At 58.2% G+C, this 108,219-nt stretch carries 102 protein-coding genes, 4 pseudogenes and 1 riboswitch (1 of these 107 running past the window's edge); of the genes and pseudogenes, 56 read left to right on the forward strand and 50 right to left on the reverse strand.

Annotated elements, in window-relative coordinates:
- A protein-coding gene (locus CW267_RS02585; protein WP_012967679.1) for a 2-hydroxycarboxylate transporter family protein crosses the window boundary here: on the forward strand, positions 1–1,239 show its 3' portion. 96 nt of this gene lie to the left of the window's left edge; 1,239 of the gene's 1,335 nt are visible here — the last part of the coding sequence; its start codon lies off the left edge, out of view; its stop codon occupies positions 1,237–1,239.
- A 63-nt stretch (positions 1,240–1,302) separates the two neighbouring features.
- Here CW267_RS02585 and pyk read toward each other — a convergent pair whose 3' ends face one another.
- Together pyk and CW267_RS02595 are read right to left on the reverse strand one after the other, a co-directional pair.
- The gene (gene pyk / locus CW267_RS02590) at positions 1,303–2,745 is read right to left on the reverse strand and encodes a pyruvate kinase (protein ID WP_002911440.1); all 1,443 of its coding nucleotides are present in this window, start codon (positions 2,743–2,745) and stop codon (positions 1,303–1,305) included.
- A gap of 125 nt (positions 2,746–2,870) precedes the next feature.
- Positions 2,871–3,776, reverse strand: a complete 906-nt coding sequence (locus CW267_RS02595; protein ID WP_162493240.1) for a MurR/RpiR family transcriptional regulator — start codon at positions 3,774–3,776, stop codon at positions 2,871–2,873.
- A gap of 159 nt (positions 3,777–3,935) precedes the next feature.
- Here CW267_RS02595 and CW267_RS02605 point away from each other — a divergent pair, with 159 nt between their 5' ends.
- The 4 genes from CW267_RS02605 (at position 3,936) to CW267_RS02620 (ending at position 8,285) form a co-directional block, all read left to right on the forward strand.
- Entirely contained in the window at positions 3,936–4,085 is a 150-nt protein-coding gene (locus CW267_RS02605) for a hypothetical protein (protein ID WP_004145554.1), read from the forward strand.
- A gap of 10 nt (positions 4,086–4,095) precedes the next feature.
- Entirely contained in the window at positions 4,096–5,571 is a 1,476-nt protein-coding gene (zwf, locus tag CW267_RS02610; protein WP_008804260.1) for a glucose-6-phosphate dehydrogenase, read from the forward strand.
- A 222-nt stretch (positions 5,572–5,793) separates the two neighbouring features.
- Positions 5,794–7,605, forward strand: coding sequence for a phosphogluconate dehydratase (gene edd, locus CW267_RS02615; protein ID WP_023297878.1), 1,812 nt, complete (start codon positions 5,794–5,796; stop codon positions 7,603–7,605).
- Between the two features lie 38 nt (positions 7,606–7,643).
- Entirely contained in the window at positions 7,644–8,285 is a 642-nt protein-coding gene (locus CW267_RS02620; protein WP_002911423.1) for a bifunctional 4-hydroxy-2-oxoglutarate aldolase/2-dehydro-3-deoxy-phosphogluconate aldolase, read from the forward strand.
- A gap of 57 nt (positions 8,286–8,342) precedes the next feature.
- Here the strand turns inward: CW267_RS02620 and purT are convergent, their stop codons facing one another.
- Positions 8,343–9,521, reverse strand: coding sequence for a formate-dependent phosphoribosylglycinamide formyltransferase (gene purT, locus CW267_RS02625; protein ID WP_012541255.1), 1,179 nt, complete (start codon positions 9,519–9,521; stop codon positions 8,343–8,345).
- A gap of 135 nt (positions 9,522–9,656) precedes the next feature.
- Here purT and CW267_RS02630 point away from each other — a divergent pair, with 135 nt between their 5' ends.
- The 3 genes from CW267_RS02630 to ptrB all read left to right on the forward strand — a co-directional run bounded on the left by CW267_RS02630 (position 9,657) and on the right by ptrB (position 12,989).
- On the forward strand, positions 9,657–10,004 hold the full coding sequence (locus tag CW267_RS02630) for a YebG family protein (protein WP_012967680.1): 348 nt from the start codon (positions 9,657–9,659) through the stop codon (positions 10,002–10,004).
- Between the two features lie 141 nt (positions 10,005–10,145).
- Positions 10,146–10,808 (forward strand): tellurite resistance TerB family protein, encoded by a 663-nt coding sequence (locus CW267_RS02635; RefSeq protein ID WP_080895567.1) that lies wholly within the window; start codon positions 10,146–10,148, stop codon positions 10,806–10,808.
- A 120-nt stretch (positions 10,809–10,928) separates the two neighbouring features.
- Entirely contained in the window at positions 10,929–12,989 is a 2,061-nt protein-coding gene (ptrB, locus tag CW267_RS02640; RefSeq protein ID WP_012541258.1) for an oligopeptidase B, read from the forward strand.
- A gap of 3 nt (positions 12,990–12,992) precedes the next feature.
- Here ptrB and exoX read toward each other — a convergent pair whose 3' ends face one another.
- Both exoX and CW267_RS02650 read right to left on the reverse strand, forming a co-directional pair.
- Positions 12,993–13,652 carry an exodeoxyribonuclease X gene (gene exoX, locus CW267_RS02645; protein WP_008804267.1) on the reverse strand — a complete coding sequence of 220 codons (660 nt, stop codon included), beginning with the start codon at positions 13,650–13,652 and terminating at the stop codon, positions 12,993–12,995.
- Positions 13,653–13,730: 78 nt separating this feature from the next.
- Positions 13,731–13,961 (reverse strand): DNA polymerase III subunit theta, encoded by a 231-nt coding sequence (locus CW267_RS02650; RefSeq protein ID WP_100780971.1) that lies wholly within the window; start codon positions 13,959–13,961, stop codon positions 13,731–13,733.
- 113 nt (positions 13,962–14,074) lie between these two features.
- On the opposite strand from CW267_RS02650, the gene yobA reads away from it, so the two are divergent.
- Genes yobA through CW267_RS02665 form a run of 3 tightly spaced genes read left to right on the forward strand, consistent with a single transcriptional unit; the run spans position 14,075 to position 15,677 of the window.
- Positions 14,075–14,449 carry a CopC domain-containing protein YobA gene (yobA, locus tag CW267_RS02655; RefSeq protein ID WP_038421459.1) on the forward strand — a complete coding sequence of 125 codons (375 nt, stop codon included), beginning with the start codon at positions 14,075–14,077 and terminating at the stop codon, positions 14,447–14,449.
- 3 nt (positions 14,450–14,452) lie between these two features.
- Complete coding sequence (gene copD / locus CW267_RS02660; protein WP_100780970.1) at positions 14,453–15,322, forward strand: copper homeostasis membrane protein CopD; 870 nt, start codon at positions 14,453–14,455, stop codon at positions 15,320–15,322.
- A gap of 16 nt (positions 15,323–15,338) precedes the next feature.
- Positions 15,339–15,677: a YebY family protein gene (locus CW267_RS02665; RefSeq protein WP_008804271.1), complete on the forward strand. Its 339-nt coding sequence runs from the start codon at positions 15,339–15,341 to the stop codon at positions 15,675–15,677.
- A 644-nt stretch (positions 15,678–16,321) separates the two neighbouring features.
- Here the strand turns inward: CW267_RS02665 and CW267_RS30270 are convergent.
- Together CW267_RS30270 and CW267_RS02675 are read right to left on the reverse strand one after the other, a co-directional pair.
- On the reverse strand, positions 16,322–16,465 hold the full coding sequence (locus CW267_RS30270; RefSeq protein ID WP_046621074.1) for an Ecr family regulatory small membrane protein: 144 nt from the start codon (positions 16,463–16,465) through the stop codon (positions 16,322–16,324).
- A gap of 103 nt (positions 16,466–16,568) precedes the next feature.
- Positions 16,569–17,537 (reverse strand): VirK/YbjX family protein, encoded by a 969-nt coding sequence (locus tag CW267_RS02675; protein ID WP_162493241.1) that lies wholly within the window; start codon positions 17,535–17,537, stop codon positions 16,569–16,571.
- A 155-nt stretch (positions 17,538–17,692) separates the two neighbouring features.
- Here CW267_RS02675 and pphA point away from each other — a divergent pair, with 155 nt between their 5' ends.
- Positions 17,693–18,346, forward strand: coding sequence for a protein-serine/threonine phosphatase (pphA, locus tag CW267_RS02680; RefSeq protein ID WP_008804273.1), 654 nt, complete (start codon positions 17,693–17,695; stop codon positions 18,344–18,346).
- Here pphA and CW267_RS02685 read toward each other — a convergent pair.
- From CW267_RS02685 to yebS, 5 genes are all read right to left on the reverse strand, one after another.
- On the reverse strand, positions 18,343–18,534 hold the full coding sequence (locus CW267_RS02685) for a YebW family protein (protein WP_002911395.1): 192 nt from the start codon (positions 18,532–18,534) through the stop codon (positions 18,343–18,345). The two genes, pphA and CW267_RS02685, sit on opposite strands and share 4 nt — an antisense overlap.
- A gap of 97 nt (positions 18,535–18,631) precedes the next feature.
- Entirely contained in the window at positions 18,632–18,871 is a 240-nt protein-coding gene (locus CW267_RS02690) for a YebV family protein (protein WP_002911393.1), read from the reverse strand.
- Between the two features lie 115 nt (positions 18,872–18,986).
- Positions 18,987–20,420 carry a 16S rRNA (cytosine(1407)-C(5))-methyltransferase RsmF gene (rsmF, locus tag CW267_RS02695; RefSeq protein WP_008804274.1) on the reverse strand — a complete coding sequence of 478 codons (1,434 nt, stop codon included), beginning with the start codon at positions 20,418–20,420 and terminating at the stop codon, positions 18,987–18,989.
- A 127-nt stretch (positions 20,421–20,547) separates the two neighbouring features.
- Positions 20,548–23,181 (reverse strand): PqiB family protein, encoded by a 2,634-nt coding sequence (locus tag CW267_RS02700; RefSeq protein ID WP_100780969.1) that lies wholly within the window; start codon positions 23,179–23,181, stop codon positions 20,548–20,550.
- Entirely contained in the window at positions 23,150–24,433 is a 1,284-nt protein-coding gene (gene yebS, locus CW267_RS02705; RefSeq protein ID WP_008804276.1) for a membrane integrity lipid transport subunit YebS, read from the reverse strand. Before yebS ends, CW267_RS02700 begins: the two co-directional genes overlap by 32 nt.
- 132 nt (positions 24,434–24,565) lie before the next feature.
- On the opposite strand from yebS, the pseudogene CW267_RS02710 reads away from it, so the two are divergent.
- The 4 genes and pseudogenes from CW267_RS02710 (at position 24,566) to htpX (ending at position 29,023) form a co-directional block, all read left to right on the forward strand.
- Positions 24,566–25,079, forward strand: a pseudogene (locus CW267_RS02710) (GAF domain-containing protein).
- Between the two features lie 81 nt (positions 25,080–25,160).
- Positions 25,161–25,835 carry an RNA chaperone ProQ gene (gene proQ / locus CW267_RS02715; protein ID WP_032741230.1) on the forward strand — a complete coding sequence of 225 codons (675 nt, stop codon included), beginning with the start codon at positions 25,161–25,163 and terminating at the stop codon, positions 25,833–25,835.
- A 19-nt stretch (positions 25,836–25,854) separates the two neighbouring features.
- A complete protein-coding gene (gene prc / locus CW267_RS02720; protein WP_008804279.1) occupies positions 25,855–27,903 on the forward strand; it encodes a carboxy terminal-processing peptidase in 2,049 nt (682 codons plus the stop codon).
- 235 nt (positions 27,904–28,138) lie between these two features.
- A complete protein-coding gene (htpX, locus tag CW267_RS02725) occupies positions 28,139–29,023 on the forward strand; it encodes a protease HtpX (RefSeq protein ID WP_008804280.1) in 885 nt (294 codons plus the stop codon).
- 69 nt (positions 29,024–29,092) lie between these two features.
- Here the strand turns inward: htpX and CW267_RS02730 are convergent, their stop codons facing one another.
- Positions 29,093–30,463: an MFS transporter gene (locus tag CW267_RS02730; protein WP_012541268.1), complete on the reverse strand. Its 1,371-nt coding sequence runs from the start codon at positions 30,461–30,463 to the stop codon at positions 29,093–29,095.
- A 177-nt stretch (positions 30,464–30,640) separates the two neighbouring features.
- On the opposite strand from CW267_RS02730, the gene kdgR reads away from it, so the two are divergent.
- On the forward strand, positions 30,641–31,432 hold the full coding sequence (gene kdgR, locus CW267_RS02740) for a DNA-binding transcriptional regulator KdgR (protein ID WP_008804282.1): 792 nt from the start codon (positions 30,641–30,643) through the stop codon (positions 31,430–31,432).
- A 58-nt stretch (positions 31,433–31,490) separates the two neighbouring features.
- On the opposite strand, the gene CW267_RS02745 is transcribed toward kdgR, so the two are convergent.
- A complete protein-coding gene (locus CW267_RS02745; RefSeq protein WP_008804283.1) occupies positions 31,491–31,730 on the reverse strand; it encodes a YobH family protein in 240 nt (79 codons plus the stop codon).
- Positions 31,731–31,889: 159 nt separating this feature from the next.
- On the opposite strand from CW267_RS02745, the gene mgrB reads away from it, so the two are divergent.
- The 7 genes and pseudogenes from mgrB (at position 31,890) to rlmA (ending at position 36,147) form a co-directional block, all read left to right on the forward strand.
- A complete protein-coding gene (gene mgrB / locus CW267_RS02750; protein WP_002911375.1) occupies positions 31,890–32,033 on the forward strand; it encodes a PhoP/PhoQ regulator MgrB in 144 nt (47 codons plus the stop codon).
- 74 nt (positions 32,034–32,107) lie between these two features.
- The gene (locus CW267_RS02755; RefSeq protein ID WP_002911374.1) at positions 32,108–32,398 is read left to right on the forward strand and encodes a YebO family protein; all 291 of its coding nucleotides are present in this window, start codon (positions 32,108–32,110) and stop codon (positions 32,396–32,398) included.
- Between the two features lie 284 nt (positions 32,399–32,682).
- Positions 32,683–32,892 carry a hypothetical protein gene (locus CW267_RS30275; protein WP_153242727.1) on the forward strand — a complete coding sequence of 70 codons (210 nt, stop codon included), beginning with the start codon at positions 32,683–32,685 and terminating at the stop codon, positions 32,890–32,892.
- Between the two features lie 97 nt (positions 32,893–32,989).
- Positions 32,990–33,061: pseudogene (locus CW267_RS02770) on the forward strand (DUF2627 domain-containing protein); the annotation flags it as partial.
- 85 nt (positions 33,062–33,146) lie between these two features.
- Positions 33,147–33,356 (forward strand): transcription antiterminator/RNA stability regulator CspE, encoded by a 210-nt coding sequence (cspE, locus tag CW267_RS02775; RefSeq protein WP_001062678.1) that lies wholly within the window; start codon positions 33,147–33,149, stop codon positions 33,354–33,356.
- A gap of 187 nt (positions 33,357–33,543) precedes the next feature.
- Entirely contained in the window at positions 33,544–35,292 is a 1,749-nt protein-coding gene (gene ftsI / locus CW267_RS02780) for a peptidoglycan glycosyltransferase FtsI (protein ID WP_008804285.1), read from the forward strand.
- Positions 35,293–35,352: 60 nt separating this feature from the next.
- Positions 35,353–36,147: a 23S rRNA (guanine(745)-N(1))-methyltransferase gene (gene rlmA, locus CW267_RS02785; protein WP_008804286.1), complete on the forward strand. Its 795-nt coding sequence runs from the start codon at positions 35,353–35,355 to the stop codon at positions 36,145–36,147.
- Between the two features lie 3 nt (positions 36,148–36,150).
- Here rlmA and mntP read toward each other — a convergent pair whose 3' ends face one another.
- From mntP to manX, 5 genes are all read right to left on the reverse strand, one after another.
- Positions 36,151–36,717: a manganese efflux pump MntP gene (gene mntP, locus CW267_RS02790; RefSeq protein WP_008804287.1), complete on the reverse strand. Its 567-nt coding sequence runs from the start codon at positions 36,715–36,717 to the stop codon at positions 36,151–36,153.
- A 117-nt stretch (positions 36,718–36,834) separates the two neighbouring features.
- Positions 36,835–36,937: riboswitch (yybP-ykoY riboswitch) on the reverse strand.
- 199 nt (positions 36,938–37,136) lie between these two features.
- Complete coding sequence (locus CW267_RS02795) at positions 37,137–37,595, reverse strand: DUF986 family protein (RefSeq protein ID WP_008804288.1); 459 nt, start codon at positions 37,593–37,595, stop codon at positions 37,137–37,139.
- 62 nt (positions 37,596–37,657) lie between these two features.
- A complete protein-coding gene (locus CW267_RS02800) occupies positions 37,658–38,509 on the reverse strand; it encodes a PTS mannose transporter subunit IID (RefSeq protein WP_004145526.1) in 852 nt (283 codons plus the stop codon).
- A 12-nt stretch (positions 38,510–38,521) separates the two neighbouring features.
- Positions 38,522–39,322, reverse strand: coding sequence for a PTS mannose/fructose/sorbose transporter subunit IIC (locus CW267_RS02805; RefSeq protein ID WP_004203359.1), 801 nt, complete (start codon positions 39,320–39,322; stop codon positions 38,522–38,524).
- A gap of 56 nt (positions 39,323–39,378) precedes the next feature.
- Positions 39,379–40,350, reverse strand: a complete 972-nt coding sequence (gene manX / locus CW267_RS02810; protein WP_008804289.1) for a PTS mannose transporter subunit IIAB — start codon at positions 40,348–40,350, stop codon at positions 39,379–39,381.
- 446 nt (positions 40,351–40,796) lie between these two features.
- On the opposite strand from manX, the gene yoaE reads away from it, so the two are divergent.
- The gene (yoaE, locus tag CW267_RS02815; RefSeq protein ID WP_008804290.1) at positions 40,797–42,356 is read left to right on the forward strand and encodes a CNNM family cation transport protein YoaE; all 1,560 of its coding nucleotides are present in this window, start codon (positions 40,797–40,799) and stop codon (positions 42,354–42,356) included.
- A gap of 33 nt (positions 42,357–42,389) precedes the next feature.
- Here yoaE and CW267_RS02820 read toward each other — a convergent pair whose 3' ends face one another.
- The 4 genes from CW267_RS02820 to pabB form a co-directional block, all read right to left on the reverse strand.
- On the reverse strand, positions 42,390–43,961 hold the full coding sequence (locus CW267_RS02820) for an EAL domain-containing protein (protein WP_012967761.1): 1,572 nt from the start codon (positions 43,959–43,961) through the stop codon (positions 42,390–42,392).
- A gap of 182 nt (positions 43,962–44,143) precedes the next feature.
- Positions 44,144–45,508, reverse strand: a complete 1,365-nt coding sequence (gene sdaA, locus CW267_RS02825) for an L-serine ammonia-lyase (protein ID WP_004151445.1) — start codon at positions 45,506–45,508, stop codon at positions 44,144–44,146.
- Positions 45,509–45,670: 162 nt separating this feature from the next.
- Positions 45,671–46,249 (reverse strand): CoA pyrophosphatase, encoded by a 579-nt coding sequence (locus CW267_RS02830; RefSeq protein ID WP_008804292.1) that lies wholly within the window; start codon positions 46,247–46,249, stop codon positions 45,671–45,673.
- Between the two features lie 3 nt (positions 46,250–46,252).
- The gene (gene pabB / locus CW267_RS02835; RefSeq protein WP_049009285.1) at positions 46,253–47,608 is read right to left on the reverse strand and encodes an aminodeoxychorismate synthase component 1; all 1,356 of its coding nucleotides are present in this window, start codon (positions 47,606–47,608) and stop codon (positions 46,253–46,255) included.
- A gap of 88 nt (positions 47,609–47,696) precedes the next feature.
- Between pabB and CW267_RS02840 the strand changes: the two genes are divergently transcribed.
- The gene (locus tag CW267_RS02840) at positions 47,697–47,906 is read left to right on the forward strand and encodes a YoaH family protein (RefSeq protein WP_012967763.1); all 210 of its coding nucleotides are present in this window, start codon (positions 47,697–47,699) and stop codon (positions 47,904–47,906) included.
- Between the two features lie 30 nt (positions 47,907–47,936).
- On the opposite strand, the gene CW267_RS02845 is transcribed toward CW267_RS02840, so the two are convergent.
- Both CW267_RS02845 and CW267_RS02850 read right to left on the reverse strand, forming a co-directional pair.
- Positions 47,937–49,943, reverse strand: a complete 2,007-nt coding sequence (locus tag CW267_RS02845) for a heparinase II/III family protein (RefSeq protein WP_032741220.1) — start codon at positions 49,941–49,943, stop codon at positions 47,937–47,939.
- Positions 49,943–51,181, reverse strand: a complete 1,239-nt coding sequence (locus CW267_RS02850) for an alginate lyase family protein (protein ID WP_100780968.1) — start codon at positions 51,179–51,181, stop codon at positions 49,943–49,945. Before CW267_RS02850 ends, CW267_RS02845 begins: the two co-directional genes overlap by 1 nt.
- Before the next feature lie 525 nt (positions 51,182–51,706).
- Between CW267_RS02850 and CW267_RS02855 the strand changes: the two genes are divergently transcribed.
- Genes CW267_RS02855 through CW267_RS02875 form a run of 5 tightly spaced genes read left to right on the forward strand, consistent with a single transcriptional unit; the run spans position 51,707 to position 57,053 of the window.
- Entirely contained in the window at positions 51,707–52,996 is a 1,290-nt protein-coding gene (locus CW267_RS02855; RefSeq protein ID WP_100780967.1) for an ABC transporter substrate-binding protein, read from the forward strand.
- Between the two features lie 41 nt (positions 52,997–53,037).
- Positions 53,038–53,949: a carbohydrate ABC transporter permease gene (locus CW267_RS02860; protein WP_413773652.1), complete on the forward strand. Its 912-nt coding sequence runs from the start codon at positions 53,038–53,040 to the stop codon at positions 53,947–53,949.
- A 9-nt stretch (positions 53,950–53,958) separates the two neighbouring features.
- On the forward strand, positions 53,959–54,798 hold the full coding sequence (locus CW267_RS02865; RefSeq protein WP_032741217.1) for a carbohydrate ABC transporter permease: 840 nt from the start codon (positions 53,959–53,961) through the stop codon (positions 54,796–54,798).
- Between the two features lie 10 nt (positions 54,799–54,808).
- Entirely contained in the window at positions 54,809–55,903 is a 1,095-nt protein-coding gene (locus CW267_RS02870; RefSeq protein WP_012967769.1) for an ABC transporter ATP-binding protein, read from the forward strand.
- A gap of 7 nt (positions 55,904–55,910) precedes the next feature.
- Complete coding sequence (locus tag CW267_RS02875; protein ID WP_048964642.1) at positions 55,911–57,053, forward strand: alginate lyase family protein; 1,143 nt, start codon at positions 55,911–55,913, stop codon at positions 57,051–57,053.
- Positions 57,054–57,170: 117 nt separating this feature from the next.
- On the opposite strand, the gene CW267_RS02880 is transcribed toward CW267_RS02875, so the two are convergent.
- On the reverse strand, positions 57,171–57,515 hold the full coding sequence (locus CW267_RS02880; RefSeq protein WP_002910910.1) for a RidA family protein: 345 nt from the start codon (positions 57,513–57,515) through the stop codon (positions 57,171–57,173).
- A 131-nt stretch (positions 57,516–57,646) separates the two neighbouring features.
- On the opposite strand from CW267_RS02880, the gene CW267_RS02885 reads away from it, so the two are divergent.
- From CW267_RS02885 to rnd, 5 genes are all read left to right on the forward strand, one after another.
- Positions 57,647–59,557, forward strand: coding sequence for an ATP-dependent DNA helicase (locus tag CW267_RS02885; protein WP_008804295.1), 1,911 nt, complete (start codon positions 57,647–57,649; stop codon positions 59,555–59,557).
- 145 nt (positions 59,558–59,702) lie between these two features.
- A complete protein-coding gene (tsaB, locus tag CW267_RS02890) occupies positions 59,703–60,398 on the forward strand; it encodes a tRNA (adenosine(37)-N6)-threonylcarbamoyltransferase complex dimerization subunit type 1 TsaB (protein WP_008804296.1) in 696 nt (231 codons plus the stop codon).
- A 38-nt stretch (positions 60,399–60,436) separates the two neighbouring features.
- The gene (locus tag CW267_RS02895; protein WP_008804297.1) at positions 60,437–61,018 is read left to right on the forward strand and encodes a Slp family lipoprotein; all 582 of its coding nucleotides are present in this window, start codon (positions 60,437–60,439) and stop codon (positions 61,016–61,018) included.
- Between the two features lie 205 nt (positions 61,019–61,223).
- Positions 61,224–62,909, forward strand: coding sequence for a long-chain-fatty-acid--CoA ligase FadD (gene fadD / locus CW267_RS02900; protein WP_025999236.1), 1,686 nt, complete (start codon positions 61,224–61,226; stop codon positions 62,907–62,909).
- Between the two features lie 81 nt (positions 62,910–62,990).
- Positions 62,991–64,106: a ribonuclease D gene (gene rnd / locus CW267_RS02905; protein ID WP_023297868.1), complete on the forward strand. Its 1,116-nt coding sequence runs from the start codon at positions 62,991–62,993 to the stop codon at positions 64,104–64,106.
- A gap of 77 nt (positions 64,107–64,183) precedes the next feature.
- Here rnd and minE read toward each other — a convergent pair whose 3' ends face one another.
- The 3 genes from minE to minC are packed head-to-tail and all read right to left on the reverse strand — an operon-like array spanning position 64,184 to position 65,994.
- Complete coding sequence (gene minE, locus CW267_RS02910; protein WP_004103270.1) at positions 64,184–64,453, reverse strand: cell division topological specificity factor MinE; 270 nt, start codon at positions 64,451–64,453, stop codon at positions 64,184–64,186.
- A gap of 3 nt (positions 64,454–64,456) precedes the next feature.
- Positions 64,457–65,269, reverse strand: coding sequence for a septum site-determining protein MinD (gene minD / locus CW267_RS02915; protein WP_008804300.1), 813 nt, complete (start codon positions 65,267–65,269; stop codon positions 64,457–64,459).
- A gap of 23 nt (positions 65,270–65,292) precedes the next feature.
- Entirely contained in the window at positions 65,293–65,994 is a 702-nt protein-coding gene (gene minC, locus CW267_RS02920) for a septum site-determining protein MinC (RefSeq protein WP_008804301.1), read from the reverse strand.
- Positions 65,995–66,120: 126 nt separating this feature from the next.
- Here minC and CW267_RS02925 point away from each other — a divergent pair, with 126 nt between their 5' ends.
- The 3 genes from CW267_RS02925 (at position 66,121) to CW267_RS02935 (ending at position 67,619) form a co-directional block, all read left to right on the forward strand.
- The gene (locus tag CW267_RS02925) at positions 66,121–66,402 is read left to right on the forward strand and encodes a YcgL domain-containing protein (RefSeq protein WP_004203320.1); all 282 of its coding nucleotides are present in this window, start codon (positions 66,121–66,123) and stop codon (positions 66,400–66,402) included.
- Positions 66,403–66,418: 16 nt separating this feature from the next.
- Positions 66,419–67,078 carry a fumarylacetoacetate hydrolase family protein gene (locus tag CW267_RS02930; RefSeq protein WP_012967776.1) on the forward strand — a complete coding sequence of 220 codons (660 nt, stop codon included), beginning with the start codon at positions 66,419–66,421 and terminating at the stop codon, positions 67,076–67,078.
- 94 nt (positions 67,079–67,172) lie between these two features.
- On the forward strand, positions 67,173–67,619 hold the full coding sequence (locus CW267_RS02935) for a YcgN family cysteine cluster protein (RefSeq protein ID WP_008804304.1): 447 nt from the start codon (positions 67,173–67,175) through the stop codon (positions 67,617–67,619).
- An 8-nt stretch (positions 67,620–67,627) separates the two neighbouring features.
- Here CW267_RS02935 and CW267_RS02940 read toward each other — a convergent pair whose 3' ends face one another.
- From CW267_RS02940 to nhaB, 3 genes are all read right to left on the reverse strand, one after another.
- Positions 67,628–67,972 carry a DUF1971 domain-containing protein gene (locus CW267_RS02940; RefSeq protein ID WP_022065914.1) on the reverse strand — a complete coding sequence of 115 codons (345 nt, stop codon included), beginning with the start codon at positions 67,970–67,972 and terminating at the stop codon, positions 67,628–67,630.
- A gap of 150 nt (positions 67,973–68,122) precedes the next feature.
- Complete coding sequence (gene dsbB, locus CW267_RS02945) at positions 68,123–68,653, reverse strand: disulfide bond formation protein DsbB (RefSeq protein WP_008804305.1); 531 nt, start codon at positions 68,651–68,653, stop codon at positions 68,123–68,125.
- Between the two features lie 128 nt (positions 68,654–68,781).
- The gene (nhaB, locus tag CW267_RS02950) at positions 68,782–70,332 is read right to left on the reverse strand and encodes a sodium/proton antiporter NhaB (RefSeq protein WP_032735956.1); all 1,551 of its coding nucleotides are present in this window, start codon (positions 70,330–70,332) and stop codon (positions 68,782–68,784) included.
- Positions 70,333–70,580: 248 nt separating this feature from the next.
- Here nhaB and fadR point away from each other — a divergent pair, with 248 nt between their 5' ends.
- On the forward strand, positions 70,581–71,300 hold the full coding sequence (gene fadR / locus CW267_RS02955; protein ID WP_022065917.1) for a fatty acid metabolism transcriptional regulator FadR: 720 nt from the start codon (positions 70,581–70,583) through the stop codon (positions 71,298–71,300).
- Between the two features lie 74 nt (positions 71,301–71,374).
- Here fadR and CW267_RS02960 read toward each other — a convergent pair whose 3' ends face one another.
- A complete protein-coding gene (locus CW267_RS02960) occupies positions 71,375–72,907 on the reverse strand; it encodes a SpoVR family protein (protein WP_004203310.1) in 1,533 nt (510 codons plus the stop codon).
- Between the two features lie 88 nt (positions 72,908–72,995).
- On the opposite strand from CW267_RS02960, the pseudogene CW267_RS30285 reads away from it, so the two are divergent.
- The 3 genes and pseudogenes from CW267_RS30285 to dadX all read left to right on the forward strand — a co-directional run.
- Positions 72,996–73,130, forward strand: a pseudogene (locus CW267_RS30285) (hypothetical protein); the annotation flags it as partial.
- A 98-nt stretch (positions 73,131–73,228) separates the two neighbouring features.
- A complete protein-coding gene (locus CW267_RS02965; protein WP_008804309.1) occupies positions 73,229–74,527 on the forward strand; it encodes a D-amino acid dehydrogenase in 1,299 nt (432 codons plus the stop codon).
- Between the two features lie 9 nt (positions 74,528–74,536).
- Positions 74,537–75,607 carry a catabolic alanine racemase DadX gene (dadX, locus tag CW267_RS02970; RefSeq protein WP_048330463.1) on the forward strand — a complete coding sequence of 357 codons (1,071 nt, stop codon included), beginning with the start codon at positions 74,537–74,539 and terminating at the stop codon, positions 75,605–75,607.
- A 16-nt stretch (positions 75,608–75,623) separates the two neighbouring features.
- Here the strand turns inward: dadX and CW267_RS02975 are convergent, their stop codons facing one another.
- Complete coding sequence (locus tag CW267_RS02975) at positions 75,624–77,357, reverse strand: potassium/proton antiporter (RefSeq protein ID WP_008804311.1); 1,734 nt, start codon at positions 77,355–77,357, stop codon at positions 75,624–75,626.
- 92 nt (positions 77,358–77,449) lie between these two features.
- The gene (gene ldcA / locus CW267_RS02980; protein ID WP_016161371.1) at positions 77,450–78,364 is read right to left on the reverse strand and encodes a muramoyltetrapeptide carboxypeptidase; all 915 of its coding nucleotides are present in this window, start codon (positions 78,362–78,364) and stop codon (positions 77,450–77,452) included.
- A gap of 175 nt (positions 78,365–78,539) precedes the next feature.
- Between ldcA and emtA the strand changes: the two genes are divergently transcribed.
- Complete coding sequence (gene emtA, locus CW267_RS02985) at positions 78,540–79,151, forward strand: membrane-bound lytic murein transglycosylase EmtA (RefSeq protein WP_008804313.1); 612 nt, start codon at positions 78,540–78,542, stop codon at positions 79,149–79,151.
- Positions 79,152–79,199: 48 nt separating this feature from the next.
- On the opposite strand, the gene CW267_RS02990 is transcribed toward emtA, so the two are convergent.
- The 4 genes from CW267_RS02990 to CW267_RS03005 all read right to left on the reverse strand — a co-directional run bounded on the left by CW267_RS02990 (position 79,200) and on the right by CW267_RS03005 (position 85,182).
- Positions 79,200–80,024, reverse strand: a complete 825-nt coding sequence (locus tag CW267_RS02990; RefSeq protein WP_023297865.1) for a TIGR04222 domain-containing membrane protein — start codon at positions 80,022–80,024, stop codon at positions 79,200–79,202.
- A gap of 12 nt (positions 80,025–80,036) precedes the next feature.
- The gene (locus CW267_RS02995; RefSeq protein WP_023297864.1) at positions 80,037–80,888 is read right to left on the reverse strand and encodes a hypothetical protein; all 852 of its coding nucleotides are present in this window, start codon (positions 80,886–80,888) and stop codon (positions 80,037–80,039) included.
- A gap of 179 nt (positions 80,889–81,067) precedes the next feature.
- Positions 81,068–83,188 carry a TonB-dependent siderophore receptor gene (locus tag CW267_RS03000; RefSeq protein WP_100780966.1) on the reverse strand — a complete coding sequence of 707 codons (2,121 nt, stop codon included), beginning with the start codon at positions 83,186–83,188 and terminating at the stop codon, positions 81,068–81,070.
- 260 nt (positions 83,189–83,448) lie between these two features.
- On the reverse strand, positions 83,449–85,182 hold the full coding sequence (locus tag CW267_RS03005) for an alpha,alpha-trehalase (RefSeq protein WP_080783047.1): 1,734 nt from the start codon (positions 85,180–85,182) through the stop codon (positions 83,449–83,451).
- 197 nt (positions 85,183–85,379) lie between these two features.
- On the opposite strand from CW267_RS03005, the gene CW267_RS03015 reads away from it, so the two are divergent.
- The 5 genes from CW267_RS03015 (at position 85,380) to CW267_RS03035 (ending at position 90,414) form a co-directional block, all read left to right on the forward strand.
- The gene (locus tag CW267_RS03015; RefSeq protein WP_100780965.1) at positions 85,380–86,294 is read left to right on the forward strand and encodes an alpha/beta hydrolase; all 915 of its coding nucleotides are present in this window, start codon (positions 85,380–85,382) and stop codon (positions 86,292–86,294) included.
- 182 nt (positions 86,295–86,476) lie between these two features.
- Entirely contained in the window at positions 86,477–87,916 is a 1,440-nt protein-coding gene (locus CW267_RS03020) for a circularly permuted type 2 ATP-grasp protein (protein ID WP_004180417.1), read from the forward strand.
- Complete coding sequence (locus tag CW267_RS03025; protein ID WP_002910835.1) at positions 87,910–88,839, forward strand: alpha-E domain-containing protein; 930 nt, start codon at positions 87,910–87,912, stop codon at positions 88,837–88,839. Before CW267_RS03020 ends, CW267_RS03025 begins: the two co-directional genes overlap by 7 nt.
- The gene (locus CW267_RS03030) at positions 88,836–89,651 is read left to right on the forward strand and encodes a transglutaminase family protein (RefSeq protein ID WP_100780964.1); all 816 of its coding nucleotides are present in this window, start codon (positions 88,836–88,838) and stop codon (positions 89,649–89,651) included. The genes CW267_RS03025 and CW267_RS03030 overlap by 4 nt, the downstream gene beginning before the upstream one ends.
- A gap of 16 nt (positions 89,652–89,667) precedes the next feature.
- Positions 89,668–90,414, forward strand: a complete 747-nt coding sequence (locus tag CW267_RS03035; protein WP_008804320.1) for a proteasome-type protease — start codon at positions 89,668–89,670, stop codon at positions 90,412–90,414.
- Between the two features lie 61 nt (positions 90,415–90,475).
- On the opposite strand, the gene CW267_RS03040 is transcribed toward CW267_RS03035, so the two are convergent.
- Genes CW267_RS03040 through CW267_RS03060 form a run of 5 tightly spaced genes read right to left on the reverse strand, consistent with a single transcriptional unit; the run spans position 90,476 to position 95,504 of the window.
- Positions 90,476–91,561 carry an ABC transporter ATP-binding protein gene (locus CW267_RS03040; RefSeq protein WP_100780963.1) on the reverse strand — a complete coding sequence of 362 codons (1,086 nt, stop codon included), beginning with the start codon at positions 91,559–91,561 and terminating at the stop codon, positions 90,476–90,478.
- Positions 91,548–92,510, reverse strand: a complete 963-nt coding sequence (locus CW267_RS03045) for a carbohydrate kinase family protein (protein ID WP_032733257.1) — start codon at positions 92,508–92,510, stop codon at positions 91,548–91,550. The genes CW267_RS03040 and CW267_RS03045 overlap by 14 nt, the downstream gene beginning before the upstream one ends.
- Before the next feature lie 2 nt (positions 92,511–92,512).
- Complete coding sequence (locus tag CW267_RS03050; protein ID WP_032738925.1) at positions 92,513–93,352, reverse strand: carbohydrate ABC transporter permease; 840 nt, start codon at positions 93,350–93,352, stop codon at positions 92,513–92,515.
- Entirely contained in the window at positions 93,342–94,250 is a 909-nt protein-coding gene (locus CW267_RS03055) for a carbohydrate ABC transporter permease (RefSeq protein ID WP_012541290.1), read from the reverse strand. The genes CW267_RS03050 and CW267_RS03055 overlap by 11 nt, the downstream gene beginning before the upstream one ends.
- A 9-nt stretch (positions 94,251–94,259) precedes the next feature.
- The gene (locus CW267_RS03060; protein ID WP_008804325.1) at positions 94,260–95,504 is read right to left on the reverse strand and encodes an extracellular solute-binding protein; all 1,245 of its coding nucleotides are present in this window, start codon (positions 95,502–95,504) and stop codon (positions 94,260–94,262) included.
- Positions 95,505–95,718: 214 nt separating this feature from the next.
- On the opposite strand from CW267_RS03060, the gene CW267_RS03065 reads away from it, so the two are divergent.
- From CW267_RS03065 to CW267_RS03075, 3 genes are all read left to right on the forward strand, one after another.
- Positions 95,719–96,927 carry an ROK family transcriptional regulator gene (locus tag CW267_RS03065; protein ID WP_008804326.1) on the forward strand — a complete coding sequence of 403 codons (1,209 nt, stop codon included), beginning with the start codon at positions 95,719–95,721 and terminating at the stop codon, positions 96,925–96,927.
- Between the two features lie 74 nt (positions 96,928–97,001).
- Positions 97,002–97,988, forward strand: coding sequence for a fatty acid desaturase (locus CW267_RS03070; RefSeq protein WP_032735951.1), 987 nt, complete (start codon positions 97,002–97,004; stop codon positions 97,986–97,988).
- Positions 97,981–98,781 carry a phosphate/phosphite/phosphonate ABC transporter substrate-binding protein gene (locus tag CW267_RS03075; RefSeq protein WP_032735950.1) on the forward strand — a complete coding sequence of 267 codons (801 nt, stop codon included), beginning with the start codon at positions 97,981–97,983 and terminating at the stop codon, positions 98,779–98,781. Before CW267_RS03070 ends, CW267_RS03075 begins: the two co-directional genes overlap by 8 nt.
- Positions 98,782–98,828: 47 nt before the next feature.
- Here the strand turns inward: CW267_RS03075 and CW267_RS03080 are convergent, their stop codons facing one another.
- The 6 genes from CW267_RS03080 to CW267_RS30290 all read right to left on the reverse strand — a co-directional run bounded on the left by CW267_RS03080 (position 98,829) and on the right by CW267_RS30290 (position 104,123).
- Entirely contained in the window at positions 98,829–100,226 is a 1,398-nt protein-coding gene (locus tag CW267_RS03080) for an NtaA/DmoA family FMN-dependent monooxygenase (protein ID WP_310942124.1), read from the reverse strand.
- Positions 100,204–101,103 carry an ABC transporter substrate-binding protein gene (locus CW267_RS03085; RefSeq protein ID WP_012541295.1) on the reverse strand — a complete coding sequence of 300 codons (900 nt, stop codon included), beginning with the start codon at positions 101,101–101,103 and terminating at the stop codon, positions 100,204–100,206. The genes CW267_RS03080 and CW267_RS03085 overlap by 23 nt, the downstream gene beginning before the upstream one ends.
- A 60-nt stretch (positions 101,104–101,163) precedes the next feature.
- Positions 101,164–101,832, reverse strand: coding sequence for an ABC transporter permease (locus tag CW267_RS03090; RefSeq protein ID WP_004203269.1), 669 nt, complete (start codon positions 101,830–101,832; stop codon positions 101,164–101,166).
- Positions 101,832–102,461, reverse strand: a complete 630-nt coding sequence (locus tag CW267_RS03095; protein ID WP_012967792.1) for an ABC transporter permease — start codon at positions 102,459–102,461, stop codon at positions 101,832–101,834. Before CW267_RS03095 ends, CW267_RS03090 begins: the two co-directional genes overlap by 1 nt.
- The gene (locus CW267_RS03100) at positions 102,454–103,542 is read right to left on the reverse strand and encodes an ABC transporter ATP-binding protein (protein ID WP_100780962.1); all 1,089 of its coding nucleotides are present in this window, start codon (positions 103,540–103,542) and stop codon (positions 102,454–102,456) included. Before CW267_RS03100 ends, CW267_RS03095 begins: the two co-directional genes overlap by 8 nt.
- A gap of 437 nt (positions 103,543–103,979) precedes the next feature.
- Positions 103,980–104,123, reverse strand: coding sequence for a hypothetical protein (locus CW267_RS30290; protein ID WP_165451769.1), 144 nt, complete (start codon positions 104,121–104,123; stop codon positions 103,980–103,982).
- A 176-nt stretch (positions 104,124–104,299) separates the two neighbouring features.
- Here CW267_RS30290 and tdcA point away from each other — a divergent pair, with 176 nt between their 5' ends.
- From tdcA to CW267_RS03120, 4 genes and pseudogenes are all read left to right on the forward strand, one after another.
- Positions 104,300–105,238, forward strand: a complete 939-nt coding sequence (gene tdcA, locus CW267_RS03105) for a transcriptional regulator TdcA (protein ID WP_004203266.1) — start codon at positions 104,300–104,302, stop codon at positions 105,236–105,238.
- Positions 105,239–105,331: 93 nt separating this feature from the next.
- On the forward strand, positions 105,332–106,321 hold the full coding sequence (gene tdcB / locus CW267_RS03110) for a bifunctional threonine ammonia-lyase/L-serine ammonia-lyase TdcB (protein WP_002910762.1): 990 nt from the start codon (positions 105,332–105,334) through the stop codon (positions 106,319–106,321).
- A 25-nt stretch (positions 106,322–106,346) separates the two neighbouring features.
- A complete protein-coding gene (gene tdcC / locus CW267_RS03115; protein ID WP_012967794.1) occupies positions 106,347–107,678 on the forward strand; it encodes a threonine/serine transporter TdcC in 1,332 nt (443 codons plus the stop codon).
- Positions 107,679–107,705: 27 nt separating this feature from the next.
- A pseudogene (locus tag CW267_RS03120) lies at positions 107,706–108,219 on the forward strand (propionate/acetate kinase); the annotation flags it as partial.

Raw genomic sequence — 108,219 nt, forward strand, 5'->3', positions numbered from 1 at the left:
TTAACGCTCTTTATTGGTATCGCTGCGATCGTCGCGCTCTCTGCGAGCGCGGGCCTGCTGCCGAAAAATATGATTGGCGGACTGGCGGTCATTATGACCCTGGGATTCGCGCTGGCTAAGATTGGCCGCATGGTGCCAGTACTAAAAGACATTGGCGGGCCGGCCATATTGTGTCTGATGATGCCCTCAGTATTGGTCTACTTTGGCGTGTTTGAAGCTCATACGCTCGATACTGTGCACTTGCTGATGAAAGAGGCCAATCTCCTCTATTTCGTCATCGCCTGTCTGGTTGTCGGGAGTATTCTGGGAATGAACCGCACTATTCTGATCCAGGGGATGGTGCGTATGTTTGTCCCGCTGGTGGCCGGGACCGGGGCGGCAATATTAACCGGCCTGCTGGTGGGCAGCTTATTTGGCTACAGTATTTACCACACCTTCTTTTTTATCATCGTGCCGATTATCGGCGGCGGCATCGGCGAAGGGATCCTGCCTTTGTCGCTGGCTTATTCGGCCATTCTCGGGCAAACACCTGATGTCTATGTTGCCCAGCTGGCGCCGGCCGCGGTGGTTGGGAATATTTTCGCCATTATCTGCGCTGGTTTTCTGGCGCGCATGGGCGCACGTCGTCCGGCGCTCTCCGGCAATGGGATGCTGATCCGCAGCCATGACGATAATAGCGTCTTTGCGCAACATCAGAGTACCCAACCCACCGATTTTCAGCTGATGGGCGCCGGGTTGCTGATGATTTGTGCATTTTTCATCGTCGGTGGTCTGCTGGAGAAGGTAGTGCATATTCCCGGGCCGGTGCTGATGATTCTGGCGGCCGTCTTCTGCAAATATACCAACGTTATCCCGGCGGCGATGGAGCTGGGGGCGCATAGCTGCTACAAGTTTGTCTCCGCCGCGCTGGTGTGGCCGCTGATGATCGGCCTGGGCATGCTGTATGTGCCGCTGGAGAGCGTGGTCTCGGTCTTCTCCATTGGCTACGTCGTGGTTTGCGGCTCCATCGTTATTGCCATGGCGCTGAGCGGTTTCTTTATCGCTACTCGCCTGAATATGTATCCGGTGGAAGCCGCTATCGTGACCAGCTGCCATAGCGGCCTTGGAGGAACCGGAGATGTGGCCATCCTCTCGGCGTCAAACAGGATGGGGTTGATGCCGTTTGCCCAGATTGCGACGCGGATCGGCGGGGCGTCGACGGTGATCGCCGCGACGCTGTTGTTGAGCTGGGTGGTGTAATCTGCCAGATAGTGGGCAAAAAAAAACCTGCCAGCCGCATCGCTGGCAGGTCGACACCGAGGCTTACTCGACGGTAAGGATACGGGTGGTGTTGGTGCTGCCGATGGTGCTCATCACGTCACCCTGGGTAACGACCACAAGGTCACCAGAGACCAGGTAGCCTTTGTCCCGCAGCAGATTGACGGCATCGTGCGCAGCGGCTACCCCGTCATTCTGGCTGTCGAAGAACACCGGGGTCACCCCGCGGTAGAGTGCGGTCAGGTTCAGGGTGCGCTCGTGGCGGGAAAGGGCGAAAATCGGCAGACCGGAGCTGATGCGCGAGGTCATCAGCGCGGTGCGGCCCGATTCGGTCATGGTGATGATGGCCGTGATGCCTTTCAGGTGGTTGGCGGCATACATCGCCGACATAGCAATCGCTTCTTCCACATTGTCAAACTGGACGTCCAGACGGTGTTTGGAAACGTTGAGGCTGGGGATTTTTTCGGCGCCCAGACACACGCGCGCCATCGCGGCCACGGTTTCCGACGGATACTGACCGGCAGCGGTTTCCGCAGAGAGCATCACCGCATCGGTACCATCCAGCACGGCGTTGGCCACGTCCATGACTTCAGCACGAGTCGGCATCGGGTTGGTGATCATCGACTCCATCATCTGGGTGGCGGTAATGACGGAACGGTTCAGCTGACGGGCACGACGAATCAGCGCTTTCTGGATACCCACCAGCTCTGGATCGCCGATTTCGACGCCGAGGTCGCCGCGCGCAACCATGACCACATCGGAGGCGAGGATCACGTCGTCCATCGCATCCTGATCGCAGACTGCTTCCGCACGCTCAACTTTGGCGACGATTTTCGCATCGCAGCCGGCATCGCGCGCCAGGCGACGGGCGTAGTTCAGGTCTTCGCCGCAGCGCGGGAAAGAGACCGCCAGGTAGTCGACGCCGATTTTGGCGGCGGTGACGATATCGGCCTTGTCTTTGTCGGTCAGCGCTTCGGCAGACAGGCCGCCGCCCAGCTTGTTGATCCCTTTGTTGTTAGACAACGGACCGCCGACGGTCACTTCAGTGAACACTTTCATCCCCTGAACTTCGAGGACTTTCAGCTGCACGCGACCATCGTCGAGCAGCAGGATATCGCCCGGCACGACATCCGCCGGCAGGCCTTTGTAGTCGATCCCGACTTTCTCTTTGTCGCCTTCACCTTTACCAAGGTTAGCGTCGAGCAGGAATTTATCGCCGACGTTGAGGAAAATTTTGCCTTCTTTGAAGGTCGATACGCGAATTTTTGGTCCCTGGAGGTCGCCGAGGATGGCCACGTGACGGCCCAGTTTTGCCGCAATCTCACGCACTTTGTCGGCACGGAGCTGATGATCTTCCGGGGTGCCGTGAGAGAAGTTCATACGCACTACGTTTGCGCCCGCGGCGATAACTTTTTCCAGGTTGTTATCGCGGTCAGTTGCCGGGCCTAAGGTAGTAACGATTTTGGTTCTGCGAAGCCTTCTGGACATGTAATACTCCGTTGACTGATACAACTTTGGTGTTGCGTGAACATGGATTCGGTAGCGCCAGCCTGCAACGTCGCACAGCCGGATCGTTATCGAAGGTGTAATGGGGTACTGCTTGTTATCAACTTTTATTGATTATCACTGGGTACGAACGGTTCTTTATCAAAACGCGATTCCTTCAGCGCTTCCTTGACCCTCTTCAAGTTATCTCTGAATTTTGCCCCTCGACGCAGCGTAAACCCCGTCGCCAATACGTCGATGACGGTCAGCTGGGCGAGACGGGAGACCATCGGCATATAGATGTCGGTATCTTCCGGGACATCGAGGGTGATGGCGAGCGTGGCTTCCCGGGCCAGGGGGGTACCGGCGGAGGTGAGGGCGATCACCATGGCATCGTTTTCACGGGCCAGCTGCGCCAGCTCCACCAGGCTCTTGGTTCTTCCGGTATGCGAGATAATCACCACCACATCATCGTCATCGCAATTCATACAGCTCATGCGTTGCAGGACAATGTCGTCGGAATAGATGACCGGCACGTTAAAGCGGAAAAATTTGTTCATCGCATCATGGGCGACCGCCGCCGAGGAACCGAGGCCGAAAAAGGCGATTTTTTTGGCCTGAGTCAGCAGATCCACCGCGCGATTCACCGCCGACATGTCGAGAGAATGGTGGACCTGATCTAAACTCGCCATGGCCGATTCGAATATTTTTCCCGTGTATGACTCAACGCTGTCGTCTTCATCAACATTCCGGTTAACATAGAGCGTGCCGTGCGCGAGGCTCTGGGCAAGGTGCAGTTTAAAATCAGGAAACCCGCGGGTTTCGAGACTGCGGCAGAAGCGATTGACGGTCGGTTCGCTCACCCCGGCCTCAAGGGCGAGGGCGGCGATGCTCGAATGAATGGCCTGCGCGGGGGTGGCGAGGATCACTTCCGCCACTTTGCGTTCAGATTTGCTAAGGTGTTCCAGTCGGGACTGGATTTTTTCCAGCATGTTCATTAGTAACAGGGCGCTCATCAATGGAAACGATTTCATTAATGGGTGAAATCATCGGGCGTTTTAGCAAGAATATACCCCTCCGCAAGCGCAAGCGGTGAGGAATGACGTGAAATAATGTTGTTTTTTTTCATTACATGATCAGAGTCGTATTTTACTGACCTGAAACAGGTACAAACAACGAACAATATCAGCCGGATGCCCAAATCATCGCCGAATGTTTTCACCCTGTGCGGTTTTACCGCCGCAAACGAAGGGGAAGGCTTTCGGGAAATACGTAAACACAGTACAGTGCAGTGTAAGAAAATTACAAATATAGCCTGGCAGAAGCACCAGACTATCAACTGAGGAGAATGACATGGCGGTAACGCAAACGGCCCAGGCATGCGACCTGGTCATTTTCGGCGCGAAGGGCGACCTGGCGCGACGTAAATTGTTGCCTTCCCTGTATCAGCTTGAAAAAGCGGGCCAGATCCACGCCGACACCCGCATCATTGGCGTCGGCCGTGCCGATTGGGATAAAGCTGCTTACACCAAAGTCGTGCGCGAAGCGCTGGAAACCTTCATGAAGGAAAAAATTGATGAGGGTTTGTGGGATTCCCTGAGCGGACGCCTGGAGTTCTGTAATCTTGACGTCAATGACACCAGCGGCTTCACGCGTCTGGGTGAGATGCTGGATCAACAGAACCGTGTCACCATCAACTATTTCGCCATGCCGCCGAGCACCTTTGGCGCGATCTGCAAAGGTCTGGGCGAAGCGAAGCTCAATGCCAAGCCTGCGCGCGTGGTGATGGAAAAACCGCTGGGTACCTCGCTGGAAACCTCGCGTGAAATCAACGACCAGGTCGGCGAGTTTTTTGAAGAGTGCCAGGTCTACCGTATCGACCACTACCTCGGTAAAGAGACGGTCCTCAACCTGCTGGCGCTGCGCTTTGCCAACTCTCTGTTCGTCAATAACTGGGACTGCCGCACTATCGACCATGTCGAAATCACCGTCGCGGAAGAGGTGGGTATTGAAGGGCGCTGGGGTTACTTCGACCAGGCCGGGCAGATGCGCGACATGATCCAGAACCACCTGCTGCAGATCCTCTGCATGATTGCCATGTCACCGCCGTCCGATCTCAGCGCCGACAGCATCCGTGATGAAAAGGTCAAGGTCCTGAAATCCCTGCGCCGCATTGATCGCTCCAACGTGCGTGAGAAAACCGTTCGCGGCCAGTACACCGCCGGCTTTGCCCAGGGCAAAAAAGTGCCGGGCTACCTGGAAGAAGAGGGCGCCAACAAAACCAGTAACACCGAAACCTTCGTGGCTATCCGCGTCGATATCGATAACTGGCGCTGGGCCGGCGTACCGTTCTATCTGCGCACCGGCAAACGTCTACCGACCAAATGCTCTGAGGTCGTGGTTTACTTCAAAACTCCGGAGCTGAACCTGTTTAAAGAGACCTGGCAGGAGCTGCCGCAGAACAAGCTGACCATTCGTCTGCAGCCGGACGAAGGGGTGGATATCCAGGTGCTGAACAAAGTGCCGGGCCTCGACCATAAGCATAATCTGCAGATCACCAAGCTGGATCTGAGCTACTCCGAGACCTTCAACCAGACGCACCTGGCCGATGCTTATGAGCGTCTGCTGCTGGAGACCATGCGCGGTATCCAGGCGCTGTTCGTCCGCCGTGATGAAGTGGAAGAGGCGTGGAAATGGGTGGATTCCATCACCGAAGCCTGGGCTGCCGACCGCGATGCGCCGAAACCGTATCAGGCAGGGACCTGGGGACCGGTTGCGTCGGTGGCGATGATCACCCGTGACGGCCGCTCATGGAACGAGTTCGAGTAAGCTCGCCGCCTAATCCGTCAGGGTTATTTTACCGGTAACATGATCTGACGCAGAAAGTCGCACGCTTTTTAATCTTTTAAGCCCCGTGAGGATTCACCCACGGGGCTTTTTTTATTACACTGCTTTCAGACATTTTGCCCCTGAGCGCTGGTGTTGGTGGCCTTTAGCACAAAAATACGTCATCACGCAGCGGCCGGACAGATACAAATTTGAGGAGCCTTTATGAATTCGACAATGTTACGGGTAACAAATCGCATTATCGAACGGTCGCGTGACACCCGCGCGGCTTACCTCGCAAGGATTAACCAGGCCAAAACCGACACCGTGCATCGTGCGCAACTGGCCTGCGGCAATCTGGCTCACGGTTTCGCGGCCTGTCAGGCTGACGACAAAGCCTCTCTGAAAAGCATGTTGCGCAACAATATCGCCATCATTACCTCCTACAACGATATGTTGTCCGCGCACCAGCCCTACGAACACTATCCGGACATCATCCGTAAAGCGCTGCATAGCGCCAATGCGGTCGGCCAGGTGGCCGGCGGCGTGCCGGCAATGTGCGACGGCGTAACCCAGGGGCAGGACGGTATGGAGCTCTCATTGCTGAGCCGCGAAGTGATCGCCATGTCCGCCGCTATCGGTCTGTCGCATAACATGTTCGATGGCGCGCTATACCTCGGGGTATGCGATAAAATTGTTCCTGGCCTGACCATGGCGGCGCTCTCTTTCGGCCATCTGCCGTCGGTCTTTATTCCCTCCGGTCCAATGGCCAGCGGCCTGCCTAATAAAGAGAAGGTCCGCATTCGCCAGCTGTACGCGGAAGGTAAAGTGGATCGTATGGCGCTGCTGGAGTCCGAAGCCGCCTCTTATCACGCGCCGGGAACCTGTACTTTCTACGGCACGGCGAACACCAACCAGATGGTGGTCGAGTTTATGGGCATGCAACTGCCGGGATCGTCCTTCGTCCATCCGGATGCCCCGCTGCGGGACGCGCTGACCGCCGCTGCCGCACGCCAGGTCACCCGCATGACCGGCAATGGCAACGAGTGGATGCCGCTGGGGAAAATGTTCGACGAAAAAGTGGTGGTCAACGGCATCGTGGCGCTGCTGGCGACCGGTGGCTCCACCAACCATACCATGCACCTGGTGGCGATGGCCCGCGCGGCGGGGATCATCATTAACTGGGACGATTTCTCCGACCTGTCAGACGTGGTGCCGCTGCTGGCGCGCCTCTATCCCAACGGCCCGGCGGATATCAACCACTTCCAGGCGGCGGGCGGCGTTCCGGTACTGGTGCGCGAGCTGCTGAAAGGCGGCCTGCTGCATGAGGATGTTCACACCGTCGCTGGCTTTGGTCTGTCGCGTTATACCCTGGAGCCGTGGCTCAACAACGGCGAGCTGGACTGGCGTGAAGGGGCGACAGCGCCGCTTGACGATCAGGTCATCGCGACCTTCGAGAAACCGTTCTCCCGCCACGGCGGCACCAAGGTGCTGAGCGGCAACCTGGGGCGCGCGGTAATGAAAACCTCGGCGGTCCCGGTGGAGAATCAGGTGATCGAAGCGCCGGCGGTGGTGTTCGAGAGCCAACACGACGTATTGCCGGCCTTTGAAGCGGGCCTGCTGGATAAAGATTGTGTGGTGGTGGTCCGTCATCAGGGGCCAAAAGCGAACGGGATGCCAGAATTACATAAACTTATGCCGCCACTTGGTGTATTATTGGACCGCCGTTTCAAAATAGCGCTGGTGACCGATGGCCGACTCTCTGGCGCCTCCGGTAAAGTCCCGTCAGCAATCCATGTCACGCCTGAAGCCTATGATGGTGGGTTGCTGGCGAAAGTGCGCGATGGCGATGTGATTCGCGTGAACGGGCAGACGGGAGAACTGACGCTGCTGGTGGACGATGCCGAACTGGCGGCGCGTCAGCCGCATATCCCTGACCTCAGCGCGTCGCGCGTGGGAACCGGTCGGGAGATGTTTGGGGCGCTGCGTGAGAAGCTCTCTGGCGCGGAGCAGGGCGCAACCTGCATCACTTTTTAAGACGATTTTATTTCTAGATCTGGCGAGAGAAAATCCTGATGAAAAACTGGAAAACAACAGCAGAAGCAATCCTCACCTCCGGTCCGGTTGTCCCGGTTATCGTGGTGAAAAAGCTGGAGCATGCGGTACCGATGGCGAAAGCGCTGGTCGCGGGCGGCGTGCGCGTGCTGGAAGTCACCCTGCGCACCGAGTGCGCCCTGGAAGCGATCCGCGCGATTGCTAAAGAAGTGCCGGACGCGATTGTCGGCGCGGGCACGGTCACCAACGTCGAGCAACTGAAAGCGGTAACGGAAGCTGGCGCGCAGTTCGCTATCAGCCCGGGACTGACCGAATCCCTGCTGAAAGCGGCGACCGAAGACGGCACCATTCCGCTGATCCCGGGGATCAGCACGGTTTCCGAGCTGATGCTGGGTATGCAGTATGGTCTGAAAGAGTTTAAATTCTTCCCGGCGGAAGCCAACGGCGGCGTGAAAGCCCTGCAGGCGATTGCTGGTCCGTTCGGCCACATTCGTTTCTGCCCTACCGGCGGTATTTCTCCGGCCAACTACCGTGACTACCTGGCGCTGAATAGCGTGCTGTGCATCGGCGGTTCCTGGCTGGTGCCAGCCGACGCGCTGGAGGCCGGCGACTACGATCGCATCACCACCCTGGCGCGTGAAGCGGTGGAAGGCGCGAAGTAAACCGCGCCTCAGGGTCGACAACCCGGTCAGCGGCAACGCGACCGGGTTTTTTTGTCTTTAGCCTTCGACGATGACCGCAGCGGCGGCGGTTTTAGCCCGCGCTACGGCCTCTTCAACCGAATCGGCAACGGCGAGGGTCACCCCCAGGCGGCGGGTACCGTCAATCTCGGGCTTGCCGAACAGTCGCAGCTGCAGGCCAGCCCCGACGGCCGATTGCAGCTGGCCAAAGCTGACGTTCTGACTGGTCAGCTGCGGAAGGATCACTGCGGAAGCGGCGGGACCATACTGGCGGATAGCGCCGACGGGCAGTCCAAGAAAGGCACGAACGTGCAGGGCGAATTCCGAGAGATCCTGCGAGATCAGCGTTACCATGCCGGTGTCGTGTGGGCGCGGGGAAACTTCGCTGAAGATCACCTCGTCGCCGCATACGAACAGTTCCACGCCAAACAGGCCATGACCCCCCAGCGCCAGCACTACCTTGCGGGCGATGGCCTGGGCACGTTCGAGGGCCAGGTCGCTCATCTGCTGCGGTTGCCAGGACTCACGGTAATCGCCGTCTTCCTGGCGATGGCCAACCGGGGCGCAGAAATGCACGCCGTCGACGGCGCTGACGGTGAGCAGGGTGATTTCGAAATCGAAATTCACCACCCCCTCGACGATCACCCGCCCGGCGCCGGCGCGGCCGCCCTGCTGCGCATAGCGCCAGGCTTCGCTGAGCTGGTCAGCCGAGCGGATAAAGCTCTGACCTTTGCCGGAGGAGCTCATCACTGGTTTGACGATGCACGGCAAACCGATGTCGGTGACCGCCGCGCGGAAGCCTTCTTCGCTGTCGGCAAAGCGATAGCTGGAGGTGGGGAGCTGCAGCTCTTCTGCCGCCAGGCGGCGAATGCCTTCGCGGTTCATGGTGAGCTTAGCCGCCCGCGCCGTGGGGACTACTTTCTGCCCGGCCTGTTCCAGTTCAACCAGGGTATCGGTAGCAATAGCTTCGATCTCCGGCACGATGTAATCGGGTTTTTCCTGTTCAATCAGAGCGCGCAGGCTCTCGCCGTGCAGCATATTGATGACATGGGCGCGGTGGGCGACCTGCATCGCCGGGGCATCGGGGTAGCGGTCGACGGCGATAGTTTCAATGCCCAGACGCTGACATTCAATAGCGACTTCTTTGCCCAGCTCGCCGGAACCTAACAGCATTACTTTGGTGGCTGCCGGGCGCAGCGCGGTGCCTAATACAGTCATAACTCTCTTCCGCAGTAAAAAAAGATGCTGCCGATTATAAACGAAAACGTTTGCGTCTGTCTTTACGCGCGTGAGTTGAGTCCGGAGAGGAAATTTGTTATACTGTATAAAAATACAGTATTGAGAGGCTGCAGCATGGCGGTTGAAATTAAATATGTTGTGATCCGCGAAGGTGAGGAAAAAATGTCTTTTGCCAGCAAAAAAGAGGCCGACGCTTACGACAAAATGCTCGATCTGGCAGAGGTGCTGAATGACTGGCTGGTGGCATCGCCGCTGGAGATGGATGACGCCCAGCGTGACACCATGGCGATGTGGCTGGCAGAGCGAAAAGAGGCGCTGCAGCATATCCTGCGCGTCGGCCGATTGCCGGAGCAGGATGCGTCCGCGCACGACTCACCCGCGCCGTCGGCGGCAGAAGAGGCTTCTCCAGCGGAAGACGCCGCGGCGCCAGCGACCAAAGCGCGTAAGGCGAAAGTGGCCTGACTGGCGGCAGCCAGCTATGGCCTGGCTGGGCAGGGATTTGTCTGCCGCGCCCACCTTTGCGCATCTTTAGCCAGATCTAACATTTCCTGACATCGCGTCGTTTAGGCTGATAGCAGTGTTTTATCACCTGAGAGGAAAACCATGGCTAACTGGCTTAATCAACTGCAGTCGCTGCTCGGGCAGCAGGGCGCGTCATCGACAGGCGAGTCGTCAAAAGGGAGCGCACTGCTGCCCGGCGCGATTGGCGGGCTGGCCGGGTTGCTGGTGGCCAGTAAATCCTCACGCAAACTGCTGGCGAAGTACGGCACCAGCGCGCTGCTGGCTGGCGGTGGGGCGGTGGCGGGTACGGTGTTATGGAACAAGTATCAGCAGAAGATGCGCGCTCAAAACGCGCCTGTCCCCGGGGCGAACACGCCGGCTGCCGTGCCGGCGGACGTTGATCCGCGCAGCGTGCGACTGATCACCGCACTGGTTTTTGCCGCCAGGAGCGATGGTCATATAGATGACCACGAACGGGCTAATATTGAAGCCCAGCTGCGGGCGGCCAATATCGACGTTCAGGCCCGGGTGCTGATCGACCAGGCGCTGGCCCAACCGCTGGATCCTCAGCGTCTGGCGGAGGGCATCGTTGATCCGCAGGAGGCACTGGAGCTCTACTACGTCAGCTGCGCGGTCATTGATATCGACCACTTTATGGAACGCAGTTATCTGAACGCGCTGGGAGACGCTTTGTCACTGCCAAAGGATGTCCGGGCCGATATAGAACAGGATATCCAGTCACAAAAACAAGCGCTAAGCGTCTAAATTATCACGTTTCGCTTGCATCGCCCGCGTCTTTTGCCACCCTTATAGACACGTCATCATTCAGGCGCCGCCGTGTGACCTGAATGCTCTTGTGTCACGATAAAGCAGCAGAAGAACAACATGCCACCTAAAGCCAAACGGATCCCTCACGCCATGACCTTGCATGGCGATACACGCATCGATAACTATTACTGGCTGCGCGACGATGAGCGCGCGCGACCTGACGTGCTGGAGTACCTGCACGCGGAGAACGCCTATGGCAAGCGGGTGATGGATTCGCAGCTCAGCCTGCAGGAACGTCTGCTGAAAGAAATTATCGACCGCATTCCGCAACGGGAAGTCTCCGCCCCTTACAGTAAAAATGGTTTTCGCTACCGTCAGGTTTACGAGCCGGGCTGTGAATACGCCATCTATCAGCGCCAGTCGGTGCTCAAAGAGGAGTGGGACGAGTGGGAGATCCTGCTCGACGGCAACCAGCGGGCGGCGAAAAGTGAGTTCTACACCCTTGGCGGACTGGGCGTCGCGCCGAATAACCAATTGATGGCGGTGGCGGAGGATTATCTTTCCCGCCGCCAGTATGGCCTGCGCTTCTGCAACCTTAGCAGCGGTGAATGGTACCCGGAGATCCTGGAAAATGTTACCTCCGGGTTTGCCTGGAGCAATGATTCCCGCTTTGTGTGGTACGTGCGTAAACATCCCACCACGCTGCTGCCTTATCAGGTCTGGCGCCACACGGTGGGTACCGCGGCGCAGAGTGATGTGCTGGTTTATGAAGAAAAAGATGAGACCTTCTACGTCAGCGTACATAAGACCACTTCCCAGCAGTTCGTGGTGATTTATCTCTCCAGTGCCACTACCAGTGAAGCACTGCTGCTCAACGCCGAACTGCCTGACGCCGAGCCGGTCTGCTTCCTGCCGCGGCGGAAAGATCACGAATACAGCCTCGATCACTATCAGCACGCGTTCTATCTACGATCTAACCGCGAGGGGAAGAATTTTGGCCTCTACCGTACCGTGCTGCGCGATGAAGATCAGTGGACCACGCTGATCCCACCGCGTCACGACGTGATGCTCGAAGGATTTACGCTGTTTACTGACTGGCTGGTCGTCGAGGAGCGCCAGCGCGGCCTGACCAGCCTGCGGCAAATTAACCGCAAGACCCGGGAGGTGGTAGGGATCGCCTTTGACGATCCGGCCTATGTCACCTGGCTTGCCTATAATCCGGAACCCGAAACGTCGCGACTGCGCTACGGGTATTCCTCCATGACCACGCCGGACACCCTGTTTGAACTGGACATGGATACCGGCGAGCGGCGGGTTATCAAGCAGCAGGAGGTGAAGGGGCTGGACACGAGCTGCTACCAGAGCGAACACCTGTGGGTGACCGCCCGTGATGGCGTCGAGGTTCCGGTATCGCTGGTCTACCATCGCGACCATTTCCGCAAAGGGAGCAATCCGCTGCTGGTCTATGGCTACGGCTCGTATGGCGAGAGTATCGATGCCGATTTCAGCGCCAGCCGGTTGAGCCTGCTCAACCGCGGCTTTGTCTACGCCATCGCCCATGTCCGCGGCGGGGGCGAGCTGGGGCAGCAGTGGTATGAGGACGGCAAATTTCTGTGTAAGAAAAATACCTTCAACGACTATCTGGACGTCTGTGACGCGCTGCTGGCCCAGGGGTACGGCGATCCGCAGCTCTGCTATGGCATGGGGGGCAGCGCCGGCGGGATGCTGATGGGCGTGGCCGTTAACGAACGTCCTGAGCTGTTTCATGGCGTGATAGCCCAGGTGCCGTTCGTCGATGTGGTTACCACCATGCTGGACGAATCTATTCCACTGACCACCGGGGAATTTGAAGAGTGGGGGAATCCACAGGATGAAACCTATTACCACTACATGAAAAGCTACAGCCCCTACGACGGCGTCCGGGCGCAGGCTTATCCGCATATGCTGGTCACCACCGGACTGCACGATTCCCAGGTGCAATACTGGGAGCCGGCGAAATGGGTGGCCAAACTGCGGGAACTGAAAACCGACGATAACCTGCTGCTGCTCTGTACCGATATGGATTCCGGCCATGGCGGCAAATCCGGGCGCTTTAAAAGCTATGAAGGGGTGGCCCTGGAGTATGCCTTTTTCATTGCCCTGGCGCAGGGGACACTGCCGGGAAAAGCGGCTGTGTGACGATTATTCCCCGAGGTAGTGTTTGAGGGTCAGACGCAGTTCGGGGCTCATCCGGTCGAGATTGTTGAATAACCAGCGCAGGTAGCCGGGGTCGTTTTCAGCAATTTCGGCCACCGCTTTACCCCGGTATTTGCCGAAGGTAAAGGTGGTGAGCAGCGCCGGGCGGCCGGTGATATCGGCCATTTCGTCAGGCGTCCAGCCGGAAACGTTAATGATATCCAGCAGCAGCGCGGCGGTGATATAGCAGTCATACAGCGCGCGGTGGTGATGCAGCCCCGGCGGGGTCGCCACATTCAGCTTACGTGATTTATATAACCCCATATTGCTGTATTTGATACCCGGCCACAGGCGGCGGGCCAGCTTCATGGTACAAATCCACTCGCCGCTCATCTCCGGTAGCACCCGGCGGTCAAAGCTGGCGTTGTGCGCGACATACCAGGGGCTGCCAAGATAATGCGGAATAATCTCTTCAATCCACGGCTTATCGGCGACCATCTCTTCCGTTATACGGTGGATAGCCATCGCCTGCGGCGTAATGGGGCGATCAGGACGCACCAGATGGCTCATCGGGTTAGTGATTCGCCCATCGACAATATCGACCGAGGCGATTTCGACGATGCCCCCCTGCAGGCCGCAGGTTTCGGTATCAATGACGCGCAGCATGGCTCGCTCCAGAGCAAAACAACAAGCGTAAAGGAATTGGGTGGTCTTGCCAACCGATGGGGAGCAGACGGGCGCGCATTATTTCTGCTTCGGCTCCCAGGGCAGTCGGGAAAGCGAGACAGAGGCCAGCCGATGGGCGATCAGTCGTTCGCGGAACCAGTCGTGCAGATGGGCGGGCTGCTCACGCTCGACCAAATCAGCGACCACCGGCATGTTGTATCGCTCCTTAAAGGCGACGCCGGCGGCGGCGAGATCGACGTTGACCTTATCCATCTCAGCTTGCGAAATTTTGGCCAGATTTCTTTCCATTATTAACTCCAGTGTGCTGGTAAACCCGGTCGAGGCGCTGACGCTTAGCTCGACTCTGCCATTATACAGGGTTATTCTCTGTCCTACAGACATAACAAAAGGGAATGACGAATATGCGACTCCTCGCTGGACGCGCGTTGCGCCTCTCCGTTGCGTTTGCCGGTATGTTAACCGCGGCAGGCGCCTTCGCCCATGCTCACCTGCAACAGCAGATCCCCGCCGCGGGTGCCCAACTGACCGCGCCCCCTCAGACGCTGACGCTCAGTTTCTCCGAAGGGATCGAACCGGCCTTCAGCGGCGTGACCGTCACCGGTCCGCAGCAGCACGCGGTAGCCGCCGGTAAACTGACCCGCAGCGCTGACAACCCCGCTCAGGTCACCTTACCCCTGGCGGAAACGTTGTCTCCGGGGGAGTACACCGTAGCATGGCATGTGGTCTCGGTTGACGGCCATAAAACCAAAGGGCAATACACTTTTAGCGTGAAGTGATCGATGTTGACCGGGCTCTATATCACGCTGCGTTTTGGGCACTTTATCACCCTGATGTTGGCTTTTGGCTGCGTGCTGTATGGCGCCTGGTGGGCGCCGGTACCGCTGAGGCGCGTGCTGATGCACCGCTTTTATCCGCTATTGCGCCCCCTGATGTTGATTGGCGCGCTCTCAACCGTGGCGCTGTTTCTGCTGCAGGGGGGGATAATGGGCGACGGCTGGGCGGATGTCTGGCAGCCCGCCGTTTGGCAGGCGGTAGCGGGAACCCGCTTCGGCGGGGTGTGGATCTGGCAGATCCTGCTGGCGTTGACTGCTCTCGCCGTGGTGTGGATCCGTCCCCATCACGGCGCCAGGCAACTGATGGCCCTGCTGGCGGCCCAGCTGCTGCTTTCCGCCGGGGTTGGGCATGCTGCTATGCACGATGGCTTACTCGGCGCCCTGCAGCGCACTAATCATGCCGTCCACCTCTTCTGCGTCGCCAGCTGGTTCGGCGGCCTGTTGCCCTTCATCTACTGCCTGCGTTTGGCGCAGGGGCGCTGGCGTCAGGCTGCGGTCTATACCATGGCGCGCTTTTCGCGTTATGGACATCTGGCGGTGGCCGGCACCCTTGCCAGCGGCGTGGTCAATGCGCTGTTGATCCAGGGGGCGGTGATCGGAACCTCGCCCTGGGGACGCATGCTGTTGATCAAATGTGCGCTGGTCGCCGGGATGGTGGTAATTGCCTTAGTGAACAGGTATGTTCTGGTACCGCGCATGTCGGCAAGCGGTTCGCGGGCGGAAAGCCTGATCCTGCGAACCACGCAGGCTGAGATAGGGCTGGGCGCGCTGGCGCTGCTGGCCGTCAGTCTGTTTGCCACCTGGGAACCTTATTGAATTAACTGGCAAAATCATGAAAAAAATTGTTCTGACCATGTTGTTACTGGCAAGCTCCGGGGCTGCTCTGGCGGCGCCGCAAATTATCACCGTGAGCCGCTTTGAAGTGGGGAAGGAGAGTTGGGCGTTCAACCGTGAAGAGGTGATGTTGACCTGCCGTCCGGGTAACGCGCTTTACGCCATCAACCCGAGTACGCTGGTCCAGTATCCGCTCAATGACGTCGCGGAACAGCAGGTTAAAGCCGGCAAGACGACCGCGCAGCCGATCTCGGTGATCCAGATCGACGATCCGCAGCACCCGGGACAAAAAATGAGCCTTGCGCCATTTATCGAGCGAGCGCAGAAGCTCTGCTAGCGTTCCGCGTTATCTTACTGTAATAGCATAAAAAAAACCGCCCTTGCCGGATAACGGCAGTGGCGGTTTTTTACTGGCTGACAGCCGTTTCCCAGGAATTATACGACCACATTGGCCACGGACTGGAAAAGCTGACGCGTTAAACTATTCTTATAGTGCAAGGCGACTTAGCCTGCATTAATGCCAACTTTTAGCGCACGGCTCTCTCCCAAGAGCCATTTCCCTGGACCGAATACAGGAATCGTATTCGGTCTCTTTTTATCGGTAACTTTCTGCTTTCGCAATAGCCAGCGACATCATGTCAGTCAAACCCCAGGCTGGCCTCTGGATGTCCCGTTATAGCACACCGTTTTTAGCATACACAATCCATTTACACACAAATCGCATCCTGAGGAAGGGTTGCGTCGGGAAGGAGAGATCTGAAGCTGGGGTGGAAAGAGAAAAGAAAAAACCTGCACCTAACCAGGCCCGGCGTGCAGGTTAACTGGCGGGCCAACATCGGAAGCCTGCTAGTATACACATTTGTATGACAAATAAAATAAGCAAAGTCTAATAGGTTTGGCAATTCATGCGATTAGCTATCAATGAACGACCGTATCGCTAAAAATAATAAGCGAATGCGCCGCTATTTACAGCGGCTAAAATTATTCAGGGACGCTAAAGGTGGGATATATTTTACTTTCGAGATAGCAGAGCAAAAGCCAAATTTCATCACTAAAAACAAACCATACGCAGCCCAGCAGAATGACCGCAAGAATAATCAGCAGGAAAATTTCGGTTTTACTCATCATGCCAACCACTATCCAATGGCGCCAGGGGCCATGATAGTAGCGAAATAACGACCGAATAAGCAAACGCCGCGTGTCAGCGCGGCGCTATCCGCAGCGACATTTACGCACCATGGCGCGGTTGCGTCAGGATGTCCACCTGCTCAGCCAGCTGATCCAGCAGCTGGAACCGACGCCGGTATTCGGCCCGTTTTTTGCTGGCGATACTCTCCAGTGATTTTCGTTCCAGACGCTGCGGCAGCCGCCAGCGCCACGCGCTTTCCGGCTTACCATCGATGGACTGCCAGAACTCGTCGTAGCTGGCGTGGAAATGGCGGCCCTTGCTCAGACGATAGCGCAGGGCACGGAACACATGGCCGTTATCGCTGACGCCATAAATCGACTCGATAGCGCTGCGAGCGGCCAGTAGCCAAATGAACTCCAGCAGCAGGCGCTTCGGGAACAGGCCGAAGCAGGCGCGAGTGGCCTGCTTAATCACCTCATGGGAAACGTGGCGCCGTGGCCCCTGCAGGCCGCCGATGACCAGTTGCCAGGCTTCACCGTCCCAGGTCACGCTAAAGGTTGCGCTGGCCAACAGGGTGTGATCGCCGTCGCGTAGCCATAATGTGGTTTCGCCCTCGCGCTCAGCCTTCCCGGCTGAGGAGGCGGAGAGAGTGAACGGGCTGTCGTCTTTTCCGTTCAGCGTCAGCAGCGGGACCTCGCTCACCGCGGTCATGGCATGCGCCAGCAGCGACCCTTGCAGGGTATCGATGTAGCGATAATGACTTATCACCGCCATCGCCCGCTGCCAGGCGTTAAGATCGCGCGTCAGGTACTGACGGTGCACTTTTCCCGGCAAGGTCGCCTGCGCGGTCAGAAGCTGATTAAAATCGTCACGGGCGCTAAGCGACTCAAGCATTGCTTTGGTGGGGCTATAAAATAACGCCGTACGCAGCAGAAATTTAAGGCGAAAATTTTTCTGCCGCCAGATAGGTGCAGGTATTAGTCTGCCCATCACCAGATCGGCAATAAGATGCGAGCGCGGCGCAAGCACGCTGGTTGAATGCAGGCTATTGTCTGTCACGATAAACACCTCGTTGTTATTTCCTCCTATTTTAAAGCGAGCTTCTGATAAGCTTAATCCTCTGGCCGACTATATTTCCCGTTTGTTTAAAATCGATTGAGGTGTAAATAAAAATCACGGGGATTCGGCGCAATTACCTATAATTACAGCAGAGAGGTAATTATATGTATCAACGTATTAATGGTAGCGACTGGCGTAATATCTGGCTGATGGGCGATCTGCATGGTTGCTTTGCGCTACTGATGGGCCGCCTGCGTCAGCTGCGCTTTGATCCCTGGGCCGATCTGCTCATTTCCGTGGGCGATCTGATCGATCGCGGACCGCAGAGCGCTGACTGCCTCGGCCTGCTGCGCTGCCGCTGGTTCAGGGCCGTTCGGGGGAATCATGAACAGATGGCGCTGGAGGCGCTGGAGAGCGGGGATATGGCACTCTGGCAGATGAATGGCGGCGACTGGTATGGCCGGGGCACCGCGCAGCAGCGGGCCGAAGCCGACCGGCTGTTAGCGCGTTGTCAGCGGCTACCGTTGATTATTGAAGTTGGGTGTGCAGATGCCCGGCATGTGATCGCCCATGCCGATTATCCGGCGCCAGTCTATCGCTGGCAGCAGCCGGTGGATCCCCAGCGGGTGTTATGGAGCCGTCATCGCCTGAGCGAACATCTGGCGGGACGTCATGGCGCCATCGCCGGAGCAGACCATTTCTGGTTTGGCCATACGCCGCTTCGCACGCCTTATGAACGCGATAATCAACACTATATTGATACGGGCGCCGTGTTTGGCGGAACGCTGACGCTGGTGGCGCTACAATCGGCAGGTTAAAAATCGCTGTATTCGCTGGCGGGTTGCCAGAAGCCATCAATAAAATCTTCTATCGGATAGCAGCCGCCGTGGCGGATCCGCTGATCCTCCATCGCCACTAAGCACTGCGTTTCCTCGCGGTAGACGTCAACCACAATGTCCTCGCAGCCGCCATCCAGATAGCAAATAAACAACACCAAGGCAAACATCCTGGCCTCATGCTCGGGTTCACATACTCTTTAGTGTAGGGGATGACGGCGGGACGGGGAAATAAATAACCCGTCTCAGGCGACGGGTTCATTTGAGTCAGGCAAGGCGCATGACCCAGGCATCAGACTGGCGGTCGTAATGTTTACGGTAGAGCACGGAATGTTCGCCATTGAGAATAGCGGGCACGCTGGTATCGGCATCCCAGGCGTCAAGCTGCATACATAAATCTGGATCGGATTTGCAGGGAATACTTAACGTTCGCTCTCCCTGATGTTCACCGTGCAGTTCGGCATCGTCTATCTCAAACGCGCCGATGCGGACATTGGTTTTACTCATCGCTTCACCCCATTTTTCAGCTGAGTTGTGGTACGACCAGTTGAGGCCGTCATTTTTCAGCGTAGTCAATGGGGTGAAAACCGCCAGTCAAAAAGTGCGCGTTTTTTGCGCGGCGTCACACCTTGCCGGCAAAAAGTTTCCCATCGCGCACCAGTTCGCGCGGGTAGCTATTCTTCAGACGGGAGCCGACGCGCTTGGCCAGACCCAGCGGGACACCCTGGAAGGTCACGATGGCCTCATCCTGCTGCGGCGCGGTCTGCGGATAGACGTCGCGTCCGCGATACCATTCCTCCGCTTCCTCCTGGGTCAGCTCGAAGGCGCGCTGCGGCGCGGCAAAGGCGATAACCGCCTCATGCTGCCAGCGGTACCCCTTATTGTGCACCTCTGCCAGGCGTACGCCGATGCGTGAAAAACGCACCTGACCAAACAGGGGCTCCATAGCCTGCGGGAACAGCCACAGCTCTTTATCCCGCTGCCACAGCGTATGACCTGCGTCCCACACCAGGCCAACAGCGCTGGCGGCGGCAGTTACCGCGGCGGCCTCCCGGCTCTTCAGCGGCGTAAACGGGAATTTGCCGACCTTATAGCCTGGCGCCGGGAGCGGATCGATCGCCGCGGTCTTGCGCAGGCGAGCGACAAAGAAGCCTTCGCAATCGTAGATCTGCGGGAACACGTGCAAAAATCCTTCTGCGGTTAAGGCATCGGCCGCGCCGGAAAACAGATCTCCCAGCGGCAGGATCTCCACCGCCTGCGGATAACGGGACAGTAACCACTGAACAACCGACTGGTTTTCCTCGCGATTCAGGGTACAGGTCGAATACACCAACGTCCCGCCAGGACGCAGGGCATGGAAGGCGCTGTCGATAAGTTCGCGCTGGGTGGCGGCAATGTCGAGGTTGCTCTCCGGCGACCAGTTTTTCAGTGCGTCAGCATCTTTACGCACTACGCCTTCGCCCGAACAGGGGGCATCAAGCAGGATGGCATCGAAAGCTTCGGGTAGCGCCGCGCCGAAAACCCGGCCGTCGAAGTGAGTCAGGGCGACGTTACTGATGCCGCAGCGGCTAATGTTGGCATGCAGCACCTTCACCCGGCTGGCGGAGAACTCATTGGCCAGAATGCCGCCCGCGTTACCCATTCGGGCGGCAATCTGGGTGGTCTTAGACCCCGGCGCGGCGGCAACATCCATCACCCGTTCAGGCTGCGGGTTATCGGCGAACAGAGCGGCGACCGGCAGCATCGAGCTTGCCTCCTGAATATAGAACAGCCCGCTGAGATGTTCGGCGGTGCTGCCCAGCGGCAGGGCATCGTCGCCGTCCCGCTCGATCCAGAATCCCTCTTCACACCAGGGGACCGGCGTCAGCTGCCAGCCATACGGGGCGACCAGAGACAGAAAATCGGCCACACTGATTTTCAGCGTGTTGACGCGAATACTGCGGCGTAGCGGGCGCTGGCAGGCGGCGATAAAGTCGTCGAAAGAGAGATGCGCGGGCATTGCCGCACGCATTTGAGCGAGAAACGCTTCAGGGAAATAGACAGTATTTTCAGCCACAGGCAGCGCACCACAGAAAAAAAGGGTGCGCAGTTTAGCACAAACGCCCCGGTGCAGGACACCGGGGCGTGCGGTGAGTCATCTTCCCGCCCCGGCGTTGGCCGGTGCGGGAAAAGCGTTGTGAGGGTTACTGCGGCAGGGCGGTGCCCCATTCCCGCCACTCTTTCGGCTCGCTCTCCTGCAGCAGGAAGTGCTTGCCATCCTGGGCCTTCGGCGCCAGCGGCGTCCCCGGCGGTGTGGCAAAGGCGATCCCGCCGCGGATAAACTGATTGAAGGTCCCGGTTTTCACCACGCCGCCAACCAGGCCGAAGTCGAGGCTGTAACCCGAGGCCAGCCAGAACACCGAGTTATTGCGTACCAGATACTGGTAGCGCTTGCTGATACGCAGTTTCACCATCACCCGATCGGACATTGACCCCAGCGACAGGCCAGTGACCGTCCCCACTTCAAGGCCGCGGAACAGGACCGGCGTACCGATGCCAAGCGACCCCGCCTCCGGCGCTTCCACCACGATGTTCAGGCCGTCGATATAGCGTGAGTCGCTAATCGTCGTATCCTGGATCTCAAAGTCGCGGCGCGCCGGCCCGCGTCCGGGCTCAACGTTAATATAGGACTGGAACAGGGTGTCGAGATGCTCGACGCCCGCGGCGGAGATTTGCGGGGTGATCACCGAGAAGCGGGTCCCGGCCCGGGCGAAGGTACCGACGTATTCCGGGTAGAGCACCGCTTTCGCCTGCACTTCGTTTTTGGCGGTGATCAGCTCCAGGGACTGGATCTGACCGATATCGATGCCGAGATAACGAATCGGCATCCCGGCCGCCATCTTCCCGGCGTCAAACGCGTGCAGGGTGATCTGGCCGCCCACGGCGCGCGCCGCCGTTTCCGAAGCGTAAAGGATACGTTTGTTATTCAGCCGCGCGTTGGCGCTGCTGCCATTGAGGTTATCGAAACTGATCGCCCCTTTAATGGCGCGCGCCAGCGGCGAGGCCTGAACGGTGAGTCCGTTGCCGTCAAGTTTGACCTTCGCCCCCCCTTCGGCCCAGAAGACGCTGTTGTTGCTCAGCAGGTAGCGGTACTCCGGCTTGATATGCAAATCGATATCGAAAGCGTCTTTGCGCGGTTTGACGGCGATGATCTCGCCGACGGCGAATTTACGATACAGCACCACCGAGCCGGCCTGAACGTCAGGCAGGGTCTCGGCTGAGAGGCTTAAGGTCGTGGTCGGCACTTCGCTCAGGCTGTTTTCCTGGGCCTTTTCGAGGTTGGCGTACAGCGGGTAGCTGCTCTGCATTTCGCCTTTTTCTCCCGGAATGACCCGGATCCCGCCATTAACCCATTCGCTGGCGCTGGCCCCCAGCACCTGCACGCCATCGAGTCCGACTTTGACATCCAGACGGCTGTTAACCACAAACTTACTGTCACCGCGAATGAGATCGCGGTATTCGGGGGCAATCGCGACCTGGAAGGTCACCCCTTTGGCCGTCAGTTTGCGCTCCAGCACCTGGCCGACTTTTACTCCGTGCAGCACCAGCGGTTGGCCGCCGTCAATCCCGTAGCTTTCCGGCGCCGAGAGCGTGACGGTGGCGACGTTGGGCTCCTCCAGCAGCGCTTTATCTGCTGGCATGACGGAGAAGTGGTTGCGCGGCTCGCCTTCACCGGGTACCAGTTCAAAGGTATTGCCGGTGAGCAGGGCGCTGACGCTGGGGTTATCGAGGGAAATTTTCGGCTTCTTCATCTGAATCAGCGTCTTCTCACGCAGCAGCGTCACCACGCTCGGGTCGACGGTCATCTCGCCGGTCACTTTGCCGCCGGGGTTAAGATTCAGCTTACTTAACTGACCCACTTCCAGCCCCTGATACATCAGCGGCGTCGAGCCTGCTTTCAGCCCATCGCCGTCGGGCAGGTCGAGGGTGACCAGCACACCGCGCTGGCTATGCGCCAGATCTTCGTACAGATGATAGTCATCGTTTTGCGCCGCAACCTGCGAATCGGCAGGTGAATCGAAGGCGATAGCGCCGTTCACCAGCGCAGAAAGGTTCTCCAGCTGCACTTTTGCCCCACTCAGGCCGACGTCGGCTTTGATCCCGGAGACGTTCCAGAATCGGCTGCCTTTTTTCACCAGGTTGGTAAACCGGCGCTCGATCAGGACATCGATGGTGACCCCCTGATTATTGGCATTCAGGGTGAAATCATACACGCGCCCGACCGGGATCTTGCGGAAATAGACCAGCGAGCCGCTGTTCAGGGAGCCAAGGTCCGGCGCCTGCAGGTGGATCATCAGCTCGCCGTTGTTGATGCGGTATTTCGGCTGAGTGTCGAGGGCCACGAAGTGATCTTCGGGCTCACCCTTGCCAGGCATCATGCCAATGTAGTTCCCGCCCACCAGCGCATCCAGCCCGGAGACCCCCGCCAGAGAGGCTTTTGGGGTGACCAGCCAGAACTGGGTCTCTTTGCGCAGCGCATCTTTCATATCGCGTTTGATGCTGGCGGAAACCTCAATCTTACTCAGATCTTTACTGAGGCTAATATCCTGGACGGTGCCGACCTCGACCCCCTGATAACGGATAGGCGTCCGCCCCGGCACAATGCCGTTAGCGGACTGGAAATCGATGGTAATCGTCGATCCGCGGTCGTCAAAGCTGGTCCAGATGAGCCAGGCGGCAATCAGCAGCGCGATGACCGGCAACAGCCAGAATGGCGAAATACGGCGTTTAGTTTTTATTCTGGCTTCAGTCTGCGAAGCGGGCGATTCCTGACTCATGTGCGTCCCAAAGTAAGCGGCTGTCCAGCCATTCAACTGCAAGAATAGTTAAAATTACCGCACCGCCGAAGTAAACCGCCGCCGGCCCCATGGTGAAAGCGAGGAGCTGATCGCGATTGATTAGCGACATGGTGAGTGAAATAACAAACAGATCCAACATCGACCAGCGGCCAATCCAGGTTATCAGCCGCAGCAGCAGGATGCGGGTGCGCAAGCCTTGCTCGCACTTGAATTGTATGCTGACCAATAGGGTAAATAACACTATAACTTTGGTGAATGGCACCAAAATACTGGCGATAAATACCACTCCGGCGATGGCGATATTGCTGCTGGCAAGGGAGATGATCCCGGAAAGGATCGTATCGTCCTGGCGCGCACCGTTAACATAGATGATCGAGATCGGCAGCAGGTTGGCTGGTAAGAGAAATATCAGCGAGGCAATCAGCGCCGCCCAGCTGCGCTGCAGGCTCTGTGGCCGGCGATGATGCAGCGGGGAGTGGCAGCGTCGGCAGCGGCCACGCGCGTCGCGGTAGCCGGTGTAGTGGCAGCCGGTGCACACCTGTAAATTGTTATCGGCGCGGGTCGCTGGCCGTTCAGGATAGAAACGCTCCCACAGCTCTTCGACGTTCATGTGAATAAGCGTCAGGATGCTCAGTAGCGTCAGCGAGATAAACGCCACCAGGCCGATGCCGGGCTGCAGAAAGGCGTAATCCTGCACCTTGATGGAGGCGACGCCAATACCCACCAGATAGATATCCAGCATCACCCACTCTTTGAGCTTGCCGAGCATCAGCAGCACCGGGCGCAGGTTCATCCCCAGCACGTTGCCCAGCCAGAGATAGCTAATCGAGACCACCAGCAGCACCGGGGCGACCACCGCGCAAAACAGCACCATGGCGGCGGTAAGCGGGTCACCCTGCGCGGTCATCTGCCAGATCCCTTGCAGGACGTTGGCGTCGATGCGCACGCCCAGCAGGTGCAGGCGCAGCAGAGGCTCCGACCAGGCAAAAGGCATGAGCAGCAGCATCGCAACGGCCATGCTGCCCAAACGCGTCAGCGACCAGTCGCGCCCATCGCGCACCTTGGCGTTGCAGCGTGGGCACCAGGCGCTTTGGTTGCGTTTAAGCACCGGTAAGCGAAAGAGCATGTCACACTGCGTACAGCGCTGATAATGCGCATAGGGAAGCGGTGTGCTGACGGCATGCACGACCAACTTCTTCGCAGGTTTAATCGTTGGTGTTTTTATCGGCATTTATTACGTACAGGAATGAATGTATCCCACTATCTTAACCTATGAATGAATTCATCTTGAGCCTAAGCGCATTTAATGCTTATTTTAGTAGGCTGTACGTATCAGGCAGTAAGACAACCAAGTGAAGATATAATGAGCAAAACAGAATTTTACGCGGATCTGAACCGCGATTTCCAGGCATTAATGGCAGGTGAAACCAGTTTTCTGGCGATGATCGCCAATACCAGCGCGCTGCTGTTCGAGCGGCTGAGCGAGGTCAACTGGGCCGGTTTCTATCTTCTGGAAGGCGATACCCTGGTACTGGGGCCGTTCCAGGGCAAACTGGCCTGTGTGCGCATTCCGGTTGGCCGCGGCGTCTGCGGCGCCGCGGTGGCGCAAGCCCAGGTCCAGCGCGTAGAGGACGTGCATGCGTTTGATGGTCACATTGCCTGCGATGCGGCCAGTAATTCAGAAATTGTCTTTCCCCTGCGCGTGAACGACCAGATTATCGGCGTGCTGGATATCGACAGCACGGCGTATGGCCGCTTCACAGCTGAAGATGAGCAGGGGTTGCGCACGCTGGTCGAGCAACTGGAAAAACTTATCGCGGCCACTGATTATCAAAAAATCTTTACCCGTGTCGTGGGATAATCAACGGATAACGTAGCATTTAGCGAGGACGTCATTATAATGTCGCCTGTTCATGCCTGCGGCTTGTTGGCTACGTCCGTTGTAATCAGGAAATTTCATGGAAAATCAACCTAAGTTGAATAGCAGTAAAGAAGTTATCGCCTTTCTGGCCGAACGTTTCCCGCAGTGCTTTAGCGCTGAAGGCGAAGCGCGCCCCCTGAAAATTGGTATTTTTCAGGATCTCGTTGAGCGAGTGGGTGGTGAGATGAATCTCAGCAAAACCCAGCTTCGCGCTGCATTACGTCTCTACACGTCCAGCTGGCGTTATCTGTACGGCGTGAAAGCCGGCGCTATCCGCGTTGACCTGGACGGCAACCCGTGCGGCGAACTGGAAGAACAGCACATTGCCCATGCGCGCCAGCAGCTGGAAGAAGCGAAAGCTCGCGTTCAGACGCAGCGCGCTGCCCAGCAGGCGAAAAAACGCGAAGCCGCCGCCGCAGGTCAGCAGGATGAAGGGGTTCGCCGCGAGCGTAAACCACGTCCTCAGCAGCCGCGTCGTAAAGAAGGCGCTGAACAGCGTAAACCGCGTCCTGTTGCGGCCAAAGCCCCGCGTGAAGAGCGTCATACTCCGGTTTCGGATGTTTCCGTTCTGACCGTCGGCCAGGCGCTGAAGGTAAAAGCAGGCAATAACGCAATGGACGCCACCGTTCTGGAAATCACCAAAGATGGCGTTCGTGTACAGCTGACTTCTGGTATGTCAATGATTGTACGCGCAGAACACCTGGTGTTCTGAAACGGAGGCCGGGCCAGGCATGAACACATTTTTTAAAATCACCGCGCTTGCGGGCCTGCTGGCAATAGCAGGCCATGCTTTCGCTGTTGATGAAATAACCCGTGCAGATCAAATACCCGTGCTGAAAGAAGAGCCGCAGCACGCGACGGTGAGCGAGCGCGTGACGTCGCGCTTTACCCGTTCTCACTACCGTCAGTTTGATCTCGACAACGCCTTCTCGGCAAAGATTTTTGACCGTTATCTTAACCTGCTGGACTACAGCCACAATGTGCTGCTGGCCAGCGATGTGGCGAAGTTTGCGGCCAAAAAAGATCAAATCGGCGACGAACTGCGCACCGGGAAACTGGACGTCTTCTACGACCTTTACAACCTGGCGCAGCAGCGTCGCTTTGAGCGCTATCAGTATGCGCTCAAAGTGCTGGAACGTCCGATGGACTTTACCGGCAACGATAATTTTAACCTTGATCGCTCCAAAGCGCCGTGGCCAAAAGATGAGGCCGAGCTGAACACGCTGTGGGACGCCAAGGTGAAGTTTGACCAGTTAAGCCTGAAGCTGGCGGGCAAAGACGATAAAGAGATCCGCGACACCTTAACGCGTCGCTATAAGTTCGCGATCCGTCGTCTGGCGCAAACCAACAGCGAAGATGTCTTCTCGCTGGCGATGACCGCCTTCGCTCGCGAAATCGACCCGCACACCAACTACCTGTCTCCACGTAATACCGAGCAGTTCAACACGGAGATGAGCCTCTCTCTTGAGGGGATCGGCGCTGTCCTGCAAATGGATGATGACTACACCGTCATCAATTCGCTGGTGGCGGGCGGTCCGGCCGCGAAGAGCAAAGCGATCAGCGTCGGCGACCGTATCGTTGGCGTTGGCCAGACCGGGAAGCCGATGGTTGATGTCATCGGCTGGCGTCTGGATGACGTGGTCGCGCTGATTAAAGGGCCGAAGGGCAGCAAAGTGCGCCTTGAGATCCTGCCGGCTGGCAAAGGGGCCAAGACGCGTATCGTGACCCTGACCCGCGAGCGGATCCGTCTGGAAGACCGTGCGGTGAAGATGTCGGTGAAAACCGTTGGTAAAGAAAAAGTCGGCGTGCTGGATATTCCGGGCTTTTACGTTGGTCTCACCGATGATGTGAAGGTGCAACTGCAGAAGCTGGAAAAACAGAACGTCAGCAGCATCGTCATTGATCTGCGCAGCAACGGCGGCGGGGCGCTGACCGAGGCGGTATCGCTCTCGGGTCTGTTTATTCCGTCCGGCCCGGTAGTGCAGGTCCGTGATAACAATGGCAAGGTCCGCGAAGACAGCGACAACGACGGCGTGGTCTATTACAAAGGGCCGCTGGTGGTGCTGGTTGACCGCTTTAGCGCCTCGGCGTCTGAAATCTTCGCCGCGGCGATGCAGGATTATGGCCGCGCGCTGATCGTTGGCGAGCCGACCTTCGGTAAAGGGACGGTACAGCAGTATCGCTCGTTGAATCGTATCTACGATCAGATGCTGCGTCCGGACTGGCCGGCGTTAGGTTCCGTCCAGTACACCATCCAGAAGTTCTACCGTATTAACGGCGGCAGTACGCAGCGTAAAGGCGTGACGCCGGATATCATGATGCCAACCGGTAATGAAGATCGTGAGACCGGCGAGCAATATGAAGACAACGCGCTGCCGTGGGATAGCATCAACGCAGCCACCTACGTGAAGTCCGGGGATCTGACCCCGTTTGGACCGGAACTGCTCAAGCGCCATGATGAGCGTATCGCGCAGGATCCAGAGTTCCAGTACATCATGAAGGATATTGCCCGTTATAACGCGATGAAGGACAAGCGTAACATCGTCTCTCTGAACTACGCCCAGCGTGAGAAAGAGAACGAAGAGGATGATGCGATTCGTCTGGCGCGGATTAACGATCGCCTGAAACGCGAAGGCAAACCGCTGCTGAAAAAACTGGATGACCTGCCGAAGGATTACCAGGAGCCGGATCCGTATCTTGATGAAACGGTCCATATCGCGGTAGACCTGGCGCATCTTGAAAAAGCGCGCCCGGCGGTGGAACCGCCAGCCAGTAAATAAACAACAAACGGGCACCTCAGAGGGTGCCCGTTTTATTTTGTGCTTTTGTCATCACCTTTCAGCTCAACTAACAAAATGTCAACCTGCCCGGCCGCTGTCAGCAAGATGCTACAAAATGTAAAGTTGTGTTTTTATCGTGACTTAGCGGGGGTTGATGGTTGAAAATTGCAGCCTGACCCATACGATGTGGGTAATCGCATAGTGCGTTTTGTTAAATTGAGGTAAAAAGAAAATTATGATGCGAATCGCGCTTTTCCTGCTGACGAACCTGGCAGTAATGGTCGTGTTCGGGCTGGTGTTAAGCCTCACGGGGATCCAATCCAGCAGCATGACCGGTCTGTTGATTATGGCCCTGCTGTTCGGCTTCGGTGGTTCTATCGTTTCGCTGATGATGTCGAAATGGATGGCCCTGAAGTCTGTGGGTGGGGAAGTGATCGAGCAGCCGCGCAACGAAACGGAACGCTGGCTGATGCACACCGTCGCCCAACAGGCGCAGCAGGCGGGCATTGCCATGCCGCAGGTGGCTATCTATCACGCGCCTGATATCAACGCTTTTGCTACCGGCGCGCGTCGCGACGCCTCGCTGGTCGCCGTCAGCACCGGGCTGCTACAAAACATGAGCCGTGATGAAGCGGAAGCGGTCATTGCCCATGAAATCAGCCACATCGCTAATGGCGATATGGTGACCATGACGCTGATTCAGGGGGTGGTGAACACCTTCGTTATCTTTATCTCGCGCGTGATTGCCCAGATTGCGGCCGGTTTCCTCGGCGGCAACCGGGAAGATGAAGGGGAGAGCAGCAATGGTAACCCGCTGATCTACTTCGCTGTCGCCACGGTGCTGGAACTGGTGTTCGGTATTCTGGCCAGCATTATTACCATGTGGTTCTCTCGTCATCGCGAGTTCCACGCTGACGCCGGCTCGGCGCGACTGGTGGGCCGCGAGAAGATGATTGCTGCCCTGCAGCGTCTGAAAACCAGCTATGAGCCACAGGAAGCCAGCAGCATGATGGCGTTCTGCATCAATGGTAAAGCGAAATCCATGAGCGAGCTGTTTATGACTCACCCGCCGCTGGATAAACGTATTGAAGCCCTGCGTAGCGGTGAGTATCTGAAGTAATCCGTCGGTTCGACGCTAAAAATAAAAATCCGCAGCCCGAAAGCTGCGGATTTTTTTTGCCGCCGTTTATCAGGCCGCGCGCGGCTGGGTGACGCGCAGACCGCTAATCAGTGCGGCAACGGTCGCCAGAATGCCGGCCAGCAGCAGGGCGGTATGGGTGCCGCTGTTGCCGAGCAGGTTGAACAGCAGGGCGACCAGCGCCGCGCCAGTGCTCTGACCGAGCAGGCGAGCGGTACCCAGCATCCCGCTGGCGCCACCGCTACGATGGCTCGGAGCCGAGGCGACAATAGTGTGGTTATTCGGCGACTGAAACAGCCCGAAACCGGCGCCGCACAGCGCCATACGCCAGATAATATCCAGATCGGAAGGCGACGCGGGCAGTAGCGCCAGGCCGAACAGGCCGCAGGCCATAACCAGCAGCCCAATGGCCCCCAGCAGTCCCGCATGGCATTTCTCAATCAAATAACCGGCCAGCGGCGCCATCACCATGGTCGCCAGCGGCCACGGCGTCAGCAGCAGGCCGGTCTCCACTTCGCTGCGCCCCATCATCGTCTGCAGGAAGAAGGGCAGGGAGACCATCGCCAGCATCTGCGCACAGAAGGAGCAGATGGAGGTGCAGATAGAGAGTGAGAAGAGCGGGATGCGCAGCAGGTCGACCGGCAGCAGGGGGACGGGCATGCTGAGCTGGCGGCGAACGAAGAAAAAGCCCACCACCAGCATGGCGGCCACTTCCGCCAGCACCAGCTGAACAGACTGTCCCTGGGCGAACCCGCTGAGCGCAGTGATCAGCAGCCCGAAGGTGAGGGCGTTCATGATGGCGCTCGGCAGATCGAAGCGGATAATTTTGCTGCGCGCGTTGTTGGGTGGCAGAAAGCGCATGGCCAGAACAAAAGCGACGATCCCGAGGGGAACGTTAATTAAAAACAGCCATTGCCATGAGGCGAGGGAGAGGATCGCCGCGGCGATCGTCGGGCCTGCCGCCGAAGAGACGGCGACTACAAAGGAGTTGATGCCCATGCCGCGGCCGAGAAAGCGCTGCGGATAAATCAGGCGGATCAACGCGGTGTTCACGCTCATCAGCGCGGCGCCGCCCAGCCCCTGGGCGACGCGGGCGAAGGTCAGCATGTCGAGACTGCGCGACAGGGCGCAGGCCAGCGAGGTAAAGATAAACACCACCAGGCCTATCTTATAGATGCGGCGATAGCCGACCATATCGCCGAGGAAAGAGAGCGGTAGCAGGGCGATGACAATGGCGATTTGGTAGGCGTTAACGATCCAGATTGACGCCGCCGGCGAGGCGTTAAGATCGCTGGCGATGGTCGGGAGCGCGACGTTGGCGATAGCCCCGTCGAGCACGGCCATGGTCAGCCCCAGCACGATGGTCAGAATGGCGCCATAGCGTTGCGGCAGCGGCACGCCATCGGAAGAATTTTTATCCATGGTGAATATAAGTCTTAAATGAAACGGTTTTTTGAATGATGAGTTTAGCATTGATTATTCCGCAGTATGTCGCAGATTTGTAACGAAGTGGCAGAAGAATGATTGCGGCGCAGAGGCGGCGAATTTATAATAAAAACCGGTTCTAAATTTTATAAAACAGTTACGGCGAGGTGATAAATGGCAGGTGCAGATTTGGATAAACAGCCAGATTCTGTCTCTTCGGTATTGAAGGTTTTTGGCATCTTACAGGCGCTGGGTGAAGAGCGTGAAATTGGCATTACCGAACTGTCCCAGCGCGTCATGATGTCGAAAAGCACCGTTTATCGCTTTTTACAGACCATGAAATCACTGGGCTATGTGGCGCAGGAAGGCGAGTCAGAGAAATACTCCCTCACGCTCAAGCTGTTCGAGCTGGGCGCTCGTGCGCTGCAGAACGTCGACCTGGTACGCAGCGCCGATATTCAGATGCGCGAACTCTCCCGGCTGACGAAAGAGACTATTCACCTCGGGGCGCTGGATGAAGACAGCATCGTCTACATCCACAAGATTGACTCGATGTACAATCTGCGGATGTACTCGCGTATCGGCCGTCGCAATCCGCTGTACAGTACCGCGATTGGTAAGGTACTGCTGGCGTGGCGCGATCGCAGCGAAGTGGAGCAGATCCTCGAGGGCGTGGAGTATAAACGCAGCACCGAGCGGACCATCACCAGCACGGAAGCGCTGCTGAAGGTGCTGGATGGCGTACGCGAGCAGGGATATGGCGAAGATAACGAAGAGCAGGAAGAGGGACTACGCTGCATCGGGGTACCGGTGTTCGATCGTTTCGGCGTAGTTATCGCCGGACTGAGCATCTCTTTCCCGACGCTACGTTTCTCAGAAGAACGTTTGCATGAATATGTGGCGATGCTGCATCAGGCGGCGCGCAAGATTTCTGAGCAAATGGGATACAACGACTACCCGTTCTGACGCGGTAGCTGAAACATCCGGCGAGCGCTGTGCTATTGTCGCGCTCGCCGGAGTGATTTTAACCGTTATCAACCACGGTTGCGCTTTTGCGCAGAATGGGACAGTTACTGACGCCGATCACACCGCTATTGGAATGCACATAAAGTGCGGTACTGACCCCGCGGGCGGTGAGATACTGACACTTAAGACCCAGACCACCGACGTTTTCTTCACTGTGGAATAATACGCCATAGCCGCTTAATAATACGCCAATCCATAAGATAGCCACGACGACAATAGTACGAATGATTAATCGCATTGATGCCTCATTATTTGTATGATCCTTGCCGTGATTTTGACACGAACACGTTTTGAAACAAGTCGATGATTCCTAAACTTGCCGTTCGTATTACAGTTAGCCGCGGTTTAAGAAGGCCGTGTTATCCTGGTGAGATAAAGTACTAATGCGGAGAGTGGAGTGAAAAAATTACGGTGGGTTTTACTGATAGTCATCATAGCAGGCTGCCTGTTGCTGTGGACTCAGATGCTTAACGTAATGTGCGACCAGGATGTTCAGTTTTTCAGCGGCATTTGCACTATCAATAAATTCATCCCGTGGTAAGACATTTTTCTGACGACTGATTTCCTTCTGCGGTGTGGGTGGTAGAATGAACGCCTTCTCTTTGAGGTGGTGAAATGAGTGAGTTACTAAATCCTGGGATCTTAAATCTGGCTTCGCTGGCTGTATCCGTCGCGTTGCTGCTTGTCGGTCTGTTGTTATGGTTCTTCGTCAACCGCGCCAGTTCGCGGGCGAACGAGCAGATAGAACTGCTGCAAGCGCTGCTGGATCAGCAAAAGCGGCAGAATGCGCTGTTACGTCGCCTTTGCGAAGCTAATGCGCCGGAAAAAGAGGACGTGGCCGAGCCGACCGTCGCAGGCAAGGCGAAAGGAGAGGATGAGTTTATCCGCCTGGTGGCAGAGCGCTAAGTACCTCCACAGGTGTGCATCATAAGATGCGCACCTGCATGATAGCTGGCAGTAATAGCTTATTCTTATTCCATTATTCCTTTCCCCGCGCATTATTCCCTTTTTTACACGCTGTAAATAAAGTCATTCCCGCCGCGTTTATTGCCCTGGAATGTGACACTGTCATCATTTTTTCATTATTAAGGTGCAGAATTAGCTCTATTTTTAGCGTGACGACTAACAGATTTTATTATCACTACACTGGTACGGCTTTAGCGATTTTTCGTCTGCTGTTATGAGTAATTATGCGCATCAATATTCATCGCCTTCAGCGAAGCGCCGTCAGCATGGCGGTTCGTATACGTACATACCTGGACGAAGCGAAGTTGTTGAGCTATGGTAAAAAAGTTGCAGTAATGAGGCAGCAACCAGGTGATATTAGCGAATGCTATAACGCCTTGCCAGGAGCGGCAAAGACGCATAAATGTGCAGGCGATCAAATGATTACCTTATAATTTGTGCGAACGATCGTGACACGTTTAAAAATGGCTTGCCATTATTTACGTAGTATGTGATAACACGTTTCGGGTTAAACGAGGTACAGTTCTGTTTATGTGTGGCATTTTCAGTAAAGAAGTCCTGAGTAAACACGTTGTCGTTGAATACCGCTTCTCTGCCGAACCTTAAATTAGTGCCTCATGCAGTTATGTGTCAGTTTTATCTATGTAAACGCCAGCAGGCGAAGAAAACAGTCTAAGGAATTTTGCAAATGGCAAAGATTAAAGGTCAAGTTAAGTGGTTCAACGAGTCTAAAGGTTTTGGTTTCATTACTCCGGCTGATGGCAGCAAAGACGTGTTCGTACACTTCTCCGCTATCCAGGGTAACGGCTTCAAAACTCTGGCTGAAGGCCAGAACGTTGAGTTCGAAATTCAGGACGGCCAGAAAGGTCCGGCTGCAGTTAACGTAACTGCTATCTGATACAAGACCACTCTTCTTGTATAAAAGCCTCGCCTGCGCGGGGCTTTTGCGTTTTTATTGCAAAGCATGTCATTTTACCCCCTTCCGTCGCGTCTTGTTGCAAATAGTCAACTTTATTAGCATTGTGTAGCAGTCTGTTTTGCTAATTTTCTGTTAAATCAGATGGTTGCAAAATGATGCCGGAGCTATGGTGCTAAAGAAAAAAATGAAGTCCGCCGCCAGCTTTACCCCGATTCGCTTCGGGTTACTCTGTGTGGCCATTCTTGGTTGTCTGGGACTGCTGTTGGCCCGCGTGGGCTGGCTGCAAATTGTCTCTCCCGATAACCTGGTAAAACAAGAAGACATGCGTTCTCTGCGCGAAGAGCCTGTGGCGGTGGAGCGCGGCATGATTAGCGACCGCGAAGGACGACCGCTGGCGGTGAGCGTACCGGTCAGCGCTATCTGGATCGACCCGCAGACCACCATGGAGAAGGGTGGGGTTGGTTATGGTCCTCGCTGGCAGGCAATGGCCGAAGCACTGCATCTCAACCTCGGTGAGCTGGCCCAACGGGTACAAAGTCATCCTCACGCCCGTTTTCTCTATCTGGCGCGTCAGATCAATCCGGAGCAGGCGGAGTGGATTGATAAACTGCATCTCCCGGGCGTCTATCTGCGCGATGAATCGCGACGTTTCTATCCGGCTGGTCATGTGGCTGCCAATCTGCTGGGCTTTACCAACGTCGATAATCAGGGCATCGAAGGGGTGGAGAAAAGCTTTAATGCCCAGCTGACCGGCAAACCCGGACGACGCCTGGTGCGCAAAGATAAACATGGCAATGTTATTGAAAATATTACCGAAGTGCCGCCAGTCCCGGCGCATAATCTGCAGCTGAGTATTGATGAACGTCTGCAGACGGTGACCGAAGATGCGCTGGATAATGCCGTTCGCTGGAATAAGGCGGAATCCGGGGCGGCGGTATTGATCAAAATTGATACCGGTGAGATTCTGGCGATGGCCAGCTACCCGGACTTCAATCCGAACAATCGCGACAGCGCGACGCTGGATGATTTCCGCAACCGCGCCATCAGCGACACCTTCGAACCCGGGTCGACCGTCAAACCGCTGGTGATCATGACCGCGCTCCAGCAGGGGATTGTCCAGCCGGATAGCGTGGTGGACACCCATCCGTTTGTCCTCGACGGCCACCGCATCCGCGATGTGGGCTATTATCCGGAGCTGAGTCTGACCGGGATCCTGCAAAAATCCAGTGATACCGGCGTGTCGCATCTCTCGCTCGCTATGCCGGTGCAGCATCTGCTTGATACCTATCAGGCATTTGGGTTCGGCGAGCCGACCGGATTGGGATTGACCGGGGAAAGCGCCGGGCTGATGCCGCATCGTCGCTACTGGGGGCAGCTGGATCGCGCTACCTTCGCTTTCGGCTATGGGTTAATGGTGACGCCGCTCCAGCTGGCGCACGTCTACGCGACTATCGGCGGTTTCGGTATTGAACGACCGTTATCGATAACCCGCATCGATCCGCCGGTGATAGGTACGCGGGTGATGCCGGAGAACATCGTGCACAGCGTAGAGCATATGATGGAGAGCGTGGCGCTCCCGGGCGGGGGCGGGACCAAAGCGGCAGTGCGCGACTACCGGGTGGCGGTAAAAACCGGGACGGCGAAGAAAATCGGTCCGGACGGCAAATATATCGATAAATATGTGGCCTACACCGCCGGCGTGGCGCCCGCCAGTCGTCCACAGTTTGCGCTGGTGGTGGTGATGAACGATCCGAGTAATGGCTCCTATTACGGCGGGGCGGTGTCCGCGCCGGTCTTCAGCCAGATCATGGGGGATGTCCTGCGGCTGGAGAACGTCATGCCGGACGGCATGCCGCAAGGGGCGGAGAATCTGATCGTGATGCACGACAGCCATCCGCTGGCGCCGGCGCTGTAACAGTGGTCTGAAGGGGCGAATAGCGCTACACTTTCGCCCTTTAGCAACACCGGAGCCGTCATGTCATACAGTTGCCCCCTTTGCCACGCGCCGTTAAGCCGCGGCGACAACCACTATTCCTGCCCGCAGCGGCACCAGTTCGATCTGGCGAAAGAGGGGTACGTCAATCTGCTACCGGTGCAGTTCAAGCGGTCGCGCGATCCCGGCGATAGCGCTGAGATGATGCAGGCCCGGCGGGCGTTTCTGGATGCGGGTCATTATCAGCCGCTACGGGAGGCGATCGCCGAACGGCTGCGGCACCACGCCCCTGCGGATTTACTGGATATCGGCTGTGGCGAAGGGTATTACACCCACGCGTTTGCCACCATCGCCAGCCATAGCTGGGGGCTGGACGTGTCGAAGCCAGCGATCCGCGCGGCGGCAAAACGCTACCCGCAGGTCAGTTTTTGCGTCGCCTCCAGCCAGCGTCTGCCGTTCTCTGATAACAGCTTCGATGCGGTAGTGCGCATTTACGCCCCCTGCAACGCCGAAGAGCTGGCGCGGGTGGTGCGGCCTGGCGGATGGGTGATCACCGCCACGCCGGGACCCCGCCATCTGCTGGAGCTAAAAGGGCTGATTTACGATGAGGTACGCCTGCATGAGCTGAAGACGGAAGCGATGCCGGGATTCCGCCTGGACGCTCAGCAGCAGCTGGCCTATCCGATGACCCTGACGGGAAGTGAAGCGCAGGCGCTGCTGCAGATGACGCCGTTCGCGTGGCGGGCTAAGCCTGAGGTGCACGCCGCGCTGCGTCAGCAGGCGACGTTTGGCTGCCAGACCGACTTCATGATCCATTGCTGGCAGCGCGAGGCGTAAGGCTTAACCGGCGAAATGGCTCCAGAGGATTTCGCTGCCGATGCCAATCAGCACAATACCGCCGAGGATTTCGGCCCGTTTGCCCAACAGCGGGCCAATAAAGCGACCGACCATGATCCCCAGCGTCGACATAAGAAACGTCGCGCAGCCGATCGCCAGCGCGGTGGTCACAATGCTGACCTGCAGGAAGGCCAGACCCACACCAACGGCCATCGCGTCAAGGCTGGTGGCGAAGGCGGTGGTGACCAGCAGCCAGAAACCATGACGGCGAGGCGCGTCGCACGCCTCGTCGCTGTCGCCGCGAACACCTTCCACGATCATTCGCCCGCCGAGAAACACCAGCAGAATAAAGGCAATCCAGTGGTTCCACTCGAGGACAAACTGGCTGGCCAACATGCCGAGTCCCCAGCCGACCAGCGGGGTCAGGGTTTCAATCACGCCAAAAATCAGCCCGGTGCGGACGGCTTCTGAGAATTTAGGTTTGTGCAGGGTGGCACCCTTGCCGATAGAGGCTGCAAAGGCGTCCATAGACATGCCGAAGGCGAGAAGAATGGTAGCGGATAAATTCATGTGCGTGTCCTGACCGGGGATAATCCATATGACACATCGCTGCCCCCAGTAAATATACGCGGAGCCGCTCAATGGCTGAGCAATACGTACAGCAGTGATGTATCTATGGTCTCGCCTGATTGAATCACTTCAACCCGTACGTGCCACGTTTTGCAACGAGTATGTTGACACGTACATTTCCTGACAAACAGGAAATCGGCTACTCCCCAACGACGGGCGCAACCTTAACATATTTTTAGAATATAAAACAATAACAGAAGACGGCTATTTTAATAACCAAATGATAACGATTTTCATTTGAATTTATAAGTAAATAAATAGTTAATAAAAAAGGGAAGAGGAGGCAGGGGAAATATAGCCATGGCTATATGTTTTTCCAGAGAAAAACTGGAAAATATAGCGCTGGCTATATTTATAACTCATTGAGTTGAAACGAGAAGTTTGTAGATTTTCTCCAGGTCGTCGATATTTCGTACGCGAATAAGCAGCCGCCGTTGCTCTAATTGCATCACCAGCACGCCGTCCTCGGATAAATTCATCTCTTTAATTCGCTGATATTCTATCCACACGTTGGCGAAGAAAAAACCGCGCGGTTTAAAAATGATTTTCGGCGTACGGATCCAGAATAAATAGAGACCCATCAGCGCCAGGGCAGATAATAGCCAGGTGGTGATCGGGGTGCCGTGCTGGGTAATGTTGTTATAGATCAGAATGGCGGTGAGGCCGACAAAGATCAGACCGTCAACGCGGCTGCGGCGAAGCAGGGGGATGGCCAGCAGCACCGGGCCGTTCCGCCTCGGCATAATGAACTGGTCATACACCGCGTAGGCCAGTAGCGCAAGGATAAACAGGATGATCACCAGGTCCGTGAATGTCATTGCTTTGCGTTCCTCCTGATAAAAAAAAGCCGGGGGCAAGCCCCCGGCGTACAACCTGGAAATTACAGACCCAGCAGGCCGACAGCGTAGCCCGCGATACCGATGACGAAGAAGCCAACGATGATCCACAGTGGGTTAACTTTCTTGCGCAGCAGCCACATACAGGCGAAGGTCAACAGCAGCGGTACCAGGCCCGGCATCAACTGGTCGAGGATGGTTTGCACCGTGGTGACGTGAACCTGTCCGTCAGAACCGGTGATTTTTGACACCACCATCGGAATATTCACGTGCGTCCACTTGTTAACCAGCGCCCCCATGACAAACAGGCCGAGGATTGACGCCCCCTCAGTCAGTTTCTGCAGGAAACCGCCGCCCATATCTTTAACGATGTCCACGCCTTTGCGGTAACCATAGGCGACGCCATAGTAACGGGTCAGCAGACGCACTGCGTTGAACAGGATAAAGAACAGCAGAGGACCGAGCAGGCTACCGCTCATCGCGATCCCAGCGCCTAAGGCCGCGAACACAGGACGCACGGTACCCCAGAAGATCGGGTCGCCCACGCCGGCCAGCGGCCCCATCAGACCGACTTTGATGCCGTTGATGGCGCCATCGTCAATCTCTGCGCCATTGGCGCGCTGCTCTTCCATCGCCAGGGTTACGCCCAGTACCGGAGCGGCAACGTAAGGATGGGTGTTGAAGAACTCAAGGTGACGTTTAATCGCCTGCTTACGCGCATCATTGTTCTCCGGGTACAGGCGACGGATTGCCGGAACCATAGAGAAGCAGAAGCCCAGCGCCTGCATACGTTCGAAGTTCCATGACCCCTGGAACAGGTTAGAACGAATGAACACGCCACGAATATCACTCTGAGTGAGTTTTTTCTCGGTGGTATTTTTAGTCATATCAACCATTTCGCTCACCTGTTAGTCCAGTTCGTTATCGAGATCGTTGTTACCAGCCGCCTGAGCCGGCGCACCGGCGACGCGGTTATATTTCGGGCTCAGCTGGATGTAGAGGATAGCCATGACCGCACCAATCACCCCCAGGGCTACCAGGTTGAAGTTGGTGAAGGCGGCGGTGACGAAGCCGAGGTAGAAGAACGGCATCAGGTAGCCTGCGCGCATCATGTTGATGACCATCGCATAACCGACAACCACGATCATACCGCCGGCGATGTTCAGACCGCTGGTGACCACTTCAGGGATCGCGTTCAGCAGGCCCTGGACTTCGCTGGTACCGACGGAAATGGCGACGATGACGGCCGGGATAGCGATACGCATCGCCTGCAGGAACAAGGACGAGACGTGCAACCACGACAGGGCGGTCAGGTTGCCATTCTCCGCCGCTTTATCTGCCGCGTGCTGGAAGGCTACGGTGATGGTACGAACGATAATGGTCAGCACCTGGCCTGCCGCCGCCAGCGGGATAGCCAGCGCGATACCGGCACCGATGCTCTGATGGCCGGCAATAACCAGAACGGTGGAAATAATGGACGCCAGCGCGGCATCAGGTGCAACCGCCGCACCGATGTTCATCCAACCCAGAGCGATCATTTCCAGCGTACCGCCGATGATAATACCGGTTTTCATATCGCCGAGAACGGCACCGATCAGCGTACAAGCGACCAGAGGACGGTGGAACTGAAATTCATCAAGCACCGACTCCATACCCGCAATACACGCGACGATGAACACCAGCACAATCTGAAGAAGGGTAATCTCCATTGTACTTCTCCTGTTGATTAAGTCTTAAAGTGAAAACTGGGGCGCGATCGACCGGGTTATTTATCAACCTTGGCGATCAGATCCATCATTTTCAGTTTCGGGTCGGTGGACACTTTACGTGCCTCCAGCTCGATACCGCGTGCGTTCAGCTTGTTAAACGCCTCAATATCTTTGGCATCGACCGAAATCGCGTTGTTAACCTGGGTTTTGCCCTGGCGGAACGCCATACCACCGATGTTGACGCTGGTGATTTTCACGCCGCCCTCGACGATACGCTCAACGTCGGTCGGGTTAGTAAACAGCAGCATGACGCGCTGCCCGGCGTACATCGGGTTGTTGTAAACGCGGATCATTTTGGCGACGTCCACCACGTGGGCGGTGACGCCCGGTGGTGCAACCTGGGTCAGCAGGGTTTTGCGCACCGTATCCGCGGCCACTTCGTCGCTGACGACGATGATGCGGGTGACGTTGGTCTCTTTGGTCCAGCGGGTGGCGACCTGACCATGGATCAGGCGGTCGTCAATGCGCGCGAGGCCAATCACCATGTAGTCGTTCGGGCCCATCGGTTTGGCCGGCGCGGCGGCTTTTGGCGCCGCGGCAGGGGCTGGCGCGGGAGCCGCTTTTTCCACCGGTTTGGCCTTCAGCGCTTTCACGCCTTCGCTACCGGTCTCCACCGCTAAGGCGACCAGTTCATCAAACGAAGGGTCATCATCGCGGGCCATGAAGGTTTCCACCAGCATCGGGATGTTGACGCCAGCGATAACTTCGTAATGCTCTTTATCGACGACAATGCGGCTCGCAGCGTTGAACGGGCTGCCTCCCCATGTATCGACGAGAAATAGCACGCCTTTACTGGTATCCAGTTTTGCCAACTGGGCATTGTATTTCTCGATCAGCGTTTCGGCGTTTTCACCCGGAACGAAATCGATCCAGCCAACGTTTTCCTGCTCGCCCAACAGCATCTCTGCTGTTTTCAGCAGCTGTTCTGCAGCCCAACCATGTGTGCCTATTACAATAGCAATCGTCACTTGCTACCTCCTTTATTATCGTGAATGCATCATCTGCTTTGATACATCCTGAATCACTCTTGAGGACAAAATCGATTCAGTTAGGGTGTAAGATAGAAAATAGTTACTACCGCGAATTATTTTAGACAGTGAAAAAATAATTAATGTGATGAAGATCCGTTAATCAGGCATCGCCTGGTAATAATTTTGCAGCGCAAAAAATAGCCTTAGTTATTGCAAATTCAGGTAAATTTTTTCCAATTTCGATCTATATTTTGCTATGTTTAACTTCCGTTTAATTACTCAGGAGTATAGGGCATAGCCCGCAGTATGGACCGTCATCGACGTCTTTTCACTTTCTGGCACCTGGTTGCCACCTCCACGCATCACGCTTTTCTCTCAGCACCTATTGTCGCGCCCATGCATGACATGGCGATGACTCAGCTTGCCGCTAACCGGAGTCGTACATGGAATTGTTAATGGATCCCTCAATCTGGGCTGGCCTGTTGACGCTTATCGTTCTGGAGATTGTGCTCGGTATCGACAACCTGGTGTTTATTGCCATCCTGGCGGACAAACTGCCGCCGAAGCAGCGCGATAAAGCGCGACTGATCGGCCTTTCGCTGGCGCTGGTGATGCGCCTGGGGCTGCTGTCGGTGATCTCCTGGATGGTGACCCTGACGAAGCCGCTGATTACTATCGCTGATTTCTCCTTTTCCGGGCGCGACCTTATCATGCTGCTCGGCGGGATCTTCTTGCTGTTTAAGGCGACGACTGAACTGCATGAGCGGCTGGAAAACCGCCAGCACGATAGCGGTCACGGTAAAGGGTATGCCAGTTTCTGGGTGGTGGTACTGCAGATCGTGGTGCTGGACGCCGTCTTCTCTCTGGATGCGGTGATCACGGCGGTCGGGATGGTTAACCATCTGCCGGTGATGATGGCGGCGGTGGTGATCGCCATGATCATGATGCTGCTGGCGTCGAAGCCATTGACGCGCTTTGTCAACCAGCACCCGACGGTGGTGGTGCTCTGTCTGAGCTTCCTGTTGATGATCGGCCTGAGCCTGGTGGCGGAAGGGTTTGGCTTCCATATTCCGAAAGGGTATCTGTACGCGGCGATCGGTTTCTCGATCATCATCGAGTTCTTTAACCAGGTGGCGCGACGCAACTTTGTCCGACATCAGTCGACGCTGCCGCTGCGTGCCCGTACCGCGGATGCGATCCTGCGCCTGATGGGCGGCCGGAAACAGACCTCCGTCAGCCATGACGCTGACAGCCCGGCAGCCATACCGGTGCCGGAAGGGGCGTTTGCCGAAGAAGAACGTTACATGATTAACGGCGTGCTGACGCTGGCCCAGCGCTCCCTGCGCGGTATTATGACCCCGCGCGGTGAAATCAGCTGGGTTGACGCCGAACAGAGTGATGACGAAATTCGTCGTCAGCTGCTCTCGTCGCCGCACAGTCTGTTCCCGGTCTGCCGCGGAGAGCTGGATGAAATCATTGGTATCGTGCGGGCGAAAGAGTTGCTGGTGGCCCTTGAGGCGGGCGAAAACGTTGCGGCGCTGGCCTCTGCCTCCCCGGCGATTGTCGTCCCGGAAACGCTGGACCCGATCAATCTGCTCGGCGTTCTGCGCCGCGCGCGCGGCAGCTTTGTCATCGTGACCAACGAGTTTGGCATGGTACAGGGGCTGGTGACGCCGCTGGACGTCCTGGAAGCCATCGCCGGTGAATTCCCGGATGCCGATGAGACGCCGGAGATCGTCATTGACGGCGATGGCTGGCTGATCAAAGGCTCGACCGACCTGCATGCGCTGCAGCAGGCGCTTGGACTGGATGCGCTGGTCAATGAAGATGAGGATATTGCCACGGTGGCCGGGTTGGTGATCGCTGTCAATGGCCATATCCCGCGCATTGGCGACACCGTGTCGCTACCGCCGCTGCAGTTTACCGTGGTGGAAGCGAATGATTACCGGGTCGACCTGGTCCGCGCGGTGGTCACCCGTCCGCTGAGCGACGAAGAAGAGTAATTGCCCTGCTCGTCGGCCCCTGTGGCCGGCGAGCTATTCTCCCCCCTCGCTTTTCTGCCCCTCTCTGTCTGCCAGCCACGCCGGAAACGCCTCTATCGGCATCGGCCGGGCATAATAAAATCCCTGCAGCACATCGACGCCGTGGCCCCGGAGATAGCTTTCCTGCTCCAGCGTCTCCACCCCTTCGGCCACGGTAACGATATTCAGACGGTCGGCGAGGGCTATAATAATATCCGTCACCGTGGCATTGACGCTGTCTATCCCGACGGAACTGGTAAACGAGCGGTCGATCTTCAGCACGTCCGGCCGCAGTTTTTCCAGCCACGAGAGCGAGCTGTTACCGGTGCCAAAATCATCTATCGCCAGCTGGACCCCTTTTAAATGCAAATGTTCGGCCATGTGCTGGTCGCCATCCTGCAGGACATCGCGTTCGGTGAGTTCAACCACCAGCTGTTGTACCGGATTGACGCTAAACCAGTAATTGTGCAGGTCATGCAGCAGCAAACCGTGGGCAAAGTGACGGGCAGCGACATTAATCGCGATATGAAAATGCGGCTCGCTGGGGAAGGCATCCAGGCGGCGGGCGGTTTCGGCGATCACATAGCGGGTGAGGGGAATAATCAGATTGTCCCCTTCGGCGATGGGAATAAATACCTCGGGCGAAATCTCGCCGCGGCGGGGGTTGTTCCAGCGCAGCAGGATCTCCACCCCGCAGCAGCGTCCGCTGCGCGCATCCTGCAGCGGCTGGCACCAGAGGGTAAATTCCCGGGCCGTGATGCCGAGACTTATCTCTCGCGAGAAACTCATTCTGCCGGCGGTGGCCAGCCAGGCGATGCCGGTCATCAACAGGCTGAAGATGAGGGCCAGCGGCAGCTCACCGGGCAGCTCCTCCAGCGCGATAGTCGCGGCGCCCGGACCGTTAATGTTGATGGTAAAGGGAAATTCTGTGGAGCGCTGGCGATAAATCACTGACGCCTGCGGGGCGTGCGCTTTGTCAATCAGGCCGAGGCCGCTGATAAAATAATGGTCGCCGACCTGCAGGCTGACGTCGCTGATCAGGGGCGATTTTTCTTTGAGAATTAAGGTCCCCAGCAGTTCGATATTGACAATTAACATCACGCCGTCGAAGCCGCTTTCCGAGGCTGGATACCACTGGATCAGCACCGGTGTGCCTTTGAGCAGTGAGTTGTCGGTAGAAAAGAGCAGTAAGGGGTGGTGAGCCGGAAGCGCGGGCTGCAGCTGGTGCAGATCCGCCTGCCGTTGCCCAAAGATACTGGAACAGTAGATCATCCCTGACGCCACCAGCGCGACGGAGCGGACCGTCTGCAGCGAGGCCGCCATTTTGCGCAGTGTGAGATGAATATCCATGCAGGGTTTGTCGACCAGGGAGAGTAGCGTCGCCCGCTCTGCGCTCAGCGGACGCAGGATGTTATCCAGCGCCGTGACCCGCTGGCTGGCGGCAGTGCGAATGTACTCTTCATTTACGCTACGCTGTGAAATAAATCGGATAGCTAAGGTGGTACCCAGGGTTAGCAGGGCTACCAGCAGGCAGACAATAATGCGTTTGCGACGATAGGCCGTAATGACTTTTTGTGCAGTCTGCATGTGCGACACCCTGTCGACAGGACGAGTGGTTAAGCGTGGCTTATTTAATAGAGCAATTGTAGTGGCAGAATATCGCCAGGTATAGAAAAAAGAAAATGCGCCGTTGAAGGCGCATCAGGGAGATTTCAGTCACCAGGGTTATCCCCCTGCGCGCTTTGCGGGCGCAGGGGGGGACGAACAGTTTAGTCACACTGAACTTTAATCGCCAGGCCGCCGCGGGAGGTTTCGCGGTACTTGGCGTTCATGTCTTTACCGGTTTCGTACATGGTCTCGATCACTTTGTCGAGCGAGACGCGCGGTTCGCTGGTACGGCGCATCGCCATTCGCGCGGCGTTGATTGCCTTGACGGAGGCGATGGCGTTACGTTCAATGCATGGCACCTGCACCTGGCCGGCGACCGGGTCGCAGGTCAGGCCGAGGTTGTGTTCCATGCCGATCTCCGCCGCCACGCAAACCTGTTCCGGGCTGGCGCCGAGCAGTTCAGCCAGGCCCGCCGCCGCCATCGAGCAGGCAACGCCTACTTCACCCTGACAGCCGACTTCCGCTCCGGAAATGGAGGCATTCATCTTGTACAGCGCGCCGATCGCCCCGCAGGCCATAAAGTAGCGGATATAAATTTCCGGGCTGACGGATTCGATAAAGTGGTCGTAATAGGCGAGTACCGCCGGAACGATGCCGCAGGCGCCGTTGGTCGGCGCGGTCACCACGCGACCGCCGGCGGCGTTCTCTTCATTGACCGCCAGTGCGAACATATTGACCCAGTCAACGACGTTCATCGGATCGCTGGAGAGCTTATCGCTGGCCACCAGCAGACGACGCAGCGCCGAGGCGCGACGCGGCACGCGCAGCGGACCAGGCAGCACGCCTTCGGTGTTCATCCCGCGGTCGATACAGGCGCGCATGGTCTGCCAGACGTTGGCGAAATAGTCCTCGATCTCTTTTTTGCTGTGCAGCGCCAGCTCGTTTTGCATCACCATCCCGGAGAGCGACAGGCCGGTCTCTTTACAATACGCCAGCATTTCCTGCGCCGATTTAAACGGGTAGGGCACCTGCAATTCGTTGGCGTTTTCTTTGCCGAAGTGCTCTTCATCGACGATAAAGCCGCCGCCAATCGAGTAATAGGTCTTGCAGTAGATCTCTTTCTCGCCGGCCCAGGCATGAATGGTCATGCCGTTTTCGTGCAGCGGCAGGTTGTCGCTGCGAAAACGCATGCCGTCATCCGCCGGGAAGTCGACCTCGTGCTGGCCGTTGGCCAGCAGCAGTCGGCCGCGCGCCTCGACGTCACGGATAAATGCCGGGATCGCGTCAATATCGACCGTATCGGGCTGATTGCCCGCCAGTCCCATGATAATGGCGATGTCCGTATGGTGGCCTTTGCCGGTTAATGACAGCGAGCCGTAGACGTCAACCGCCACACGGGTCACCGCATTAAGCAATCCTTTTTCGACCAGGTCATCGACGAACTGTTTACCGGCCTTCATCGGGCCAACAGTGTGGGAAGATGAGGGACCAATCCCCACCTTGAACATGTCGAATAGACTAATCACGATAATACTCCTGACAGGGTTACCGCGGGTGCGGTAACGATGTAATAACTGCGCATAGTGTAAGAGGGAAGCGCGCTGCCAGTTGAACTATTCACATGAATTAAACTAATGGATAACCGCGATTTTACTAATAGTGAGAGCGCCCTCTCATAATCAGTATAGCTAAGGTCGAGCGCCTATCTGCAACGCCAGCTCGCGAATGATCCCGGCGGTCATTCCCCAGACAAAATAATGCTGGTACCAGGAGAGCCAGACGCGGTGATCGTTGCCCCGACGGTGGATGTCGAGCGGATGGTAGCGCCCCAGACGCAGGGCTTCGGCGAGGGGCATCTCAAATACTGCGGAGACTTCGTCCTGGCTGGCATGATAGTGCAGATTGGGGGGGATAATACCCACCACCGGCGTCACCTGAAAACCGGTGACGCTGTCCACTGGCGGCAGAACGCCGATCACCTCGACGGCTTCCGGGGGGATCGCGACTTCTTCCTGGGCTTCGCGCAGGGCGGCGGCGATAAGCGTCGCATCGGTATTATCTACCGCGCCGCCGGGAAAGGCGACCTGACCGGCGTGCTTGCGCAGCAACGGCGAACGCTGGGTCAGCAGCAGGCCGGGCTGCGGCCGGCGCACGATCGGCACCAGCACCGCCGCCTGCCGCTGATTGAGCGCATGGCGCGAAGGCTGGGGGCGCAGCAGCTGGAAGCGGGACAGAAAATCATCCAGATTGAGGGCGTGGTCCGCCATGGTCTAGTTCTCCAGTTGGTGCAGGATACGATTAACTTTATCAAAAGTTTCCTGATATTCCGCATCTTCCTCGCTGTCCGCGACGATACCGCCTCCAGCGGAGCAATACAGTTGCCCCTGCCAGGCCGTCAGGGTGCGAATGGTGATGCTGGTATCCATATTGCCGCAATAGCTCAGGTAGCCAATGCTCCCGCACCAGGCGTTACGTCGCTGAGGTTCCAGTTCATCGATAATCTCCATCGCCCGGACCTTCGGGGCGCCAGTGATAGACCCCCCGGGGAAGGCGGCGCGCAGCAGATCGCTGGCGTGCAGCGTCGCCGGTAAGCGGGCGGTGATGGTGCTGACCAGATGATGGACCGCCGGGAACGGCTCCACCACGAACAGCTCGGGGACCCGCACGCTGCCCGGCACGGCGACGCGGCCGATGTCGTTGCGCATCAGGTCGACAATCATTAAATTCTCGGCGCGGTCTTTCGGGGAGTTCGCCAGCTTCTCAGCCTGCCGCGCATCTTCCTGCGGCGAATCGAGCCGCGGCAGAGTACCTTTTATCGGGCGCGTCTGGATCTCTCCCTGGCGCAACTGAATAAATCGCTCCGGCGACAGGCTTAAAATCGCCCCTTCCTCGAGGCGAATAAAGGCGCTAAAGGGGGCGCGGTTGGCAACGTTCAGCTGGCGGAAGGCCTGCCATTCATCACCGACGTAGCGGGCCTGCAAACGCTGGGCGAGGTTGACCTGATAGCAGTCGCCGCTGTGCAGATAGGCCTGCACCTGGCGAAATTTCTCGCCGTACTGCTGGCGGCTCATATTTGACTGCCAGGCAGAGGTCAGGGCGAAAGGTTTCATCGCCGGACGGGATTGCGCCTGCAGCCACTGCAGGCGCTGCTGCGGATCGTCATAGCTGAGCAGCGAAATTTGCTGGCGCTGATGGTCGACAATCAGCGCCCAGTCATAGATCCCCACCGCCATATCCGGCAGCGCGATATCGGCCTGGGCGTGCGAAGGGAGACGCTCAAAGCGACGGCCCAGATCGTACCCGAATAGTCCCAGCGCGCCGCCAAGAAACGGCAGATCGTCATGGGGCTGCGGCGTGAACGGCTGACGATCCAACTGCTGTTGAAGCAGTTGCAGCGGATCTTCCGCGGAGACAAAAGCGGTTTCGCCGTCATCGACCCACGTCTGTTCACCGCGCGTCAGCAGCGTGGCGCGCGGGGCAGCCACCAGAATATCAAAGCGGTTATGCGGATGGTCGGCAAAGCCGGAATGCAGCAGCATCGCCCAGGGCAGGGCGCTTAACGGCGCAAAATAGTGTTCGGCCGCATCCGGGCGCCAGGGCAGGGTAATAATCGCGGGGGACAACATCTTTCTCGATCCTGAACGTTGCCGTCCCTCTGGCGTAGGCGGGGACGGCGTGAAATAATTACGCCCCACAATGTAGCAGGAGTAAAAGATGTTTGCAGGTTTACCTTCGCTGAGCCACGAGCAACAGCAAAAAGCGGTCGAACGTATCCATGAGCTAATGGCCCAGGGGATGAGCAGCGGCCAGGCGATTGCCCTGGTGGCGGAAGAGCTGCGCGCAACGCATACCGGCGAGCAGATCGTCGCGCGCTTTGAAGATGAGGATGAAGATCAAGACGAAGATGAGGACGAAGACCAGTAAATCCGTTTCGTCTTGCTCGGGTGAGAAACCTTACCTCCTCTGCAGGATCACATCAGGGGCCCGTCCGGGTTCGTCATATAGCATCACCTGCGTCATGTGATGACTGCGCCAGAAGGTCACTCGGGTTCCCTTTGGCGTGGGATCCACATGAGCTTCGGTAAGCGGGTTACCGTTGGCCAGATCCCACAGACCGACAAAACGCGCCTGTGGAAGATGATTGCGGATAACCAGATAGCTAAGGTCGGTTATTGCCGGGTTATCAGGGGCCTGCCCTTGCCAAAGCTCGCCGTCGCCCGCCAGCCAAAGCGCGATAGTGCTGCCGTCCCGCACAAAGTGGCGCGGTTGACAGCCATTCAGCGACGTCATCGTTGCCTTCTTCATATGCCGCAGCGGTCCGCTGAGCGAAAAAGGCTGCGGTGTACCGTTCTGATCCAGTGCCTCGGCAGCCAGATGCAGCGTCCAGTCGAGCTGCTGGCGATGCGGGTTTTCCACCGTTGAGAGATCGATCAAAACCTCTTCAAGCCACAACAGGCGGCGGCGAAAGCGTACGTCACGCCAGGACTCCTGGTCCCATTCGACTCGACTATGACTGTCGAGCGCAGGCGGCGGTTTACCCCAGTCGGTCTCACAATCCAGCCAGAAAACGTCGTCAGCCATATGCCAGCCCAGCACCGTCGGGATGGCAGGGGGCTGATTGCTCTGGTTAACTGACAGCGTATTATGCGTGGCGCTGTTTTTATAATAGTCATAATGCATTTCCGCCCCGTAGCCGGTGGTGCCAGGATCCGGCAACAACCAGCCGTCGCGCTGCCATAGCATCAGGCTTTGTCTGTCGTAGTGGTCGTGTTCCCCTCCCCAGGGACTGTGTTTAATCAGCACCGCCAGCTGTTGCTTCGGACGTCGCCACAGGGTCAACCCCGCGCCCGGTGCAAAAAAGGATTGCTGGGGGATCGGCGTCAGCGGTGACTCAGGCAGCGGATGATGGCGCCACAGCAACGTCTCACCCTCGTCAGGCTCCGTTTCGGTGAATTGCAGCACGGCGGCATACAGCGGATCGCGCCAGATAAACCAGGCGAATTCGTACAGATCCCGGTGCTGCAGCTTTTCCTGCCCGGCAAGACAGTCATTCAGCCGCGGGAATGTGCCATCCGGCAGCAGCAGCGACAGCGGGAATTTCAGCATCGGCTGATACCAGGGGCCATCCAGCAGGCTCCAGCGGGTGCCGCGCGCCAGCTTCTCAAAGGCGAAAAAGCCCTGCAGCGCGTAGTAGTGGTAGTGAATCGAACCCTCAAACCATAGCCCCTCTGCCAGCAGGCCATTTTCCAGTTGCCAGCGCAAGCCGTACGGCTGAAAAACGGCAAACTCCAGTAGATCCTCATCTTCGAGGATGAAGCCAAGTACAGCCAGCGCCGCATTGATTTTGACTTCATGGTTATGGATCTGCGGCGTGCGATGCTGCCGCAAAAACGTGGCCGCACAGCGCAACAAGTTTTCCCTGATGTGCTGCTGTTCGCCAGGCGTCAGGCTGTCGCTAATAAAATCGTAACCCAGCGCCATGTCCAGAATGCAGTTGGCTTCGCACAGGGTCTGGGCATTCATTTTACCCGGCCCGTTGTTGGGAATATCACCGTGGACTTCATAGCCCGGATAAACATCCGCGTAGCCCATCAGTAAGGCGCGTACTTTATCGCGCCAGGCTCTCTCACCGGTCAGTTGCCATAGCAGGCCGAGCTGCTGGCATGCGCTGGCATTACGCCCGTTCATTTCGCGCCACCACGCGCTGTCCCACGGTTCGCCGCGCAAAATTTCATTATCGACCGGGCAGGCATGCTGGAGGGGCATGTCCGCTCGCCACGTTAATCGTACGCCGTGGTGCGGGCAAAAGTAGTAGAGATTCCAGCTGGCAATCCCGGTCTGCGGAATGCGTAATGCGGCATGTAGTACCGGCTGCGCATCCTTCACGAGCCGTTCGAGCAGCCCGCTATGGGCTGCGGCACGTTCGACAATATTGGGCCAGAGCCCAGTAAATTGTTTCATTAGCGGTTTTCCCTGACCTCTGAGGATGGTAAAAGCGGGGCGATAAGAGTGGTGATATCGTCGGGATATTTCGCCCGTAGCCACTGCGCTTTGTTACGGAACAGTGGATCTTCCGGCCAGGCGTGGGCGGCAGTGGCGATATTGCGCAGCGCTTTTTGGTCATCCATGTTATCGATGTCTTTCCATGGCCATGGGGTATCGCTGTTAATAAATCCGGCGATGTACTGATAGCCTTTGCGCAGACTATGGTCATCAAGGGTGAAGTTCCAGATATCGACGCCCGCTTTCTCGCCCAGTCGCCCGAGGCGGTTGTAGGCTTCAAGGTTGAAATTACTGTAGTGCCAGGGCCGCGTACGCTCCAGCTCGGCCATCTGACGGCCTTCGATATCAAATTGACCGGCAATGCGCCGTAGCTGGGTGAGATACAGGCGCTGTTTCGCCTCGTCGGTTTTGCCGCTAAACAGGGCGAAGGTGACGGCCTGCATGTCAAAATAGCTGCCGTGGTTGTTATGCCAGTTATCTTCTTCGAAACCATTCTGGCTGGTGGTCATCCAGTGATAGTACTCGCCAAACCACTGCTTCAACGCACTCACGTCCTTCTCGCTAAGCACCGCAGAGGATTGCAGTAGGGCGATAGCGTCCACCACCTCAACCAGCGCCCGGCTATCAATAATGCCGATACCGCGCCCGGTGTTAATGCCGGGAATGGCCTGGGCGTATTGCAGATTGGGGTTCATACGCGTCTGTGGGTCGAGAAACCAGGCCTTCAACTGGGCTGCCGCTTTTTGTGCGTAGCGAGCGTCGTGGGAGAAGTACCATGCCAGCGCCAGGGTTGATACATCCTGACTCATCTTCACCAGGCGGTTTTTATCGGTGGCATCGCTATTGGCGTCCGGGTTGGTTTGCCCATCTTTGCGGATATACGGCAGCCCGTCTTTGGTATCGGGATTCGGCCACCAGTAAGGGGGGAAACTATAGTAGTCGTGTTTGTTGCCGCTGGCAGCGACCAGCGTTTTGTCCATCACTGAGCGCAGCGGATGCGTGAGCGCCAGATCGGCTTTTTTTAGCAAGGCCGCCTGCGCCAGAACAAACAACGGATCTTTGGCGGCAATTTGCTGGCGGCTAAAGGCTAAATCCTTTTCGTCCAGCGTGTACGGCTCGGCGGCATGCAGAGAAGCGCTAAGGCTGGAACAAAATAGCGCAACGCATAACCAACCTCGGCGAGGTATTGCGTTCATGGTGATAACCCTTCTGCAAGTGTGAGAAAAGATAACAACGGATTTAAGCCTGTCGCGTATTTAAATAACGCGTAAAACAGGCGATTTAATTAAAAAGAATATATTTGAATATACAGTGGCGAGCAGTGTAAAAGACAAAGTTATTTTTTGTGTGACGTTCATCAAATTTATCGCTATCGATGGATAATGACCTTTTTAATGTTATGTTCATCACGGAATTCAGCGTTTTTCTATATTTTTTGATTGTTTCAACAAAAAATGTAAATTTATAATTAATTGATTTTAATGTTTATTTTTGTGGTGTAACTTTCATTGTCACTTTTCCATGTGATCTGATTCAACTTTTTTGTTTTTGAAACGCAATTTCTTTTTACTGTGGTTGTATTGATGGGTGTGTTTCTATCTAATGAATGGAAATATTTCTTGCGTCAGCTGTTTTAACGCCTGAGCGATATTCAAATTAATTCCTGCGTATTAATTGAGAATTTAATTACCTTTGTGTCCAACAATAAAGGATATGCAATCATGTCTGCGAATAAATTCCGCTCATTATTACTACTCACCGCGCTTGGACTCGGCGTGAGCCAAAGCTATGCCGCCACGACCCTCAACGTCTGGATCCGCGCCAGCAACGACTCGAAAAATATATACAAGCAAGAGGCGGAGAAATTTGAAGCAAAAACCGGTATCAAAATTGAGTACTTTAACGCCACTACTGACTTTGAACAGCGCCTGGCGCGCGCCACGGCGGGTAATTCTTTGCCCGATCTGATTTTTAACGACGCGGCTTCGCTGGGGCAGTTTATCCAGTTGGGTATTGCTGAGGAAATAGATCCGCAGTCGATCTCCGGCGGCGACCTGCTCTTCCCAACCGCATGGAAGAGTACCCGCTATATCGACGGTAAGTACTACGGTGTGCCGACCTCCGCCCAAACCTTCGCCCTGTTTATACGCAAAGACTGGCGGGAAAAGCTTGGGCTGCCACAGCCTAAAAGCTGGGAAGATATTCAGACCCTGGCGAAAGCCTTTACCACCCAGGATCCTGACGGCAACGGTAAAAACGATACCTACGGCTTTATCGTCCCCGCCTCCACGACGCGCGGCTACGCCAGCTGGTTTATGAGCAGCTTTATCTGGCAGGCGGGAGGGGATTTCGTCAAAGAAGAGGGCGGCAAATTCCGCGCATCGCTCAATACGCCAGAAGTGGTTCAGGCGATGACCTTTATACGCACCATGATGTGCGAAAAAGTCACCCAGCCGGGGGCGATCAATGCCACCACCGCCGACGTCATCCCGTCTTTCCGCTCCGGGCAAAGCGGCATGTTCTTTAGCGGCCCGTACCATATCGCGCTGTTTGATAAAGACCCGGGTAAAGACAATTTTGAAGTGGTTCCGGTAGCAGGGCCAAAAGGTGAGGCCACGCTCGCGGAGGGCACCACGGTCTTTATGATGAAGAGCAGCAAACAAAAAGACGCCGCGCGTAAATTTATCGAATTTATGATCTCGGCGGAAGGTCAGGAAATCGGCATGGGTAAAGGCAGCCAGCATATTCCGGTGGTGCGCCTGCCGGTGAATAAGAACGTCGACGTCAAAGCCGTCTATCAGGACGCCCGCTGGGAGACTTTCGCCAGGCTTTACAATCAACAGGGACGCTATGTGCCGCAAATTCCCAACTGGACGCCGGTGCGTCAGGTGGCCGCCGAGGGCTTTAACCGTATTTTTGCCGACTGCAACAGCCCGATCGCCGGCGAGCTGGAGAGTATAGACGGCAAGGTGAACGCTGAGCTGAAAAAACAAAATGTGCTGGCTAACTGAGGACAACCGTGATGACGCTGCATGAGACGAAGTCCTCGCCGATGAAGCAGGCCGCGTCGCCTGACTCGATCGGATGGCTGAGCGCAAAGCGTAAGCGGGCGCTGATCCCGTGGCTGTTTTTAGCGCCTGCGTTAATTATTTTTAGCTGGTTTAAGTTCATCCCGATGATTCAGGGTCTGGTGATGAGCTTTTACAAGGTCAACTTTAATCAGCCGAACGAGTGGGTAGGACTCGATAACTTTACCCGTGCTTTTCCCGACGTCGAGCTGCACGCGGCGGTGGTGAATACGCTGCTGTATGTGGTAGTCACGATGTTCGCTGCGGCTATCCTGGCGTTCTTCCTTGCGATGCTGCTGGAAGGCCCGGCGCGCCACCTGCGTTTTATTCGCACCGCCATCTTTTTACCCGCCGTCACCAGCGCGGCGATCGTCGCCGAAATGTGGCGTATTTTATTCAACCCGACGCCAAACGGCGTGATTAACCACATTCTCAGCTGGTTTGGCGTGGCCGACCAAGGCTTTCTTGCCAGTTCCGACCAGGCGCTGTGGGTCATCATGCTGTTGCACATCTGGAAAGCGGTGCCTTACAACATGGTGATCTTTATTGCCGGTCTGGCGGGGATCAGCCGCGATTTATACGATGCGGCGAACGTCGACGGCGCTAACTGGTGGAATCGTCTGCGCTACGTCACGCTGCCCGGCATGATCCCGGCGCTCTCGGTGGTGCTGATGCTCTCCTTTATCCGCGGTTTCCGCGTGTTTGCCGAGGTGTACGCCACCACCGGCGGCGGGCCATCTAACGCGACGGAAATGGTCATGACCCATATCTACAAACTGGGGTTTGAGCAGTTTGACTATGGCTACGCGTCGGCGGTGTCGTTTCTGCTGTTCGCCTTCACGGTTTTCTTAACCATCTGTCATCTGACGCTGAAAAAACGTATTGCACGTTACTAAGGAGCCGCGATGTTAAGTCAACGTTGGGATACCGCAGGGCGCTGGTGCATCTACGCGCTGCTGCTGATCGTTTTTGTCGGACCGTTCTGGGGCATCGTCGCCACGGCATTCAGCGGTGCGCCGGTGAAACCGGGTGAGCTGCTGGCCTGGCCGAATCAGTTCTCGTTTGAAAATTTCATCTTCGCCTGGCGGGATATCGGTGTCTGGCAGTATCTGTTGAACTCCATCCTGGTGGTGTTCTTCGGCACCGTTTTGCAGGTGTCGGTCAGCGCGCTGGCGGCGTATGCCCTGGCCCGTAAGAAGTTTCGCGGCGTGGCGCTGGTCAGTCTGATTATTTTGTCGACCATGATGCTGCCGGAAGAGGTGATTGCGATCCCGCTGTACATGATCATCAACTGGCGGCTGCCGCTGATCGATGCCTCACTCTACAACAGCTATCTCGGGATGATACTGCCGGTCGTTGGCTGGGCGTTTTCCATCTTTGTGCTCACGGAATTTATGTCGGCGATCCCGAAAGAGCTGGAAGAGGCGGCGCGCATTGATGGCGCCAACGAATGGCAGATTTTCTTTCACGTGATCCTGCCGCTGGTGAAACCGGCGCTTGGCACGGTAGTCACCTTCGGCTTCATTATGATTTGGGACCAGTACCTGCTGCCGCTGATTGTGGTCAATCACGACAGCCTGAACACCATTCCGGTGATCCTCGGCACGCTGCGTACCGACGAGAGCATCACGCCAAACATTTTTATCGCCATTACGCTGCTGGCGATGCTGCCCAGCATCATCGTCTATCTCGGTCTGCAAAAACATTTCAATCGCGGGATTATGTCCGGCGCGGTCAAAGGATAAGGAGTTACCCATGGGATCTGTTGTACTGAATAGCGTACGTAAATCGTATGGTGATGCGCACGTGATAAAGGATGTGTCGCTGACCATTCCGGACGGCGAGTTCTGCGTGCTTGTCGGGCCCAGCGGCTGCGGCAAGTCGACGCTGCTGCGCATGATTGCCGGCCTGGAGGAGATTTCCGGCGGGGAAGTACATATCAATGAACGCAATGTTACCGACGTCGAGCCGAAGCTGCGCGACATTGCCATGGTGTTCCAGAGCTACGCCCTCTATCCGCAGATGACGGTGCGGGAAAATATGGGCTTTGCGCTCAAGATGGCTAAGTTGCCGAAAGCGGAGATTAACCAGAAGGTAAATGAAGCCGCTGCGCTGCTGGGGCTGGATCCCCTGCTGGAGCGCTTACCAAAGGATCTCTCCGGCGGCCAGCGGCAGCGCGTGGCGATGGGACGTGCCATCGTGCGTAAACCGCAGGTGTTTTTGTTTGATGAACCGCTATCCAACCTCGACGCCAAGCTGCGTACCCAGGTGCGGGGTGAGATCCGCGAACTGCATCGCCGGCTGAAAACCACTTCGGTGTACGTCACCCACGATCAGATCGAAGCCATGACCATGGGGCAGATGATTGTGGTCCTGCGCGATGGGCGCATCGAGCAGGCGGGTACCCCACTGGAGCTGTACGACCAGCCGGCGAATCTGTTTGTTGCCGGGTTTATTGGTTCGCCGGAGATTAACCAGCTGCCCGGCGAGGTCGTATTGAACGGAGAGGCGACCAGTCTGCGGCTGAAAGATGGTTCGCTTCTGGCATTACCTGCGGGGTTAGCGGTCACCAATGGTCAACAGGTGGTGTATGCCATTCGCCCTGAGCAGGTCAACGTGGTGCATGAGGCCCGCGATGATGCGCTGGCGGCGAAGGTCACGGCGGTAGAGAACACCGGTTCGGATATGCAGTTGTTCTGCGATACCGGCGGCGGGGCGTTTACTTCGGTATTTAAACAGCGACTGGCGGTGAAAGAGGGCGACAGCATCTGGCTGCAGCCGAAGCTTTCTGGCGTGCATCTGTTCGATGCGCAAAGCGGTCAACGTATAGCCTGCCGGGAGGGCGTCTGACGTGGCGATGAAGTTGTACACCCTTGACGAAAGCTGTCTGGAAAACGCGCGTGCGGGATTAAAACAGCCGTTCTCGCCGCTGCAGCTGGCGCTGAGCAAGCTGGTTTCGCAGGCCGATATTCTGCGTCGTGAAGCGCCGGAAAGCGTTGTGCATAAAAAACTGCGGCCGGCGAGCGGCGACGCGCACGATTACTACAGCCTGGGTACCTACTGGTGGCCGAACCCACGGCGTCCCAACGGGCTACCGTATATTCGCCGCGACGGACATATCAATCCGCAGTGTGAAAATAATGATACCGACACCTCGCGCATTATCCGCATGTGCGAACGCTGCCTGACCCTGGGGCTGGCGTGGTACTTCACTGGTCAGCGCCACTATGCCCAGGCGGCGGCCGCGCAGATCCGCTGCTGGTTCCTGGATCCAGAGACGCGAATGAACCCGCATCTGAACTATGGTCAGGCAATTCCGGGGATTGTCTCCGGTCGCGGCACCGGGCTGATAGATACCCGATTAATGTGGATGGTGGTCGATACCATCGGCTTGATTAGCCCGGCGAACGTGCTGGATACCGACGATATTATCGGCCTGCACCAGTGGTTCCGGGATTTTAACCACTGGATGTACTACAGCGAAATCGGCCATTCAGAGTATGTCTGGCACAACAACCACGGCACCTGGTACGACGCCCAGCGGACGGTTAACGCGCTATTCTACGGCGATAAAGGACTGGCGGCGCGGATCATTGCGCAGGGGATCACCCAGCGAATGGCGGCGCAGATTGACCAGGATGGCAAGCAGACCATGGAGCTTGAGCGCACCATTCCTTTCCATTACTCGCTGTTTAATCTGGAGGCGCATCTGCTGCTGAATCGCTATGCCGAGCATGTCGAATTCGATCGCTGGAACACCATCCGCGACGGGCGAGGAGTGAAGCAGGGGATAGATTACCTGGTGCCGTTTATCCGTGAACCCGATCTCTGGCCGTACAGTGACCTGCAGGGCATTGTGTGGGATAGCGCGCTGCGGGTGCTGCTGCAGTCAGCCCGTGGTTATGCAAAACACTCCGCCAGCTATCGCGATGTGCTGAAATGCCTGCCGCAGGAGACGCTGCAGTTGAAGGAACAACTGATGTGGTGTCCGGGTTTGTAGGCCTGATAAGCGCAGCGCCATCAGGCATTAGGTGCACGTTGCCGGATGGCGGCGTGCCGCCTTATACGGCCTACAGATACCGTGTCTCGCCGACCTCGGGAGGCACGGTATAACGAGTTACACCGCGGCGATAATTTTGATCTCAACTTTATACTGCGGGTTCATCAGCGTCGCTTCCACCGTGCAGCGCACCGGGGCGTGACCGGCCACCACCCACGCGTCCCAGGCTTTATTCATCGCCGCAAAGTCGCTTTTATCGGCGAGGAAGATGGTGGCGTCAAGAATACGCGACTTGTCGCTGCCCTGTTTTTCCAGCACCGCGTCAATCTGCGCCAGGGTATTGGCGGTCTGCTCGAAGGCGTCGGCATCAAGATTTGCCGGCACGCCGGTGTAGTACAGGGTCTGGTTGTGGATCACCACGTCTGACCAACGGGCTTCGGCATCAATACGCGTAATTGTCATTTCTTTTTCCTCTTTGAGCATTCCATTCGGCTGCGGCAAGACTGCCATAATGTTCCGCTCGCGTCACTACCTGGACTGGCGAAACGCCGTCCTCCCTGACATAATCACTGTCCAAATAACCAGGGGGCAATGTGATCGACGATTTTGCAGCAGACGGCCAGTTAGCCAAAGCCATACCGGGATTTAAGCCGCGCGAGCCGCAGCGCCAGATGGCGAAAGCGGTGAGCGAAGCGATTGAGGCCTCCCGACCGCTGGTGGTGGAAGCGGGGACCGGAACCGGTAAAACCTACGCTTACCTGGCGCCTGCGCTGCGGGCGAAAAAAAAGGTGATTATCTCCACCGGCTCGAAAGCGCTGCAGGATCAGCTCTATAGCCGCGATCTGCCCACCGTCGCCAAGGCGCTCAAATTCACCGGTAAACTGGCGCTGCTTAAAGGGCGCTCCAACTACCTGTGCCTTGAACGTCTTGAGCAGCAGGCGCTGGCGGGCGGCGATCTGCCGGTACAAACCCTCAGTGATGTGATCCTCCTGCGCTCCTGGTCGAATCAAACCCAGGATGGCGATATCAGCACCTGCGCCAGCGTGGCGGAAGACTCCCAGGCCTGGCCGCTGGTCACCAGCACCAACGATAACTGTCTCGGTAGCGACTGCCCACTGTATAAAGATTGCTTCGTGGTGAAGGCGCGTAAAAAAGCGATGGACGCCGACGTGGTGGTGGTCAACCATCACCTGTTCCTGGCCGATATGGTGGTCAAAGAGAGCGGCTTTGCCGAGCTGATCCCCGAGGCGGAAGTGATGATCTTCGATGAAGCCCATCAGTTGCCGGATATCGCCAGTCAGTACTTTGGTCAGTCGCTCTCCAGCCGCCAGCTGCTGGATCTGGCGAAAGACATCACCATCGCCTACCGCACCGAACTGAAAGACACCCAGCAGTTGCAAAAATGCGCCGACCGCCTGGCGCAAAGCGCTCAGGATTTTCGCCTGCAGCTGGGGGATCCCGGCTATCGCGGCAATCTGCGCGAACTGCTGGCGGATAGCCACATTCAGCGCGCGCTGCTGCTGCTCGATGACGCGCTCGAGCTATGCTATGACGTCGCCAAACTTTCGCTGGGCCGCTCGGCGCTGCTCGATGCCGCCTTTGAGCGCGCCACCCTCTATCGCGGGCGCTTAAAGCGGCTGAAAGAGATTAACCAGCCGGGCTACAGCTACTGGTATGAGTGCACCTCGCGCCACTTTACTCTCGCCCTGACGCCGTTGACCGTGGCCGAGAAGTTTAAAGAGGTGATGGCGCAGAAGTCGGGAAGCTGGATCTTTACCTCGGCGACGCTGTCAGTCAACGACGATCTGCATCACTTCACTGCCCGGCTGGGGATCGATGAGGCGCAGTCCCTGTTGCTGCCGAGCCCCTTTGATTATCAACATCAGGCGCTGCTCTGCGTGCCGCGCAATCTGCCGCTGCCGAACCAGCCTGGCGCGGCGCGCCACCTGGCGGCGATGCTCAAGCCGCTGATCGAGGCCAACGACGGTCGCTGCTTTATGCTGTGTACCTCGCACGCCATGATGCGCGATCTGGCGGAGCAGTTCCGCGCCACCATGACGCTACCGGTGTTGCTGCAGGGGGAAACCAGCAAAGGCCAACTGCTGCAGCAATTCGTCAGCGCCGGCAACGCCCTGCTGGTGGCCACCAGCAGCTTCTGGGAAGGGGTCGACGTGCGCGGTGATGCGCTGTCGCTGGTGATTATCGATAAGCTGCCGTTTACTTCGCCAGACGACCCGCTGCTGAAAGCGCGCATGGAAGATTGTCGGCTGCGCGGCGGCGATCCGTTCGATGAAGTACAGCTCCCGGAAGCCGTCATCACCCTCAAACAGGGGGTGGGGCGTCTGATCCGCGATATCGACGATCGCGGGGTGCTGGTGATCTGCGACAACCGGCTGGTGATGCGCCCCTACGGCGCGGTGTTCCTGGCCAGCCTGCCGCCCGCGCCGCGGACCCGCGATATCCGCCGGGCGGTGCGCTTCCTCGCCGTGCCGCCGGCAAGGTAATCCGCACTAAAATGTGTTAAGCTGCGCGCCATTTTGTTAATTAGCGGTTCCCAATAGACTTCGGGCGGCATGGCGGCGGGTTGGCCGTTTGCCGGAAAACAGGCTGCCTGAAGGCCTGAACTATGTAACGAGAGCGTGACCACCCATGCGAATTTTGGCTATCGATACCGCCACAGAGGCCTGCTCCGCGGCGCTGTGGAATGATGGCACCCTTAGTGCTCATTTCGAAATTTGTCCCCGCGAACATACCCAACGTATCCTGCCGCTGGTGCAGGAGGTCCTCACCGAGAGCGGCGCCACGCTGACCGAGCTGGACGCGCTGGCCTTTGGCCGCGGTCCGGGTAGCTTTACCGGCGTGCGCATCGGCATCGGTATCGCTCAGGGGCTGGCGCTGGGCGCTGAGCTGCCAATGATCGGCGTTTCCACGCTGGCCACCATGGCGCAGGGCGCCTGGCGCAAAACCGGCGCCACCCGCGTGCTGGCGGCCATTGACGCACGAATGGGCGAAGTCTACTGGGCCGAGTACCAGCGTGACGAGCAGGGCGTCTGGCATGGCGAAGAGACGGAAGCGGTGCTCAAACCGGAAGCGGTAGCCGAACGGCTGGCACAGCTTTCCGGCGAATGGGCCACCGTCGGCACCGGCTGGCAGGCGTGGCCGGATCTGGCGAAAGCGAGCGGACTGACCTTAAGCAGCGGCGAAATTGAACTGCCGGCGGCGGAGGATATGCTGCCGTTAGCCTGTTACCTGCTGGCGGCGGGGAAAACCGTGGCCGTGGAGAAAGCGGAGCCGGTTTATTTGCGAAACGAGGTGGCGTGGAAGAAACTTCCAGGCCGCGAGTGAATCTCAGTAACAAGAAGACTGAGAAAAGGAGTCGCATCATGGCGGGTCAAAAACAGGGCGTTCGCTGGCTGTTAGCCGCGGCGGTTGCCGTTGCGCTAAGCGGCTGCGTGTCAGTGCCGGATGCCATCAAAGGCACCAGCCCTACGCCGCAGCAGGATTTAGTGCGGGTGATGAACGCCCCGCAGCTGTACGTTGGCCAGGAAGCACGCTTTGGCGGCAAAGTGGTCAATGTGCAGAACCAGCAGGGTAAAACCCGCTTAGAAATCGCCACCGTACCGCTGGACAGCGGCGCACGGCCTGTGCTGGGCGAACCGTCTCGTGGGCGGATCTATGCCGACGTTAACGGCTTCCTCGATCCGGTCGACTACCGCGGCCAGCTGGTCACCGTGGTCGGGCCGATTGCCGGCGTGGTCGACGGCAAAGTGGGCAGCACGCCGTATAAATTTATGCTGATGAACGCCATCGGTTACAAACGCTGGAACGTGGTGCAGCAGGTGGTGATGCCCCCGCAGCCCATCGATCCGTGGATGCTGGGTCCGCGCCCCTGGGGTTACGGCTATGGCGGCTGGGGCTGGTACAACCCCGGCCCTGCTGAGGTGAGAAACGTCGTAACCGAATGATTTTGTTGTTTATGTTAGTTCAAAGAAACAGCGGCCGGTCCGCTGTTTCTTTGTTTTCAGTCGAATAAGAAAAAAAATAGTGACGCGCTTCGCAACCTGCTCATTGCCTAATTAATAAACTGGTACGCTGAGTTAATATAATGTTAACAAAATGTATTTACCAGGGGCTGTGATGACGACGAATAACTATTTCAGAGGTGATGCAGTGAAAAAGGTTTGGCTAAACCGTTATCCCGCAGATGTTCCTGCGGAGATAAACCCTGACCGCTATCAATCCCTGGTTGAACTGTTTGAGCATGCCACCACCCGCTACGCTGACCAACCGGCGTTTATCAATATGGGTGAAGTGATGACCTACCGTAAGCTGGAAGAGCGTAGTCGCGCCTTTGCCGCTTACCTTCAGGAGGGGTTAGGATTACAGAAGGGCGATCGCGTGGCCCTGATGATGCCTAACCTGCTGCAGTATCCGGTGGCTCTGTTTGGCATCCTGCGCGCCGGGATGATCGTGGTTAACGTCAACCCCTTGTACACCCCGCGTGAACTGGAGCATCAGCTCAACGACAGCGGCGCGGCGGCGATCGTCATCGTCTCCAACTTTGCCCATACCCTGGAAAAAGTGGTGGCGAAAACTCAGGTTAAGCACGTGATCCTGACGCGCATGGGCGATCAGCTCTCCACCGCCAAAGGCACGCTGGTGAACTTCGTGGTCAAGTACATCAAGCGCCTGGTGCCGAAGTACCACCTGCCGGATGCCATCTCGTTTCGCAGCGCGCTGCAGCATGGCTACCGCATGCAGTACGTGAAGCCGGAGATCGTTGCGGAAGATCTGGCGTTTCTGCAGTACACCGGGGGCACCACCGGCGTGGCCAAAGGGGCGATGCTGACCCACCGCAACATGCTGGCGAACCTCGAGCAGGTCAATGCCACCTACGGCCCGCTGCTGCATCGCGGCAAAGAGTTCGTGGTGACCGCGCTGCCGCTGTATCACATTTTCGCCCTGACCATGAACTGCCTGCTGTTTATCGAACTGGGCGGGCAAAATTTGCTGATCACCAACCCACGCGACATTCCCGGGCTGGTGAAGGAGCTGGCGAAATATCCTTTCACCGCCATGACCGGGGTCAATACCCTGTTCAACGCCTTGCTGAACAACAAAGAGTTTCAGCAGCTTGATTTCTCCTCGCTGCACCTCTCCGCCGGCGGTGGGATGCCGGTGCAGCAGGCGGTGGCCGAGCGCTGGGTAAAACTGACCGGACAATATCTGCTGGAGGGCTACGGCCTGACCGAGTGTTCGCCGCTGGTCAGCGTCAACCCGCACGACATCGACTACCACAGCGGCAGCATTGGCCTGCCGGTGCCTTCCACTGAAGCCAAACTGGTGGACGACGACGATAACGAAGTGGCGCCGGGTCAGCCGGGCGAGCTCTGTATCAAGGGGCCGCAGGTGATGCTGGGCTACTGGCAGCGTCCTGACGCGACGGATGAGATTATCAAAGACGGCTGGTTGCACACCGGGGACATCGCGGTGATGGATGAAGAGGGATTCCTGCGCATCGTTGACCGGAAAAAAGATATGATCCTGGTGTCGGGGTTTAACGTCTATCCGAATGAAATCGAAGATGTGGTTATGCAGCACAGCGGCGTCCTCGAAGTGGCGGCCATCGGCGTGCCGTCCGGCAGCAGCGGTGAAGCGGTGAAGATTTTCGTGGTCAAGAAAGATGCCGCATTAACCGAAGAGGCGCTGATTACGTTCTGCCGCCGCCATCTCACCGGCTACAAAGTGCCGAAGCTGGTGGAATTCCGTGACGAACTGCCGAAATCCAACGTCGGGAAAATTTTGCGGCGAGAACTGCGTGACGAAGCGCGCGCTAAAGTGGACAATAAAGGCTAAGTAACGAATGAGTCGCCTGACGCCGGCTACGCCGGCGTTTTTTATGGGCGCAAGTTAAGAGAGTATGCTTTGAACTATCAGATGATCACCACCGATGATGGCCTGCGCGCTGTCTGCGAAGCGGCAAGCGCGGCCTCCGCCGTCGCTCTGGATACGGAATTTGTCCGTACCCGTACCTACTATCCGCAGCTGGGCCTGCTGCAGCTGTTCGACGGCACCCAAGTCTCTCTGATCGATCCCTTGACGATTAGCGACTGGGCGCCGATGCGCGAGCTGCTGCTCAACCAGGATGTGACTAAATACCTGCATGCCGGCAGCGAAGATTTAGAAGTCTTCCTCAACGCGTTCAGCCTGATGCCGCAGCCGCTGATTGACACCCAGATCCTGGCGGCGTTCTGCGGCCGCCCGATGTCCTGGGGCTTTGCCTCTATGGTGGAAGAATATTCCGGAGTGGCGCTGGATAAAAGTGAATCCCGCACCGACTGGCTGGCGCGCCCGCTGACCGAGCGTCAGTGTGAATACGCCGCAGCTGACGTCTGGTACCTGTTGCCGATCGCCAGCCAATTAATGGCGGAGACCGACCGCGCAGGCTGGCTGTCGGCGGCGCTGGACGAATGTCGTCTGATGCAGCAGCGCCGTCAGGAAGTGGTCGACCCGGCCGAGGCCTGGCGCGACATCGGCAACGCCTGGCAGCTGCGTACCCGCCAGCTGGGCTGCCTGCAGCTGCTGGCAGAGTGGCGTCTGCGCAAAGCGCGTGAGCGCGACCTGGCGGTGAACTTTGTGGTGCGGGAAGAGCATCTGTGGAGCGTGGCGCGCTATATGCCCACCAGCCTCGGCGAGCTCGACAGCCTCGGGTTGTCCGGCAGTGAAATTCGCTTCCACGGCAAGACGTTGATTAGCCTGGTCGAGAAAGCCCAGGCGCTGCCGGAGTCGGCCCTGCCGGCGCCGCTGCAGAACCTCATTGACATGCCGGGTTACCGTAAAGCCTTTAAAGATATTAAAGCGCTGGTGCAGGAAGTGAGCGCCGATAAGGGCGTGAGCGCGGAACTGCTGGCCTCGCGTCGGCAGATCAACCAGTTGCTGAACTGGCACTGGCAGTTGAAAACGCAAGCCGGTGAGCCTGAGCTGATTTCCGGCTGGCGTGGCGAACTGATGGCCGGGCGGCTGAAGTCGCTGTTAAACGACTATCCGCGCTAGCGGGCGGTCTGGTTCAGGCCATTAAAAAACCGGCAGCGCAGGGCGTAGCCGGTTTTTTTTCGGGATGGAACAGCAGGTCAGGGTTTCGACTCTTCCGTTTCGGGTAGGGTCACGTTCAGCTCAAGAATCGAAATATCACCATCCCGCTGCTCCAGCTGCACGCTGACCATCTCCGGGTCGATCTGCACGTATTTACAGATCACTTCCAGAATATCTTTGCGCAACTGCGGCAGGTAGTGCGGCTCCGCGTCGCCGCGGCGACGCTCGGCGACGATGATTTGCAGGCGTTCTTTCGCAATATTAGCCGTGTTCTTTTTTCGCGAGAGAAAAAAGTCGAGTAAAGCCATAATTTATCCTCCGAACAGGCGTTTGAGGAATCCTTTCTTCTCTTCTTCAATGAAGCGGAAAGGGCGTTCTTCTCCGAGCAGACGTTCAACGGTATCGGCATAGGCTTTGCCTGCGTCCGACGCGGCATCCAGAATCACGGGCTCACCCTGGTTGGATGCGCGCAGGACTGACTGGTCTTCCGGGATCACGCCCACCAGGTTGATGCGCAGAATTTCCAGCACGTCTTCCATGCTCAGCATATCGCCTTTATTGACGCGGCCTGGATTGTAGCGGGTCAGCAGTAAATGCTCTTTGATCGGCTCTTCGCCATTTTCCGCACGACGGGATTTCGAAGCGAGAATGCCAAGGATACGGTCGGAGTCGCGAACGGAGGAGACTTCCGGGTTGGTGGTGATGATGGCTTCATCAGCAAAATAGAGCGCCATCAGCGCACCGGTTTCGATACCTGCCGGTGAATCACAGACGATGAAATCGAAGTCCATTTTCTTCAGTTCTTCGAGAACTTTGTCGACGCCTTCGCGGGTCAGGGCGTCTTTATCCCGGGTCTGAGAGGCCGGGAGAATGTAGAGATTTTCCGTGCGCTTATCTTTGATCAGCGCCTGGTTCAACGTGGCATCGCCCTGGATGACGTTGACAAAATCATAAACGACGCGACGTTCGCAGCCCATAATCAGATCGAGGTTACGCAGGCCGATGTCGAAGTCGATAACGACGGTTTTCTTTCCCTTCTGGGCCAAACCTGTAGCGATGGCCGCGCTGGAGGTGGTCTTGCCAACGCCCCCTTTACCCGAAGTCACAACAATAATGCGTGCCATAGAAATTCCTTGTTAAAAAGGGATTAATTCAACGGTTGAACTGTCAAAGCGCTTTCACCTAAACGCAGGCGTGCCGCTTTGCCATAAAATTCGGCCGGGATGTTATCGCTCAGCCAATATTCCCCGGCGATGGAGACCAGCTCCGCCGCAAGGTGGGTACAAAATATCTGGGCGTCTCTGTCGCCACCGGCGCCTGCCAGCGCGCGTCCTCGCATCATGCCATATACATGGATATTGCCGTCAGCGATAAGTTCCGCACCGGCACTCACATGATTTGTAACAATAAGATCACAGTGTGGCGCATAAATGCGCTGACCGGAACGTACCGGCTGATCAATCAAACGCGTTTTTGTGATCTGGTTAGCAACTGGCGGCGGCGGAGGGGTGGGTTCGGACGGTGCCGGACGAGGGGCTTTCTCTTTCCCTTCGGTTAATAACGGGATCCCGGCGCGATCGATTTCGGTTTTCAGGCGCGGGATTTTGCATCCGCTGACGCCCATAATGCGTAAACCGGTCGCGGCGATGGCCTCGTTAATGGCGCGCCATTCGACCTCCTCCTCCACGCTGGCGATATTCACCACCACCGGCGCATGGCGTAAAAAGGCGGGAGCCTGGGCGATTTTGTCTTCTAACGCCTGACGAATAACCTCGGGATTTGCATCGTGCAAATGAACGACAGATAACGTGAAGCTACTGCCTTTAAGTTCGATTGGCGTATTTGACATCCTGGCCTTACTCAATTTGCTGTTTATCAACCGCAGAAGTGCGGTGATATTCCGAAGACTAAAAGGCATGTTATAGTCACTCATATATTGAGGCAAGTGACCACGGGTCTAATTCCGAGTAAAACTATGTTTTGTGTGATCTATCGAAGTACTAAACGTGAACAAACCTATTTATACGTCGAAAAAAAAGACGATTTCTCACGCGTTCCTGACGAGCTAATGCGCGGCTTCGGCACGCCGCAAATGGCGATGCTGCTGCCGCTGGATGGGCGCAAAAAGCTGGTTAACGCCGACCTGGAAAAAGTGAAACAGGCGTTGAGCGAGCAGGGCTATTACCTGCAACTTCCCCCGCCATCTGAAAATCTACTAAAGAAACACCTGGCGGAACAGGGGAAACAATCCGATTAACCCACGAGGGAAAATAATGTACCAACATCATAACTGGCAGGGTGCGCTACTGGATTATCCAGTGAGCAAAGTGGTTTGCGTCGGCAGTAATTATGCAAAACACATCAAGGAAATGGGCAGTGCGACGCCGGAAGAGCCGGTGCTGTTTATTAAACCTGAGACCGCGCTGTGCGATCTCCGTCAGCCGTTGGTGCTTCCTGAAGGGCTGGGCTCAGTGCACCACGAAGTCGAGCTGGCGGTGCTGATCGGCAGCACGCTGCGTCAGGCGACGGAAGAGCATGTGCAGAAAGGGATCGCCGGCTATGGCGTCGCGCTGGATCTCACCCTGCGCGACCTGCAGGCTAAGATGAAAAAGGCCGGGCAACCGTGGGAGAAGGCGAAAGGCTTCGATAACGCCAGTCCAATCTCCGGCTTTATCCCGGCCGCTGAGTTCCACGGCGACCCGCAGAATACGCCGTTAAGCCTGAAGATTAACGGTGAAGTGCGCCAGCAGGGAACCACAGCCGACATGATCCATAAGATTGTGCCGCTGATCGCCTATATGTCGCGCTTCTTTACCCTCAAAGCCGGGGATGTGATCCTCACCGGCACCCCGGAAGGGGTGGGGCCGCTGCACAGCGGTGACGAACTGGAAGTTGGCTTCAACGGCCTGTCGCTCACCACCCGCGTGCTGTAAGCGCTGCTTGCCGCCTTTTGGGGCGGCAAAACTTGCATCGGCGTGCCAGACTGGTTATAAGGTGCACCCTTAACTGGCAACGACGGACACTCCGATGAGCGAACAACCTTTCTGGCAACAAAAAACACTGGATGAAATGACCGACGCGGAGTGGGAATCGCTGTGTGACGGCTGCGGCCAGTGTTGCCTGCACAAGCTGATGGATGAAGACACCGATGAGATCTACTTCACCAACGTCGCCTGCCGTCAGCTTAATATCAAAACCTGCCAGTGCCGTAACTACGAACGTCGCTTCGAGTACGAGCCAGACTGCATCAAGCTTACCCGCGAAAACCTGCCAACCTTCGAATGGCTGCCGCCGACCTGCGCCTATCGCCTGCTGGCGGAGGGCAAATCGCTGCCGGCCTGGCATCCGCTGCTGACCGGCTCAAAAGCGGCGATGCATGGCGAACGCATCTCTGTTCGCCATATTGCGGTGCCCGAGTCCACCGTCGTCGACTGGCAGGATCATATCCTCAATCTGCCTGACAGGGCGCGTTAAGCGCCGGATCACGCTTTCTTCGCGTGAAACAGCCCGTTTTCACCGTCGGTTTCTTCGGCCACCCAGAAGTGAATATTGAAGCGGGCGTCGTCACTGAGTTCGACGCGGTGCCAGTACTGCGGCGGACTGGTGGCAAACTGTCCGGCATGAATGACCACTTTCTTTTCCGGCTCCGTCGCCTGCTCATCGGCAAAACCGTAATAGGTGACCGTTCCCTCCATGACGCACAGCTGACCGAAGACGCCGGCCGCGGTGTTGTGATGGCTCAGCAGGGCGGCGGGGACGTTCTCTTTAGTAAAGAACGGGGTGGAGCGTTTAACTTTCCAGTCTGCGGGGATCAGTAAAGATGACATGTGAGCTCCTGTGGGGCTTTAAAAGATGTATTTAATATGCACCTTTTAGGGGCTGTGGTCAACCACAGGCAGGAAACGATGCAACGATGCGCAGCAGACATAAAAAAACGCCCCGCAGGGCGTTTCATTGTGTGCGGTACTCGCAGCGGCTTAGCGGCCAAACAGATCGCGTTTTTTCGCTTTGAAAGGCTGAGCAATGATCACCAGGATGGCGACCAGCAGATAGGCAGCAAAAATACCGACCAGCCATTGCGGCATCTCCAGCGACAGAAATTGCCACTGACGCACTGAACAGTCGCCGGACGCGACGAAAACCTGCGGCAGCCATTTATCCAGCGGCAGCCAGGTTGGGAAGCGGGCGGCGAAATCACAGGTCTGGAACGGCGAAGGGTGCAGCTGGATCATCGTATGCTCCCACGCCAGCTGCAGTCCACGTATTGCGCTGTACAACCAGATCACCATGGCGACATAGCGCAGCGGCGTTTTGGGGGCGATGGCGCCGACCAGCCCCGCGCCCATGATGCCGAACAGTGCGCAGCGTTCGTAAATACACATCACACACGGCTGCAGCAGCATCACATGCTGGAACCACAGCGCAACGAGTTCGAGAATAAAAGCGGTTAATGCCATCAGGAGCCAGGCACCGCGTCCCCTTGAGCACTGGTTTAAATATTGCAACATAATCATTTCCCTGGAAGATGCTAAATCATGGCAGTGTAAACGAAAACCGAACCGACGCCAGCGGCCCGGCAGAAAATATTACGTAACGGGTTATTGAATGGCCCGGATGGATCCGGGCCAGGATCGGGTCAGGGCAGCGTGGGCGTGGTCACCCAGCCGTGCGCCAGCAGCCAGTTGGTGACCGGCATCAAGGTGAACTCGACGCACAGCAGGCCGACCAGCGTCAGTACGAGAGTGTAGGGCAGCGCCATCCATACCATGCGGCCATAGGAGAGTCGGATAAGCGGCGCCAGCGCGGAGGTCAGCAGGAACAGGAATGCCGCCTGGCCGTTGGGCGTGGCGACCGACGGCAGGTTGGTGCCGGTATTGATCGCCACCGCCAGCATCTCAAACTGCGGCAGGCTGATAACGCCATGTTCGAGGGCGGTTTTCGCTTCGTTAATGTAGACCGTGCCGACAAAAACGTTATCCGAAATGGACGACAGCAGGCCGTTAAACAGGTAAAAGAGCGACAGCTGCGCGTGCGGCGAGGCCTGCAGCACAAACTCAATGACCGGGGTGAACAGCTGCTGGTCGATGATCACCGCCACAATGGCAAAGAACACCGTCAGCAGCGCGGTGAAGGGCAGCGCCTCGGTGAACGCCTTGCCAATGGCGTGCTCATCAGTCACCCCGGAAAACGTGGTGGCGAGGATGATCACCGACAGGCCAATGAGCCCGACTTCGGCCAGATGAAAGGCGAGGGCGACGATCAGCCAGACACCAATCACCGCCTGGGCCAGCAGCCGCAGCTGCTCCTGACGGCTGCGCTGGGCGCGGCTGCGGTCGTCAAAGTCCTGCAGCACCTTCCGTACCGTGGGCGGCAGCGGTTCGCCGTAGCCAAACAGGCGATACTTTTCGACCAGCAGGCAGGTCAACAGCCCACACACCATCACCGGCACGGTGACGGGCGCCATGCGGATAAAGAACTCGCCAAAATGCCAGCCCGCCGCTTTGGCGATAATCAGATTTTGCGGTTCGCCAACCATGGTCATGACTCCGCCGAGGGCGGTCCCGACGCCGGCGTGCATCATCAGGCTGCGCAGAAAGCCGCGGAATTGCTCCAGCACCTCGCGGTAGTGCTGCTCGATATGGCTGTCGTCCAGCAGATCGTTATCATCAGGGCGAGCTGAAGCGACGCGGTGGTAGATGCCGTAGAACCCAACGGCGACGCTAATCACCACCGCCACCACGGTAAGCGCATCGAGAAAGGCGGAGAGGAAGGCGGCCGCCAGGCAGAAGGCCAGCGACAGCAGCATCTTGCTGCGGATCCCCAGCAGCAGGCGCGTGAAGACGAACAGCAGCAGTTGTTTCATAAAGTAGATGCCCGCGACCATGAAGATCAGCAGGAGCAGCACTTCAAGGTTGCCGGCGATCTCGTCCCGCACATGCGTCGGGCTGGTCATGCCGATCAGCAGCGCCTCAATGGCCAGCAGGCCGCCCGGCAGCAGCGGATAGCACTTCAGCGCCATGGCGAGGGTAAAGATAAACTCAACCACCAGCAGCCAGCCGGCGACAAACGGCGCCACGGCAAACACCAGCGGGTTTACGATTAAGAAAATGATTAATGCCAGCTTGTACCAGTCCGGCGACTGGCCAAGAAAATTGCGCCACAGCGCGCGGCCATATGAAATTTCCACGACAGAATCCTTCCCCGTCAATTAGTACATGATTTTGTGCGTAACTATTGGCAAGAGTATCAGTTGAGCAAAATGAGAAGCAACTTTCTTCGCACCGCGGCGGCGGTGACGGGTGATAAGGAAAAGCGCAAAGTAAAAACGGAAAATGAAACGGCGATCCCTTTTTAATTCACTTGCGATGCTATCTGCGCTATAGCGGCTCTGGTATGATGAGTGCAATTGCAACAATGTGTAATGGAAATATTATTATGGTCATTAAGGCGCAGAGCCCTGCGGGTTTCGCGGAAGAGTATATCATTGAGAGCATCTGGAATAACCGCTTCCCACCTGGATCGATTCTCCCCGCTGAACGCGAGCTTTCTGAGCTGATCGGTGTCACCCGCACCACTCTGCGCGAAGTGTTGCAGCGTCTGGCGCGTGACGGCTGGTTGACCATTCAGCATGGCAAACCCACCAAAGTGAATAACTTCTGGGAGACCTCCGGGCTGAATATCCTCGAAACGCTGGCACGCCTTGATCACGACAGCGTGCCGCAGCTGATTGATAACCTGCTCTCCGTGCGCACCAATATTTCCACGATTTTTATTCGCACCGCGTTCCGTCAGCATCCGGATAAAGCGCTGACGGTACTGGACAGCGCCCGGGAAGTGGAAGATCACGCCGACGCCTTTGCCGACCTCGATTACAATATCTTCCGCGGTCTGGCGTTTGCCTCCGGCAACCCGATTTACGGCCTGATCCTCAACGGCATGAAGGGGCTGTATACCCGCATCGGCCGCCACTATTTCTCCAGCCCGGAAGCGCGCAGCCTGGCGCTGGGCTTTTATCATCAGCTGGCGAAGGTGTGCGAAGGCGGCCTGCACGATCAGGTGTACGAGCTGGTCCGTCGCTACGGCCATGACAGCGGGGAGATCTGGCATCGGATGCAGAAATCGCTGCCCGGCGATTTAGCCATGAATATGCGTTAAGCCGGATATTGGCGATCGATAAACACAATAAGGGGGCCAGTGGCCCCCTTCGTCGTTTTCATCGTCCCGCAATGTTATAGCGCGTTCGGGCGCGCCGGGCAGCGGTCCAGCAGCTCAATGCTGCCGTCGGCGTTCTGCTGCTCCAGCAGCACATCGAATCCCCACAGACGATGCACATGTTTCAGCACTTCGCGCCGGCCTTTGTCCAGTGGGACGCGATTGTGCGGCACATAGCGCAAGGTCAGCGAGCGGTCGCCGCGCAGGTCAACGTTCCACACCTGGATGTTCGGCTCAAGATTGCTGAGGTTATACTGCGCCGAGAGCTTGTTGCGGATCTCGCGATAGCCCTCTTCGTTGTGAATCGCCGAGATCTCAAGATAATTGTTGTGATCGTCGTCGAGCACGGTAAAGAAGCGGAAATCGCGCATGATCTTCGGCGACAGGAACTGGCTGATAAAGCTCTCGTCCTTGAAGTCACGCATGGCGAAATGCAACGTTTCCAGCCAGTCAGAACCGGCGATATCCGGGAACCAGTACTTGTCCTCTTCGGTGGGCGACTGACAGATGCGCTTGATGTCCTGGAACATGGCGAAGCCCAGCGCGTAGGGGTTAATCCCGCTATACCACGGACTGTTGTACGGCGGCTGGAACACCACGTTAGTGTGACTATGGAGAAACTCCAGCATAAAGCGCTCCGTCACTTTCCCTTCATCATAGAGATGGTTGAGGATGGTGTAGTGCCAGAAGGTGGCCCACCCCTCGTTCATCACCTGGGTCTGTTTCTGCGGGTAGAAATACTGGCTGACTTTACGCACGATGCGCAGGATCTCGCGCTGCCACGATTCGAGCAGCGGGGCGTTCTTCTCCATAAAGTACAGCAGGTTCTCCTGCGGTTCGGAAGGGTAGCGACGGGCGGACTCAATCGCTTTTTCTTCCTCGCGCTTCGGCAGAGTGCGCCACAGCATATTCACCTGGCTTTGCAGATACTCTTCCCGGCTTTTCTGCCGCGCTTTCTCCTCCTGCAAGGAGATTTTTTGCGGACGTTTATAGCGGTCGACGCCGTAGTTCATCAGCGCGTGGCAGGAGTCGAGCAGTTTCTCCACTTCGTCGACACCATAGCGCTCTTCACACTCGGTAATGTATTTGCGGGCGAAGATCAGGTAATCGATGATCGAGCTGGCGTCGGTCCAGCTGCGAAACAGATAGTTATTTTTAAAGAATGAGTTGTGCCCATAGCAGGCGTGCGCCATGACCAGCGCCTGCATGGTGATGGTGTTTTCTTCCATCAGGTAGGCGATACAGGGGTTGGAGTTGATGACTATCTCATACGCCAGGCCCTGCTGGCCGTGCTTATAGGCCTGCTCGGTCTCAATGAATTTCTTGCCGAACGACCAGTGCGGATAGTTGATGGGCATACCGACGCTGGAGTAGGCGTCCATCATCTGCTCGGAAGTAATGACTTCGATCTGGTGCGGGTAGGTATCAAGACGATAGAGCTTGGCGACCCGGTCCACTTCGGCCAGGTAGGTCTCCAGTAACTCGAACGTCCAGTCGGGTCCATCGCTTAAACGGGTGGTGTCCCTGTTCATGGAGTCAATCGTAGCCATTAGCGCGCCCTCGTTGTTGTTGGTTTTCTCTGAACGGAAAACCTCTAAACAAGCATAGAACACCGGATGGCAAACTGTATCGTCAGACAATTTCTTTTCTTCGCGATTTCCCCATCTCAAAGCCGTTTTTTGCGCTTATTTACAGAATTTAATGCTGGGTAAAAATAAAGCGCAGCATGAGATCGTAAATCTCGCAGCGCAGGGCTGGTGCGGTTTGCTGTGAGTTAAGTCACCATAAATAAAGCGTATGTTGAATAATATTTTCAACTGAGTTATCAATTTGTAATTAGATGATTGTTCTTTAACTGTTACGGAGTCGCTATGCGTGTCGTCATACTGGGAAGTGGGGTGGTTGGGGTAGCCAGCGCGTGGTATTTGAGTCAGGCGGGTCATGAGGTGACGGTTATCGACCGTCAGCCTGGTCCGGCAGAGGAGACCAGCGCGGCCAACGCCGGGCAGATTTCTCCCGGCTATGCGGCGCCCTGGGCGGCGCCGGGGGTGCCGCTGAAGGCGATCAAATGGATGTTTCAGCGCCATGCGCCGCTGGCGATCGGTCTTGACGGCACGTCGTTCCAGCTGAAGTGGATGTGGCAGATGCTGCGTAACTGCGACACCCGCCACTATATGGAGAACAAAGGCCGTATGGTGCGCCTGGCGGAGTACAGCCGCGACTGCCTGAAAGCGCTGCGCGACACCACCGGCATTCAGTATGAAGGGCGTCAGGGCGGGACGCTGCAGCTGTTCCGGACCGCCAAACAGTATGAAAATGCCACCCGCGACATCGCGGTGCTGGAAGACGCCGGCGTGCCGTACCAGCTGCTGGAAGCGAAGCGGCTGGCGGAGGTGGAGCCGGCGCTGGCGGAAGTCAGCCATAAACTGACCGGCGGCCTGCGCCTGCCCAATGATGAAACCGGCGACTGCCAGCTGTTTACCACCCGGCTGGCGGCAATGGCGGAACAGGCCGGGGTCACTTTCCGCTTCAACACCGCAGTGGACGCCCTGCTACAGGAGGGCGATCGCATTGCCGGGGTGAAATGCGGCGATGAGATTATCAAGGGCGATGCCTATGTGATGGCCTTCGGCTCCTACTCAACGGCGATGCTTAAAGGGCTGGTGGATATACCGGTCTATCCCCTGAAAGGCTACTCATTGACCATTCCGATTGCCCAGGAGGACGGCGCGCCGGTTTCCACTATCCTTGATGAAACATACAAAATCGCTATTACCCGCTTCGATCAGCGCATTCGCGTCGGCGGCATGGCCGAGATCGTCGGTTTTAACAAAGCGCTGCTGCAGCCGCGTCGCGAAACCCTGGAGATGGTGGTGCGCGATCTGTTCCCGCGCGGCGGCCACGTGGAGCAGGCGACGTTCTGGACCGGCCTGCGGCCGATGACACCGGACGGCACGCCGGTGGTCGGCCGCACGGCGTATAAAAATCTGTGGCTCAACACCGGCCACGGCACGCTTGGCTGGACCATGGCCTGCGGCTCCGGGCAGCTTATCAGCGATCTGATCTCCGGGCGCACGCCGGCGATCCCTTACGACGATCTGGCGGTCGCCCGCTACAGCCCCGGGTTCACCCCGGCGCGTCCGCAGCATCTGCATGGCGCACACAACTAAGGAGCTTGCATGACCCGTCCGGTAGTGGCCAGCATCGACCTGCTGGCCTTGCGGCAGAATTTACAGATAGTGCGTCGCGCGGCCCCTGGGTCGCGCCTGTGGGCGGTGGTCAAGGCCAACGCCTACGGCCACGGCGTGGCGCGCGTATGGAGTGCGTTAAGCGGGGCGGATGGTTTCGCCTTGCTCAACCTGGAAGAGGCGATCCTGCTGCGCGAGCAGGGCTGGAAAGGTCCGATCCTGCTGCTGGAGGGCTTCTTCCATGCCGATGAGCTGGCGGTGCTCGATCAATATCGCTTAACCACCAGCGTCCACAGCAACTGGCAGATTAAGGCGCTGCAGCAGGCGAAGCTGCGCGCGCCGCTGGATATCTATCTCAAGGTGAACAGCGGCATGAACCGGCTGGGCTTTATGCCGGAGCGGGTGCATACCGTCTGGCAGCAGCTGCGGGCGATAAGCAACGTCGGCGAAATGACGCTGATGTCGCACTTCGCGGAGGCGGAGAACCCGCAGGGGATTGTCGAGCCGATGCGCCGTATCGAACAGGCGGCGGAGGGGCTGAATTGCCCGCGCTCGCTGGCCAACTCGGCGGCGACCCTCTGGCATCCGGAAGCGCATTTTGACTGGGTGCGTCCGGGCATCGTGTTGTATGGCGCGTCGCCTTCCGGGCAGTGGCAGGACATCGCGAACACCGGGCTGAAGCCGGTCATGACGCTGCGCAGCGAAATCATCGGCGTGCAGAACCTGCGCCCCGGCGAGGCGATTGGCTATGGCGGCCTGTACCGCACCACCCAGGAGCAGCGGATCGGCATCGTCGCCTGCGGCTATGCCGATGGCTATCCGCGGGTGGCGCCGAGCGGCACGCCGGTGCTGGTGGATGGCGTACGCACCACTACCGTTGGACGCGTATCGATGGATATGCTGGCGGTCGATTTAACGCCTTGTCCGCAGGCCGGGATCGGCGCGCCGGTCGAGCTGTGGGGCAAAGAGATTAAAATCGACGACGTGGCGGCCAGCAGCGGCACCGTCGGCTATGAGCTGATGTGCGCCCTGGCGCCGCGGGTGCCGGTTGTGACCCTGTAACCTATTCCGGGGCGGATCACTCCGCCTCGTCTTCCGCGACCCGCACCCCAACCTTCAGCACGTGATCGTTCTCTTTTTCCGCCACCGTCCACACCATCCCGGCGAACTCCACCTGGTCCCCCACCACCGGCGCCGCGCCCAGCAGCTGCTGCACCACTTCCCCGAGCGACTGCTGATGCTCGCGGAACTCCTCTCCGCCGTCGAGGCCGTAGATTTGCGCCACATCGGCGAAGCGGGCCTCGGCATCAAGAATGAAGTCGCCGAAAAAGCGCTGATCGAGCGCCACCGGCGGCGACTGGCTGAACATTTTACCCAGTGCCGGCAGGTCGTGCTCGCGACCAATGACGCACAGGATATCGCCTTCCCGCAGGCGGGTGCTGCCGGTGGGGTGCAGCAGGGCATTGTTGCGAAACAGCGCCGCAATCCGCGTCTCCGGCGGCATATGCAGATCGCGCAGCGCCGCGCCGATGCACCACTTATCGGCGCCCAGCTGATAGACAAACTGCTCCCACGGGTTTTCCGGGTGAATATCCAGCCCGACGCGGGAGATGGGCCAGCTGATGGGCGGCACCACCACTTTGGCTTTCTTCGCCGCCCACGACAGCGAAGTGCCCTGCAGCAGCAGCGACACCAGCACCACGAAGAAGGCGACATTGAAGAACAAGCGGGCGTTGTCCAGCCCGGCCATCATCGGGAACACCGCGAGAATGATGGGCACCGCGCCGCGCAGGCCAACCCAGCTGATAAACACCCGTTCGCGCAGGTTAAAGCCGCGAAACGGCAGCAGGCCGGCAAACACCGACAGCGGGCGGGCAATGAAAATCATCCACATCGACAGCAGCAGCGCCGGGATGGCGATCGGCAGCAGGTCGGATGGCGTCACCAGCAGGCCCAGCACCAGGAACATGGCGATCTGCGCCAGCCATGCCAGGCCGTCGAAGTTCTGCAGGATACCGTGTCGGTTGCGGATCGGCCGGTTGCCCAGCAGAAAGCCGCAGAGATAGACGGCAAGGATACCGCTGCCGTCGAGGGTGGTGGTGACGGCGAAAATCATGATCCCGCCGCTCAGCGCCAGCAGCGGATAGAGCCCGGCGGGCAGCACGATGCGGTTAATCATCTGCAGCAACAGGTAGCCGCCGCCGAGGCCGATGGCGATCCCGAGGCCAAACTGCTGGATGATATGCACGGCGAACATCCAGCTGAGGCCGGTCTGGTGCTGCTGGATCATTTCGATCAGGGTGATGGTCAGGAAGACGGCCATCGGGTCGTTACTGCCTGACTCAATCTCCAGCGTTGAGCCGACGCGCTCGTTGAGCCCCTTGCCGCCGAGCAGCGAGAAGACCGCCGCGGCGTCGGTGGAGCCGACAATGGCGCCGATCAGCAGGCCTTCGATCATATCCAGCTTGAACAGCCAGGCCGCCATCATCCCGGTCAGCGCCGAGGTGATCAGTACCCCGACCGTCGCCAGCGACAGCGCAGGCCACAGTGCGACACGAAAGGAGCTGGCCTGGGTGCGCATCCCGCCGTCCAGCAGGATCACCGCCAGTGCCAGGTTACTCACCATATAGGCGAAGGGGTAGTTGTCGAAGGGGATGCCACCGATGCCGTCAATGCCTGCCAGCATCCCGATGGCCAGAAAGATGACCAGAATCGGGATGCCAAGGCGCGAAGAAAAGGAGCTCAATAAGATACTGCAGGTTACTAAAACAGAACCCAGAATAAACAGACTAATGACCGCAGCGGCGTCCAATGTTCACGTACTCCCTGACTGGCGTGAAAAAATGGCTAAAAGTGACACTATTTTAACAATTCGCAGGGGATCCGCCTATGCGTCCGGGAAATTTATTCTGTCAGCACCGGGTGGCCGCTGATCGTCAGAGTGGTGGTAGCTGCCTGATTCACCAGTCGCGCGCGGGCGCCCAGCGGCAGGGTCACCGTGCGCTGCTCGTGGCCAAACTCCAGTCCGCTAATCAACGGCAGGGAAAGCTGCTGGCGCAGGTAATCAAAGACCTGCGGCAAATCGTACCCCGCGTCATAGTCGTTTGGCGCGCTGCCGGTGAAGCTGCCGAAGATCACTGCTTTCTGCGCCGCCAGCACGCCGCTATGCAGCAGCTGAAGCAGCATGCGCTCGACGCGGAACGGGTGTTCGTTGATATCCTCCACCACCAGGATGCCGTCGCGGATCGACGGTAGCCACGGCGTGCCGATAAGCGAGGTCAGCATCGCCAGATTTCCCCCCCACAGGGTGCCTTCCACCTGGCAGTTCGGCCCTTCGCCCGGCCATTCGAGGGTAAATTCCGCCTGGCGTAGCGCCTGCCAGAAATGGTGCTCGGTAAACGGATCGAGGGTCTCCGCGCCGAAGTTGCCCGCGAGCATTGGCCCGCTGAAGGTGATGACGTTGCCCGTAGCCAGCAGGCCCGACTGGATAGCAGTGAAATCGCTGTGGCCGCAAATCAGCAGTGGGTCGCGCTGCTGGCGGGCAATCAGTCCCTGCCAGTCGATATGCGGCAGCAGGCGACTGGCGCCGTAGCCGCCGCGCACCGCGAGGACGATACGGTTGCGCCCGGGCAGCTGGGCCAGCTGGTTAATATCGGCCAGGCGTTCCTGTTCAGTCCCGGCGAAACGCTGCTGCCGGCGGGGAATGACCTGCTGGTGGGCCACCTCATGTCCGGCCTGCTGCAGACGCTCGACGCCGCGGGCTGCCGCCTGCTGGTTGATGCAATAACCCGATGGCGCGACCAGATAAAACTGAGACATGATAATTCCTTGCTATGAATGAAAGGGTTATGATGCCGCCTGGAATGGCGATTGTCATCTCCAGGTGGCTAACTTCAGTCCGCACCCGTCATCCTTCAGGTTGTCGGCCGGCGGGGGACGTACCGCTGCCGTCGTTCTGCAGCATGATGGCGTTTGGGTAGATAAGGATAGATGTGTGAAATTGAGATGGTTGCTTATTTTAGTCGTTTTTCTGGCCGGTTGTAGTTCGAAACATGATTACACTAACCCGCCGTGGAACCCCGAGGTCCCGGTGAAGCGGGCGATGCAGTGGATGCCGATCAGTGAAAAAGCCGGCGCCGCCTGGGGCGTGGACCCGCAGCTGATCACGGCGATCATCGCCATCGAGTCGGGCGGTAATCCTGCGGTGGTGAGTAAATCCGGCGCCGTCGGGCTGATGCAGCTCAAGCCGTCGACCTCCGGACGCGATGTCTACCGGCGGATGGGCTGGCGCGGCGAGCCGTCGGTCAGTGAGCTGAAAAACCCGGAACGTAATATCTCGATGGGGGCCGCCTATCTGAGCATTCTGGAGAACGGTCCGCTGGCGGGGATCAAAGACCCGCAGGTGATGCGCTACGCGGTGGTGGTCTCCTATGCCAACGGTGCCGGCGCCCTGCTGCGCACCTTCTCGTCGGATCGCCAGGACGCCATCGATGAGATTAACGATCTCGACGCCGATGAGTTCTTCGAGCATGTGGTGAAAAAACACCCGGCACCGCAGGCGCCGCGCTATATCTGGAAACTGCAGAAAGCGCTGGACGCCATGTAGGCCTACGCTCACCCCGCTGACCTGGCGGGGTGAGTGCTTCTCACTCGCCTAATCCTCGGTACGCAGCGAGGAGATAGCGCTCATCGGCGCAATGAGCGTTTTATAGTCCCGGTAGCGCTCGGGAAGGGATCCTGGGCCGTTCACCGCCACGCAGAGCATGGCTGTCGCGTCATCTTCCTGATCGCCTTTCAGCGCTAACGCTTCTCGTAACGCATCGATGCAGGCATGGGCGTCATGATGTGAGATGCCGCAGATATCGAGACGAATGGTTTTGCTAATGGCTTCTATCCATAACCCGCCCCACAAAACGCAACCCGTGGGCATGAGCAGGCAACTAAAGATGCTGTACGCGGTGAAGTCGAGCCAGATAAAGGTCTTACTGAAAACGATAATGCCGAGGGCGAGCGAAGGGATGCTGATGGCCAGCATATTACACCCGCGGCGCAGCGGACTTAAGGCTAAGCCCGCGCTCGCTATCTGTTCCTGCCAGAGGTTACGTCCGGCAATACTCAGGCTGCAGGGCAGATCTTCATGACACGGCTTTCGCACCTCAAAATGGTCAAACAGTATTCTTTCAATGACGTTCATTTCCTGGTTTGCATAGCGTCCGTTGGCCAAAACCTGCCCGGCCTCCGGGATCCACAGATACTTTTTACTGAGTAAGCTGAACATCGCCAGCTGGATCACCCGGGTCCCTTCTCCGGTCAGCCAGGCCAGCAGCCATGGACTGACCTCCGTCGCGTGCGGCTGGGGCTGAGCCGCTGGCCGTGTCACGACGATCGTCGTACCGATAGCAATATAGATACCCGGGACGATAAACATAAATCCGCCAAGAAACAGCAGTGGATGCAGATGCATCATAAAATTCCACATACTGTCCCCTCGTTAATCCAGGCGCTGCAGACAAAAGGGATACTGAATAAGGTTGATGATTTTTACATATTCAGCAAATCTTTCGGGAAGCAGGGTGGTTGTACCAATCGCCACGCAATAATCGGCGTTTTCATCGGTCAGGGTATCTGCGTCAGCAATAAGCGTCTCTTTCAGGGTATCAATATAGTGGTGAAGAATATTAATAGCGATCCCCTCCCGGTCGAGCCGGGTGGCATTTAAGGTGATGCATAATAGCCACAGCCACCACAGTCCGGAAACCATAAACATCACCAGCCAGCTCAATACGCTGGAGTGAATTATCGCCTGATGATCAAATAGTGTTTTCCAGACGAGCACAGCGATTAACAGCAGGGAGGGGGCGGCAATCACTATCATGTTCCACGTTTGGTGCGTTGGGCTTAGCCGTAGTCCACTGCAGTGGGGATCGGTAGCCCAGTGGTTTTGTTCAGCGACGTGCAGAGAAAGCGGGAGATCCTGGTGACAGGATTTTGGCGTAGCGAAATGGTCAAACAGTATTTTTTCCACGCAGGTCATTTTGCATTCGGCATACTGCTGATTGGCGCAGAGCTGAATATCTTCAGCAGAATGGATGAGGGTGACATAGTTTTTTCTTAACAGCCGGAACATGGCCAGCTGAATGACGCGGGTGGCGCGATGACGTAGCCAGGCTAAAAAAGAGGGGGAGATAGAATAGGGCGCCGGAACGGCGGTGGTATTTCCAGCAGGGCGGGTCTTCGCAATAATGATATTCAGCAGAATATATATCACTGTGGTGGATAATACATAATAACCCATAAATGATAACGGATGTAAATTGGCAATATAGCTAATGACGGGGTTCACTTTTATTCCTTGTGAGCGCTATAACCGGTTTGCGCCAGCATAGTAAGCTTTCTCATCCGCGGGGGGCAAGTGAAATAATGGGGTGGCATTTTTAAGTTAATTTCAGCAATAAAAGCGAGACAAAAGTCTTCATGAAAGCCTCCGCCGTCATGGCCGGAGGCTTATATTGCTGCGGTCAGTTAAAAGTCGTAGCCCACGGTGGCCATGACGCTGCGCTCTGCTCCCCAGTAGCAGTTGCCGGTGCCGTAGCAGCCGGAAATATACTCGCGGTCGCCGATATTGTTGGCGTTAACCTGCACATAAGCGCCTTTCAGCGTTGGCGACCAGACACCGAGGTCGGCCCGCATCATGGCATCCATCAGCGTGACCGACGGCAGCCGCGCGGTGTTGGCATCATCCGCCCACTGTTTGCCGATGTAGCGGACGCCAGCGCCCACCGAGATCCCCGCCGGGAACTGATAGCGCGCCCAGAAGGAGGCCATCTGATCCGGGGTCAGCTGCGGCGTGTTGTTATCGGTACCGTCCCTGGTGTCCTGGAAGCGCAGACGATTCCAGGTATACGAGGCGATAGTACTCAGCTGCGGGGTGATCTGGTGGTGTGCTTCCAGCTCAACGCCCTGGGAATGGACCTTACCCGCCGGAATATAGGTGGCGGTGGCGATGTTCGGGTCGCGGGTGGCGACATCCTTTTGCGTCAGGTCGTAAATTGCAATGCTATAGAGGTCGCGGCTGCCCGGCGGCTGGAACTTCAGACCGGCTTCGACCTGCTCGGCGGTGGTCGGTTTCAGCGGTTTGCCGTCCGCGCCCGGCAGCATCGCCGGGGTGATCGCCTGGCTGTAGCTCAGATAAGGCGAAAGGCCATTATCCAGGGCGTACAACAGCGAGGCGCGGCCGCTGATATGGTCGTCTGAACGGCGGTTTGAGGTGCCGAAGGTATCGCTGACCTGCTGGGAAACGATGCGGTCGTAGCGTGCGGAAACATCCACATGCCAGCGGTTCCAGACCATCTCATCCTGCAGATACAGCCCGGTCTGGTAGTAGCGGCGATGATTGTCGTCGCTGTAGGTGACGGTATGCCCGGTCTGCGCGGTATAGCCGGTAAACGGGTTTAGCGGCGCCGCACCGCCGGCGCCGGTCCACAGATCGTTGCGGAAGCGATGATATTCGGCGCCGAGGATCAGGGTATGCGCCAGGTCGCCAGTATTGAAATCGGCGCGCAGGCGGTTATCGGTCGACCAGCCGTCCAGCGAACCGCGCGAACCGCTGTAGCCGCGGGTCAGCGTGTCGCTGTCATCTATCCAGCCGACCTGGTAGACCTGATCGAGGGAGACGTTGGTGTGGGTGTAGCTCCCGGCGGAATAGACCGACCAGACGTCGGTGAACTGGTGGTCAAACTCATAGCTGTAGATCTGCTGGCGGCGCTGATAGCCATCTCCCGGATCGCCCTCGTTGGTGCTGGGGGAGAGCTTACGACCATTATGCGCGTAGCGGGTGCCATCCAGCGGCAAAGAGCCGTGGTAGCCGCCGGAAGGATCTTTTTGCAGATAGGCGCGCAGCAGCAGCGAGGTGTCGCTGTCCGGCTGCCATAGCAGGGAAGGCGAAATCGCGTAGCGCTCTTCGCGGGTCTGGTCATACTGCGTGTCGCTGCTGCGGGTCATCCCGATCAGCCGCCATGCCCACTGCTCGTTGATGGCGTCGGTGTAATCGAAGGCCGCGCCTTTGGTATTTTGCGTACCGCCGGTCAGGCGGACGTGGCCCTGCTGGCTAAACTGCGGGCGTTTGGAGGTCAGGTTGACCACGCCGCCCGGCACGCTCTGCCCGTAGAGCGCGGAGGAGGGGCCGCGGATCACATCGACGCGTTCGATAAACCACGGGTCGATTTGCACAACGTTATGACTGCCGCCGTCGCTCATCAGGCGCATACCGTCGAGGAACAGGTTATCGACGTCGCCGCCGTGGTAGCCGCGCAGGGAGATAGCGTCGAACCGGGTCGCGCCGCCGCCGAAGCTGGAGTAGACCCCCGGGGTATATTCCAGCGCCTGGCTGATGGTATTCGCCCCCTGGTCCGCCATCTGCTGGCGGGTGACCACCGACACCGACTGGGCGGTGGTGATTAACGGCTGGTCGGTTTTCGTCGCCCCGAGCGAAGTGCTTGCGCTGTAGCCTTCAGTCGGCGCGCTGGCGGACGCCGGCGGGCTGGCAGTGACCACCACGGTCTCTTCAGCTTGCGCGGTGAGGGGAAGGGCGACCACGAGGGCGTACAGCAGCCTCGGGCGTTTTCGGGAAATAGCCACGTTCATAAGATCATCCTGAACCAACGCGGTCTGGTACTCCTGTACGCCGCCGCGGGAAAAACGAATCTGTCATTGTTCGTTAAAAAGTAATGCGAATTATTATTGTTTGTATTTATGTGATCAAGCGAAAGGTGACCGGTTCAGGGCGATGGGGGGAGTGACGTGCTTCCCGCGGGCCGCAGAGCGGGGCTGCACGGGGACGTTGTCAGCTGGGAGATAACTCCCCCTACTGATTTTGGTAGGGGGAGAGACGGGCCGGAAAAGCGTCAGGCGCCGGTTTTTTGCGCTGCCGCCGGTGCGGGGTCGTTGGCGGCTGGCTTGCTCTGCGCGGAAGGGGCCGCCGCCGGGCGCGTGGCGGGCAGGGCATCGCAGGGTTTCTCCTGCGGGCAGATCAGATCCAGCATCTTCAGGGTGACACCGTTGGTCCAGCCAAAGCCATCCTGTAGCGGATATTCGCCACCGCCGCCGCCGGTCCCGGTCGAGCTTACGTCATACTTCTCCACCAGCTTTTGCTTGCTGTCATAGGTATGCTGAACGTTGCTCAGGAAGCGCCAGCTGACCTCCATGGCGATCTTTTGTTGGCCGTAGTTTTGCAGGCCCTCGACCGCCACCCACTGCAGCGGCGCCCAGCCGTTCGGGGCGTCCCACTGCTGGCCGCTGTTGACGGTGGTGGTGGTCAGCCCGCCGGGTTTGAGCAGCCGCGACTCAGCGGCGGCGGCCACTTTCGTCGCCCGCTCGCGTGACGCCGCATTGACGTACAGCGGGAACAGCGCCGCCGCGGTCAGCTGATTGCGCACCTTGTGGGTTTTCAGATCGTAATCGGCGTACCATCCCTCTTTATCATTCCACAGATATTTCTCGATGGCCTGCTGGCGGGCATTAGCCAGCGCATCGTACTGCGTAGCGCCGGCGCTGTCCCCGGATACCTTGCTGGCGCGGGCGAGGGTTTTCTCCAGATGGAACATCAGGGCATTGAGATCGACCGGGACAATCGAGGTGGTGCGAATGGTGGCGAGCTGCTGCGGATTATCCATCCAGCGGGAGCTGAAATCCCAGCCGGAGGCGGCGGCGGAGCGCAGGTCGCGATAGATCTCGGTTGCCGGACGATTCGGGTTGCTTTTGGCGGTTTTGACGTCGTCAAGCCAGGACTCGGGGCGCGGGGTGTCGTTATCGTCCCAGTAGCGGTTGAGCAGCGCGCCGTCCGCCATCCGCACCGCCCGTTTGTCAGCGCTGCCGGGGGCCAGCGCGTCCGCTCCGGCCATCCAGTAGCGATACTCCTTCTCCAGCTGCGGCTGGTAGGTTTTCAGTACCTGGTCGCCATCGTGCGTCGCCAGCAGGCTCACCATAAAGGAGAAGAAGGGGGGCTGCGAACGGCTGAGGTAATAGGTGCGGTTGCCGTTGGGGATATGGCCCCAGGTGTCAATTTCCGCGGCGAAGTTGGCGACCATATCTTCGACTTTATCCCAGTGACCGCTTTCGGCAAGACCCAGCATGGTGAAATAGCTGTCCCAGTAATAGACTTCGCGAAAGCGTCCTCCGGGGACCACGTAGGGCTTAGGCAGCGGCAGCAGCGAGTCCCATTTTTCCACCTCGACGGTGCTGCGGGTCAGGACCGGCCACAGGCCATCGATATGTTGACGCAGGGTTTGCCCTTTAGGCGGCACATAGGTGTCATTTTCTTTCGGCAGCGTGAAGTTCAGCTCGACGAAGTGGCGCAGGTCAAAGCTGGCCTGGTTTTTCTGCATCCGGTAATCAGCAAGGATCATCAGCGGATCGCTGTTAGGGATCGCGTCGGCGAAGGTTTTTTGATCGGCAAAGAGCTTCGCACTCTGGACATCATTGAACAACGGGCCCAGCAGAATATCCGGCGAGGGGGGCGGCGCGGTTTTGCCGTCTTCCGCCTGGACATTCAGGCTCATCAGGGCGAGCAGGGCGCCGCCGATCGCCAGGCGCAGGGTACAGGGCAAAGCAGCGGGACGATGTGCATCAGTACTCGTCATGGGGAGTTCTCCTTATCATTATCGACTGCGGGCCACGACGTTTGGCCATCCAGAAACCTTAGACGAATATCTGCCGCTGCGCGTGTCAGGGGTAACATTTTGCGCGAAAACAGAGGATTTACCTGCCAGGTTTTCTGATATAACCACCAGCAAAGCGGTTTGGTTTACAGGCAAGCCAACGCGCCCGGGAGCCAGTCATGAATCGACGTCAATTTCTGCTGTTTAGCGCCGCTGCGCTGTCTGCGGTGCGGGGCGCGGCGGCCACTGCTCCGGTGCTGACGCTGCCGCTGTGGCCGGATCAACCGCCGGGGGGAGGCGGGCCGGGGGGCGAGGCTCGGTTATCCGCCCGCGGCGCGCTGAGCCATATCCCTCGTCCTGTGCTGACGGTCTGGCAACCCGCCCGGGCCACTGGCCACGGAGTGCTGGTGGCGGCCGGCGGCGGATACCAGCGGATCGAGATGGGCAGTGAGGCCTGGCCTGCGGCGCACTGGCTGACGGCGCACGGCTATACCGCCTATGTCCTGAGCTACCGCTTGCCGGGGGAGGGCTGGCAGGCCGGTGCGCTGGCGCCGCTGCAGGATGCGCAGCGGGCCCTGCGGCTGATCAGCGCCCGGGAATCGCAGGTCAGCGTGCTCGGTTTTTCGGCGGGGGGACATCTGCTGGGGATGGCCGCCTGTCGGCCGGCGTTTACCAGCTACCCGCCGGAGGATGCGCTGGACCACCAGCCCGCCACCGCCGACGGCGCCGCGCTGATCTATCCGGTGATCACGCTCCTGCCGCCCTGGAGCCATACGGCGACCCATCGTCTGCTGGTGGGGCCGCAGGCGAGCGAGGCGGCCGACCGCGCCTGGTCGGTACAAACCTGGGTGACAACGGCCACACCGCCCTGTTTTCTGGTACAGGCGCAGGACGATCCGATTTCCGATCCGCACAATACGCTGTTGATGGCTAACGCCTGCCGCCAGCATCAGGTTCCTGTGCAGCTTTTCCGCTATACCCGCGGTGGCCATGGCTTTGGTATGGGGCGCCCGGGAACGCCGACGACCGCCTGGCCCACGGCCTATGCCGCCTGGCTGAAGGCGCTGGCGTCCACGATGGCGCAAAAATCGTAGCGCTGCCTCACGACGGTGCAACCGCAGCCGGGCGCGGGCGGCTGTTCTGGCGATTTTTTGCACAATCAGACGGCGGGTCAGAACAGATTTGCACAACGCCGCGGCGGTAGATGACCTGGCATAATTAATGCTTATCTCTTACCGGGATTACCACAAAGTGAGTACAACCGGAGGGGATAGCCATGATTAAAATTACGCTACCTGACGGGCATTATTATGACGAGATGCTGACCGCGCAGGGTGAACAGCGGCCGCACTATAATGCCTGGTGGCAATGGTTTCGCAACACCGATCAATTCTCTATCCGGCAGAAAAAAGCGCAAGCGGAACTGCTTTTTCACCGTATCGGCATCACCTTTAACGTGTACGGCGAGGATGAGGGAACCGAGCGGCTGATCCCGTTTGATAGCGTGCCGCGGATCATACCCGCCGGGGAGTGGCAGCGCATTGACCGCGGCATTCGCCAGCGGGTGAAAGCGCTCAACGCCTTCCTCTATGACATCTATCATGAGCAGAATATTCTGCGCGCGGGGCTGATCCCGGCCGAGCAGGTGCTGGCCAACGAGCAGTATCAGCCATGCATGCAGGGCATCAACCTGCCAAACAACACCTATGCCCATATCACCGGCGTCGATATGGTGCGCAATAACGACGGTCAATACTACGTGCTGGAGGATAACCTGCGTACGCCGTCCGGCGTCTCCTACATGCTCGAAAACCGTAAGATGATGATGCGCCTCTATCCGGAGATGTTCGAGCAGCATCACATTGCGCCAGTGGAGCGTTACCCGAGCTACCTCCTGCAGACCCTGCGCGAAAGCTCGCTGGTGGATGACCCTTGCGTCGTGGTGATGACCCCGGGGCGCTTCAACAGCGCCTACTTTGAGCACAGCTTCCTGGCGCAGCAGATGGGGGTCGAGCTGGTGGAGAGCGCCGACCTGTTCATTAAGAACGGCGCGGTGTATATGCGGACCACCGAGGGGCCGCGGCGAGTGGATGTGATTTATCGCCGCATCGACGACGCCTGGCTCGACCCGCTGGCCTTCCGCGCCGATTCCATGCTCGGCGTACCGGGGCTGCTGTCAGTCTATCGCGCCGGCGGCGTGGTGCTGGCCAACGCTATCGGCACCGGCGTCGCCGACGACAAATCAATCTACCCGTACGTTCCGGAGATGATCCGCTTTTACCTCGGCGAACAGCCGATCCTCAGCAATATCCCCACCTGGCAGTGCCGGAAAGCAGAGGACCTGCGCTATGTGCTGAGTAACCTTGAGCTGATGGTGGTCAAGGAGGTCCATGGCGCCGGGGGTTACGGCATGCTGGTTGGCCCGCGTTCGACTAAAGAGGAGCGAGAGGCCTTCCGCCAGCGCCTGCTGGCCAATCCGGCCAACTATATCGCCCAGGACACCCTCGCGCTGTCGACCTGCCCCACCTTCGTTGATGAAGGTCTGTCGCCGCGACATATCGATTTACGGCCCTACGTGCTGTCCGGGCAGGAGATGCGGCTGGTGCCCGGCGGCCTGACCCGCGTGGCGCTGACCGAAGGGTCGCTGGTGGTCAATTCGTCGCAGGGCGGCGGAACCAAGGATACCTGGGTGATGGAGGATGACGCATCATGCTAAGTCGTACGGCGAGTGAATTGTTCTGGATGGCCCGCTATCTCGAGCGGGCGGAAAGCTACGCCCGGGTACTGGACGTGACCTGGAAATTATCGATGATCCCCCGGCACAGCCAGCAGTCGCGGGATCTGGCGCTGCCGCTGAATTTGTCGATGACCCACGAGCTGTTTCAGGCGCGCCACGCCCGCTTTACCATGAGCAACCTGCTCAACTTCTTTGCCCTCGATGGCAACAACCCCTGCAGTATTTACAGCTGCGTGGAGATGGCGTGGAACAATGCGCACGCGGTGCGCGGCAGTCTGTCGGCCGAGGTGTGGGAGAGCATCAACGCCACCCGAATCGAGCTGCGAACCCTGCGCCAGCAGGGGCTGGGCGAACTCGGCAGCGACGGCTTTTTCGAGTGGGTGAAAGAGCGGGTGCATCTGTTTCGCGGGGCGGTGATTGGCACGCTGCTGCGCAACGACGCGCTGAGCTTTATCGGCATCGGCACGCTGATAGAGCGCGCCTTCGCCACCACCCAGCTGCTGCTGATTAAGGATCAACAACTGACCAACGACCCGGATCCGGTGCGGGAATACTATCGACTGGATACCTTGCTCAATGCGGTCAGCGCCCGCGAAGCCTACAACAGCCTCTATCGCCAGCCAGTCAGTCGCGAAACGGTGATGGAGCTGCTGATCCTGCGTAACGATATTCCGCGTTCGCTGCGCGCCAGCATTGCCGATCTGGTCGGCGAGCTGGAGAAGATCGCCAACGATCGCTCCTATCAACCGCTGCGCCTGGCCCATCAGCTCAACGTTGACCTGCGCTTCAGCACCCGCGACGACCTGGCGCAGGCGGACCTGCAGACCACCCTTAACGGCCTGCTGGCGAGAATTAACGCGCTGTCCGACAGCATCAGACAAACCTATCTGGAGGCCTTATGAAACTGGTCATCGATCATCTCACCCGCTATGGCTACGATGAAGAAGTGAAGTTTTCCACCCAGTATCTGCGCCTGACGCCGCGCAGTACCGGCCGGCAGACCATCACCGCCTGGACGCTGACCCTGCCGGACGGGGCGGCGGTGACCACTACCGACGGCTGGGGCAATGTGCTGCATGTGCTGACGCTGGATAACCCGCACAAGGAAATCACTATCCGCGCCAGCGGGATTGTCGATATCGCCGACGAAGGGGAAGAGACGCGTGATGAAGAGGCCGAGCTGCTGTCGCCGCTGGTTTTTCTGCGCTGTACGCCGTTAACCCGCGCCGATACGGCGATCCGTGAGTTTGCCCAGCGCCTCTATCGTCCCGATGCGGTGGAAGAAAGTCTGAATCAACTGATGGCGGATCTGCTGTTAAGAATGCCATACTCCCCCGGCGCGACCCAGGTGCAGGACTCCGCCGCCGACGCCTTCGCCCGCGCGAAGGGGGTGTGCCAGGATCATACCCATGTTTTTCTGGCCTGCTGCCGCGCGCTGGAGATCCCGGCGCGCTACGTCAGCGGCTATGTTTACAGCGATAACGCTCAGCATGTGGCGATGCACGCCTGGGCGGAAGTCTGGCTCGACGGCCGCTGGCTGTCGTTTGATATCACCAATAATACCCGTCGCCTGAATCAGCATTTGCGGCTGGCGACCGGGCTGGATTATCTCGACGCCTGCCCGGTACGGGGCACCCGGCTGGGCGGCGGCGGGGAGATTATGTTAACCAACGCTGAAGTGCGCGAACACAGCCAGCAGGCGCAGCAGCAATAATACGGGAAAAACCGCAATGACCTACTGTGTGGCCATGTGCCTGGCGGATGGACTGGTGTTTGCTTCCGACTCCCGCACCAACGCGGGCGTCGACCATATTGCCACTTTTAAAAAGCTGCACGTTTTCCATCAGGAGGGGGAACGGGTACTGGTGCTGCAATCCGCTGGCAACCTGGCCACCACCCAGAGCGTGATAAGCCTGCTCAGCGCGCGCATCCGTACCCAGCAGGAGCCGAATCTGATGCAGGTCACCTCCCTCTACGACGCCGCGATGCTGATCGGTAAAACGCTGCTGGAGGTGATCCAGCGCGACAGCAGCAACCAGCAGAACTGCAGTAACACCAACTTCAACTGCAACCTGCTGCTTGGCGGCCAGATCGCCGGCGAAACCCATCGTCTGTTCCATATTTATCCGGAGGGCAACTTTATTGAAGCCACCCGCGACACACCTTATTTCCAGATCGGCGAAAGCAAGTACGGCAAGCCGATCATCGATCGGGTGCTGACCATCGATACGCCGCTGGAGCAGGCGATGTGCTGCGCGTTGATCTCCATTGACTCGACGCTGCGCAGTAATCTGTCCGTCGGCCTGCCGCTGGATACGCTGCTCTACCGCAGCGGCAGCCTGAGCAGTGCCGGGCAGCATCGCATCACCGACAGCGATCCCTACTTCAACCGCATCCGCAAGGCGTGGTCCGAAGGGCTGTTGCACACCTTCCAGACGCTGCCGACCTGGACCCCAGCGGAGCGGGAAGAGGAGTAGCCCTGGAACACGAGCTCGCCCGGAGCCCGGCCACACGGATGATGACCGGCTCCCTTCGCCCTTAGCGCGTCTCCGCCAGCCGCTCGCCGCTGGCGGCATCAAACAGATGCAGGTTTTCGCGGCGGAGAGTCAGCCCCAGCGTCTGCTGCTCCGCGACCGCCACCCTGCCGGCAACCTGCACATGCACCGGAAAACCCTGCCAGTCGAGATGCAGCAGGGTGGATTCCCCCGTCACCTCCATGATGTTTACCGTTGCCGGCGCGCCATGCGCATCCGGCAGAATATCCTGCGGGCGCAGACCGACAATCAGCGGGGCATCGCCCTGCTGCGCCACGGCCTGATGCCAGCGTTCGGCCAGCGGAAACCACAGCGCGCCGCAGGCGACGCCGGGCTGGCCGTCGCGCACGGCGCGCTGGCCGGGCAGGAGATTCATCGGCGGGGAGCCGATAAAGCGGGCGACGAAGGTATTGCAGGGCTGGTCGTAAATGGCCAGCGGCGCCCCCTGCTGGACGATCTGCCCGTCGCGCATCACCACAATCTGATCGGCCAGAGTCATCGCCTCCACCTGGTCATGGGTGACATAGATCATGGTGGTATTGATGCGCTGGTGAAGGGATTTGATCTCCGCGCGCAGCTCCATCCGCAGCTGGGCGTCAAGGTTCGACAGCGGCTCATCGAACAGGAAAACCTGGGGGTTTCTGACCATGGCCCGGCCCATCGCCACCCGCTGGCGCTGGCCGCCGGAGAGCGCTCGCGGATAGCGAGCCAGCAGTTTATCAATCCCCAGCAGGCTGGCGACCTGCTGCACTTTGCTTTTCTGTAACTGCTTATCCACCTTTTTGACCTGCATATGAAAGGCGAGATTTTCCGCCACCGTCAGGTGGGGGTAGAGCGCGTAGCTCTGAAAGACCATCGCCACATCGCGGTCGGCCGGATCCAGATCGTTGACCGGCCGCTTGTTCATCAGAATGGTGCCGCCGGAAAGCGTTTCGAGACCGGCCAGCAGGCGCAGCAGGGTCGACTTGCCGCAGCCGGAAGGGCCCACCAGTACGGTAAAGCTGCCGTCGGGGATGGTGAGGTCCAGCGGCTGGAGCACCGTCTGTTTGCCGTAGCGCTTGGCGACATCGATCAGTTCAACACTGGCCATCGGTGGCCTCCTCAAGGTGATGTTGCAGGGTATGCCAGTCGGGATAGCGGCGCGGGGAGGTGCCGATCGCCTGCGCGGCGACGGTATTTCCCCAGCGCAGCGCGGCTGCCGCAGGTTTACCGCTCAGCAGCGCGGCAAGGAATCCTGCGTTAAAGCTGTCGCCAGCGCCGATGGTATCGATCACGGTGACTGGCCGGGTCGGCGCATGGTGATGGCCGTCGGTCGTCCAGCAGTCCGCGCCGTCGGCGCCGCGCTTTACCACGCACCCGCCGCGGCCGCTGAGCCGTGCCGCCAGGGCTGCGGCGGCTTCGGCGAGGGTCGGGTGGCCGGCCAGCTGCAGGGTTTCAACGTCGTTGAGCAACAGCCAGTCGCAGTCGCCCAGCCAGCGGTCGACCTCATGACGCAGCGGGTCGCTCCAGCCCTGAGGCGGCCAGCCGGTATCGACGGCAAGGGTAAAACCGCGCTGGCGGAGCGTGGCGAGCAGCTGCGGATAGTCGGATAGCAGCCCGGTACAGAGAAAGGTACCGCAGAGCAACACGATATCGCCCTCGCCAGCGGCGGCCGGCAGCTGGCTCAACACATCCCCGGCGGTCAGGCGGGTAATATGTCCGTGGTTGCTGAGGAAGGAGCGCTCTTTGTTGGGATGGGTGATCGCCACCGTCAGCGAAGTTTCACAGGGATACTGCGGCCAGCGTGCGCTGCCGCCGGGAAACTGTGCCGCCAGCCACGGAGTAAACGCGTCGTCGCCCTGACAGCCGACTGTGCAGTGCGGAAGCTGCATGGCGGCGGCGGCCAGCGCGCAGTTGCCGGCAGAGCCGCCGGGCCGCAGAGCGCTGTGCTCGAGCATCATCTCAGTCCCCTGGGCAGGCCAGTGGGTCAGGGTTCCCATCACTAAATCAATATTGTAATTGCCCACGATATAGAGCACAGGTGTCCTGGTGTTATCCATAGTTATCCTTTACTTCCCCCGTTAGTGAGGCCGCTGACCAGCGTTTTTTGCAGCCAGATAGCAATCAACAGCGGAGGGACTGAAGCCAGTATGCCGACCGCCGCCACCAGCCCGTCATCGGTGGCGCGGCCGGCGGTGAAGCCGGCGATGGTCACCGGCAGCGTTTGGGCGGCGAGGTTGCTGGTGAACAGTAGCGCATAGAAAAACTCGTCCCACGCCAGCAGCCAGCCGAACAGCGCGGCGGCGCCAAGCATCGGTTTCGCCAGCGGTAGAGTAATGCGCAGCAGGACCTGCCAGATGCGCAGACCGTCAAGCCGGGCCGCCTGCTCGATATCCTGCGGCAGGGTATCGAACTGGTTTTTGACCATCCACGTCAGAAACGGCACGATCAGCGAGCAGTAGACCAGCACCAGCCCGCTGCGGGTGTTGAGCAGGCCAAAGTGTTCAAGAATAAAATAGAGCGGCAGCACAAAGGCCACGGGCGGCACCATATAGATGCCGAGGCCGGCGTACAGCCAGCCGTCGCGGCCGGGATAACGCGAAAAGCTGAAGGCGGCGGGGATCGCCAGCAACAACGACACCAGCGTCGCCCCGGCGGCCACCAGCAGGCTGTTGCCCAGCGCGGGAAGAAACAGCGCCCCGGGTTCGCCAGGGGCCAGCGACAGCAGATGGCCATAGCGGCTGAAGTCCCACTGCCGCGGGAGCCACTCCAGCGGGACGCGGGTGAGGTCCGCGGTGGTGCTGACGCTCATCAAAAACAGCCACAGCATCGGGGCGAGGATCGAGATCGCCACCGCCAGCGCCGCCAGGTAACGCAGTACGATGTACCCTTTACGCTTCATCATCAACACTCCGGCGCCGCTGACGCAGCAGCAAAAACAGATACAGGGCGATCAGTACGGCGCACATCAGGCTCATCAGCATGGCGTAGGCCGCGCCGCTGCCGGCGCGCAGATAGCTGAATGACTCCTGATAGACAAAAAAGCTCAGCGTTTTGGTGCTGTCCAGCGGGCCGCCGCGGGTCATAACATAGATAATGTCGAACACTTTGAAGGCATCGATGGTGCGTAGCACCAGCGCGACGCCAAGAGGGCCCACAATGGCCGGAAAGGTAATGGCGCGAAAACGCCGCCAGGCGGAGGCGCCGTCGAGCCGCGCCGCCTCGTACAGATCGTCGGGGACGGACTGCAGCGCGGCCAGCACCAGCAGAGTGACCAGCGGGTAGTTTTTCCAGATATCCGCCAGCATCACCGCGTGCAGCGCAGAATCCGGCGAGCCCAGCCAGCTGCGATAGCTGTCAATCAGCCCCAGCTGGCTGAGCAGAGCATTAACGCTGCCGTAGTCGGGATTAAAGTTAAGCCGCCACATCATGGCGTTGACGATAGTTGGCAACGCCCACGGCAGGATCACCAGCACCCGCAGGACATTTCGCCCGACAAAACGCTGATTCAACAACAGCGCCACCAGTACGCCGATCGCCCCCTCAATCGCCACCGAGACCACGGTGAAATAGAGCGTTCGCGCGAAGGCCGCACGAAAGTCCGGGTCGGTCAGGGCATAAAGATAATTATCCAGCCAGACGTAGTGGGTCGCCTCGCCGCTTCCCGCCAGCGCGGTATCGGTAAAACTCAGCCACAGCGTGCGCGCCAGCGGCCATGCGGTGAGGATAAACATCGCGATAAGCATGGGCGCTAACAGCACCCATGCCTGACGATGCTCGCGTCGTTGCAGACTCAGCATCATGCCTCCTTAACGCAGACGGGCCGCGCTGGTGTCGACCGCCTTGAGGGCGACGTCGGGCGTGGCTTTACCCTGCAGTACCGACTGAAGCTGCTGTTGCAGGGTGTTTGACAGGCGCGAGTAATCTGCCGTTTCGGGACGAGAGAGCATCACGTTCAACGACTTGTCGGCGGCGGCGATCAGGCTCTCCTGGCCTTTGGCAACGGCAGGATCCTGGTACGAGGCTTTCCACACCGGCAAGCTCAGTTTGGCATACTTGTCCTGTACCGGCTGGGAGGTCAGATAGTGAATATACTGCCAGGCCTCTTCCGGATGCTGACTGGCTTTGGCGATGCCCAGCCCCATAGAACCGTTGACGGCGCCGGGTTTATCCGGGGTATCGCCTGGGGCGGGGACAATGCCAACATCACCTGCGACTTTACTCTGTTTCGGATCGTTGGCCATGTTGTACATATAGGTCCAGTTGAGCGCAAAGGCGGCGTCGCCATTGGAGAAAGCCTTACGCACATCCTCCTCAAGATATTCACGTGATGCCGGGTTGCTCAGCCCCTGATCGAGCGAGGTTTTCATCAGCGTGACCGCTTTCAGCGAGGCGGGCGTCGAAAAATCGAGCTTGCCGTTCTGGTAGAAGCTCCCGCCGAAGCCGGAGACGAGGGTGGTGTAATCGCAGACCAGCGCTTCCGCTTGCGACCAGCTCCAGACCAGAGGATATTTAACAATCCCTTTGTCCTTAAGCACTTTGGCGTCGTCCATTACCTGCTGCCAGCTGGCAGGCGGCGTTTTGATCCCCGCTTTGTCCAGCATGGCTTTGTTGTAATACAGATATTTGGTGTCGAGGATCCACGGCATGCCGAGGGTTTTGCCTTGATACACCACGGTATTCATCGCCCCGGGGAAAATCTTCTCGCGCTCGTCGGCGGCAATCCGTGAGGAGACATCCTGCAGCAGATCGAAGCGGCTAAACTCCGCCGGCCAGATCGCGTCGAACAGCACCACGTCGTAGCCGTTACCCCCTGCGCCGCGGGCGGCGACGATCTTGTCGTGCAGCGCTTCATAGGGGACGAATTCGAGATTGACCTTCACGTCAGGGTGTTGCTTTTCGAAGTCACTGGTCATCGCGCGAATGTCGTTTTCGCTATAGGCCGCCTGGGTCATGAACAGGGCATTAATCTGGGTCGCTGCGCTGACGCTCCCGCTGATAACGAGCATCGCCAGCAGACAGGCGTTGACCCGTAGTGCGCTGTGGTATTTCATCTTTGCTCTCCGCTGTGCTGTACTGAAAGGGGTTATGATTTATTAAATCAATTTGATTGATTTAATCAGGGCGACAATATCGGCGACATCTCCCGAGGGGCCCCAGCACTAAGCGTAGCAAAGGGTATGCCATCGCGAAGACCCGCCTGCGCGGGTCGTTGTCAGATCTGTGATGCCGGCTAAAATTTCACCAGTCCAGCCTGGAAGGGAAACGATGAAAACATCAGGTACAAACCTTGAACATGCCCGGGTGCATAACCGCCGGGTGATCATTGAGGCGGTGCGTTTACATGGCGAGCTGACCCGCGCCGAGCTGGCGCGGCTGACCGCGCTGACCCCGCAGACCGTGTCGAATATTGTGGCGGAGCTGGAGCAGATGGATCTCCTGACCAGCCACCAACCGCGGCGCGCCAGCGGCCGTGGACAGCCAGCGGTGCCGGTGAGCCTCAATCCCGCCAGCGCCTGGTCAATTGGCATCCATCTTGATCATCAGACGCTGATTGTGGTGCTGGTGGATCTGGCCGGCGAGGTCCATTTTCGCCGACTCATTCTGGTGCAAAAGCCCCAGCCTGGTGCGACCTTTGCCCGCCTCGCTGAGGTGCTGAATGAGATCCGTGCGCTGCCGACGCTGGACTGGTCGCGGGTGCTGGGGATGGGGGTCGTGATGCCGGGGCCCTTTGGCGTGGAAGGGATCTCGTCGACGGGGCCCACGACGCTCAACGGCTGGGAAGGGGTCGATGTAGCGGCGGAGCTCGGGCGACTCAGCGGCCTGCCGGTGACTCTCGAAAACGACGCCACGGTGGCCGCCATTGGCGAACGCTTTCACGGCGTGGCGCGGCAGCTCAACTCTTTTGTCTATCTCTATATTGGCACCGGTCTGGGCGCCGGTATTTTTACCGATGGTCATGTGTATACCGGCCATGCCCATAACGCCGGTGAGGTCGGGCATATTGTGGTCGCGCCGAACGGTCGCCCTTGCTATTGCGGGAATGAGGGATGCCTTGAGCGCTATGTTTCGCTGCAGGCGGCCTATGAGTTTTGCGGCCTCGACCCCTATCGCGCGCTGCCGGAAGATCTGCTGTCGGTGGACGCTGCGCTTTTCGACCAGTGGATCACCAGCATCCTGGCGCCGTTGCGTCAGGCGATCAATTTGCTGGAGTGCGTCTTCGATGCCGAGACGGTGGTGGTGGGCGGTATGATGCCCGCCCCCTTGCTGGAGAAAGTGCTGGCGCGGCTGCCGCCGCTGTATCAGTCTGTGCGCGGGCGTTACCTGCCGGCGCAGCGTGTCAAAATGGGGATGACCGGCACCGATACCGCCGCGCTGGGCGCCGCTGCGCTGCCAATCTTTGATGAATTTAATCCGCAGTTTCAGGTGTTGATGAAAGCGGTGAATACAAACGCGCTTTTTGGCAAAGCTAAGTAAATTAAATACTTTGTTATTTAACGTGTTATCTCACATCTTCGGAGGGAATGAGGCAACACGGCAAGGTATCGGAAGTGATGGAAAAGAAGACGGCTGTCTATGTGGATGATCAACAGCGCATCCTGATCCGCCAGCTGGCGTGCAGCTGGCTGTGGCGCAGCGAGCTGCCGACATGGCTGCTGATTGTGACGGTTTACGGCGGCTGGTTTGCCTGCGTGGCGGGCTGGCAGACGCTGGGTTTGATGCCGGCCACGCTGCTGCTGATCTGGTTTACCACCTGGTATATGTCCTTACAGCACGAGCTTATCCATGGGCATCCCACCCGGCTGGCATGGTTTAACCAGCTGTTGGGGACGCTGCCGCTGGCGGTCTGGTATCCCTATGGCATCTACCGCGACAGCCACCTGGCGCACCATCGCAACCATCTGCTGACGCACCCCGAGGACGACCCCGAATCGTACTATGTGACGGCGGAAAGCTGGCAGCGCTTCTCAGCCTGGCAGCGCCGTCTTATCCACCTGCGCAACACCTTCTGGGGGCGTCTGCTGCTGGCGCCGCTGATGGATATTATTCACACCCTGAACCGCGCGCTGCGGGCTTTCCGCGAGGGTGACCGCCGCGCTATCGCCATGTGGAGTCTGCATCTGTTGCTGCTGACGGGCCTGCTGACCTGGATGGCGGCGCAGGGTTTTTCCCCACTGTGGTTTGTGCTGGCGGTGAGCTACCCGGCGCTGGCCCTGACCAAAGTGCGCTCTTTTCTCGAACACCGCGCCGCGGATGACCCGCTGGCCCGCTCGGTGATCAACGAGGCCGGGCTCCCCTGGCGGGTGCTGTTCCTCAATCTCAACTACCATGCGGTGCATCATGACCTGCCAGGGGTCCCCTGGTACGCTTTACGTCAGCTGTATCTGCATCGCCAGACGGCTTATCTGCAGCGTAATCAGGGGTTCCTGGTGCGTGGGTACGGCGAGTGGCGACGCCATTTTGGCCGCCGGGCGGTGGCGGTGAACGCCCATCCGGGCTTTGGCGAGCAGGCGCAAGCGGGAGGAGAACATGGCTGAACGCATGACCTTTCCGATGTATGCCATCCACCGTCAACAGACCCAGGCCCTGTGGCAGGCGGTGCAGTCGCTGCTGGCCGAACGCGGCGTGACCGTGACGGGAGATCCTCCGACGGCTGACCCCGAGGATCTGCTGGACCACTGGCGCCAGCCGACGCTGTTGCTGAGCCAGACCTGCGGCTACCCGCTGGTGACCCAGCTGCCGGAGGTGCAGACGGTGGGCTGTTTCCACTACGCCGCGCCCGGTTGTGAAGGGCGCCGCTACCGCAGCCTGTTGGTGGCCCGCGAAGCGGATAGTCATCGGATGCTGGGGGACTTTTTTGGCTGTCGGGCCGCGTGCAATGCCGAGCACTCGCAGTCCGGCTACAACGTGCTGCGTAAAATGGTCGCGCCGCTCTCCCGGGAGGGGCGATTTTTTTCGGCGGTGGTGTTCAGCGGCAGCCATCGGCAGTCGCTGCGCGAGCTGCAGCAGGAAAACGCCGATATCGCCGCCATCGACTGCGTGACCTACGCGCTGCTGCAGCGCCATCAGCCGCAGGCCCTGGCAGGCCTGGTGGCGATCGGCTGGAGCCCGGCCGCGCCAGGGCTGCCGCTGATCACCGCCGGCGCCACTCCGGCGGCGACGCTGAATAGCCTGCGCGAGGCGCTCCAGCAGTTAGTGAGCGATGCGCGCTATCGTCCCCTGTGCGATGCCTTGCTGATCTGCGGCTATAGCGATATGCCGCGGGAGGCCTATGCGCCGCTGCTGGCGTGGCGGGATGAGGCCGCGGCGCTGGGAGTCAGCCAGCTATAGGTAAAATGCCCCGGCCAGCGGTCTGTGCCGGGGCGGGCCACGTCGGGCTACGGCGCGGTGAAGCGGTTTTCCACCGCGGGCAGACCAAGCTTTTCACGCAGGGTGCCGGGCGGGTAGCGATCGCGCATGACGCCGTTACGCTGCAGAATCGGCACCACCTGGTCAACAAAGCGGTCAAAGTCTCCCGGCAGCAGCGGGAACATCAGGTTGAACCCATCGGCGGCGCCCGCCTGCCAGGTCTCCGTTAAGGCGGCGGCAATCTCCTCGGCGCTGCCCAGCAGCAGCCAGCTATCGGAACTCTGTAATAACAATTTCCCCAACTCCAGCAGGGTGAGCCGCGGATCGTACTGGCGGATAAGCTTCAGCGCCGTGCGGATGCCATCAAAGCTCTCTTCATCGGGGAGCGGCGGCAGGGGTTGGTCCCGTGGCAGGGTGCTGAGATCCATCCGAAGATAAGAGGAGAGCAGGTCGATAGCCATCTGGTCGCTCATCAGCTGCTCGTTAAGCTGCTGGCGGGCCGCCTTTTCCTCGCTGGAGTTCACCACCACCGGCAGGACCCCGGCGATAATTTTGAAATGGGCCGGATCGCGCCCGTGCTGGCGCAGCCGCTGGTTCATCTCTTCGCGATAGGCCAGCCCTTCGGCGATCGAGTGAATAAACACGAAGTGCATATCAGACCAGGCGGCGGCCAGCGCTTTTCCCGCCTCTGAAGAGCCGGCCTGCACCAGCAGCGGATGGCCCTGCGGCGGGCGAGGGACGTTGAGCGGGCCGCGCACGCGAAAGTACTCGCCCTGATAGTCGAGGTGATGCACCTTGCCGGCATCGGCGAATACTCCGTGCGCTTTATCGAAGATCGCCGCGCCATCTTCCCAGGAATCCCACAGGCGAGTGACCACGTCGATGAATTCACTGGCCCGCTGGTAGCGGGTGCCGTGGCGGGGAAGCTGATCCAGACCGAAGTTTGCCGCCTCTTCTTCCAGCCACGACGTCACCACATTCCAGCTGGCCCGGCCATTGCTGAGGAAATCCAGCGAGGCAAAGTAGCGCGCCAGGTTATAGGGTTCGTTATAGGAGGTCGACGCGGTGGCCATCAGACCGATATGCTCCGTCACCGCGGCGAGGGCGGAGAGCAGCGTCAGGGGTTCAAGCCGGGCGTTGGCATAGTGGGTCAGGCCGCTGGGCACCGTATCCCACACCGCGATATGGTCGGCGACAAAGATAGCGTCGAGGGTCGCCGTTTCGGCCTTGCGCGCCAGACTGGCGTAATAGTTGAGGGTAAATATTTCCGCTTCTGGTGCGTCAGGGTGACGCCAGGAGAAACGGTAATCCCCCTGCGGGTTATAAAAGAACAGGTTCAGGATCATGTGTCGGGTAGACATAGCGTGGACTCGCGGCTGAACGCCATCCGTGGCGGGGTGACGGTCAGTGTTGGGTGAGGTTGGCATTAACCCATTGCTCGGCGACGGCTGCCGGATCTTTATGCTGGAGATCCACCTGCTGGTTGAGGGCAATCAGCGTGGCATTGTCCAGCTTGCCGGAAACCTCATTGAGCACGGCGCTGATCTCCGGCGTCAGACTGGCTTTGCGCACCAGCGGCACCACGTTCTGACTCGGTTGTTCATGTTTATCATCCTCGAGGACCACCCATTTCTCCTTCGCCAGGTTGCCCTGGGTGGAGACGACCGTCGCGACGTCGATTTTGCCCGAATTGAGCGCCAGCCGGGTCAGCGGCCCGCCCATGTCCAGCGATTTCACCGCTTTGAACTCAAGTCCATAGACGCGCTTCAGCCCCGGCAGGCCCAGGGCGCGTACCGCCAGCTCCGGTGGTCCGCCGATCACCAACTGCGGGGCGACGGGCTTCAGGTCGGAGAGGGTGCGCAGATGGTATTTCTCCGCGGTCTCGGCACGTACCGCCCAGGCGGTGATCGAGGTGGCCGGGGCCGGGTTCAACAGGGTGAAATCGGCGGGCAGGGCCTGGGCCAGCTCAGCGCTAACGGCCTGCTGGCTGGTGGCCTCGGTCTTGCCGTTATAGAAATTGAGCAGGGCGCCAAGATATTCCGGAACGATATCGATCTCACCGCTCTGCAGCGCCGGAATAATAATTTCCCGGTTGCCAAGGTTGAGACGGGTGTTGGCCTCGATATGATTTTTCTTTAACGCGCTGGCGTAAATGTTGGCGAGAATGGAGCTTTCGGTAAAATTGGCCCCGCCCACCGTGACGCTGGCGGCAAAGGTGCTAACGCTCAGGCTGAAGAGCCCGGCGGCCAGCAGCGAGAGACGAAATCGACGGGCGGTGACGGCCTTGCCAAATAATTGCTTCATAATACCTCTTTTATTTTCAGGTTAATCAGCCCCAGGCGCTGGGGTCATGTCAGTTTCACGCTAATAAGGCGCGGCAATACGGCGATGAACCAGGCGGCCGGCGCAGCGGGCGAAAAGCAGTTCACCGCCTATCGCCAGCAGGGAAACCACCAGCGAGCCGCCGATCACCTGCGGGATATCCCGCTGCCCGAGGCCGTCGATCAGAAAACGTCCCAGCCCGCCCAGACCGGCATAGGCCGCGACCACCGCCGTGGCGATAAGCTGAACCAGCGCCGTGCGCACACCGGCGAGGATCAGCGGCGCCGCCAGGGGGATCCGCACCTGCCACAGGCTTTGCCAGGGGGTCATGCCCAGCGCGATGGCCGCATCGCACAGCGGGCGATCGGCGTGATAAATCCCCACCCAGGTGTTAGTGAGGATGGGCGGGATCGAGAGCGCAATAAGCGCCGCCAGCACCGGGATATCGTTAAAGCCAAAAACGATGATGCATAATAAAATCAGCCCTAACGAAGGGATGGCGCGGCCAAGATTAAACAGGTTAATCACCACGAAGGCGCCTTTGCGCCAGTAGCCCAGCGCGATGCCGAGCGGCAGGGCAATGGCGCAGGCCACGGCCATACTGACCAGCACGTAATAAAGGTGTTGGCCCAGGCGCAGCAAGATGCCCTCGTCACCCAGCCAGTGCTCCGGCTGGGTTAGCCAGTGAAAAGTAGCAAGAAGCAGGGTCATCATTCCGTCCACGGCGCTAGCCAGTCGCCGAGACGGGCAATCAGCCCGTCAAAGACCAGCGACAGGAGCAGGCTCAGGACCAGGCTAACGACTATCGGCGTCAGAAAGTCCTGATTAAAACCCGCCAGCAGTAGCTGCCCCAGCCCGCCCTGGCCGATCAGCGCAGTGACGGTGACCAGGCCGACCAGCGTCACCGAGGCAATGCGCAGCCCGGCAAACAGAGAGGGCAGTAGCAGCCACAGCTCGATATCGAAGAAGCGGAACCCGCGGGTGTAGCCGAGCGCCCGCGCGGACTCCAGCGCCGCCTGCGGCAGCTTCTCCATGCCAGCCAGCACGTTGCGCAGCAGGATCAGCAGGGAGTACAGCGTCAGGCCAATCAGCGAGGTGGTCAGCGACAGCCCGGTAAACGGCAGCAATAAAATAAACAGCGCCAGCGAGGGAATGGTAAAGAGCACACCGCACAGGGTGATGAGCGGCTGCGCCGTCGCGGGCCAGCGTAAGGTCACCGCTAACAGGCCGCCGGTGAGCAGGGAGCCGAACAGCAGGGCCAGCAGGACCATCCGCGCATGCTGCCAGAGCAGATCGCCGATCATCGCGTGGTTATCGATAACCCAGCTCCAGTCAATCATGAGATCGCACCCCCACCGCGCCGTCGAGCACCTGCTGCAGCAGGGTGTGGGATACCGCCCCCTGGTATTGGCCTTCGTCATCCACATGCACCAGCACGCCGGTCGCCACGTCGAGCAGCGCGCTGTAGGCAAAACGCAGGCTGTGGCTGCTGGCGAGTGGGCGCTCCACCGGCAGGGTGAGGCCCCGCTGCGGATCGAACCAGTGCAGCGGGCGTCGCTGGCGGTCAAGCACCAGACGCAGCGGGCTGGCCAGCGGTGGATGGGTACTGGCGATCGGTGTCAGCGCTTCGTCGAGCAGGGGGACATCGTGACGCGGCAGCTGGCCGACCTGTATCATGCCCAGCCGCTTCAGATTGGGCTCCGGGCCGATAAAGCGGCGCACGAACTCGCTCGCCGGGTGGGCCAGAATACGGTCGGGTGTATCAAACTGCGCCAGCACGCCGCCTTCCTGGAAAATGGCGATTTTATCGCCGAGACGGATCGCTTCATTGATATCGTGGGTCACTAATACAATGGTTTTCTGCAGCCGCTGCTGCAGGAGCAAGAGCTCATCCTGGAGGCGTTCGCGGACCACCGGGTCGATGGCGGCGAAAGGCTCATCCATCAGTAAAATGGGCGGATCGGCGGCGATGGCGCGGGCGATGGCCACGCGACCCTGCTGGCCGCCGGAGAGCTGATGCGGATAGCGGTGCAGCAGATGACTATCGAGCGACATCAGCGCCACCAGTTCGTCAATCCGCGCGCGGATCCGTGCTTTGCTCCAGCCCGCCAGCCGCGGCACGGTCGCGATATTTTGCGCCACGGTACGATGGGGAAAGAGCGCAGCGCTTTGCATCACGAAGCCGATCTGGCGGCGGATCTGGATAATATCAGCGTCAGCGAGGCGGACCCCCTGAATATAGACGTCGCCGCTGTCGGGAATATCCAGCTGGTTAATCATCCGCAGGATAGTCGTTTTTCCGCAGCCGCTCGGGCCGACGAAGGTGCAGAATTCGCCATGATCAATATCCAGACTGAGGTCGCGAATGGCCGGCTGGGCGCTGCCTGGATAGATTTTAAAAAGATGCGTTAATTTAATCATGGCGGAATTCAACACTCTGAATAATAAAGTCCTGACCCGGATAAAGTGGCGCCGGGATCCTGGCTCAAACTACAGAGCGCCTGCGGGGAGGGCAAATACGTTATTTGCATTTGCATAGTGAAAAGCTGGTTAATCAGTTGCTATGGAAGAGAGGCCGGGAAGTTGTTTTATGGATTTGTGATCGGCAACACAAATGACTCTCAAGCGGCCACCGTAAAAGATAAATTACCAGGGTTGATTTTAATCAAAGTATGACCGCCTGCGATATGGCGGAAAAAGCCGCACCGTCCGCCGCACAAGAAAAACCAGATTGTGAATATAATGTTTCTTTGATGTAAATATTGCCTGTGCCCTTTTCCCGCTCGCTGCAGATAAAATGTGATGCCAAACCGACTTGTCGCTAAATAAGGGCGTTGATTACGTCTGCTTTTTATTCTTTATAGCATTAATTTAATTTTCGGCTTTCTTCTCACCCTGGCAATGTTGGTCAAATAGCGTGCAAAAGGCGTATTTTTTATCGCCATTTTGCCGTCGATGTTATTGCCATCAATTATTTTTATCCCCGCATTCGGCCACGGCAAAAGACGTGCAAATAGCGTTCATGTTGCTTGTAATGTATTGATTTTAATTTATTTATTCTGACTTGTGACGCCTGCTCATCCGCCGCGGCGGAGCCTTTGTGAGAGCTCTCACATAACCCGGTGATCGCGATTTGTTACACTTTCCGCCGTCAACAAAGGAATGAAAGTGAGACGTGATGAATACTTTTTCTCTGCCTAAAACTCAGCATCTGGTGGTTTTCCAGGAAGTGATCCGCAGCGGGTCAATCGGGGCTGGAGCAAAAGCGTTAGGACTCACTCAGCCGGCGGTCAGTAAAATCATTGGCGACATGGAAAGCTATTTTGGCAGCGAGTTAATCGTTCGGCGAAATACCGGCGTTTCGCTCACCGAGGCCGGGCAGGTATTTCTTAACTGGTCAGAGACAATCACCCGTGAAATGAAAAATATGGTCAATGAAATGAATGCCCTGACCAACAGCACGGTAGTGGATGTCTCCTTTGGTTTCCCCTCGCTGGTGGGGTTTACCTTTATGTCGGAGATGGTGCATCAGTTCAAAATGACCTTCCCCAAGGCGCGGGTCTCAATGTATGAGGCGCAGCTCTCCGCCTTTTTGCCGGCGATCCGCGACGGCCGCCTCGACTTCGCCATCGGGACGCTGAGCGATGAGATGAAGCTGCAGGACCTGCACGTCGAGCCGCTGTTTGAGTCTGAGTTTGTGTTGGTGGCGAACCGGGCGCGGATCGGCAACGGCACCGTCCGCCTGGCCTCGCTCCAGCACGAGCAGTGGGTGCTGCCGGAGACCAATATGGGTTACTACAGCGAACTGCTGACCACCCTGCAGCGCAGCGGCATCCGCCGCGAAAATATCGTCAATACCGATTCGGTGGTGACGATCTATAACCTGGTGCTCAATGCCGATTTTCTGACGGTCATTCCCTGCGACATGACCACGCCGTTCGGCTCGAGCCAGTTTGTCACCATCCCCATTAAAGAGGCCTTGCCGGTGGCGCGCTATGCGGCGGTGTGGTCGAAAAATTACCGGCTGAAAACCGCGGCGGCGTCGCTGGTGGAGATGGCGAAACAGTATTCATCGGGGCAGGGAAACCGCCACTGGCAGCCAATAGAAATTGCCTGACTGATATTGATTAAATAACCCAACACTCGTCCTCGCTGTTATCAGCAGGATGACGCCCGGTCATTGACTTTATATTAAGATACAGAGGCCATCATGCATATTACCTACGATCTTCCGGTATCCATTGACGATATTCTCGAGGCGAAGCAACGCCTGGCGGGAAAAATATATAAAACGGGCATGCCGCGCTCGAATTATTTTAGCGAACGCTGCCAGGGGGAAATATTCCTTAAATTCGAAAATATGCAGCGCACGGGCTCATTTAAAATTCGCGGCGCGTTTAATAAGCTCTGCGGTTTAACCGCGGCGGAAAAACGCAAAGGGGTGGTGGCCTGTTCGGCGGGCAACCATGCGCAGGGGGTCTCGCTCTCCTGCGCCATGCTCGGCATTGACGGGAAAGTGGTGATGCCGAAAGGGGCGCCGAAATCGAAAGTCGCCGCCACCTGCGATTATTCGGCAGAGGTAGTCCTGCATGGCGATAACTTTAACGATACCCTCGCCAAAGCCAGCGATATTGTTGAACTTGAGGGCCGTATTTTTATTCCCCCCTATGACGACCCGCAGGTTATTGCCGGGCAGGGAACGATTGGTCTCGAAATATTAGAAGATCTGTATGACGTGGATAATGTCATCGTGCCGATTGGCGGCGGGGGATTAATTGCCGGCATCGCGATTGCGATTAAATCCATTAACCCGACGATCCGCATTATTGGCGTGCAGTCAGAAAATGTTCACGGGATGGCCGCCTCCTGGTACGCCGGGGAGATCACCAGCCATCGCCACGCCGGCACCTTAGCCGATGGTTGCGATGTCGCCCGGCCAGGGAAACTGACTTATGAAATCGCCCGCCAGCTGGTGGATGACATCGTCCTGGTCAGTGAGGACGACATTCGCCAGAGCATGGTCGCCTTAATTCAGCGCAATAAAGTGATCACCGAAGGGGCCGGGGCGTTGGCCTGCGCCGCGTTATTAAGCGGCAAACTAGACAGCTATATCCAGAACCGCAAAACGGTCAGCCTGATTTCCGGGGGCAATATCGATCTCTCGCGGGTATCGCAAATTACGGGTTTTGTTGACGCTTAATTCAATACATAAGTGAGGACAGGATATGAGTACGACTGAGAGCATTGCATCCAGCCAGACAAGCCTTTCGTCCTGGCGTAAATCTGACACCACCTGGACCCTGGGCCTGTTTGGCACCGCTATCGGCGCCGGGGTGCTGTTTTTCCCTATTCGCGCTGGCTTCGGCGGGCTGATCCCGATCCTGGTGATGCTGGTGCTGGCCTATCCCATCGCCTTTTATTGCCATCGGGCGCTGGCCCGGCTATGCCTGTCGGGGGCTAACCCCTCCGGCAATATCACCGAAACGGTGGAAGAGCATTTTGGCAAAACCGGCGGGGTGGTGATCACCTTTCTGTACTTCTTCGCCATTTGCCCGCTGCTGTGGATTTATGGCGTCACGATCACCAATACCTTTATGACCTTCTGGGAGAACCAGCTGCAGATGCCGGCCCTCAACCGCGGGGTGGTGGCGCTGCTCCTGCTGCTGCTGATGGCGTTTGTCATCTGGTTTGGTAAAGACCTGATGGTCAAGGTGATGAGCTATCTGGTGTGGCCGTTTATCGCCAGCCTGGTGGTGATCTCCCTGTCCCTGATCCCTTACTGGAATAGCGCGGTGATTGAGCAGGTCAACCTCAGCGATATCGCCTTAACCGGTCACGACGGCATTCTGGTGACGGTATGGCTGGGCATCTCCATCATGGTGTTCTCCTTTAACTTCTCGCCGATCGTCTCCTCGTTTGTGGTCTCCAAACGCGAAGAGTATGAAGCGCAGTTTGGCCGGGAGTATACCGAACGCAAATGCTCACAGATCATCTCCCGGGCCAGCATGCTGATGGTGGCGGTGGTGATGTTCTTCGCCTTCAGCTGCCTGTTTACCCTCTCGCCGCAGAACATGGCGGACGCCAAGGCGCAGAATATCCCGGTGCTCTCCTATCTGGCGAACCACTTTGCCTCGATGTCGGGCACCAAATCCACGTTCGCCACCCTGCTGGAGTATGGCGCGTCGATCATCGCCCTGGTGGCCATCTTCAAATCGTTCTTCGGCCACTATCTCGGCACCCTCGAGGGGCTGAACGGTCTGATCCTGCGCTTCGGCTATAAAGGGGATAAAACCCGGGTCTCCAGCGGCAAGCTCAATACCCTGAGCATGGTGTTCATCATGGGCTCGACCTGGGTGGTGGCGTACGCCAACCCCAATATCCTCGACCTGATTGAGGCCATGGGCGCGCCGATTATCGCCTCGCTGCTGTGCCTGCTGCCGATGTACGCCATTCGTAAAGCGCCTTCGCTGGCGAAATACCGTGGCCGTCTCGATAACCTCTTTGTGACCGCCATTGGTCTGCTGACCATCCTCAATATCGTTTACAAACTGTTCTAATCCGGCTCAGGCCACGCGGAGTACAACATGACTGAATTTCCGGTAGTACTGGTGATCAACTGCGGCTCGTCGTCGATCAAATTTTCCGTCCTGGACGCCGCCAGCTGCGACTGCCTGCTGAACGGCGTGGCCGAGGGCATCAACGCGGAACGGGCGTTTCTCTCGCTCAACGGCGGCGAGCCGGTGGCGCTGGCGCAGCGCGGCTATGAAGGCGCCCTGCAGGCGATTGCCGGAGCATTAGCCCAACGCGACCTTATCGACAGCGTGGCCCTGATTGGCCACCGCGTTGCCCACGGCGGCGACCTCTTCACCGAGTCGGTCATTATTAGCGAGGAGGTTATCAATAACATTCGCCAGGTATCATCCCTGGCCCCGCTGCATAACTACGCCAGTCTCAGCGGCATCGCCTCGGCGCAGCGGCTGTTCCCGCAAGTGATGCAGGTGGCGGTCTTTGATACCAGCTTTCACCAGACCCTGGCCCCGGAGGCTTTTCTCTATGGTCTGCCGTGGGAGTATTACCAGAACCTCGGGGTACGCCGCT

It is taken from the genome of Klebsiella sp. X1-16S-Nf21, from assembly GCF_002837615.1.
GTDB classification, from domain to species: domain Bacteria; phylum Pseudomonadota; class Gammaproteobacteria; order Enterobacterales; family Enterobacteriaceae; genus Klebsiella; species Klebsiella variicola.

Coding starts and splice junctions, on each gene's coding strand:
- CW267_RS02870 (WP_012967769.1), top strand. CDS start 54,809: ATGGGATCTGTTGTACTGAATAGCGTACGTAAATCGTATGGTGATGCG.
- CW267_RS02895 (WP_008804297.1), top strand. CDS start 60,437: ATGGCGGGTCAAAAACAGGGCGTTCGCTGGCTGTTAGCCGCGGCGGTT.
- CW267_RS02880 (WP_002910910.1), bottom strand. CDS start 57,515: ATGACAATTACGCGTATTGATGCCGAAGCCCGTTGGTCAGACGTGGTG.
- CW267_RS02745 (WP_008804283.1), bottom strand. CDS start 31,730: ATGCGATTAATCATTCGTACTATTGTCGTCGTGGCTATCTTATGGATT.
- prc (WP_008804279.1), top strand. CDS start 25,855: ATGAACACATTTTTTAAAATCACCGCGCTTGCGGGCCTGCTGGCAATA.
- rlmA (WP_008804286.1), top strand. CDS start 35,353: ATGTCATACAGTTGCCCCCTTTGCCACGCGCCGTTAAGCCGCGGCGAC.
- minD (WP_008804300.1), bottom strand. CDS start 65,269: ATGGCACGCATTATTGTTGTGACTTCGGGTAAAGGGGGCGTTGGCAAG.
- CW267_RS02855 (WP_100780967.1), top strand. CDS start 51,707: ATGTCTGCGAATAAATTCCGCTCATTATTACTACTCACCGCGCTTGGA.
- rnd (WP_023297868.1), top strand. CDS start 62,991: ATGATCACCACCGATGATGGCCTGCGCGCTGTCTGCGAAGCGGCAAGC.
- CW267_RS02630 (WP_012967680.1), top strand. CDS start 9,657: ATGGCGGTTGAAATTAAATATGTTGTGATCCGCGAAGGTGAGGAAAAA.
- ftsI (WP_008804285.1), top strand. CDS start 33,544: ATGGTGCTAAAGAAAAAAATGAAGTCCGCCGCCAGCTTTACCCCGATT.
- CW267_RS02935 (WP_008804304.1), top strand. CDS start 67,173: ATGAGCGAACAACCTTTCTGGCAACAAAAAACACTGGATGAAATGACC.
- pyk (WP_002911440.1), bottom strand. CDS start 2,745: ATGTCCAGAAGGCTTCGCAGAACCAAAATCGTTACTACCTTAGGCCCG.
- CW267_RS02700 (WP_100780969.1), bottom strand. CDS start 23,181: ATGAGTCAGGAATCGCCCGCTTCGCAGACTGAAGCCAGAATAAAAACT.
- yebS (WP_008804276.1), bottom strand. CDS start 24,433: ATGCCGATAAAAACACCAACGATTAAACCTGCGAAGAAGTTGGTCGTG.
- kdgR (WP_008804282.1), top strand. CDS start 30,641: ATGGCAGGTGCAGATTTGGATAAACAGCCAGATTCTGTCTCTTCGGTA.
- CW267_RS03095 (WP_012967792.1), bottom strand. CDS start 102,461: ATGATTGACTGGAGCTGGGTTATCGATAACCACGCGATGATCGGCGAT.
- tdcA (WP_004203266.1), top strand. CDS start 104,300: ATGAATACTTTTTCTCTGCCTAAAACTCAGCATCTGGTGGTTTTCCAG.
- dsbB (WP_008804305.1), bottom strand. CDS start 68,653: ATGTTGCAATATTTAAACCAGTGCTCAAGGGGACGCGGTGCCTGGCTC.
- CW267_RS02755 (WP_002911374.1), top strand. CDS start 32,108: ATGAGTGAGTTACTAAATCCTGGGATCTTAAATCTGGCTTCGCTGGCT.
- CW267_RS02800 (WP_004145526.1), bottom strand. CDS start 38,509: ATGGTTGATATGACTAAAAATACCACCGAGAAAAAACTCACTCAGAGT.
- CW267_RS03065 (WP_008804326.1), top strand. CDS start 95,719: ATGAAAACATCAGGTACAAACCTTGAACATGCCCGGGTGCATAACCGC.
- pabB (WP_049009285.1), bottom strand. CDS start 47,608: ATGTTGTCCCCCGCGATTATTACCCTGCCCTGGCGCCCGGATGCGGCC.
- CW267_RS02620 (WP_002911423.1), top strand. CDS start 7,644: ATGAAAAACTGGAAAACAACAGCAGAAGCAATCCTCACCTCCGGTCCG.
- CW267_RS03005 (WP_080783047.1), bottom strand. CDS start 85,182: ATGACGAGTACTGATGCACATCGTCCCGCTGCTTTGCCCTGTACCCTG.
- CW267_RS03020 (WP_004180417.1), top strand. CDS start 86,477: ATGATTAAAATTACGCTACCTGACGGGCATTATTATGACGAGATGCTG.
- mntP (WP_008804287.1), bottom strand. CDS start 36,717: ATGAATTTATCCGCTACCATTCTTCTCGCCTTCGGCATGTCTATGGAC.
- CW267_RS03035 (WP_008804320.1), top strand. CDS start 89,668: ATGACCTACTGTGTGGCCATGTGCCTGGCGGATGGACTGGTGTTTGCT.
- purT (WP_012541255.1), bottom strand. CDS start 9,521: ATGACTGTATTAGGCACCGCGCTGCGCCCGGCAGCCACCAAAGTAATG.
- CW267_RS02605 (WP_004145554.1), top strand. CDS start 3,936: ATGCCCAAATCATCGCCGAATGTTTTCACCCTGTGCGGTTTTACCGCC.
- CW267_RS03015 (WP_100780965.1), top strand. CDS start 85,380: ATGAATCGACGTCAATTTCTGCTGTTTAGCGCCGCTGCGCTGTCTGCG.
- zwf (WP_008804260.1), top strand. CDS start 4,096: ATGGCGGTAACGCAAACGGCCCAGGCATGCGACCTGGTCATTTTCGGC.
- CW267_RS03055 (WP_012541290.1), bottom strand. CDS start 94,250: ATGCTGAGTCTGCAACGACGCGAGCATCGTCAGGCATGGGTGCTGTTA.
- CW267_RS02925 (WP_004203320.1), top strand. CDS start 66,121: ATGTTTTGTGTGATCTATCGAAGTACTAAACGTGAACAAACCTATTTA.
- CW267_RS02650 (WP_100780971.1), bottom strand. CDS start 13,961: ATGGAAAGAAATCTGGCCAAAATTTCGCAAGCTGAGATGGATAAGGTC.
- exoX (WP_008804267.1), bottom strand. CDS start 13,652: ATGCTGCGCGTCATTGATACCGAAACCTGCGGCCTGCAGGGGGGCATC.
- CW267_RS03100 (WP_100780962.1), bottom strand. CDS start 103,542: ATGATTAAATTAACGCATCTTTTTAAAATCTATCCAGGCAGCGCCCAG.
- CW267_RS02845 (WP_032741220.1), bottom strand. CDS start 49,943: ATGAAACAATTTACTGGGCTCTGGCCCAATATTGTCGAACGTGCCGCA.
- CW267_RS03030 (WP_100780964.1), top strand. CDS start 88,836: ATGAAACTGGTCATCGATCATCTCACCCGCTATGGCTACGATGAAGAA.
- CW267_RS02730 (WP_012541268.1), bottom strand. CDS start 30,463: ATGGATAAAAATTCTTCCGATGGCGTGCCGCTGCCGCAACGCTATGGC.
- copD (WP_100780970.1), top strand. CDS start 14,453: ATGTTGACCGGGCTCTATATCACGCTGCGTTTTGGGCACTTTATCACC.
- CW267_RS03075 (WP_032735950.1), top strand. CDS start 97,981: ATGGCTGAACGCATGACCTTTCCGATGTATGCCATCCACCGTCAACAG.
- CW267_RS02960 (WP_004203310.1), bottom strand. CDS start 72,907: ATGGCTACGATTGACTCCATGAACAGGGACACCACCCGTTTAAGCGAT.
- CW267_RS03040 (WP_100780963.1), bottom strand. CDS start 91,561: ATGGCCAGTGTTGAACTGATCGATGTCGCCAAGCGCTACGGCAAACAG.
- CW267_RS02665 (WP_008804271.1), top strand. CDS start 15,339: ATGAAAAAAATTGTTCTGACCATGTTGTTACTGGCAAGCTCCGGGGCT.
- edd (WP_023297878.1), top strand. CDS start 5,794: ATGAATTCGACAATGTTACGGGTAACAAATCGCATTATCGAACGGTCG.
- CW267_RS02940 (WP_022065914.1), bottom strand. CDS start 67,972: ATGTCATCTTTACTGATCCCCGCAGACTGGAAAGTTAAACGCTCCACC.
- CW267_RS02820 (WP_012967761.1), bottom strand. CDS start 43,961: ATGCAGACTGCACAAAAAGTCATTACGGCCTATCGTCGCAAACGCATT.
- CW267_RS02805 (WP_004203359.1), bottom strand. CDS start 39,322: ATGGAGATTACCCTTCTTCAGATTGTGCTGGTGTTCATCGTCGCGTGT.
- cspE (WP_001062678.1), top strand. CDS start 33,147: ATGGCAAAGATTAAAGGTCAAGTTAAGTGGTTCAACGAGTCTAAAGGT.
- CW267_RS02840 (WP_012967763.1), top strand. CDS start 47,697: ATGTTTGCAGGTTTACCTTCGCTGAGCCACGAGCAACAGCAAAAAGCG.
- CW267_RS02990 (WP_023297865.1), bottom strand. CDS start 80,024: ATGTGGAATTTTATGATGCATCTGCATCCACTGCTGTTTCTTGGCGGA.
- CW267_RS02860 (WP_413773652.1), top strand. CDS start 53,038: ATGAAGCAGGCCGCGTCGCCTGACTCGATCGGATGGCTGAGCGCAAAG.
- CW267_RS03025 (WP_002910835.1), top strand. CDS start 87,910: ATGCTAAGTCGTACGGCGAGTGAATTGTTCTGGATGGCCCGCTATCTC.
- CW267_RS02595 (WP_162493240.1), bottom strand. CDS start 3,776: ATGAAATCGTTTCCATTGATGAGCGCCCTGTTACTAATGAACATGCTG.
- CW267_RS03085 (WP_012541295.1), bottom strand. CDS start 101,103: ATGAAGCAATTATTTGGCAAGGCCGTCACCGCCCGTCGATTTCGTCTC.
- CW267_RS03000 (WP_100780966.1), bottom strand. CDS start 83,188: ATGAACGTGGCTATTTCCCGAAAACGCCCGAGGCTGCTGTACGCCCTC.
- CW267_RS02930 (WP_012967776.1), top strand. CDS start 66,419: ATGTACCAACATCATAACTGGCAGGGTGCGCTACTGGATTATCCAGTG.
- CW267_RS03060 (WP_008804325.1), bottom strand. CDS start 95,504: ATGAAATACCACAGCGCACTACGGGTCAACGCCTGTCTGCTGGCGATG.
- CW267_RS02875 (WP_048964642.1), top strand. CDS start 55,911: ATGAAGTTGTACACCCTTGACGAAAGCTGTCTGGAAAACGCGCGTGCG.
- CW267_RS02850 (WP_100780968.1), bottom strand. CDS start 51,181: ATGAACGCAATACCTCGCCGAGGTTGGTTATGCGTTGCGCTATTTTGT.
- CW267_RS02690 (WP_002911393.1), bottom strand. CDS start 18,871: ATGAGTAAAACCAATGTCCGCATCGGCGCGTTTGAGATAGACGATGCC.
- CW267_RS30275 (WP_153242727.1), top strand. CDS start 32,683: ATGCGCATCAATATTCATCGCCTTCAGCGAAGCGCCGTCAGCATGGCG.
- CW267_RS30270 (WP_046621074.1), bottom strand. CDS start 16,465: ATGAGTAAAACCGAAATTTTCCTGCTGATTATTCTTGCGGTCATTCTG.
- CW267_RS03050 (WP_032738925.1), bottom strand. CDS start 93,352: ATGAAGCGTAAAGGGTACATCGTACTGCGTTACCTGGCGGCGCTGGCG.
- dadX (WP_048330463.1), top strand. CDS start 74,537: ATGACCCGTCCGGTAGTGGCCAGCATCGACCTGCTGGCCTTGCGGCAG.
- CW267_RS03045 (WP_032733257.1), bottom strand. CDS start 92,510: ATGGATAACACCAGGACACCTGTGCTCTATATCGTGGGCAATTACAAT.
- pphA (WP_008804273.1), top strand. CDS start 17,693: ATGTATCAACGTATTAATGGTAGCGACTGGCGTAATATCTGGCTGATG.
- CW267_RS02830 (WP_008804292.1), bottom strand. CDS start 46,249: ATGGCGGACCACGCCCTCAATCTGGATGATTTTCTGTCCCGCTTCCAG.
- tsaB (WP_008804296.1), top strand. CDS start 59,703: ATGCGAATTTTGGCTATCGATACCGCCACAGAGGCCTGCTCCGCGGCG.
- CW267_RS02865 (WP_032741217.1), top strand. CDS start 53,959: ATGTTAAGTCAACGTTGGGATACCGCAGGGCGCTGGTGCATCTACGCG.
- ldcA (WP_016161371.1), bottom strand. CDS start 78,364: ATGTCTCAGTTTTATCTGGTCGCGCCATCGGGTTATTGCATCAACCAG.
- yobA (WP_038421459.1), top strand. CDS start 14,075: ATGCGACTCCTCGCTGGACGCGCGTTGCGCCTCTCCGTTGCGTTTGCC.
- fadR (WP_022065917.1), top strand. CDS start 70,581: ATGGTCATTAAGGCGCAGAGCCCTGCGGGTTTCGCGGAAGAGTATATC.
- CW267_RS02965 (WP_008804309.1), top strand. CDS start 73,229: ATGCGTGTCGTCATACTGGGAAGTGGGGTGGTTGGGGTAGCCAGCGCG.
- CW267_RS03080 (WP_310942124.1), bottom strand. CDS start 100,226: ATGCCAACCTCACCCAACACTGACCGTCACCCCGCCACGGATGGCGTT.
- ptrB (WP_012541258.1), top strand. CDS start 10,929: ATGCCACCTAAAGCCAAACGGATCCCTCACGCCATGACCTTGCATGGC.
- minC (WP_008804301.1), bottom strand. CDS start 65,994: ATGTCAAATACGCCAATCGAACTTAAAGGCAGTAGCTTCACGTTATCT.
- tdcC (WP_012967794.1), top strand. CDS start 106,347: ATGAGTACGACTGAGAGCATTGCATCCAGCCAGACAAGCCTTTCGTCC.
- minE (WP_004103270.1), bottom strand. CDS start 64,453: ATGGCTTTACTCGACTTTTTTCTCTCGCGAAAAAAGAACACGGCTAAT.
- CW267_RS02635 (WP_080895567.1), top strand. CDS start 10,146: ATGGCTAACTGGCTTAATCAACTGCAGTCGCTGCTCGGGCAGCAGGGC.
- tdcB (WP_002910762.1), top strand. CDS start 105,332: ATGCATATTACCTACGATCTTCCGGTATCCATTGACGATATTCTCGAG.
- CW267_RS02795 (WP_008804288.1), bottom strand. CDS start 37,595: ATGACATTCACGGACCTGGTGATCATCCTGTTTATCCTTGCGCTACTG.
- proQ (WP_032741230.1), top strand. CDS start 25,161: ATGGAAAATCAACCTAAGTTGAATAGCAGTAAAGAAGTTATCGCCTTT.
- yoaE (WP_008804290.1), top strand. CDS start 40,797: ATGGAATTGTTAATGGATCCCTCAATCTGGGCTGGCCTGTTGACGCTT.
- CW267_RS02685 (WP_002911395.1), bottom strand. CDS start 18,534: ATGTTTGCCTTGGTGTTGTTTATTTGCTATCTGGATGGCGGCTGCGAG.
- CW267_RS03090 (WP_004203269.1), bottom strand. CDS start 101,832: ATGACCCTGCTTCTTGCTACTTTTCACTGGCTAACCCAGCCGGAGCAC.
- htpX (WP_008804280.1), top strand. CDS start 28,139: ATGATGCGAATCGCGCTTTTCCTGCTGACGAACCTGGCAGTAATGGTC.